Origin of the sequence: Hallella multisaccharivorax DSM 17128 (assembly GCF_000218235.1) — a bacterium.
Classification (GTDB): domain Bacteria; phylum Bacteroidota; class Bacteroidia; order Bacteroidales; family Bacteroidaceae; genus Prevotella; species Prevotella multisaccharivorax.
This window is the reverse complement of the sequence record NZ_GL945017.1, coordinates 332,968-448,310: the sequence shown is the minus strand read 5'-3', so window position 1 is coordinate 448,310 and position 115,343 is coordinate 332,968. Positions and strand designations below refer to the sequence as shown.

99 protein-coding genes, 1 tRNA gene and 1 pseudogene (3 of these 101 cut by a window edge) are annotated in these 115,343 nt (G+C 50.7%); 63 read left to right on the top strand and 38 right to left on the bottom strand.

All coding sequences use genetic code 11. The annotated features are described in order from the left end of the window. The 9 genes from PREMU_RS02345 to dapB form a co-directional block, all read right to left on the bottom strand. Positions 1-315, bottom strand: partial view of an RNA polymerase sigma factor gene (locus PREMU_RS02345; RefSeq protein ID WP_007572838.1) — the 5' portion only. It extends 267 nt beyond the left edge of the window; only the first 315 of its 582 coding nucleotides appear in the window; it begins with the start codon at positions 313-315; its stop codon lies beyond the left edge, outside the window. Between the two features lie 60 nt (positions 316-375). Further along, positions 376-786 (bottom strand): rRNA maturation RNase YbeY, encoded by a 411-nt coding sequence (gene ybeY, locus PREMU_RS02340; protein ID WP_007572836.1) that lies wholly within the window; start codon positions 784-786, stop codon positions 376-378. Then, complete coding sequence (gene coaD, locus PREMU_RS02335; protein WP_007572834.1) at positions 783-1,292, bottom strand: pantetheine-phosphate adenylyltransferase; 510 nt, start codon at positions 1,290-1,292, stop codon at positions 783-785. The genes ybeY and coaD overlap by 4 nt, the downstream gene beginning before the upstream one ends. 1 nt (position 1,293) lies before the next feature. Further along, positions 1,294-2,325, bottom strand: a complete 1,032-nt coding sequence (ruvB, locus tag PREMU_RS02330) for a Holliday junction branch migration DNA helicase RuvB (RefSeq protein WP_007572832.1) — start codon at positions 2,323-2,325, stop codon at positions 1,294-1,296. A 91-nt stretch (positions 2,326-2,416) separates the two neighbouring features. Then, complete coding sequence (locus PREMU_RS02325) at positions 2,417-3,832, bottom strand: sodium:solute symporter (RefSeq protein ID WP_007572830.1); 1,416 nt, start codon at positions 3,830-3,832, stop codon at positions 2,417-2,419. Positions 3,833-3,843: 11 nt separating this feature from the next. Next, a complete protein-coding gene (locus PREMU_RS02320) occupies positions 3,844-4,464 on the bottom strand; it encodes a WbqC family protein (RefSeq protein ID WP_007572829.1) in 621 nt (206 codons plus the stop codon). After that, a complete protein-coding gene (locus PREMU_RS02315) occupies positions 4,461-4,895 on the bottom strand; it encodes a S26 family signal peptidase (protein WP_007572828.1) in 435 nt (144 codons plus the stop codon). The genes PREMU_RS02320 and PREMU_RS02315 overlap by 4 nt, the downstream gene beginning before the upstream one ends. Before the next feature lie 15 nt (positions 4,896-4,910). Next, positions 4,911-6,386, bottom strand: a complete 1,476-nt coding sequence (lepB, locus tag PREMU_RS02310) for a signal peptidase I (protein WP_007572827.1) — start codon at positions 6,384-6,386, stop codon at positions 4,911-4,913. A gap of 14 nt (positions 6,387-6,400) precedes the next feature. Beyond that, positions 6,401-7,156 carry a 4-hydroxy-tetrahydrodipicolinate reductase gene (dapB, locus tag PREMU_RS02305; RefSeq protein ID WP_007572826.1) on the bottom strand — a complete coding sequence of 252 codons (756 nt, stop codon included), beginning with the start codon at positions 7,154-7,156 and terminating at the stop codon, positions 6,401-6,403. A 254-nt stretch (positions 7,157-7,410) separates the two neighbouring features. Between dapB and PREMU_RS02300 the strand changes: the two genes are divergently transcribed. From PREMU_RS02300 to PREMU_RS02255, 10 genes are all read left to right on the top strand, one after another. Continuing rightward, positions 7,411-8,622, top strand: coding sequence for a PCMD domain-containing protein (locus tag PREMU_RS02300; protein ID WP_007572825.1), 1,212 nt, complete (start codon positions 7,411-7,413; stop codon positions 8,620-8,622). A gap of 1 nt (position 8,623) precedes the next feature. Further along, entirely contained in the window at positions 8,624-9,424 is an 801-nt protein-coding gene (locus PREMU_RS02295) for a porin family protein (RefSeq protein WP_040558552.1), read from the top strand. 98 nt (positions 9,425-9,522) lie between these two features. Next, positions 9,523-10,833, top strand: a complete 1,311-nt coding sequence (locus tag PREMU_RS02290; protein WP_007572823.1) for a DUF2851 family protein — start codon at positions 9,523-9,525, stop codon at positions 10,831-10,833. Between the two features lie 48 nt (positions 10,834-10,881). Beyond that, on the top strand, positions 10,882-11,643 hold the full coding sequence (locus PREMU_RS02285; protein ID WP_007572821.1) for a four helix bundle suffix domain-containing protein: 762 nt from the start codon (positions 10,882-10,884) through the stop codon (positions 11,641-11,643). Between the two features lie 116 nt (positions 11,644-11,759). After that, a complete protein-coding gene (locus PREMU_RS02280; RefSeq protein WP_007572819.1) occupies positions 11,760-12,191 on the top strand; it encodes an acyl-CoA thioesterase in 432 nt (143 codons plus the stop codon). Then, complete coding sequence (gene dprA / locus PREMU_RS02275; protein WP_007572818.1) at positions 12,181-13,311, top strand: DNA-processing protein DprA; 1,131 nt, start codon at positions 12,181-12,183, stop codon at positions 13,309-13,311. Before PREMU_RS02280 ends, dprA begins: the two co-directional genes overlap by 11 nt. Positions 13,312-13,510: 199 nt before the next feature. Continuing rightward, a complete protein-coding gene (locus PREMU_RS02270; protein ID WP_040558551.1) occupies positions 13,511-16,093 on the top strand; it encodes a calcium-translocating P-type ATPase, PMCA-type in 2,583 nt (860 codons plus the stop codon). A 71-nt stretch (positions 16,094-16,164) separates the two neighbouring features. Next, positions 16,165-17,100, top strand: a complete 936-nt coding sequence (locus tag PREMU_RS02265) for a bifunctional riboflavin kinase/FAD synthetase (protein WP_007572814.1) — start codon at positions 16,165-16,167, stop codon at positions 17,098-17,100. Continuing rightward, the gene (locus PREMU_RS02260) at positions 17,097-17,873 is read left to right on the top strand and encodes a CPBP family intramembrane glutamic endopeptidase (RefSeq protein ID WP_007572812.1); all 777 of its coding nucleotides are present in this window, start codon (positions 17,097-17,099) and stop codon (positions 17,871-17,873) included. Before PREMU_RS02265 ends, PREMU_RS02260 begins: the two co-directional genes overlap by 4 nt. Positions 17,874-18,103: 230 nt before the next feature. Continuing rightward, positions 18,104-18,598 (top strand): hypothetical protein, encoded by a 495-nt coding sequence (locus PREMU_RS02255; RefSeq protein WP_007572809.1) that lies wholly within the window; start codon positions 18,104-18,106, stop codon positions 18,596-18,598. A 259-nt stretch (positions 18,599-18,857) separates the two neighbouring features. Here the strand turns inward: PREMU_RS02255 and PREMU_RS02250 are convergent, their stop codons facing one another. The 11 genes from PREMU_RS02250 to PREMU_RS02200 all read right to left on the bottom strand — a co-directional run bounded on the left by PREMU_RS02250 (position 18,858) and on the right by PREMU_RS02200 (position 33,574). Beyond that, positions 18,858-20,450 carry a S41 family peptidase gene (locus PREMU_RS02250; protein WP_007572807.1) on the bottom strand — a complete coding sequence of 531 codons (1,593 nt, stop codon included), beginning with the start codon at positions 20,448-20,450 and terminating at the stop codon, positions 18,858-18,860. Between the two features lie 23 nt (positions 20,451-20,473). Next, entirely contained in the window at positions 20,474-22,438 is a 1,965-nt protein-coding gene (locus tag PREMU_RS02245; protein ID WP_007572806.1) for a DNA topoisomerase IV subunit B, read from the bottom strand. Next, entirely contained in the window at positions 22,422-23,579 is a 1,158-nt protein-coding gene (locus tag PREMU_RS02240) for a hypothetical protein (RefSeq protein ID WP_007572805.1), read from the bottom strand. Before PREMU_RS02240 ends, PREMU_RS02245 begins: the two co-directional genes overlap by 17 nt. 114 nt (positions 23,580-23,693) lie before the next feature. Further along, on the bottom strand, positions 23,694-24,203 hold the full coding sequence (locus PREMU_RS02235; protein WP_007572804.1) for an RNA polymerase sigma factor: 510 nt from the start codon (positions 24,201-24,203) through the stop codon (positions 23,694-23,696). A 27-nt stretch (positions 24,204-24,230) separates the two neighbouring features. Continuing rightward, entirely contained in the window at positions 24,231-25,004 is a 774-nt protein-coding gene (gene argB / locus PREMU_RS02230; RefSeq protein ID WP_007572803.1) for an acetylglutamate kinase, read from the bottom strand. A 55-nt stretch (positions 25,005-25,059) separates the two neighbouring features. Beyond that, complete coding sequence (speA, locus tag PREMU_RS02225) at positions 25,060-26,952, bottom strand: biosynthetic arginine decarboxylase (protein ID WP_007572801.1); 1,893 nt, start codon at positions 26,950-26,952, stop codon at positions 25,060-25,062. Beyond that, complete coding sequence (locus PREMU_RS02220) at positions 26,949-27,479, bottom strand: shikimate kinase (RefSeq protein WP_007572799.1); 531 nt, start codon at positions 27,477-27,479, stop codon at positions 26,949-26,951. The genes speA and PREMU_RS02220 overlap by 4 nt, the downstream gene beginning before the upstream one ends. A gap of 9 nt (positions 27,480-27,488) precedes the next feature. Then, positions 27,489-29,816 carry a type I DNA topoisomerase gene (gene topA, locus PREMU_RS02215; protein ID WP_007572797.1) on the bottom strand — a complete coding sequence of 776 codons (2,328 nt, stop codon included), beginning with the start codon at positions 29,814-29,816 and terminating at the stop codon, positions 27,489-27,491. A gap of 132 nt (positions 29,817-29,948) precedes the next feature. Further along, complete coding sequence (locus PREMU_RS02210) at positions 29,949-30,473, bottom strand: NUDIX domain-containing protein (protein ID WP_007572796.1); 525 nt, start codon at positions 30,471-30,473, stop codon at positions 29,949-29,951. Positions 30,474-30,520: 47 nt separating this feature from the next. Then, a complete protein-coding gene (locus tag PREMU_RS02205; protein ID WP_007572795.1) occupies positions 30,521-31,687 on the bottom strand; it encodes a TlpA disulfide reductase family protein in 1,167 nt (388 codons plus the stop codon). 165 nt (positions 31,688-31,852) lie between these two features. Next, entirely contained in the window at positions 31,853-33,574 is a 1,722-nt protein-coding gene (locus PREMU_RS02200; protein WP_007572794.1) for a S41 family peptidase, read from the bottom strand. 213 nt (positions 33,575-33,787) lie between these two features. On the opposite strand from PREMU_RS02200, the gene PREMU_RS02195 reads away from it, so the two are divergent. Both PREMU_RS02195 and PREMU_RS02185 read left to right on the top strand, forming a co-directional pair. Continuing rightward, positions 33,788-33,861: transfer RNA gene (locus PREMU_RS02195), tRNA-Asn, on the top strand. Positions 33,862-34,110: 249 nt separating this feature from the next. Further along, the gene (locus PREMU_RS02185; RefSeq protein ID WP_007572793.1) at positions 34,111-34,434 is read left to right on the top strand and encodes a DoxX family protein; all 324 of its coding nucleotides are present in this window, start codon (positions 34,111-34,113) and stop codon (positions 34,432-34,434) included. Between the two features lie 56 nt (positions 34,435-34,490). Here the strand turns inward: PREMU_RS02185 and PREMU_RS02180 are convergent, their stop codons facing one another. The 3 genes from PREMU_RS02180 to PREMU_RS02170 are packed head-to-tail and all read right to left on the bottom strand — an operon-like array spanning position 34,491 to position 40,655. Beyond that, positions 34,491-35,675 carry an AGE family epimerase/isomerase gene (locus tag PREMU_RS02180; protein ID WP_040558547.1) on the bottom strand — a complete coding sequence of 395 codons (1,185 nt, stop codon included), beginning with the start codon at positions 35,673-35,675 and terminating at the stop codon, positions 34,491-34,493. A gap of 20 nt (positions 35,676-35,695) precedes the next feature. Next, positions 35,696-37,345, bottom strand: a complete 1,650-nt coding sequence (locus PREMU_RS02175; protein WP_007572789.1) for a RagB/SusD family nutrient uptake outer membrane protein — start codon at positions 37,343-37,345, stop codon at positions 35,696-35,698. A 43-nt stretch (positions 37,346-37,388) separates the two neighbouring features. Continuing rightward, complete coding sequence (locus PREMU_RS02170; protein WP_007572788.1) at positions 37,389-40,655, bottom strand: SusC/RagA family TonB-linked outer membrane protein; 3,267 nt, start codon at positions 40,653-40,655, stop codon at positions 37,389-37,391. Between the two features lie 260 nt (positions 40,656-40,915). Between PREMU_RS02170 and PREMU_RS02165 the strand changes: the two genes are divergently transcribed. The 9 genes and pseudogenes from PREMU_RS02165 (at position 40,916) to PREMU_RS02125 (ending at position 54,498) form a co-directional block, all read left to right on the top strand. Further along, positions 40,916-42,970, top strand: a complete 2,055-nt coding sequence (locus PREMU_RS02165) for a GDSL-type esterase/lipase family protein (protein ID WP_007572787.1) — start codon at positions 40,916-40,918, stop codon at positions 42,968-42,970. 16 nt (positions 42,971-42,986) lie between these two features. Next, on the top strand, positions 42,987-44,042 hold the full coding sequence (locus PREMU_RS02160) for a cyclically-permuted mutarotase family protein (protein ID WP_007572786.1): 1,056 nt from the start codon (positions 42,987-42,989) through the stop codon (positions 44,040-44,042). A 20-nt stretch (positions 44,043-44,062) separates the two neighbouring features. After that, positions 44,063-45,298 (top strand): MFS transporter, encoded by a 1,236-nt coding sequence (locus PREMU_RS02155; protein ID WP_007572785.1) that lies wholly within the window; start codon positions 44,063-44,065, stop codon positions 45,296-45,298. Positions 45,299-45,350: 52 nt separating this feature from the next. Further along, entirely contained in the window at positions 45,351-46,268 is a 918-nt protein-coding gene (locus PREMU_RS02150) for a dihydrodipicolinate synthase family protein (RefSeq protein ID WP_007572784.1), read from the top strand. Between the two features lie 53 nt (positions 46,269-46,321). After that, positions 46,322-46,489: pseudogene (locus tag PREMU_RS02145) on the top strand (creatininase family protein); the annotation flags it as partial. A 213-nt stretch (positions 46,490-46,702) separates the two neighbouring features. Continuing rightward, complete coding sequence (pncB, locus tag PREMU_RS02140) at positions 46,703-47,914, top strand: nicotinate phosphoribosyltransferase (RefSeq protein ID WP_040558546.1); 1,212 nt, start codon at positions 46,703-46,705, stop codon at positions 47,912-47,914. Positions 47,915-48,197: 283 nt separating this feature from the next. Next, positions 48,198-49,175: a DMT family transporter gene (locus tag PREMU_RS02135; protein ID WP_007572777.1), complete on the top strand. Its 978-nt coding sequence runs from the start codon at positions 48,198-48,200 to the stop codon at positions 49,173-49,175. A 437-nt stretch (positions 49,176-49,612) separates the two neighbouring features. Further along, on the top strand, positions 49,613-52,825 hold the full coding sequence (locus tag PREMU_RS02130; protein WP_007572775.1) for a SusC/RagA family TonB-linked outer membrane protein: 3,213 nt from the start codon (positions 49,613-49,615) through the stop codon (positions 52,823-52,825). Between the two features lie 17 nt (positions 52,826-52,842). Continuing rightward, the gene (locus tag PREMU_RS02125; protein WP_007572773.1) at positions 52,843-54,498 is read left to right on the top strand and encodes a RagB/SusD family nutrient uptake outer membrane protein; all 1,656 of its coding nucleotides are present in this window, start codon (positions 52,843-52,845) and stop codon (positions 54,496-54,498) included. A gap of 263 nt (positions 54,499-54,761) precedes the next feature. Here PREMU_RS02125 and PREMU_RS02120 read toward each other — a convergent pair whose 3' ends face one another. Both PREMU_RS02120 and PREMU_RS02115 read right to left on the bottom strand, forming a co-directional pair. Continuing rightward, entirely contained in the window at positions 54,762-55,022 is a 261-nt protein-coding gene (locus PREMU_RS02120) for a hypothetical protein (RefSeq protein WP_007572771.1), read from the bottom strand. Positions 55,023-55,103: 81 nt separating this feature from the next. Continuing rightward, positions 55,104-56,000, bottom strand: a complete 897-nt coding sequence (locus PREMU_RS02115) for an Rpn family recombination-promoting nuclease/putative transposase (protein ID WP_007572769.1) — start codon at positions 55,998-56,000, stop codon at positions 55,104-55,106. A 409-nt stretch (positions 56,001-56,409) separates the two neighbouring features. On the opposite strand from PREMU_RS02115, the gene PREMU_RS02110 reads away from it, so the two are divergent. Genes PREMU_RS02110 through PREMU_RS02085 form a run of 6 tightly spaced genes read left to right on the top strand, consistent with a single transcriptional unit; the run spans position 56,410 to position 63,394 of the window. After that, positions 56,410-57,543 carry an AAA family ATPase gene (locus tag PREMU_RS02110; RefSeq protein ID WP_040557942.1) on the top strand — a complete coding sequence of 378 codons (1,134 nt, stop codon included), beginning with the start codon at positions 56,410-56,412 and terminating at the stop codon, positions 57,541-57,543. A gap of 12 nt (positions 57,544-57,555) precedes the next feature. Next, complete coding sequence (locus PREMU_RS02105) at positions 57,556-58,488, top strand: DMT family transporter (protein WP_007572767.1); 933 nt, start codon at positions 57,556-57,558, stop codon at positions 58,486-58,488. Positions 58,489-58,521: 33 nt separating this feature from the next. After that, positions 58,522-60,738, top strand: coding sequence for a M6 family metalloprotease domain-containing protein (locus PREMU_RS02100; protein ID WP_007572766.1), 2,217 nt, complete (start codon positions 58,522-58,524; stop codon positions 60,736-60,738). A 56-nt stretch (positions 60,739-60,794) separates the two neighbouring features. After that, the gene (locus tag PREMU_RS02095; protein WP_007572765.1) at positions 60,795-62,054 is read left to right on the top strand and encodes a GDSL-type esterase/lipase family protein; all 1,260 of its coding nucleotides are present in this window, start codon (positions 60,795-60,797) and stop codon (positions 62,052-62,054) included. 11 nt (positions 62,055-62,065) lie between these two features. Then, positions 62,066-62,731 carry a uracil-DNA glycosylase gene (locus PREMU_RS02090; protein ID WP_007572764.1) on the top strand — a complete coding sequence of 222 codons (666 nt, stop codon included), beginning with the start codon at positions 62,066-62,068 and terminating at the stop codon, positions 62,729-62,731. Positions 62,732-62,776: 45 nt separating this feature from the next. Further along, entirely contained in the window at positions 62,777-63,394 is a 618-nt protein-coding gene (locus PREMU_RS02085; RefSeq protein WP_007572762.1) for a DUF3109 family protein, read from the top strand. A 193-nt stretch (positions 63,395-63,587) separates the two neighbouring features. Here PREMU_RS02085 and PREMU_RS02080 read toward each other — a convergent pair whose 3' ends face one another. The 7 genes from PREMU_RS02080 to dut all read right to left on the bottom strand — a co-directional run bounded on the left by PREMU_RS02080 (position 63,588) and on the right by dut (position 72,399). Continuing rightward, positions 63,588-64,463 carry a helix-turn-helix domain-containing protein gene (locus PREMU_RS02080; RefSeq protein WP_007572761.1) on the bottom strand — a complete coding sequence of 292 codons (876 nt, stop codon included), beginning with the start codon at positions 64,461-64,463 and terminating at the stop codon, positions 63,588-63,590. Continuing rightward, complete coding sequence (locus PREMU_RS02075) at positions 64,456-65,394, bottom strand: hypothetical protein (protein WP_156803936.1); 939 nt, start codon at positions 65,392-65,394, stop codon at positions 64,456-64,458. The genes PREMU_RS02080 and PREMU_RS02075 overlap by 8 nt, the downstream gene beginning before the upstream one ends. A gap of 98 nt (positions 65,395-65,492) precedes the next feature. Continuing rightward, positions 65,493-67,466, bottom strand: a complete 1,974-nt coding sequence (gene gyrB, locus PREMU_RS02070; protein WP_007572759.1) for a DNA topoisomerase (ATP-hydrolyzing) subunit B — start codon at positions 67,464-67,466, stop codon at positions 65,493-65,495. 142 nt (positions 67,467-67,608) lie between these two features. Further along, positions 67,609-69,294 carry a murein hydrolase activator EnvC family protein gene (locus PREMU_RS02065; RefSeq protein WP_007572758.1) on the bottom strand — a complete coding sequence of 562 codons (1,686 nt, stop codon included), beginning with the start codon at positions 69,292-69,294 and terminating at the stop codon, positions 67,609-67,611. Next, the gene (gene lolB1 / locus PREMU_RS02060; RefSeq protein WP_007572756.1) at positions 69,294-70,190 is read right to left on the bottom strand and encodes a lipoprotein insertase outer membrane protein LolB1; all 897 of its coding nucleotides are present in this window, start codon (positions 70,188-70,190) and stop codon (positions 69,294-69,296) included. The genes PREMU_RS02065 and lolB1 overlap by 1 nt, the downstream gene beginning before the upstream one ends. Before the next feature lie 2 nt (positions 70,191-70,192). Further along, positions 70,193-71,965, bottom strand: a complete 1,773-nt coding sequence (locus tag PREMU_RS02055) for a tetratricopeptide repeat protein (RefSeq protein WP_007572754.1) — start codon at positions 71,963-71,965, stop codon at positions 70,193-70,195. Further along, positions 71,962-72,399, bottom strand: coding sequence for a dUTP diphosphatase (gene dut, locus PREMU_RS02050; protein ID WP_007572752.1), 438 nt, complete (start codon positions 72,397-72,399; stop codon positions 71,962-71,964). Before dut ends, PREMU_RS02055 begins: the two co-directional genes overlap by 4 nt. 110 nt (positions 72,400-72,509) lie before the next feature. Here dut and dgt point away from each other — a divergent pair, with 110 nt between their 5' ends. Further along, positions 72,510-73,847 carry a dGTP triphosphohydrolase gene (gene dgt, locus PREMU_RS02045; protein WP_040557940.1) on the top strand — a complete coding sequence of 446 codons (1,338 nt, stop codon included), beginning with the start codon at positions 72,510-72,512 and terminating at the stop codon, positions 73,845-73,847. A 278-nt stretch (positions 73,848-74,125) separates the two neighbouring features. Here the strand turns inward: dgt and PREMU_RS02040 are convergent, their stop codons facing one another. The 3 genes from PREMU_RS02040 to PREMU_RS02030 are packed head-to-tail and all read right to left on the bottom strand — an operon-like array spanning position 74,126 to position 76,368. Beyond that, positions 74,126-74,485 carry a DUF805 domain-containing protein gene (locus tag PREMU_RS02040; protein WP_007572749.1) on the bottom strand — a complete coding sequence of 120 codons (360 nt, stop codon included), beginning with the start codon at positions 74,483-74,485 and terminating at the stop codon, positions 74,126-74,128. Positions 74,486-74,515: 30 nt separating this feature from the next. Continuing rightward, the gene (locus tag PREMU_RS02035; protein ID WP_007572748.1) at positions 74,516-75,487 is read right to left on the bottom strand and encodes a glycine N(alpha)-acyltransferase GlsB; all 972 of its coding nucleotides are present in this window, start codon (positions 75,485-75,487) and stop codon (positions 74,516-74,518) included. Positions 75,488-75,510: 23 nt separating this feature from the next. Continuing rightward, positions 75,511-76,368, bottom strand: a complete 858-nt coding sequence (locus PREMU_RS02030; protein WP_040557939.1) for a lyso-glycine lipid O-acyltransferase GlsA — start codon at positions 76,366-76,368, stop codon at positions 75,511-75,513. Positions 76,369-76,657: 289 nt separating this feature from the next. Here PREMU_RS02030 and PREMU_RS02025 point away from each other — a divergent pair, with 289 nt between their 5' ends. The 15 genes from PREMU_RS02025 to PREMU_RS01955 all read left to right on the top strand — a co-directional run bounded on the left by PREMU_RS02025 (position 76,658) and on the right by PREMU_RS01955 (position 93,882). After that, positions 76,658-77,251, top strand: a complete 594-nt coding sequence (locus PREMU_RS02025; RefSeq protein ID WP_007572746.1) for an HU family DNA-binding protein — start codon at positions 76,658-76,660, stop codon at positions 77,249-77,251. A 239-nt stretch (positions 77,252-77,490) separates the two neighbouring features. Continuing rightward, on the top strand, positions 77,491-77,955 hold the full coding sequence (locus PREMU_RS02020) for a division/cell wall cluster transcriptional repressor MraZ (RefSeq protein ID WP_007572745.1): 465 nt from the start codon (positions 77,491-77,493) through the stop codon (positions 77,953-77,955). Continuing rightward, positions 77,948-78,895, top strand: a complete 948-nt coding sequence (gene rsmH / locus PREMU_RS02015; RefSeq protein ID WP_007572744.1) for a 16S rRNA (cytosine(1402)-N(4))-methyltransferase RsmH — start codon at positions 77,948-77,950, stop codon at positions 78,893-78,895. Before PREMU_RS02020 ends, rsmH begins: the two co-directional genes overlap by 8 nt. Further along, the gene (locus tag PREMU_RS02010) at positions 78,892-79,413 is read left to right on the top strand and encodes an FtsL-like putative cell division protein (protein ID WP_007572743.1); all 522 of its coding nucleotides are present in this window, start codon (positions 78,892-78,894) and stop codon (positions 79,411-79,413) included. Before rsmH ends, PREMU_RS02010 begins: the two co-directional genes overlap by 4 nt. Next, positions 79,406-81,604, top strand: a complete 2,199-nt coding sequence (locus PREMU_RS02005; protein ID WP_007572742.1) for a penicillin-binding transpeptidase domain-containing protein — start codon at positions 79,406-79,408, stop codon at positions 81,602-81,604. The genes PREMU_RS02010 and PREMU_RS02005 overlap by 8 nt, the downstream gene beginning before the upstream one ends. 49 nt (positions 81,605-81,653) lie before the next feature. Continuing rightward, positions 81,654-83,105, top strand: coding sequence for a UDP-N-acetylmuramoyl-L-alanyl-D-glutamate--2,6-diaminopimelate ligase (locus PREMU_RS02000; RefSeq protein ID WP_007572740.1), 1,452 nt, complete (start codon positions 81,654-81,656; stop codon positions 83,103-83,105). Positions 83,106-83,115: 10 nt separating this feature from the next. Beyond that, complete coding sequence (gene mraY, locus PREMU_RS01995) at positions 83,116-84,387, top strand: phospho-N-acetylmuramoyl-pentapeptide-transferase (protein ID WP_007572738.1); 1,272 nt, start codon at positions 83,116-83,118, stop codon at positions 84,385-84,387. Positions 84,388-84,530: 143 nt separating this feature from the next. Then, on the top strand, positions 84,531-85,862 hold the full coding sequence (gene murD / locus PREMU_RS01990; protein ID WP_040557938.1) for a UDP-N-acetylmuramoyl-L-alanine--D-glutamate ligase: 1,332 nt from the start codon (positions 84,531-84,533) through the stop codon (positions 85,860-85,862). Between the two features lie 22 nt (positions 85,863-85,884). Then, positions 85,885-87,192, top strand: a complete 1,308-nt coding sequence (locus PREMU_RS01985) for an FtsW/RodA/SpoVE family cell cycle protein (RefSeq protein WP_007572735.1) — start codon at positions 85,885-85,887, stop codon at positions 87,190-87,192. A gap of 67 nt (positions 87,193-87,259) precedes the next feature. Continuing rightward, positions 87,260-88,372, top strand: a complete 1,113-nt coding sequence (gene murG / locus PREMU_RS01980; protein ID WP_007572733.1) for an undecaprenyldiphospho-muramoylpentapeptide beta-N-acetylglucosaminyltransferase — start codon at positions 87,260-87,262, stop codon at positions 88,370-88,372. Between the two features lie 22 nt (positions 88,373-88,394). Further along, entirely contained in the window at positions 88,395-89,771 is a 1,377-nt protein-coding gene (murC, locus tag PREMU_RS01975) for a UDP-N-acetylmuramate--L-alanine ligase (protein ID WP_007572731.1), read from the top strand. Positions 89,772-89,801: 30 nt separating this feature from the next. Further along, positions 89,802-90,596, top strand: a complete 795-nt coding sequence (locus PREMU_RS01970; RefSeq protein WP_007572729.1) for a hypothetical protein — start codon at positions 89,802-89,804, stop codon at positions 90,594-90,596. Positions 90,597-90,611: 15 nt separating this feature from the next. After that, complete coding sequence (gene ftsA / locus PREMU_RS01965) at positions 90,612-92,042, top strand: cell division protein FtsA (protein WP_007572727.1); 1,431 nt, start codon at positions 90,612-90,614, stop codon at positions 92,040-92,042. A gap of 21 nt (positions 92,043-92,063) precedes the next feature. Further along, entirely contained in the window at positions 92,064-93,404 is a 1,341-nt protein-coding gene (gene ftsZ, locus PREMU_RS01960; protein WP_007572725.1) for a cell division protein FtsZ, read from the top strand. Positions 93,405-93,429: 25 nt separating this feature from the next. Then, positions 93,430-93,882, top strand: coding sequence for a GatB/YqeY domain-containing protein (locus PREMU_RS01955; RefSeq protein ID WP_007572723.1), 453 nt, complete (start codon positions 93,430-93,432; stop codon positions 93,880-93,882). Here the strand turns inward: PREMU_RS01955 and recO are convergent, their stop codons facing one another. After that, positions 93,883-94,605: a DNA repair protein RecO gene (gene recO / locus PREMU_RS01950; protein ID WP_007572722.1), complete on the bottom strand. Its 723-nt coding sequence runs from the start codon at positions 94,603-94,605 to the stop codon at positions 93,883-93,885. Positions 94,606-94,832: 227 nt separating this feature from the next. Between recO and rpsT the strand changes: the two genes are divergently transcribed. Next, positions 94,833-95,087, top strand: coding sequence for a 30S ribosomal protein S20 (rpsT, locus tag PREMU_RS01945; protein ID WP_007572720.1), 255 nt, complete (start codon positions 94,833-94,835; stop codon positions 95,085-95,087). A gap of 370 nt (positions 95,088-95,457) precedes the next feature. Here rpsT and PREMU_RS01940 read toward each other — a convergent pair whose 3' ends face one another. Further along, positions 95,458-96,510, bottom strand: coding sequence for a M20 family metallo-hydrolase (locus PREMU_RS01940; RefSeq protein ID WP_007572717.1), 1,053 nt, complete (start codon positions 96,508-96,510; stop codon positions 95,458-95,460). A 100-nt stretch (positions 96,511-96,610) separates the two neighbouring features. On the opposite strand from PREMU_RS01940, the gene PREMU_RS01935 reads away from it, so the two are divergent. The 8 genes from PREMU_RS01935 to PREMU_RS01900 all read left to right on the top strand — a co-directional run bounded on the left by PREMU_RS01935 (position 96,611) and on the right by PREMU_RS01900 (position 104,839). Continuing rightward, positions 96,611-98,446 carry an AMP-dependent synthetase/ligase gene (locus tag PREMU_RS01935; RefSeq protein ID WP_007572715.1) on the top strand — a complete coding sequence of 612 codons (1,836 nt, stop codon included), beginning with the start codon at positions 96,611-96,613 and terminating at the stop codon, positions 98,444-98,446. A 5-nt stretch (positions 98,447-98,451) separates the two neighbouring features. Then, positions 98,452-99,582, top strand: a complete 1,131-nt coding sequence (prfB, locus tag PREMU_RS01930) for a peptide chain release factor 2 (protein WP_007572713.1) — start codon at positions 98,452-98,454, stop codon at positions 99,580-99,582. 12 nt (positions 99,583-99,594) lie between these two features. Continuing rightward, complete coding sequence (locus tag PREMU_RS01925; protein ID WP_007572711.1) at positions 99,595-99,789, top strand: hypothetical protein; 195 nt, start codon at positions 99,595-99,597, stop codon at positions 99,787-99,789. 41 nt (positions 99,790-99,830) lie between these two features. Then, positions 99,831-100,331 carry a CYTH domain-containing protein gene (locus PREMU_RS01920; RefSeq protein WP_007572709.1) on the top strand — a complete coding sequence of 167 codons (501 nt, stop codon included), beginning with the start codon at positions 99,831-99,833 and terminating at the stop codon, positions 100,329-100,331. A gap of 107 nt (positions 100,332-100,438) precedes the next feature. Next, the gene (locus PREMU_RS01915) at positions 100,439-101,800 is read left to right on the top strand and encodes a sodium-dependent transporter (protein WP_007572708.1); all 1,362 of its coding nucleotides are present in this window, start codon (positions 100,439-100,441) and stop codon (positions 101,798-101,800) included. 278 nt (positions 101,801-102,078) lie between these two features. Then, a complete protein-coding gene (locus PREMU_RS01910) occupies positions 102,079-103,422 on the top strand; it encodes a sodium-dependent transporter (RefSeq protein WP_007572707.1) in 1,344 nt (447 codons plus the stop codon). Between the two features lie 6 nt (positions 103,423-103,428). Continuing rightward, complete coding sequence (locus tag PREMU_RS01905) at positions 103,429-104,352, top strand: ComEA family DNA-binding protein (RefSeq protein WP_007572706.1); 924 nt, start codon at positions 103,429-103,431, stop codon at positions 104,350-104,352. Positions 104,353-104,368: 16 nt separating this feature from the next. Continuing rightward, positions 104,369-104,839 carry a DUF4252 domain-containing protein gene (locus tag PREMU_RS01900; protein WP_007572705.1) on the top strand — a complete coding sequence of 157 codons (471 nt, stop codon included), beginning with the start codon at positions 104,369-104,371 and terminating at the stop codon, positions 104,837-104,839. A gap of 238 nt (positions 104,840-105,077) precedes the next feature. On the opposite strand, the gene PREMU_RS01895 is transcribed toward PREMU_RS01900, so the two are convergent. Beyond that, positions 105,078-105,524: a hypothetical protein gene (locus PREMU_RS01895; RefSeq protein WP_007572704.1), complete on the bottom strand. Its 447-nt coding sequence runs from the start codon at positions 105,522-105,524 to the stop codon at positions 105,078-105,080. Positions 105,525-105,629: 105 nt separating this feature from the next. Here PREMU_RS01895 and PREMU_RS01890 point away from each other — a divergent pair, with 105 nt between their 5' ends. Continuing rightward, a complete protein-coding gene (locus tag PREMU_RS01890; protein WP_007572701.1) occupies positions 105,630-105,854 on the top strand; it encodes a hypothetical protein in 225 nt (74 codons plus the stop codon). Then, complete coding sequence (locus PREMU_RS01885) at positions 105,842-106,369, top strand: helix-turn-helix transcriptional regulator (RefSeq protein ID WP_007572700.1); 528 nt, start codon at positions 105,842-105,844, stop codon at positions 106,367-106,369. Before PREMU_RS01890 ends, PREMU_RS01885 begins: the two co-directional genes overlap by 13 nt. 137 nt (positions 106,370-106,506) lie before the next feature. Next, the gene (locus PREMU_RS01880; RefSeq protein ID WP_007572698.1) at positions 106,507-106,845 is read left to right on the top strand and encodes a hypothetical protein; all 339 of its coding nucleotides are present in this window, start codon (positions 106,507-106,509) and stop codon (positions 106,843-106,845) included. A gap of 55 nt (positions 106,846-106,900) precedes the next feature. Beyond that, positions 106,901-109,780, top strand: coding sequence for a hypothetical protein (locus tag PREMU_RS01875; protein WP_007572696.1), 2,880 nt, complete (start codon positions 106,901-106,903; stop codon positions 109,778-109,780). 687 nt (positions 109,781-110,467) lie between these two features. Next, positions 110,468-110,953: a hypothetical protein gene (locus PREMU_RS01870; protein ID WP_007572694.1), complete on the top strand. Its 486-nt coding sequence runs from the start codon at positions 110,468-110,470 to the stop codon at positions 110,951-110,953. An 82-nt stretch (positions 110,954-111,035) separates the two neighbouring features. Beyond that, positions 111,036-111,443, top strand: a complete 408-nt coding sequence (locus PREMU_RS01865; protein WP_007572692.1) for a hypothetical protein — start codon at positions 111,036-111,038, stop codon at positions 111,441-111,443. 58 nt (positions 111,444-111,501) lie between these two features. After that, the gene (locus PREMU_RS14030; RefSeq protein ID WP_007572690.1) at positions 111,502-112,617 is read left to right on the top strand and encodes a Clp protease ClpP; all 1,116 of its coding nucleotides are present in this window, start codon (positions 111,502-111,504) and stop codon (positions 112,615-112,617) included. A 2-nt stretch (positions 112,618-112,619) separates the two neighbouring features. Then, on the top strand, positions 112,620-113,636 hold the full coding sequence (locus PREMU_RS01855; RefSeq protein WP_007572688.1) for a hypothetical protein: 1,017 nt from the start codon (positions 112,620-112,622) through the stop codon (positions 113,634-113,636). Positions 113,637-113,705: 69 nt separating this feature from the next. Next, positions 113,706-114,326 carry a hypothetical protein gene (locus tag PREMU_RS01850; protein ID WP_007572686.1) on the top strand — a complete coding sequence of 207 codons (621 nt, stop codon included), beginning with the start codon at positions 113,706-113,708 and terminating at the stop codon, positions 114,324-114,326. A gap of 172 nt (positions 114,327-114,498) precedes the next feature. After that, positions 114,499-115,343 carry the 5' portion of a hypothetical protein gene (locus PREMU_RS01845; protein ID WP_007572684.1) on the top strand. The gene runs 22 nt beyond the window's last position, so 845 of the gene's 867 nt are visible here — the first part of the coding sequence; the start codon lies at positions 114,499-114,501; the stop codon falls past the right edge of the window. Beyond that, on the top strand, position 115,343 holds a 1-nt sliver of the coding sequence (locus PREMU_RS01840; protein WP_007572681.1) for a hypothetical protein. It continues 572 nt past the right edge of the window; a 1-nt sliver of its 573-nt coding sequence is all that appears in the window; only part of the start codon is in view: it crosses the right edge, with 1 base visible at position 115,343; its stop codon lies beyond the right edge, outside the window. Before PREMU_RS01845 ends, PREMU_RS01840 begins: the two co-directional genes overlap by 23 nt.

Below are 115,343 nucleotides of genomic sequence, written 5' to 3'. Positions count from 1 at the left end.
TATTTCACAACATGCAAGATAATCCTTGTAATGGGGAGAGTTCAATCGGGCGCGATAGAGATTAATGAGCAGATGTCGGGTACGCAGAAACAAGATGGTTGACAGTGTCTTCTGTGGCGGTAGTGAGGCACGGTGATTCCAAAGCCACACAAAGCAGTCCTGTACAATTTCTTCCGCATCTTCCCTTGATTTAGACATTCGAAGACAGAAGGTAAATAGTCGGGGCGCATAAAGGTCATAGAGTGCAGCTAAAGCTTCAGCTGACCCTTGCGTGCGTAGTTGTTCTATGAGAACAGTCTCCCTATCAATATTCATCTGACTATACTATCTGTCATACGATCGCATTACTGCGCTAATTCTTTGACGAAATATTGTTTACAGCATGGCGAGGGCAGCGTTCTCGTTGGCCTCCATGATCCCGCGCTCCCCGGGGCCTTTGTCGTTAATGCCACAGAGATGGAGGATACCATGGATGATAACACGGTGGAGCTCGTCGTCATAAGTCTTTCCGAACTTCTCCGCATTGGAGCGTACGGTATCGAGGGAGATGACGATATCTCCGTTGAGGACGTCATCCTCATCGTAGTCGAAAGTGATGATGTCGGTGTAATAATCGTGACCGAGATACTGGCGGTTGACCTCCAGGATTTTCTCGTCACTGACAAACATGTAGCCTATCTCGCCGACTTTGCGGCCATGGGCTGCCGCCACACGCTTAATCCATGCGGTGGTGTCGCGATGACGGATCTTCGGCATTTTCACACCGTCTGAATTGTATGTAATCATAGGTGATGGGTGTTGGGTAATGGGTGTTGGGTGTTAATAGTTGGCAGAAGCCTCTGTGCCTCTGCATCCTTATGGAAATAGACGAGCTGACGGTAAGCGGTCGAGGAAATGGAGGAGAACTGAGGTCGGGCATAGAGCAGTACCGTCTCAAGGTTACCGAGGTTCCGGTTGTAGTCGGCTTCCACACGCTCATACTCGAAGTCGATGGTGGAGCGCACGCCGCGGACTTGGAACTGTGCTCCGACCTTCACCGCGATGTCCACCGTCATGCCGTCGTTGACCACGACGCTGACACGCGGCTCATCCTTATAGAGCTCCCGGATAGCTGCCACACGCTCTTCTGTCGGGAACATATAATGCTTCTCAGGATTTACCGCTACCACGATAACGATCCGGTCGAAGAGCCTCAGTGCCCGCCGTGCAATGTCGTCGTGCCCGATGGTGTAAGGATCGAAGCTGCCGGCAAAGACGGCAACGCGGGCATCAGGATTGTTTACTGTATTCATCTTAGAACAACTTTGGTTGCATGATATCCCCTTTGTAGGGATTGCGGCCGAGGTGGTCGTAAGCGAGCCTCGTCGCCATACGTCCGCGCGGGGTTCGCTTGATGAAGCCTTCCATGATGAGGAAAGGCTCATAGACTTCCTCCACCGTACCACTGTCTTCTCCGATAGCCGTGGCTATCGTTGAGACGCCAACGGGACCTCCGCGAAACTTGTCGATGATGGTCGTGAGGATCTTATTGTCGATCTCATCGAGTCCATAGGAGTCGATGTTGAGGGCTGAGAGCGAGAGGTCGGCGATATCTTTCGTGATGGTACCGTTGCCTTTGACCTGTGCGAAGTCACGCACACGGCGCAACAGTCCGTTGGCAATACGGGGCGTGCCGCGTGAGCGGCGGGCTATCTCCGCAGCCGCCTCATCTTCGATGGGCACCTTCAGCAGTGAAGCGGAGCGCTTGATGATGAGATTCAGCGTCTCGGGGTCGTAATACTGCAAGTGCATGTTGATGCCGAAACGGGCACGGAGCGGTGCTGTGAGCATTCCCGAGCGTGTGGTGGCACCGATGAGCGTGAAGGGATTGAGGTCTATCTGGATGGATCGTGCCGACGGTCCTTTGTCTATCATGATGTCGATGCGATAATCCTCCATCGCGGAATAGAGGTACTCCTCCACCGCAGGCTGAAGACGGTGGATCTCATCGATGAAAAGTACGTCATGCGGCTCAAGCGACGTGAGGATGCCTGCAAGGTCACCGGGCTTGTCGAGCACGGGACCGGAGGTGATCTTAAAGCCCACACCGAGCTCGTTGGCGATGATATTGCTCAATGTCGTCTTACCTAATCCGGGGGGACCATATAATAAGGTATGGTCGAGCGGATCGCCACGGTATTTAGCTGCCTCGACGAAGACACGGAGGTTGTCCACAACAGTCTTCTGACCATTGAAGTCGTCGAAGTGCAATGGACGAAGGGCGTTTTCAAAGTCCCTCTCCTCTTTGCTCACGTGCTCGTCGCGTATATCGAAATCTTCTGCCATCAATATCTATAAATGCCTACTCCCTGCAAAGTTAGTAATTTTTAAAGAGAACCATGTGCTTTTCAGCGAATAAAAGACTCAGAAGAATGTTTCACGAAGTCCCCGGCCTTAGCATCCACAGCCCTGCGAAGGTGAGGGCACCATTGAGCATGAGCAGCTCATAGCCAAACTGATAACCGGTGAGGTACTGCGTCGTGAGGTCGATGGCGAGACAGAGCAGCGGACTAATGATGGCTATCCACGGCACCCAGCGGTCACTGACTTGTCGATGCGTGAGCAGTCCGAAGGCAAAGAGACCCAACAACGGACCATAGGTATAGCCACAGAGGATATAGATAGCATCAATGACACTCGTGGAGTTGACTACACGGAAGACAAGGATGAAAACGACGAAGAGTGTGGCTATGGTCAGATGTACCCGCTTGCGCAACCGCTCGTCATTGGAACGTTCGAAGAAGTCGACACACACGCTCGTCGTGAGGGCTGTCAAAGCGCTGTCGGCACTCGAGAAACTCGCTGCCACGATACCAATCGTGAAGAGGATAACCACTGTAGTACCCAACTGCCCCGAGGCCGCGAACATCGGCAACAGGTCATCGCCCATCTGAGGCAAAGCCATGCCACGGGCAGCGGCAAGCCACGTCAGCAAGATGCCAAGGACAAGAAAAAGCAAGTTGACGGGGACAAAAGCAAAACCGTAGAGGCACATGTCTTTCTGCGCCTCACGCAAGGTCTTGCAGGTCATGTTCTTCTGCATCATGTCCTGGTCCAAGCCCGTCATCACGATGACAATGAAGATGCCACTAAGAAACTGTTTCCAGAAGTTCTGCCTACTCGCCCAATCGTCAAAGACAAAGACACGGCTGTGAGGGTCCGCGGCAAGCTTGCTGACAAGCCCATGGAAATTGAGCCCGAGACTTCCCGTCGCCGCCACGATAATAAGGACAAGCGCCGTAAGCATGCAGAAGGTCTGAAACGTATCGGTCCATACAAGTGTTTTGATGCCTGCGCGACGTGTGTAGAGCCAAATGAGCATGACCATGACAAGGACTGTACAGACGAACGGCACATGCCAGGCATCGAAGACGAAGTGCTGGAGGATAAAGCAGACGACATAGAACCGCACCGCGGCACCGATAAGTTTGGAGAGGATGAAGAAGGCAGCTCCCGTCTTGTAACTGCGCCGGCCGAGACGCCGGCGGAGGTAACCGTAGATCGTGGTGAGGTTCAACTTGTAATAAACCGGCAGCAAGAGGAAGGCAACCGCAAAATAGCCGGGGATGAAACCGAGGCACATCTGGAGATAAGTCATGTCGCTCTTGAGCACCATTCCAGGCACCGAGACAAAGGTGATGCCGGAGATGGAAGCCCCTATCATGCCGAAGGCGACCATCAGCCACGGGCTCTTTCTGTTACCACGGAAGAACGCCTCGTTGCCTGCCCGCCGTGAGGTGAGACGACTGATGACGAAGAGAACAGAGAAATAGATGATGAGTGTAAGAAGCATAAGAGTTAGCGTCAGAGATACAGCATGGCTTCGTTGCCTTCGTTGAAGAGCAGGTCAAGGATGGAAAGGTTCGGTAGGAAGCCGAACTTCTGCTGATAAACCTGATAATAAGGACGGGGTGCGAACGTGGTGTCAGGCAGCGGATGCTTCGGGCGAATGGCATCGCGATAATCAATTACATCACCATTTGAACATTGTATGTACTCCTCTGTCAGCTCAATGTGCGGCTCGATATCCAAAAGCTCGCACATCTTTTGCGTGATAGCGAGGTTGAAGTCGAAGAGGAAGTCCCAATGCTTCTCAAAGAACGGATGGAGGTCATCGGCATAGAACTCGAAGAAAGGGCTCTCGCCATAGGCCGACTGCAGTGCCTGCCAATGAAGATGACGCCACGAGCCATGGTCGGAGATGCGCACGCCTCTCATTTCTGTCTTGTCAATACGCAGACCTTGCGGACTCTCCACGGGCACCGTCAAAGCCTGAGGACCCTGCCCCGTAGCGATGATGCAACGGTTGCGATAAGTCTGTTTGATGAAGTGGTCGTGCTGCTCAATTAGTACTCTTTCACTTTGGACGAGTTTCTGGTACCACTGCACTGGACCGAAGAAAGTGGATGAAAGAAGGCTGATCATTTGAATAGACGGACGGCTTTTCCTATGATTTGGTGTCGGTGCACGAGCCGATAGCCATGTCCTGTATCTACCAAATAAACTTTACAATCGCGGCATGGGCAACGGTTGCAGCATCTTATAGGGATGAGCCAGCGACGCCGCTTCACGGTGATAGTGTCGCCTGGGAGATTGACGACCATGCCTATTTCTTGTGGTGGGCCTATGAGTGAGATAGCTGGAGCCTCCCCACTGACGGTGAACACGATGAGATCTCCTTGTCGAAGGTCATGGCAACGGGTCAGCTTATTCACTATCATGCGGTTACCCGTCCTCAGCTCTTGGCCGATGGGAGTGGGCACGGTACAGATGGTAAAGGCAAACATGCGGATAACCACGACAATAGCCACGGCGACCGCAAGCGCAAGAATGAATTTCAGTAGCTGCCGAGCCAAAATGCTAAAATCGTCTTACTTGATTTTGTCTACCCAGTTGAACAAACGGTTCCACCTGACACGGGAGAGACCCTTGCGGTCGGGGTCCGAGCTCCACCAGATGAAGATAGGCTTACCTACGATATGATCCTCAGGCACGAACCCCCAGTAACGTGAGTCCTCAGAGTTGTGGCGGTTGTCACCCATCATCCAGTAATAGTCCATCTTGAACGTATAGCTCGTCGCGGGCTTGCCGTTGATATAGATACGGTTGTTCTTCACCACGAGCGTGTTGTGCTCATACACACGGATAGGCCGCTCGTAGATGGCGATGTTGTTCATGTTGAGCTTCAGTGTAGCGCCCTTCTTCGGAATCCAAATTGGGCCATAGTTGTCTACTGTCCAGTTGGTCACGATATTGTGCGGATAGAGACTGATGGAAGGCGCTGCATCGGTGTTGAGCCTGATGCTCTTCACGAGGTCCTTGCGTTTGGAGAGGAATGCCACGGCTCGTTTGGTGAGCGGCATGTAGCCCATCTGATTGAGCGTGGTGAGGTCTTCCATCGAGATGTTCAGCTCCTTGAGAATCTCATCGGGAATGTGGTCGGTGGCGAGCTTCACATAATAGGTGTACTGTACCTTATCAGGCTCTTTGTTAGGCTTGCCATCGAGATAGACAATACGATTCTTGATTTGCAAGGTTTGGCCGGGAAGGCCTACACAGCGCTTGACATAATTTTCGCGGCGATCAGTCGGTCGGTAGTCAATAGATCCAAACTCATTGGGGTTATTGGCGATGTAGTTACGGCCGAGAGAATAGATCATCGCAAAGAAATCCATTTGCTGCTGGCAGTTCAGTGAGGCGGGATTCACGGGGTTGGTATTGCCCTCCTTATAGATCTGCATTCCGAGAGGATAGACGAGGTCACCGTAGAAATCGGGTCCCTGGTAACGCTCTTCGGTGACGATAGTGTCACCGCTGGGGTAGTTGAAGACAACAATGTCGTTGAGCTTCACGTGCCCAAAGCCTTTCATCCTGCGGTAGTCCCAATGCGGCCAGGAGATATAGCTCTTGGTCTTGATGATTGGCAGCGTGTGCTGGGTGAGAGGCATCGTCAGTGGCGTCTCAGGGATTCGCGGGCCATAGCTCACTTTGGAGACGAAGAGATAGTCGCCCGTGAGCAAGCTCTTCTCCAACGAGGAAGATGGAATGACATAGTTCTGGAAGAGGAAGAGGTTGATGAAATACACAGCTACAAGCGCGAAGATGAGGGCGTCGACCCAACTCATGATAAAGCGCACGGGACCTTCAGCCTCTTTCCACCACTGCCACCGCACCTTCTTCGATACATAGCAGTCAAAGATGAAAAGTGCGCCGAGAAGTGTCAGAATCCATCCCGTGATGGTACGCGGTGATATCCATATAATGAAAAGCACATAGAAGAAGAAAGCAATGCTGAACTTCGCCCATTGCTTCTTCATGTTCATCGAAGCTTTTTCCTTGTCAATCATAATTTACTGGACTTCTAAAATTTAAATAAGTCACTGGTAGTAAGCAATCCTGAGTGGCTCTTCGTATACTCAGCGGCGAGCACAGCACCGAGCGCAAAGCCTTTGCGCGAGTGGGCACTGTGAGTGATGGTGATCTCGTCAGCCTCTGAGTTATAGTTGATGCTATGGATACCGGGCACCTCATCGTGACGGATACTGTTGATAAGTATCTCATCAGGCTTATGGTCCTCAGAACCTTCCACACGGCCGTCGTCCCATGTCGTCGTGCCGAGCTTCCAGCCGTTCTTGCGATCGAGGCGCTCCACAATGTCCTCAGCAAGTGTGATAGCTGTACCCGAAGGAGCATCAAGCTTGTGGATATGATGGGTCTCGGTCTCACACACATCGTACTGTGAGAAGCCGTTCATGATCTCAGCCAACTTTTTGTTAACAGCCTGGAAAATAGCCACGCCCACGGAAAAGTTGCTGGCCCAGAACAAGGTCTGCCTGCCGTTTCTGCACAGTGCCTCCACATCAGCCTTGTGATCTTTCATCCATCCCGTTGAACCAGAGACAACCTTCACGTTGTGCTTGAAGGCCTTGAGATAATTGCCATAGGCTGCTGAAGGGTTGGTAAACTCGATAGCGACATCCGCCGAGGCAAAGGCGGGAGAGTCGAAATCCTCAGGATTGTTAACGTCAATTGTACATACAATCTCGTGGCCACGCTCCAAGGCAACCTGCTCTATCATGTGCCCCATCTTACCGTAACCAATCAATGCTATCTTCATAATCGATTATTATTTGTTCAAAATCATTATAGGGTGCGGGCGGCCACGGGAGCTGCCCCTGCACTATTCTCTGCAAAATTAGCTATTTTATGGCGAAAAGCGATTCCTATGCAGCATAAATTATTCTAAATCACCACAAGACACACATTATTATTGCAAATTAAAGTGTTTTAATTCCTTCAAAAGTATCTAATTGAGGAAAAAGCAGTAATTTTACAATTGATTATATCAAGGTAACAAATTATATTTATTATATGCACAAGAATGTATACAAATGGGGAAGAGTGTTTCTCTTTGCTGTTGTGATGACGCCCTCGCTCTCCTCATGCATCAAAGAAGAGGCTCTGAATGCTGAAGCCGATATCACGGGAGTGAGCCTCGGCGCCGACAGCCTCCTCATCCGCAAGCCGGTAATAACAAACAATGAGATTACGATCTACGCCAACACGCGCGACAGTATTCTCGCTCCACTGTTCACACTTACCGAAGGTGCCACGATAGAGCCCGCCAGCGGCACAAAGCGCCAGTTCTTCAAACGTGTACCGAACCCGCAGAAGATCAATGAAGACGATGGTCTGCCCGATTCCATCGACGAGGCTACACCACAGACTTACACTGTGACCTCACAGGACGGAAAATGGCAGAAGAAATATACCGTGCGCATTGCTAACAACGCTACGCCTTCCGACTTCCATTTCGACGACATACGCTATTACACGTATGACACTGACGGCGACGGCACTGGCAACCCTCTCTTCCAGATATTCTACGAGAGGATTGGCGGTCAGCAGGTTGACTGGGGAAGCGGCAACCCGGGTGTCATGATTACGCTCTTGTCTTTCAATCCCAAGCCGACTGATTACCCTACTAGCCAGACAGACGGTGGCGTGGAAGGGAAATGCGCTAAGCTGACAACCATCAGCACGGGAGCACTTGGAAAGACATTTGGTGCACCAATTGCTGCTGGTAACATCTTCCTTGGCACATTCTCCGTGAATATGGGTGACATGGCAGCCTCCACTCACTTCGGTATTCCATTCTTCAACACGAGACCACTGTCACTCACCGGTTATTATAAGTACAAAGCAGGCCTTACAGTGACGGATAAGAACATGAACCCCATCCGTGGCGCGAAGGATGACTTTGCACTCTATGCCGTAGTGTTCGAAGTGACGAAAGACGTGCCATGGCTCGATGGTACCGATGGAGACAGAAGTGCCACGAAGAGTCCTAATATCGTGCTGAAGGCAGAGCTCACCGACCGCAGGGAAACCGACGAGTGGAAAAAGTTCACCATCCATTTCGAGCCGATGAACGGCAAGACCTTCGACTACAACAAGATGATTCAGGGCAAGTATAGCATCGCCATCGTAGCATCTTCGAGTAAGGACGGAGCTAAGTTCCAGGGCGCCGTAGGCAGCACGCTCTACATCGATGAGTTCCACATCAACTATGAAGCATATTAACATGAAAAACAAGGTAACGCTCTTATTTATTACCAACATCTTATTGGCCACAGGCGTTCCCCTCACCGCCTGGGCCCAGAACAACATCGGGGACCGTGATGCAGCCCTCCGGCAGATGTCATCCAAAGGCTGGGAGCTTGAACTGAAAGCCGGGCTCAATGTCGGTGGCGCCACTCCATTGGGCCTGCCCCGTGAGATACGACACATCAGCAGTTTTGACCCTAAGCTAAACGGTACACTCGAAGGAACTGTGACGAAATGGTTAGGCAAAGAGCACAGATGGGGTGTGGCAGCAGGTGTCAAAATTGAAGCTATGCGCATGTCTACAGGTGCACGCGTGAAGAGCTATCACACAGAGATTATCCAGGACGGCGACCGCGTAGCAGGTTACTACACGGGTTACGACAAGACGAACTACAGCAGTACAAACATCACCATCCCCATCACAGCTAACTATAGTTTCAATGACCGCTGGAAGGTGCGCGCCGGCCTGTTCGTCACCTGTCGTCTCGACGGTGAGTTCAACGGATACGTAAGCGACGGTTATCTGCGCAACGGTACACCTGTAGGCGAGAAAGTGACATTCACCGAGGGGAGCTCCGCCAACTACAACTTTGACGATGACCTGCGCCGCTTCAACTGGGGTACGCAGATAGGAGCGACTTGGAACGCCTATCGCCATTTCTTCCTGTTTGGAAATTTGAGCTATGCATTCAACAACATCTTCAAATCCGACTTCCATACCGTAACGTTTACGATGCATCCGCTTTATCTGAACTTCGGCTTCGGTTACAGATTCTGACGGAGGTACAGGAAGAAATAAGTTTTAAAAAAATCCCAGGTTATTCAATTAACGGTTCGGGATTTTTCTTTATCTTTGCCTTTAGAAACAGAAAGCTCATGGAACAACTCTTGCACTATTGCTGGAAACACCGGCTCTTCCCCGTCAGTGGTCTCCACACGACGGAGGGAAGAGAGGTAGAGGTAATAGACCCCGGACTGCATAACCACAATGCCGGTCCTGACTTCTTCAACGCAGAGGTGAAGATAGATGGACAGTTATGGGTCGGTAACGTGGAGATTCACGACAAAGCCAGCGACTGGTTTCTTCACGGGCATGAAAAAGACGCGCTATATAATAATGTGGTGCTTCATGTTGTAGGCAAGGCGGACACGCAGGTCGTGACTGATAGTGGTATGCGGCCACCACAGATGGAACTTGCCGTACCCGAGCACATTCGTCTGAACTACGAGGAGCTGCTCAAGACTGACAGTTATCCTCCGTGCTATAAGATTATCCCATCGCTCAGCCAACTGATGAAGCATTCGTGGATGAGTGCCTTGGAGACAGAGCGGTTGGAGCGCAAGACGGAAGACATCAAGCGGCGCGCCGACCGCTGTCAAGGTTCGTGGGAAGCGGCTTACTTCGTGACCATGGCGCGCAACTATGGCTTCGGCATCAATGCAGAAGCGATGGAGCAATGGGCCCTCAGTATCCCGCTCAACGATGTAGCGCGCCATAGCGACAATCTCTTCCAGATAGAGGCCATCTTCATGGGACAGGCCGGACTGCTCAATCCGCTTTCTGTGCCGGAGCGCCACCGCACAGCAGCCCTTGCCGACGAGTATCTCTTCAAGCTCAACAACGAGTACCAGTATCTCGCACACAAGTACTCATTGCACCCCATAGACTTCCACCTCTGGCGTTTTCTGCGCTTGCGACCGCAGAACTTTCCGCATATTCGCATCTCACAGCTTGCTAATCTTTATTATCAGCGCAAGGCGAGTCTCTCACAGCTCATCGACTGCAAAGATATCAAGAGCGCGAAGACACTGCTCATGACCAAGGTCACGGACTACTGGCAAACCCATTATGCCTTCGGCTGCGAGAGTAAGACCAGCAAGAAGCATCTCTCCGAGGCTTCGCTCAACCTCTTGCTTATCAACACGGTTGTACCGGTTTTCTTTGCCTATGGCCGCTATCGGCAGGACGACGCGCTCTGTGACCGCGCTTTCGACTTCCTTGAACAACTGAAGGCAGAGGATAACCACATCACGCGCAACTGGCAGGAGGTAGGGCTCTCGGTGGAAAACGCCGGTGACAGTCAGGCCCTGATACAACTGAAGAACGAATACTGCGACCGGCACGACTGTCTCCGCTGTCGATTCGGATACGAATACTTGAAAGGGAGGGGGAAAGAGGCAAGATAGACAAAGTAGACAGAATAGATTGGATAGACAGAATAGACTTTAAAAACAATGGAAAAGGATATCCCAACAGTGCTCAGGCAAGGCAATGATTGGCGCAAGCTTTACTTTTACCATAAATCTGATGCTATATATCAGCTCACCTTCATCTTCTGTCGACGGTTTCTTCCCATCAGTGGAGACCGCACGGTAGATCAGATGGTGCAGGCAGCACGTTCGGGCAAGCAAAACATTGTAGAGGGATCAGAAGACGGCAAATCGTCAACGGAAATGGAGCTCAAGCTGGTCAATGTGGCAAGAGGAAGTATCAGGGAGCTCTTGGAAGACTACAAGGATTTTCTTCACAATGGGAAATATACTCTATGGAAAGAAGGCGACGCACGCTACAGCATGCTGTTAGAGTATACGAGAAGTCACAATGAGCCTAAAGATTATTTGTCTTTTGCTGAGAAATGGTCGGCTGAGGAGTTTGCCAACACATGTCTTACTCTCTGCTATCAGGTCGATGCCATGATCAACTCCTATCTTAAGAAGCTCCAGAAAGACTTTGTGACAGAGGGTGGCATCAAGGAGCGCATGTATGCAGCTCGTACCGGCTACCGTAAAGAACAGGATTCCAAGATGAAAAGTTTGGAGGCTGAGAATATCCGGCTCAAAGCCGAGAATGCTCAACTGCTTTCGGCTGTCAGTAATTGGAAGGCCAAGTATGAGGATCTGAAGCAACGCGCCCTGAAAGCCTATTACAGGCAACAAGAGGAAATAGAAAGGCTGAGGAAAGAGATAGACAAGATAGACGGGAATAGACAGAGATAGACAAGGATAGACAAGAATAGACATTGTCTATAGAGTCTATTTAGTCTATCAATTCTATCAATTCTATCAAGTCTATACAGTCTATCAAGGTCTCTCCCCAAGACACACACATATTTATGAAAAAATACTTATTCACCACGCGCATGGAGGTGCGCGACTACGAATGCGACATCGAAGGCATTGTCAACAATGCCAATTATCTCCATTACACGGAGCATACGCGTCACCGTTTCATCAACAGCCTTGGCATCAGCTATGCCAAGTTGCATGAGGAGAAGCATGTCGACCCCGTTGTGGCGCGCATGACGCTGAAGTTCAAGGCACCGCTGCGGTGTGACGACTTCATGCTATCCTGCATCAACGTGCGCAAGGAAGGACTGCGCTACATCTTCAGCCACGACATCTACCGTGAGGCAGACGGGATGCTCTGTTTCCATGGCGACGTAGAGCTCGTGATGCTCATCAATGGCCGACTCGGCGAGAGCGAGGACTACGACAATGCTTTTCTTCCCGTCATAGAGAAGTTCAATCAGGAAAATGCAGAATAGAGAGGAACTCATCAATACCGCTATTCTTACGCGGCTCAGCTATTTCCACCTTAATACCATCGTGGAGCTGTATAGGCAGTTAGGCTCCGCTACTGCTATTTTTCAGCGCCGGAGCGAACTATCGACTCTGTTTCCAGGCATCCCCCGCCGTGTTATCGATGACCTTAACAGTGCCGGCACGATGCGGACACGCATTGAGGACGAGTTAGCTTGGAACGAGGCACACCACGTAAACATACTGTGCCTCAACGATGACGAATACCCGTATCGGCTCAAGGAGGCTCCCGACGCACCGCTGATGCTCTTCTACAAAGGCACTGCCAATCTTAACACGCGCCACATCATCGACATCGTGGGCACGCGTCATAGCACCCGCTACGGGGAAGACCTCATCAGAGCCTTTGTCAGGGATTTGCGTGCCTTGGTACCCGATACGCTTATCGTTAGTGGGTTGGCCTATGGCATCGATGTGCATGCCCATCGTGAGGCTCTTGATAACGGCATGGACACCGTGGCAGTGCTGGCCCACGGTCTTGACACGCTCTATCCGCCGGCACATCGCGATACGGCCAACAAAATGGTGGGACAAGGCGGACTGCTGACCGAATACATGACGCATACACAGCCTGATAAACTCAACTTTGTGCGACGCAACCGCATCACGGCGGGCCTCTGCGATGCTACGATTCTCGTGGAGAGTGCGCGCAAGGGCGGCGGTCTCATCACGACACGCATTGCCAAAGAGTATAACCGCGATGTCTTTGCTTTCCCCGGTCCCGTAGGTGCACCATACAGCGAGGGTTGCAACAATCTTATCCGCAGTTGTGGAGCAGGGCTCATCACTTCCGCCGAAGACTTTGTGGCCGATATGGGATGGGAACACGAAGCTGTCCTTGAGAAAGCGCGGGCTGGCGGCATTGAGCGGCAACTCTTCCCCGACCTGACCGAGGACGAACGGAAGGTGGTCACCGTGCTTCAATGCGCCAATGATCTGCGCCAGGATGTCATTGCCGTCAAGACAGGGCTTTTGTCGGGCATGCTCACTGCTCTGCTTTTCCAATTAGAGATGAAAGGCGTGGTGAAAGCATATGCTGGAGGTACCTACCATCTGTTGGCATAAAGATGATGCCTTTATGCCGTAATCGCAAAGCGATCTTGTAAGCATTACGATGTCACAAGACGTATGATCTCTAAAAATGCCATATTATCCTTGCCAATATGACAAAGATATTGAAAAAAGCTTAGGACATACTGACCTTTGTACTATTTTGCGTAACTTTGTACGAGATATTAATGTGAATGACAATATCGCTTACAAGATGATACGAACAACCATCAACCACGAGGGCCTGAGTCGCGACGAGGTCATCGCTTCCCGTCGGCAGCACGGTGAGAATGTGCTTACACCGCCGAAGAAGATTTCCGTGTGGAAGCTTTACTTCGACAAATATCGCGATCCAATTATTGAGATTCTTCTTGTGGCAGCCGCCATATCCCTCGTCCTGGCATTTGTCAATAACGACTTCATGGAGACCATTGGCATCTTTCTTGCCATCTTCCTCGCTACGACAGTAGGCTTTTATTTTGAGCTTGACGCGGCGAAGAAGTTCGAGGTGCTTACCGCCATGAACGACGATCAGCTCGTGAAGGTACGCCGTGAGGGCAAGGTGACGACGATTCCACGGCGTGAGGTCGTCGTGGGTGATGTTGTCCTGGTGGAGCCTGGCGATGAGATCCCTGCCGACGCGCGCCTCTTTGTTGCCGTCAACCTGCAGGTCGACGAGTCGGCCCTCACCGGTGAGCCGCTCACTACGAAGGGTTTTATGCCCAACGGAAAGGCTGGCGAAGCCTATCCTGCCAATCTTATCCTGCGGTCTACCATGGTGATGAACGGACATGGTGAGGCCATAGTGGAGCGGATAGGCGATGAGACGGAGATCGGAAAAGTAGCGAGACAGTCCACAGAGACGACGCACACCAAGACCCCGCTCAATATCCAGCTCGGCAAGCTCGCTGCGTTCATCTTCAAGGTAGGCTCTGGTGTGGCGGTGGCCGCGTTCGTTATCTTCCTGGTTCACGACATTCTCACTAACAGTCTGTGGCATACCGACAACTACTTAGGTATGGCACAGGTAGTGCTCAGCTACTTCATGATGGCCGTTACGCTCATCGTCATGGCCGTCCCCGAGGGTCTGCCCATGGCGGTGAACCTCGCTCTGGCCCTCAACATGCGGCGTATGCTTAAGAGCAACAACCTTGTGCGTAAGCTGCAGGCCTCAGAAACCATGGGCGCCGTCACCGTGATCTGCACCGACAAGACTGGTACGCTCACGCAAAACAGGATGCGTGTGGGTGCGCTTTCACTCAATCCCGCCTATGAGAATGCAGATCAGTCTGAAGAACAGCTTGTCATCGCCATGGCTGTCAACTCAACGGCCGAACTCGACGGCGACAGGGTAGTGGGCAATCCCACTGAGGGCGCGTTACTGTTGTGGCTCAAAGATAAAGGCTTCGACTATCATTCATTGCGCAAAGCCAACGCGGTGGTCAATCAAATACCTTTTTCCACAGAAAGAAAGTTTATGGCCACGGCAGTCACTGTCGACGGCCGGACGCTCACTTTTGTCAAAGGCGCACCTGAGATTCTGCTGAACATGTGTGATTGCTGCGCTGCTGACCGTGCTGCGTGCGAGCAGACACTTCTCGGTTATCAGCATCAGGCCATGCGCACACTGGCTTTTGCCTATGGCGAGGGCGATTTAACCGGCCGGCTCTCCAGTGGACTGGCCGTCGGCCTCACTCTGCAAGGAGTGTGTGCCATCAGTGACCCTGTGCGCGAAGAGGTGCCCGCGGCTGTGGAGGAATGCCGCACGGCAGGCATTCGCGTGAAGATTGTCACCGGAGACACTTCGGCTACGGCCCTGGAGATAGCACGGCAGATAGGTATTGAAGAGGGTGAGGCCATTACCGGTCCGGAGTGGGCGGCTCTCTCTGACGACGAAGCCTACAAGCGGTGCGAGGGCATCTGTGTGATGAGTCGGGCGCGGCCGGGCGACAAGCAGCGCCTCGTGGAGATGCTGCAGAAGCATGGTGAGGTGGTGGCTGTGACGGGTGACGGCACCAACGACGCACCCGCACTCAACTATGCACACGTCGGATTGTCCCTCGGCTCGGGCACATCGGTGGCCAAGCAGGCCTCCGACATCACCATCCTCAACGACTCATTCTCTGCCATCGCTTCGGCAGTGATGTGGGGCCGTTCCCTTTACAAGAACATTCAGCGGTTTCTCTTCTTCCAGCTGGTGGTTAATCTCTCGGCTCTGCTGCTCGTGCTCGGGGGATCTGTCATCGGTACGGAGATGCCGCTTACGGTGACACAGATACTCTGGGTCAACATTATCATGGACACCTTCGCCGCTCTGGCCCTGGCCTCACTGCCGCCTTCCCACGAAGTGATGCACGACAGGCCGCGCAAGCCTTCACAGTTTATCATCACTCGCCCCATGGCACGTGGCATCCTCTTTGTGGGCAGCGTGTTCTTTATCATCATGTTTGTCTTCCTTATCTGGTGTGAGCGCCACGGCAGCGGCAGCATTATCGACGTACATGAGTTGACGTTGTTCTTCACCACTTTTGTTATGCTGCAGTTCTGGAACCTCTTCAACGCGAAGTGTCTGGGCAGCAACTACAGTGCCTTTCGTCATTTCTGGCGCGATCGTGGCCTCATCCTTGTACTGGCATTGACCTTTGTGGGGCAGTGGCTCATCGTCACCTTCGGTGGCCGTATGTTCCGCACTCTGCCCCTGAGCTTCACGGAATGGACTGTCATCATTGTGGCCACAGGTGTGTTTGTGCTCGGAAGCGGAGAGATATATAGGGCGGTGAAGAGGCTTAGAGGTTAGGGGTTAGAAGATCGTTCGGTATTCGTGCAGAGGCGGCTCTTATGTGACCGCGCACTCGGATATTATAATTAATGGCAAATAATATATTCTATACAGTGAGAAACAATGTGTCACCCTGTGTGGCGACCATTGGTTTCTTTGACGGCGTGCACCGTGGCCACCAGTTCCTCATTGGCAGTGTCATGGAGGAAGCACGGCGTTCGGGCCTTGCCTCGCTGGTTATCACCTTTGACCGCCATCCTCGGCAGGTGCTGCGACAGGACTATCAACCACGCTTGTTGACTACGCTTGATCGTAAGTTGCAACTGCTCTCGCTTACAGGTGTGGACAACGTGGCGGTGTTGTACTTTGACAAGGAGATGGCTGCGCTCACGGCCAAGGACTTCATGCGGCAGGTGTTGCGCGACAATCTCAACGTCAAGGTGCTTGTCATCGGCTACGACAACCGCTTCGGACATAACAGGACTGAGGGCTTCGACGACTACGTCGGCTATGGCCGCGAGTTAGGTATTCGCGTGGTGCAGGCCATTCCTTACCGTCTTGACGGCATGCAGGTGAGTTCCTCGCTTATCCGCTCATTTCTCGACGGTGGCGAGGCGGAGATGGCAACTCACTGTCTCGGCCGCCCCTTTGAGCTTACAGGGAAGGTCGTACGTGGCTTTCAGGAAGGCCGTAAGATCGGCTTTCCCACGGCCAATCTCGATACCGGTGACAGCGGATTGCTCATTCCCAAGGGTGGTGTCTACGCCGTGAGAGTTGCCATTGGTGACCACGTTCGCCTCATGCCTGCTATGATGGACATCGGCACGCGCCCCACCTACGGCGGTACACGGCTATCCTTAGAGACTAACATCTTTGATTTCCATGGCAATCTCTATGGCAGGCAGTTGCGTGTGCAACTCATCAAACGCGTCAGGGATGATCTGAAATTCAGCAGTGTCGACATATTGGCGGAGCAATTGAAAAAAGACAAAGAGAAGATTAGAAAGATATTAGACGAAGAATGAATACTACAACAAAAAACATCCTCGACATACTCTGGTATGTTGTCCTTTTTATGCTGATACAGATAGGTTCCGGACTATTATTGAGCATATTCCATCTCTCATTGACCACGGCATCCATCATCACGACAGTCATCAGCAGTGTGATCACGCTCCTGCTGTTTCTCAAAATGAGATGGACTCCTGTGTCAAGGACTTGGATGCAGACGCGCCCCTGGGCTGTCTTTGTGTGGGTGCTGGTTGTCGTTTTGGGCACCCTTATCCCCTCACAGTGGCTCTCCGAAGTGATGAATATCGACATGCCGAAGGATATGATGAAGATGTTGGAGAGCTTGATGAAGGAGCCTGCCGGATACATTGTCATCGGCATTCTGGGGCCTTTAGCTGAAGAAGTCGTCTTCCGTGGCGCCGTGTTGCGCAAGTTACTTGGCATGATGCCGGAGCGGTGGCACTGGGGCGCTATCGCCATTTCGGCGGCATGTTTCGGCCTTGTCCATCTGAACCTTGCACAAGGCTTCCACGCCTTCCTCATTGGGCTGCTGCTTGGCTGGATGTACTACCGCACGGGCTCCATTCTCCCTGGCATTCTGTTCCACTGGGTCAACAACAGTGTGGCATTTATTGTCTACAACCTTATGCCACAGTTAGCTGATGCCAAGCTTATTGATTTATTCCATGGCGACAGCCGCATGGTGACGCTCTCCGTCATCTTTTCCTTCTTTATCCTGGTGCCTGGTATCTACCAGCTCAATGTCAGGATGAAGAAGGCGGCGTGAGTTGTGCCTTTGCAGCAGCGATGTAGCCTGTGTGTAGACACGGGCTGCCAGGTCTTTTCCGGTCTTCCTCTACCACCTGCCCGCCGGCATACCTTTACCGTGAAGGTACGCATTGCCGTGGGTTCAGGAGACAGGTGAAAGAAACTTGAGTTTAAATAAACGTTAAATTCAATCGGCCTGCTGTAACAATTCCTGAGACATGTCGTCATCTTAATAGTAATACCAAAGTAATGGACTACAAGTACATCAATCAGCTTTTAGACCGCTATTGGCGGGGTGAGACCTCGCTGGAGGAGGAAGATATCCTCCGTGCGTTCTTCAGTCAGGAAGTCATTCCTGCTGAGCTGAGATGTTATGTGCCGTTGTTTCGCTACGAAGCCACGGAGTCAAAAGCGGATGTATTAGGCGCCGACTTTGACGCAAAGCTCTTTTCAGCCATTGCGGACCGTAAGCCGGTGAAGGCGCGTGTCATCCCTATGACCCAGCGTTTGAAGCCGCTTCTCAAGGCCGCTGCTACTGTTGCTATTCTGCTGACATTGGGTAACGCCATCCAGGTACCGTTCTCACGGACAAACGATGATCCTATCAGCAACTACGATGGCTATTACAAGCCTGAGCTTGATAACGGCACTAATGTTGCCATAGGCGACAGTGCAATGGTCGATACACTTCAGCAGAGCCTTGCAGAGCCCAGTAACACGGCAGCAATGTCGGATATAAAATGATTATTTCTATGCTTTCTCTATAAATCACTGTTTAGTAAAACAACAAAAAGAAACTGTGAAGTTTCGATTCTCTCAAATTTTTCATAACATACTAACGTAGAAAGGACCGCAGCTCTATCGAGAGCACCGCGGTCCTTTCTTATTTGTTTTTATTGTCCTGCATGTGCCGGACGATTCTCCGCCACGTGCCGAACGATTCTCCGTCACGTGCCGGAGACTTCTCCTGCACGTGCCGGACGATGAGAAACCATTTCTGGATTTATTTTTCCACCAGTTCCACTGCTTTTCTGACAATGTCGCTTTGTTGGTTCATCACTTCAAAATATTCGCCCGTATCCCAAATGTCACGGGCGATAAGTGCCTTGAGCTGCGTACGCAGATAATTGAGGGTGCGGTCAAGCTCAGCCTTGTCCCTGGGCTCAATCTTCTGCTTTCTGCCATCGCTGAGAATGCTGTCCACCAACTGTTGTGGCACGGTGAAATGGTTAAGATACTCCTTGAAATGCGGATACTTTGCCTGAATTTGCCTGCGATGGTTGTCCATGTATTTCAGGTCATTGTCCATGACGATGCCTTTCGCCATCAGTCGCCGGTGGAAGTTTGTAAACTGAGTAGTGTCGAGAGGTACGAAATAGTCTGGCATGATGCCGCCTCCGCCATACACTGTGCGGTATTTTCGGAGTGTGTGGTATTTTAATGAGTCGGCGAAATGAATGCTGTCTGCGGAATAAAGCTCACCATGCTTGAAGCGTGTGTCGAGCTCCATCTCATAGTCTTTTCTGTCACCTTTGACATAAGGCTTCTGTATGCACCTGCCGGAAGGTGTGTAGTAATGTGCGATGGTGATCCGCATCATTGATCCGTCAGGGAAGTCGACAGGGCGCTGTACCAGGCCTTTGCCGAAGGTACGCCTGCCCACCACAGTGCCGCGGTCCTGGTCTTGCAGTGCTCCGGTAACGATCTCTGCAGCTGAGGCCGTGAATTCATTGACCAGTACAATGACCTTTCCATCCATCAGATGGCCGTTGCCTTTAGCCACATAGTCGTAGCGGGGTACCTGCCGCCCCTTGGTATATACGATGAGATCACCCTTCTTTAGGAACTCGTTGGCGATTTGTACGGCAGTCTGCAGATAGCCGCCGCCATTGTCTTGCAAGTCAAGAATAAGGTTTTTCATGCCTTGTTTTCCCAACTCGTTAACCGCCGACATGAACTCTTCGTAGGTTGTTGCGCCGAAGCTGCCAATGCGGATGTATCCGGTGGTGGGTTTGATCATATACCATCCGTCAAGGGTCTTGACGGGGATTTTATCGCGCACGACGGTGAAATAGAGCTTTTCGGCTATTCCTCTTCTGATGATGGTCAGGTTGACTTTGGTGTCTTTGGGTCCCCTGAGTCGCCGCATAATTTCCTCACGACTCATCTTTACGCCGGCGATAGCAGTGTCGTTGACGGCGATGATACGGTCTCCGGCCAGGATGCCCACCTTTTCAGAAGGTCCTTTTGCTACAGGCTGGATGACGAGAAGGGTATCTTCCTGCATGTTGAACTGCACGCCGATGCCGTCGAAGGAGCCGTTAAGCGACTCGTTCATGGCCTTTGTCTCTTTGGCGGTGGTGTAGGTGGAGTGGGGATCAAGCTTTTCAAGCATTCCGCGAATGCCGTCCTCCACAAGTTTCTGCTGGTTTACGGAGTCAACATAAAGATTGCTGATGGCAATTTCAGCGATTTGCAGCTTTCTTAATGGGCTCTCTTTGCCAAAGTCAAGACGCAGCTGGGCAGATAAAGGTAAAAAGGGACATAGGAAAAAAGGTAAAAAGAAGATTACCTTTATACATAACTTATGTTTCATACTGATACTGTCTTTTCCAATAGTTATTCCATGGGTTCCGTGTCTTCCGGTAAGTCTTCTTCGATAACCAGATTGTCGATAATAAAGTTTTGCCGCTCCATGGTGTTCTTTCCCATATAGTATTCGAGCAGCTTCTGCACTTGGTCGTTTTTGTGAAGTGTGACTTGTTCGAGTCGCATATCAGGCCCGATGAAATGGACAAATTCGTCGGGAGAGATCTCGCCGAGGCCCTTAAAGCGAGTAATTTCAGGGTCAGGTCCCAAGTCGCGGATGGCATTGACGCGCTCTTCTTCGGTATAACAATAACGTGTGATGAAATCGTTTTTCTTCTCGCCTTTCGCCAGTTGTGCGTCAGCTTCAGCAATGACTTTCTTGCTCTTGATCTTCGTACGACGGTTACGGACACGGAAGAGGGGCGTCTGGAGCACGTAGACATGTCCTTTCTTGATGAGCTCCGGATAGAACTGTAGAAAGAAGGTGATGATCAGCAGACGGATATGCATGCCGTCGACATCGGCATCTGTGGCTACGATGACTTTGTTGTAGCGCAGGTTGTCGAGGCCATCTTCAATGTCGAGTGCGGCCTGCAGCAGGTTGAACTCCTCGTTCTCATAGACAACTTTCTTTGTCAAGCCGAAAGAGTTAAGAGGCTTGCCGCGCAGTGAGAACACCGCCTGTGTGTTGACGTCGCGGCTCTTGGTGATGCTTCCGCTGGCGGAATCGCCCTCGGTAATGAAAATGCTTGAATCCTCCTTGCGGTCATCTTTGGTGTCGCTGTAGTGCACACGGCAGTCGCGCAGCTTGCGGTTGTGCAGGCTGGCTTTCTTGGCACGCTCGCGGGCCAGCTTTGTCACGCCTGCCATGGCCTTACGCTCATGCTCGCTTTCCTTGATTTTGTTTTCCAACACGTCGGCCACATCCTCCTTATGGATGTGGAGATAGTTGTCCACCTCGCGCTTGACGAAGTCGCCGATGTATTTGTTGATGGTCTCGCCTCCGGGCTCCATGAGTGTGGAACCAAGCTTGATCTTGGTCTGTGACTCAAAGACAGGCTCCTCCACATTGATGGCAATGGCCGCTACGATGCCATTGCGGATATCCGTGTACTCGTAGCTCTTGTCGTAGTATTCCTTAATGGTTTTGGCAATATGCTCTTTAAAGGCACTCTGATGGGTGCCTCCCTGGGTGGTGTGCTGGCCGTTGACAAAGCTATGGTACTCTTCGCCATACTGGTTGGTATGTGTAAAGGCAATCTCTATGTCCTCGCCTTTAAGGTGAATGATGGGATAGAGTGGGTCGGTGGTCATCGTGTCGACGAGCAGATCCTCCAAGCCATTGCGGCTCTTGATGCGGCGTCCGTTGTACATGATGGTAAGCCCGCTGTTCAGGTAAGTATAGTTGCGGAGCATGGTTTCCACGAACTCATCGTGAAACGAATAGTTCTTGAAGAGCGTGTTATCCGGCTCAAAGAAGATGTAAGTGCCGCTCTCGTCATGCGTTGGCTCAGTCTTGTCGCTCTTGAGCTTACCTCTCTCGAATGCAAGTGAGCGCACGTTCCCCTCCCGGTAACTCTTCACCTCGAAGTGTGCACTGAGGGCATTGACCGCCTTTACACCGACACCGTTGAGTCCTACGCTTTTCTTGAACGCCTTGGTGTCGTACTTTCCGCCGGTATTGAGCATGGACACGGCCTCAATGAGCTTGCCCTGCGGAATGCCGCGGCCATAATCGCGTACAGAGACGCGCAGATTGTCCTCTATGTCCACCTCAATACGGTCGCCGGCATTCATCTTGAACTCGTCGATGGAGTTGTCGATGACTTCTTTTAGCAGTACGTAGATGCCGTCCTCGGGCAGATTGCCGTCGCCCAGACGGCCGATATACATTCCCGGTCGTGTGCGCACGTGCTCCATGTCGGACAGGTGCCGGATATTGTCGTCGGTGTATGCCACCGTGTTATTAGGTGTTGTATTATTTTCCTGATTCATTTATTTCTTTTCGATAGCACCGTCTTCTTTTATGGTTGATATGTTCTAAGGAGTCCCATTGACCCTGTACGCCGTTGTTGGTCTCCATCTCTACATTGGTCTCACCCCATTTGAAACCGTAGTTGATGTAGCGCGGAATGAGGTCGGCGAAGAGCAGGGCGTTGGCGCCTTTGGTGCGGTACTCGGGCAGGAATCCGATAAGCAACAGGTCCACGCCGTCAGTCTTGTGCCATTTCAATGCCCTGAGCACATACCACCAGCCAAACGGAAGCAGCCGTCCGCGGTGACATTTCTGCATGGCCCGTGCCATGGAGGGCATGGTGATACCCACGCCGATGAGCTTGTTGTCTTTATTTCCGTCGACGACAAGTGTGATGAGATTGGGGTCAAGCATGGGCAAGTACGATTTTACGTAGTCGTCAATCTGTCGCCGAGTGAGTTCCACATAGCCGTAAAGATCTTTGTAGGTATCGTTGATAAGCTTGAATACTTCGTACGCGATAGTGCCTTTCTTGATTTCTTTTTTCGTTATTTTCCTAATATGAAGGTTATAACGGTTTTCAATCAGAGTGGCCAGCTTGGCAAACTTCTCCGGTGTCTTCTCCGGCATGGGGAGATAGTATTCTACGTAGTCGTTGTCCTTGACCCATCCGCCGAGCTTCTCCATGTGCTCGGGATAATAAGGAAAGTTGTAAATGGTTGGCATGGTGCCGAGCTTGTCGAAGCCTGCGATGAGCATGCCCTCAGGGTCGAGATCGGTGAATCCTAATGGCCCTATTATGGCTGTCATGCCTTTACTTCTTCCCCAGTTCTCTACGGCATTGAAGAGTGCTCTTGTTACATCAATGTCGTCAATGAAGTCGATCCATCCGAATCGTACATCTTTCTTTCCGAACTTTTCATTAGCGCGCTTATTGATGATGGCTGCAATGCGCCCGGCAATCTCCCCATCTTTGTAGGCGATGAAATACTCAGCCTCACAAAAATCGAAAGCTATATTGCGGTCGCGACGAAGCGTATTCATTTCGTCAAGAAACAGAGCTGGAGCATCATAAGGATTGCCTTGATAAAGATCGTAGTGGAAATCAATGAACGTGGCAAGGTCTTTTTGGTCTTCTACACGTTTTATTTCTATTGACATAGTTTTCTTATCCTAATTAATTGAAGTATAATCTATTAATAAGCAAAAGTACTCAAAAACGGGGAAAGGGCAAACGAGAAAAGCGTTTTTATTTAAAAAAACAGTTCGATGGTCTTATTTAGCCTCAAAATCATTCAATTGGTTGAATCGCTCCTTAATGGTCTTTCTTCCTCGGAAAATGTTAATTTTCACCTGCTCTTCGGTCATGCCAAGGAGACGCGCGATATCCCTGTAAGGCTTGCCCTCAAAATCGCGGAGCTGAATGCATGCTTTCTGCTTTTCAGGCAGGGCATTGACAATACGCCGGACCATTGTTATCTGATCGTTGGCTATAGTTTGTTGTGACGGAGTGTAAGAATTGTCGGGTCGCTCATTCTGGGTGGCGTCGAGACTCTCGCTGTGTGAGCCGCGGCTCTTGACGAAATCGAGGGCTTTATTACGGCAGATCGTATAGCAGAAGGCCTCAATATTGTCGATATCAGTCCATGAATCGCGGCGATCCCATACCTTGATAAGTGTTTCCTGCACAATATCCTCAGCCTCGGCACTGTCGAGCGTAATGCGCAATGCCAGGCGATAGAGCTGATTTTTCAGCGGAAGAATATCATTTTGGAAATTAATCATTCAGTATTTACCATCCTTCACCTGTCTTTAACATCTGACAACTGTACCTCTGTCGGTGCCCAAATACTCAGCTTTTGTGATGATGACACGCTTTACACCTGCCTTTACAGCGATGAGCGCATTTTCTATCTTTGGTTTCATGCCTCCACTGATAATGCCTTCAGCGGTGAGTTTGGAGAAGTCACTCCTTGTGATAACGGGGATGATGCTGCCGGTATCATCAGGATTGGCGAGCACTCCTGGCTTTTCAAGACAGAAGATCAAGCTGACATCGAAGAAAGGAGCCAACGCTTTGGCCGTTTCAGACGCGATGGTGTCGGCATTCGTATTGAGCAGAGACCCCTTGCCATCGTGGGTGAGTGGAGCTATGACTGGGGTCAATTGGTGCTCCAACAGGGCAGCCAGTTGCTGGCCATCAGTGAAGTCGACATCCCCGACGAAACCATAGTCTATTCCATTGCGTAGTGGTCTGCGGTGGCTCAGCATGACGTTCATGTCGGCCCCCGTCAGTCCGAGGGCGTTGATTCCGCGGGTTTGAAGCTGGGCCACAATGTCCTTGTTGACCAGTCCGCCATAAACCATCGTGACCACTTCAAGCATGTTCGCATCGGTGATGCGGCGGCCATCTACCATCTTTGTTTCTATTCCCAAGGCTGAAGCCACCTTCGTTGCCCTGCGGCCGCCACCGTGAACAAGCACTTTGCAGCCGTCAATCTGGGCGAATCGGTCAAGGAATTCATTGAGACGTGACTTGTCTTCCACTATGGCGCCGCCGACCTTTATAATCGTTAGATTCTGCATATCTATAACATATTGATTGGAATAGGGAATGTTGATGATCGAAGGGCTACAGTAATTACTCGAGATAGGTATAGCCGTAAAGCCCAGACCGATAAGTTGCGAGGAACTCTTTGCCTTCTTCCAGTGGGAGCTTGCCTTCCTTGACACTTTTTGTGACCCATTGCTCCAATTGGCGTACCAGCTTCTTGGGATTGTACTGTACGTACTCAAGCACTTCCTCCACAGTCTCTCCATCGATGATCTGGTCAATGTGATAAGTGCTGTCTTTCACCGAGATGTGTGCGGCTGTGGTGTCACCGAAGAGGTTATGCATGTCGCCAAGTATTTCCTGATAAGCGCCGACAAGGAAGACACCAATATAGTAAGGCTCGTTCTTACACAATGCATGTACGGGAAGCACATTGCTTTGCGATCCCCTGACTGCAAAGTTGGCCACCTTTCCGTCCGAGTCGCAGGTGATATCCTGCAGCGTACAGTTACGTGTCGGCGCTTCATTGAGCCGCTCTATTGGCATGATAGGGAAGAGTTGGTCAATGCCCCAGCAGTCTGGCAGCGACTGGAAGAGTGAAAAGTTACAGAAGTACTTGTCGGCCAGCAGTGTGTCGAGGCCGCGCAGCTCATCAGGCACGTGTTTCATTCGCTTGGCCATAGAGTCTATTTCGTGGCATACGCTCCAGTACATGGCCTCTACTTCCGCACGGGTTTTTAAGTCAACCATGCCGTGAGCGAACATGTCAAGGCAATCTTCGCGTATCTGGTCGGCATCATGCCAGTCCTCTAACATTGATTTTGGACTGATGTTGCACCAGATATCATAGAGGTCGCGCACCAGTTGATGGTCAGTCGGCTTTGCCTCAAACTCCTCCGGCATCTCCGGCAAAGAAGCGACACCAAGTACGTCAAGGATGAGTACAGAGTGGTGAGCAGCAAGCGACCGCCCGCTTTCGGTGATAATGTTAGGGTGGGGGATATCGTTCTTGTTGGCAATATCTACGAAGGCATATATACAGTCGTTAATGTATTCTTGAATGGAATAGTTGACCGAACTTTCTGAGTTGCTGGACCGTGTGCCATCGTAGTCCACGCCGAGTCCGCCCCCACAATCCACATATTCTATATTATAGCCCATCTTTCTCAGGTTGGCATAATATTGTGCTGCCTCGGTAAGCGCATTCTGCATGCGGCGTATCTTTGTGATCTGTGAGCCTATATGGAAGTGGATAAGCTTCACGCCGTCGTGCAGTTCGTACTCGTCAAGCTTGTTTAAAGCCTCAAGCAGTTCAGAGGGGGTGAGGCCGAATTTCGACGCGTCGCCGCCGCTCTCTGCCCATTTGCCAGAGCCTGACGAGGCGAGTTTGATGCGGATACCGATGTTTGGCATTACCTTCAACCGCTTTGCAGTCTTGGCAATGACGTCTATCTCGTTGAGCTTTTCCACGACGATGAAGATGTGCTTACCGAGTTTCTGCGCCAGGATGGCAAGTTCAATATAGCTCTCATCCTTGTAGCCATTGCAGATGATGAGAGAGTCGCTTTTGCACTGTTGGGCAATCACAGCGTGCAGCTCCGGTTTGGATCCAGCCTCAAGACCAAGGTTAAACTTACGTCCGTGTGTGGTGATTTCATCAACAACGGGCTGCATTTGGTTGACTTTGATAGGATAGATGATAAAGCTATGTCCCTTGAAATCGTACTCTTTCCTTGCCTTATCATAGCACGAAGCCATCTTTTCGATGCGGTTATCGAGAATGTCAGGGAAGCGAAGCAATACTGGAGGTGTGACATCTCGGAGTTCCAATTCGTCCATCACCTCACGCAAATCAATCTTGACATCGCTCTTTACAGGCGACACGTAGACGTGCCCTTGCTCATTGATGCCGAAATAAGAGGTGCCCCATCCTTTGATGTTATAGAGTTCCTCAGAGTCTTCAATCGTCCATTTCTTCATTCTAATTCCAGTTCTCTTCGAATTGCGTCAACAGTAGTTTTAATCTTTTCCCTGCTGTCCATCAATGTCACATCAATGATATGCTTTGCTTTTTTGTAATATGATTCCCGCTCTTTGAGTTGTGTCTGGATAAAGCTTTTCACCTCATCGGGAGTTTTGTTCAACAATAAAGGTCTGACTGTTTTTCCCATTTTGAGGTGCTTGTAGAGCACCTCGGGTGTGCATTTCAGATAGACTGTCTCGCCTTGGCGGTTGATGTAGTCCATGTTGTCGAAGAAACATGGTGTGCCTCCCCCGCATGAGATGATGACATTCTCAAACTCAGCTACCTCATGAAGCATGTTGTGCTCGATCTTTCGGAAGCCTTCCTCGCCATCCTCGTCGAAGATTTGCTTCACCTTGCGCCTCATTCGGGTTTCTATATACCAGTCGAGGTCGTAGAACGGTAACCCTGTTGCCAGGCTCAGGTCATGGCCTACGGTGGTCTTCCCGGAGCCCATATAGCCGATGATGATGATTCTCCTCATAAGCAGTTGTCAGCTCTTACGTCCTCGGCGAGGCTTTGGTTCCGGCGCATTCTTGACGATATCCATACATTCGTCGTATGAAAGATCGCCGGCAAGAGCGCGTTCGTGCAGTTTCTTATCAATATGATAGTTCTTGCCATCATAGGCGATGTAGGGTCCGAACCGGCCTTTGAGCAGTTCCAGCTTGTCGTCCTCACTGAACGTCTTGATATGCCGTTCTCTCTCTGTCTTTCGTTTGGCCTCAATGAGTTCGATGGCACGCTCAAGGGTTATCGCCATTGGATCCTCACTCTTCGGGATTGACACATATTTCTTATTGTGCAGCACATACGGTCCAAAGCGCCCTGCGCCGATGGTCACGTCGGCGCCCTCATATTTGCCTACCTTGCGGGGTAGCTTGAAGAGATCGAGGGCCTCGTCGAGCGTGATAGTCTCAATGCTCTTGTCCTTAGGCATCTGTGCGAACAGCGGTTTTTCGTCCTCGCTGGCGGCACCAATCTGCACCACAGGCCCAAAGCGGCCAATCTTTACGAAAACAGGCTTGCCGCTCTTCGGATCGATGCCTATCTGCCGTTCACCTGCCTTATGTTCAGACCGTTGGCTGATGACTTCTTCCACTTGTGGTTCAAACTTGTCGTCGAACTTGTGGAGCATCTCTTTCCAGTCCTCTTTACCCTCAGCAATGTTATCAAACTGCCCTTCTACCTTGGCGGTAAAGTTATAATCCATGATCTCAGGGAAGTTCTTTTGAAGGAAGTCATTGACCACAATGCCGATGTCTGTCGGTATGAGTTTTCCCCGCTCTGAGCCTGCTAACTCTACTTTCTTCTGCTGGGTGATGGTCTCGCCCTGCAAAGTGTCAATGGTGTAGGGGCGTTCTTTACCGGGCTTATCACCTTTGACGACATATTCGCGCAGCTGGATGGTTGAGATCGTTGGCGCATATGTTGACGGGCGGCCGATGCCAAGCTCTTCCAATTTGTGTACAAGGCTGGCCTCGGTATATCGTGCGGGAGCTTGGGTGAAACGCTCTGTGGCGGTGATTTCCTTACGTTCAAGGTTATCGCCGACTTGGAGAGCAGGCAGGATGTTGGTATTCTCTGTCTTGCCGTCCGCTTCCTCGTCGGTCGATTCATGGTACACTTTCAGGAATCCATCAAAGACTACAACTTCACCGTTGGCTGTGAAATGCTCGGTGTTGTTGTCCATATCGATGATGGCAGTGGTCTTCTCTATCTTCGCCTCCGCCATCTGCGAAGCGATGGTGCGTTTCCAGATGAGGTCGTAAAGGCGGCGTTCCTGTGGGCCCCATTCTCCTTTTTCGGTATTGGCAAAGGTCGGGCGGATGGCCTCGTGGGCTTCCTGTGCGCCTTTCGACTTGGTTTGGAACTCACGTGGATGGCTGTAGTCGGCGCCATACTCTTTGATGATCTCCTCCTTGCATGCGTTCAAGGCGAGTGTAGAGAGATGTACGCTGTCGGTACGCATGTAGGTGATACGTCCACTCTCATAGAGTCGTTGCGCCACCAGCATCGTTTGTGAAACGGTGAATCCGAGTTTGCGTGCGGCTTCCTGCTGCAGGGTAGAAGTCGTGAACGGTGGTGCCGGCATGCGCTTGAGAGGCTTCTTTGAAATGTCGCTTACTACAAACGAGGCGGCCTTACACTTCTCTAAGAAGGTCTCAGCCTCTTCGTAAGTCTTGAAACGGGAGTCGAGCTCTGCTCTCACCTCGCTGCCGTCGTGCATGGTGAAGATTGCATTCACCCGATAGAACGGTTCGCTGTTGAATTGCTGAATCTCGCGCTCGCGCTCCACGATGAGTTTTACTGCCACGCTCTGCACTCGTCCTGCAGAGAGAGCTGGTTTTACCTTGCGCCAAAGCACTGGTGAGAGCTTAAAGCCCACAATGCGGTCGAGTACGCGCCGCGCCTGTTGGGCATCGACAAGATTCATGTCCAAATGCCGGGGGTGCGCTATGGCTTGCAGAATGGCGTTCTTGGTGATTTCATGGAAAACAATGCGTGATGTCTTGGCCTCGTCGAGGCCAAGCACCTCACACAGATGCCAGCTGATGGCTTCTCCCTCGCGGTCTTCATCGGATGCAAGCCATACCTTCTTGGCTGCCTTGGCGTTCTTCTTCAGTTCGGCAACGACTTTCTTCTTATCCTCCGGTATTTCGTAAACAGGGCTCAGCGTATCTTTGCCGATGCTGAGCTCTTTCTTTTTCAAGTCGCGGATGTGTCCGTAGCTTGACATTACTTTATAATCCTTGCCAAGGAACTTCTCAATAGTCTTGGCTTTGGCGGGGCTCTCTACTATCACTAAGTTGTCTTGCATACAATAGCGCGTTTATTAATGGTCGGACTATGTCCGCATAGTCGGCCTATGACAATTTGGGAGGCAAAAGTAAGCATTTCACTTGCCAATACATTATTAGATAGGCAAGAATTTAGGTTTTTTAATATCTCCCTATGGTCTCCACCTCACTAACAGCTCGTTAAGTGCCTGGCGTATAGAGCGCATGCCGAAGAGCTCGGTGTGGATGTCCTTCAGCGGAATCCATTGATAGGACGCGGCATCATCGCCGGCACTGAGACGGGTAAAGTCCTGGACTTTACATAGGAAGAAGAAATCCATTGTGGGGATTTGGAATCCCGAATAGTAGTAGACGTTGGGGAAGCTGAAGAGATATTTCGTCTCCGTTACTTCCAGTCCGGTCTCTTCTCTGACCTCTCGTTTCATGCCTTCCTCGGCAGTCTCGTCCATGTCGACGAATCCTCCGGGAAGGTCGAGCGTGCCTTTTGCAGGCTCTTTCTTGCGGGTTAGCACAAGCAACTCGTTGTTGTCATTGAGGATGAATGCGGCCGTGGCAGCGCTGGGATTGAGATAATACACGAAGCCGCAATTCTTACATTTCTTGCTTTTCCCGTCATTGTTGACGAAATGTTTGCTGCCGCAAACCGGACAATAGCTGAACTTTTCTAATGGGTGCATATGAATAATTGGAAGTTATTAGGGGTGATGTGTTTAAGAGGCAAGAGTTACAACAAACTCTTTATCTCTGCGTCAATGTTTTTAATCTGTACGTCGCGCTTCTGCAGCACGTTGTTCTTATCGATGAGGAAGAATGTCGGCACTTGCTGTACGTTGTAGGCTGAAGCGGCCTGTATGCTGCCGTTCTCGTCGCGGACGCAGATCCAAGGCAGCGCCGCTACCTGCTCTTTCCAGAAGTGTTCGTCGGGGTCGAGGCTCACCTGATAGATTTCCAGGCCCTGTGCATGATACTTGTTGTAAAGGTCGCGCAGCCACATGATGCGCTGTGTGCTGTTTTTGGAAGCGAAGACATGGAAGTCGAGTAGCACCACCTTTCCCTTGAGGCTGGTCAGCTTTCTCACCACGCCCTCATGGTCGGGCAAAGCTATTTCGATGACTCCGGAGACCGAGACTTTGTTTGCAGGCAGAGTCTGGGCCTGTTGCGCCTGCACGATACGGAGGTCGCGCATGCCGGCCAGGGCGATGTTGTGGAGGTTCTCGCCACGCTCTGATTTCGGGTAATAAGTGTCCCAACTGGTGGCTACGGCGGCGTAGACCTGTACGTCGGCCTTGCTGCTGTGTGCGTCGAAGATGTTTAAAGGCCGGCCTCCGAGCACGACGGTCTGGAAGAGCGCGAAATAAGAGTACGCTTTCATTGGCGCTTTGAAGATGTAATCGTTCTTGACAGTATTCTTGTAGTTGTTGAGCACCACTTTTATGCTGTCAGTCTCTTTCTCGTAGGGCACGCTGGGATTGTTGGCGATGGCGTTGATCTGTGTCTGTAAGTTCATCTGCATCATGGCAAGCTCCTTGATTTTCGCGCATTCTTCCGAACCTTCCACATTATATTTATACGACATGGTGGGATAGGAGGCATTGATCTTCACGTCCTCAGTAGAGTCGATGGCGACATTGATGAGCTGGCGGTCAATGCGCAGGCGGTAGAACTCGGGGTTGCCGGGAGCCTTGGCGGCAAATGAGAAAGAGCCGTCGGCGCCGAGCTTGACGGAGTCGACAGTGACGGGACCGTTCAGCCCCATGTTCTCAAAGTAAAGCAGTGAATCCTTGGCATCGGTGATAGTGCCGGACACATGAAACTTCTTTTGCGTGCATGACGTGATGCTCATTGCGGCAAGTGCCAGAACGGCTGCCGTGAATAAATGGCGTATCTTCATAATGATTTTTTATTTTCTCTGCAGAATTAGCTTAATCAATTGTAAAGACAAAATGACAGTTCTGTTTTTTTAGGGGTGGTCTGGCACGTGCCGAACGATTCTCCGGCACGTGCTGTATAGTTCTCCGGCACGTGCCGTACGATTCTCCGGCACGTGCTGTACGATCTATTTCTTTTGTTTTTTCTTCTGTTGTGGCTTGGCCAGCGGCTTGGCAGCAGGTTCGCTTATGGGTTGTAGCTTGAGAATGCTGTCATATTTAGTCTTGTCGGCCAGGAGGTCGAAGGCAGCCTTCACCTGCTTGTCGGTGCGCAGCATGTTTTCTACGGCGCCTCGCTGGAAATAGTAGGCCGTAACGATGTCGTTGGTAAGCACCTGCATGATGCTTTCCTTGGCAAGGTCCAGGTCTTTGGCGAGATTGTGATGCAACTTCTTGCGCAATGCTTCAAATTCCGGCTTGGCATCCTCGTAATAGCCCTCAAACTTTGCGAGTTTCTCCAGTTCGTTCAGCTGTTTGTCGCTCATGGGGTCGTACTTGAATGAGCTTGCAAGCACTGTCTGCTTGAAGTCGTTGAAGTCTGCATCGGTCAGCTGGAAGTCGGCGGGCTTGGTGATAGTCGGGTGGGCGGCGATGTATTTCTCTTCCCATGAATTGACCAGCTCGTTGGAGTCGCGCACGGCTGCAAGGTAATAGGTGATATTGGGCATGGAATCGGCTTCCACCTTGATATCGGGCATGATGCCGCCTCCGTCGCGCACGGTGCGGCCGTGAAGTGTCTTGAAGGCGCGGGTGAGCGAATCGGCCACGACCTCCTCACCACCTGTGGCCGTGTGCTTGTAGTTGATTTTCTGTATGCATCGTCCGGAAGGGATGTAGTATTTATTGGTGGTGAGTTTCATCTGCGTGTTATAAGGCAGATTTATGACGGTCTGCACGAGGCCTTTTCCATAGGTTTTTGTACCCATCACCACGGCGCGGTCGAAGTCCTGCAGCGATCCACTGGTGATCTCAGCAGACGAGGCTGTGTTGCCGTTCACGAGTACCACAATGGGTAAGACGGTATCCACAGGCTCCACCTGAGTATAGTAGTCGTGGTTGGCTTTCTTCAGTTTTCCGCGGTTGCTCACCACGAGACGCCCCTTGGGTACAAAGCTGTTGACGATACTCACGGCCTCATATTCTGATCCGCCGCCGTTGCCCCGCAGGTCGAACACCAGGCCTTTCATACCTTTTTCCTTCATGTCGATGACGGCGTTGCGTACGGCTTTTCCACAGCCTTCGGTGAAGGAGTTGAGGTTGAGATAGCCGAAGCCGTTTTTCTGTACGCCGTAGTAGGGCACTGCCGGCATTTGGATGACGCGGCGTGTAATCTTGAATTTCATATCCTTTCCTGTTGACGGGCGGCGGATTTTCAGTTCAAAGGTGGATCCTGCATCACCCCGCAGATGGCTGCTCACGTAAGCGTTGTCCTTCTTTGTCATGTCTTCTCCATCAATGGTGAGGATGATGTCGCCCTTCTTCAGCCCTGCCTCGGCGGCGGGGTTGTTCTCGTAAGGCTCGTCGATGCATACTCGGCCAAGCTTGAAATTGTAGCGTATGAGGGAGCCTATGCCGGCATACTTGCCGGTAAGCATCATCCGTAAGTCCTGGCTTTGGCTGGTGGGATAGTATTCGGTGTAGGGGTCAAGGCTGCGCAACATGGCGTTGATGCCAGTGCCGACGGTGACATCGGCGTCGAGCGTGTCGACATACATCATGTCGAGATTCTTGTAGATGGTATTGAAGATGTCGAGGTTTTTTGCCACCTTGAAATAATGCTCGTCCTTGTTTTGCGCATAACCGAGAATGCCGGTGAAGAGGCAGAGCAATAACAAATATGTCTTTCGCATGTATGATGAAGTATTTACGATATAGAAACTTGATCAAGTATTCCTTTTTGCTTTATGCTGTGCAAAGATACGAATAATCAAGCCCTTTCAGCCTAAAAGAAGCACAAAAATAACATCTATGAAGAAAAAAGATAAAAAACTTTCGAAAAAGTTTGGTCGGTTCGAAGATTGTACGTACCTTTGCAACCGCAAATCAGAAATGATAAGCACACTGCTTCAGTAGCTCAGTTGGTTAGAGCACCTGACTGTTAATCAGGGGGTCGTTGGTTCAAGCCCATCCTGGAGCGCAAAGAAGAGCAACTTTAGGTTGCCCTTTTTTTATGTTCAAGCTTTTCCTGAGCGTGTCCTTGTGTCATGGTGAACGTCGTTGGATCGCAGCTTTTTTTTATCTTTCTGAGGATCTTGATTTTTGTTTGCCAATCTATTTCAAGAGTGAGGAAATGATGATGTGGAGGTTGGTGAACTGTAGAATAATCATCCAGAAGGAACGGAAGAAGTGTGCAAAAAGCCGGCAAATACTTGGAGGATTGAAATAGCTGCTTCACGGTGTCGGGTTTATTGAAGGCATGTTGTCCGGTCTCGGCCTTCCCGGTTTTATTGCTTACGGATGCCTGTTGGTCGAGCTTGTGGGTGCCGCTTTCATCCTGGTGGGTTTGTGGACGCGTGCCGCCTCGGTGGTAGTGCTGTTCAACATGGTTGTGGCCATTCTTATGGCTCATGCCGCTCAGCTCTTCAGCCTTGATCCTATGACAGGTGGTCTGATGATTGAGGACCCGCTGCTTTTTCTTCTTGGTTCCGCTGCTCTCTGCTTCACTGGAGGCGGCAAGTATGCCATCACCAAAAACAATATTTTCAGTTAAAAGAGTGTTTCATGCCATCAGGGGTCGCGCCGGAAGTGCGACCCCTGATGGTTTTGTTAGATCTTGTTCAGAATGTCATTGCATAGCGAGTAGCATTTTGCCATCATGCGTGGGATGTGGAAGGGTCCTTTGAAGAGATTGCCTTTTGCCGGCTGTGCCACTGTTCCGTCGCGATGCAGGTAGCCGAACCACTCGCCGAAATCCTTGTCAGGGAAGTGGGCATAGGTCCATTCGCTGATCTGACGGTGACGGTAGAGATACTCGTCGTCGTCGGTGGCAAGATAGGCATAGAGCGATGCAATGATGGCCTCACACTGCGGCCACCAGAACTTCATGTCCTGTGAGTAGTCCTGTGGCGGCAGGTTCTTGCAGTCGCGGAAATTGATGATGCCGCCGTACTGCTTGTCCCAGCCCCACTCCCATGACCAGTTGAAGACGGTGAGCGCGGTGTCAAGAAGTTGCTTGTCCCAGTTGCGATAGCGGGCTTCTTCCATGAGAAACCATGCCGTCTCGATGCAGTGCCCCGGGTTGATGGCGCGTGTCATATTGGTGTCGATAAACTCACCGTTGGGCCCAACGGTCTCCAGGAGTGCCTTAAACTCCGGGTGCATGAAGTACCGGCGCAGCTTTTCCACACTCTCGTCAATCTGCTGAGTGAGCACTGGGTCATTGATGACGGCGCGGATGCGTGACCCCACGTTGATGAGGATCATCACGATGCTGTGGCTTTGCAATTCTACATCTGGCTCAAACTTCGGCTCCAGGTATCCCGGTGTGTTGAGGAATCGCTGCAAGTCGTGGAAGATATCCAAGGCCCTTTGTGCATAGTGCTTGTCGCCTGTGGCGATGGCATATTCAGACAATGCGATGGCCGCAAAAGTCTCGCTGAACACATAGCGGCGTTTTCGCAAGGGGCGTCCATCCTTGGTGACGGAGAAATACATGTGTCCGTCGGCATCGAAGCAATACTTCTCAAAGAAGTCGATGGTGTTCTTAGCGGCGTCGAGCCACTCCTGACGGTGCTCCACGTTGTTGTAAGCGAAAGCGCAGACGAAGGCAAAGCGCCCCTGGAACCACACGCTCTTGGTGGTGTCCATCAGCGTGCCGTCGCGGTTGAGGCACGTATAGACCCCTCCGTGCTTGCGGTCCCAGCCGTGTTGCAGCCAGAAAGCCATGATGTTCTCCGTAAGGTCATGCTTGTAGGTGTCTGCCCAGCGGCTAAGATATGTCTTTTTATCAATCATAATAGTGATACGTATAGTTATCTCTCAAAGGCGGTGGTGTAGCCGGCGGTCTGCTTGAGTGCGTGATCATTATTCATCGTCGATGTGGACAGCGGCCACAGCACCTTGTAAGCGTCGGCTGTATTCAGGATAGGTCCTTCGCTGCCCATCGCTCCGGGGATGAACGGATAGTTGACCGACGAGTCAAAGACCAGCGACTGCCCGTTGGCATCGGTCATGCGGATGAGATTGAACCACCGCTTTCCTTCGAATACGAATTCCTTATCGTCTTCTGCCAATATGGCTTTGGTGTTCTCATACTGACTTTGTTTGGTGTAAGGCGTGTATTCACTGCCATGGAAAGCACGTGCACGGATCTCATTGATATAAGGTGATGGGTCACCGCCTAAGTCGTTTTCCACTTCCGCCATGAGCAGCAACACTTCCGCATAACGGAAGATAGGGCCGTCGGCATCGAGATAATGAGTGCCTTCATTCGTAGAATAGGTACCCGAAAACTTGGGTACGAGCACGCCGAAGTTAGCTCCTGTCGCCTCTTTCTTGGTGTCTGTCTTCACGGCAAAGAAAGTGGCATCGCGCCGCGTGTCCTTCTCGTCGAATGATCGCCAGAAGCTCTCTTTGTACTGATAACGCAGAAGTCCGTTGATCAGGGTGTAGGTGCCATACGTCTGTGTTTTATCCAGCGTGAGCGGTTGGTTGTCGAGCGTGAAGCCGGTGGTAAAGAAGTTAGCTTGTGCCAAGGCTTGGCTAATGTTGGGGAAATACACCTTGTCGGTCTGGTTGAATGGCACGGCGAGGATGTTTTCTTTGTTGGAAGCCTTAAAGTCGGGGCGGAAGGCCTGATAAAATTCCGGCATAAGCTTGAACTTTCCGCTGCTGATGATTGTCTGCAGCGCGGTCTTTGCAGTTTGCAGATCACTCTGTCCTGTCGCAGCCTGATCACCCGTAGTCACCTTGGCAGCCCATGTGTAGATGTTTGCCTTAAGGATCAGCGTGGCATAGAGGCTCCAGTTGTATTGGTCTTGCCATCCATTGCTGCCGGCTGCGGTATATTGCTTCTCCGACTCGTCGATGTCGGTCTTGAGGAGCTTCATGATTTCAGAGGCATTGGTGCGTGGGCGTGACAACCGCGCGGCCGATACCTCACCGTCGGTGATGGCCACATCGGTCACTAAGGGCACATTGCCCCATGTACGGTAGAGGAAGAAATAGTAATAGGCGCGCATGCCGTAGGCTTGTGCCAGAAAAAGCGCTTTCTGTTTGTCGGAAAGGAAGCTGCAGTTGGGTATCTGTTGGATGGCGAGGTTCACGCGGACAATGTAACTATAGATGTTGTTCCAGTTGTTGAACATGGCATTATCTTCACGCAGATCCTGCTTGATGATAGTCTGATTGTTCATGGATTCTCCAAAGACGGAGACGCCCGTACCGTCGTCGCCGTTGCCCAATAGCCCGCCACGGATCTCGCCCATGGTGAAGTTGTCACCATAAGCGGAGCGGAGATAGCTGTTCAGTCCGGTCATATAACCGCTCACTTGTGCGTTGTCCCGCCAGAAGTTGCTACTGGCAAAGTAGTCGCTCGGTGACTGGTCGAGCGATTCGCAGCTTGTAAATGCCACCAAGGATCCTAAGGCAAGGCTGCTGAAAATGATATGGAATAGTTTCATTGTTTCTTTCTTTTGATTACACGTTTTCTGTTTTCATTGATACTTAGAACGTTACGTTCAACCCTAAGACGAGCATCCTTGGCAGGGGATAACCGCCATAGTTGGAGGAGACTTCCGGTGAGAAGATGTTCGGTGCATCGCAGATATAGCCCAAGTTCTGGCCGGTCACGGAGAGTGTGCAGTTCTCTATGCCTACTTTGCTGACAATGAATTTAGGCAGGGAATAGGACAGTGTGACCTCGCGGAATGAGAGGTAGTCGCCGTCGTAGCAGAACAGGGTGCTGTAGCGGTCGTAGTTGCGTGCATTCAGCTGGTCGGCCCAGATGTAGATGGGGTACTTGGCGCTGGGGTTGTCTTCAGACCATGTATCCTTGACATTGGTAAGGGTATTGTAAGTTCCTTGCATGTTACCCATGATCCATGGTGTGCGGTAGTCGTAGGTCTTGAAACCGAGTGCGAAGTCCATGCGTGTAGAGAGGGAGAGGCCTTTCCATGAGACAGAGAGGTTCATTCCTCCTGTGTACTTAGGCACGGTGTTACCCACTTTCACACGGTCGTAGTTGTCGATGACACCGTCGCCATTGACATCCTTCCACTTGACGTCACCAGGCATGATGGCAAGTCCGCCTTTTGCCTTTCCGTATTCTGCATAGGCCTTCGGCCCGTAGAGCTCCTTGTTGGAGCCACCGTTGTTGGATGTGGATTCGTCGACGAGGTTACCCGGAATCTCATCGTAGCTCTTGTAGATTCCCTCGGCTACGAAGAGGTAAAGGTCGCCCGGCCGTTCACCTTCGGCATAACCACCGACATACTTCTTGTCATTGCCTTTGCCAGTATAGACATAGAAGCCGCCTTGACGGTTCTTCTCATTGCCGTTGTCCGGCAACTTGATGATCTTGTTGGTGTTGTAGGCAATATTGAAGTTGAAGTCAGCTCTCCAGTCCTTGGTGTTGAGGATGTGATAGTTCAGGTCAAACTCAAATCCACGGTTCCGCAGTGTACCGTTGTTGGAAGTGATGCTGGTGAATCCTGATGATGCCGGAATGGTGATGCTGGCATATTTGTCATAGGTGCGGCGGTCGTACCAAGTGAAGTTGGTCTGAATCTTGTTGTCCAGGAATCCTAAGTCGACACCGAGTTCGAAGGTGCGTGACGTCTCCCACGTCAGGTAAGGATTGGGGATATTGTTCAGATAGAAGCCTGTGGAACCGTTGTAGTTGGTTTGTGCATAGGCACCCTGAATGGTATAGTTGCCCACCCAGCTGGAGTTCACGTTTCCGTTTTTACCATAGGAAGTGCGCAGCTTGCCGAAGCTCAGCCAGTTGTTGTACTTTTCCATGAAAGGCTCTCGTGAGAATACCCAGCCTACGGAAGCTCCGGGGAAGGTGCCCCAACGGTTGTCCTTGCTCAGCTTCGAGATGCCGTCACGGCGGAGTGTGAAGCTTGCCAGATATTTGGAATCGTAGTCGTAATTGATACGGGCAAAATAAGACTCAGTGATGAATTTTGCATGCGAGGTATCAATAGATCGTGCTCCCTCGTCGGTTTTGGTGTACTGCAAGTCCCAGAAATAGTTGTTGTCAGGGTTATAGCCACTTGCTGAAAGTGACTGGTATTTCTGATTGAAATACTCCCAACCGAGCAGTGCGCTGATGCCGTGCTTGCCGAAAGTCTTGTTGTAGTTCAACAGGGCATTGTAGGTCTGTGTGAGCTGTTTGTTGCTCTCTGACGATGAATCGTGTTTCGAGTTGTAGCTTCCCGGTGAGGACAGATAAGTGTGATAGAAATCCTCGTAGGTATAGTATTCATAATACCAGTCACCCTTAAGATCAAGCGTGAGCCCGTCGTAGAGGTTGAAACGAAAGTCCTGAGAGAGCGTGAACTTTTGTCTGCTGTAGTCGTTCTGCCATGCATTTTCCAGGAACTTCTGGTTGCCGTCGCCTGAGTTCTTACCTAATAGCAGTTCTCCGTCTGCATTGTAAGCGCGGAAGGTTGGAGGATAAGAGAAGTTACGTGAGAAGTAGTCCTGCTCGCCGGTGAAGGGAGAAATGCCACGGTATTTAGTGGTTGAGAAATTGAGGTTGGAGAACGATGTGAGCCACTTCTTGATCGTATAGTCGGCGTTCAGCAGTCCGGAGAGACGACGGTTGTAGTTGTTGATGGCATTACCCTCACTCTTGTTGTAACCCATGCCTGCATAGTAGTGGCCCTTATCGTTGCCACCACTGTAGCTGAGATTATAGTCTTGAGAGAAAGACGGCGTATTGATGTTGAAGTCTTCCATGTGGTTATTGGCATAGATGAGGGTCTTTCCGGTGACGGGATCCGTCATGGTTTGCCATCCCTCGCCCTTTAATCGCATCTGTGTTTCAGCGTCGAGGTTGTCGTAGAGATACACTCCCCAAATGCCCTTTGAGGTCTTATTGCCGTCGGCATAAAAGTCGTTTCCGGTGCCGTAGGGCTGTGTGCCTGAGAGCGAATTGAGGTTGGTTGTGCCTTTCTCATTAGCGTATTGATAGGACCGGCGCTCATAAAAGAGGTAGTCGCCAGCATCGCAAAACTTGTATGGATTGTTGAAGTAGTTCCACGAGAGCTTAGTGTTGAGGTTGATTTTTCCCTCTCCGTTCTTTCCCTTCTTTGTTGTGATGAGAATGACGCCATTGTTGGCACGTGAGCCATAGATGGCGGTGGCGCCAGCATCTTTCATTACTTCCATTGACTCAATGTCGTTGGGGTTGATGTCGGTCATGTTACTTCGGATCATTCCGTCGACCACGATGAGAGGAGATCCGGAGCCGTCATAGTCGGTTCCGCCACGGAGCACGATGGTCGGAGAGGCATTTGGATTACCTGAATTCTGGATGACGCGCAGACCTGAAACGGTGCCGGAGAGTGCCTGCGAGGGATTGGAGAACATGCCTGTAGTTAAGTTCTCGTTCTTGACTTTGGAAATAGAGTTGGTTAGTTTGGAGCGGATGATAGAACCGCTGTAGCCGATGACGACGGTCTCGGAGAGCTCTTGGGCTGACGGTTTCATTTTAATGACCATGGTGCTTCCGTTGATAGAGACTACTTGGTCATAGTAGCCAAGATAGGACACTTTGAGTTGAACGGGTGTTTTCGCCACTGAGAGCGAGAACTGTCCGTTGAGATCGGTGACGGTACCGCTTTTGGTGTCCATGGTCTGGATGGTTACACCCACCAATGGCTCACCATTCTCCGCATCAACCACACTTCCGCCGATGGTCTTCTGGGCCATCACCGAAATGTATGCCAACGCGCTGCAAAGGATAACGAATAGTCTTTTCATACGACATTGATAGTTTTAGTTAAGCATTAAATTATTTAGATTTAGTTATAATGTATCATACCATGCAATTTTGTACTTATCTTATAATTCCGTTGCAAATATACGCCATGATTTTTACAAATGCAAATCATTCAGTTGAAATAATTAAGCCATTATGAATTGTTAACATAACTATTTTCTAAACTCTTTTGTTATAACGCTATTATTGCTTAAATTTGCAATCAGATTTATAAATATCATAACCTAATAGAATAGACATAATGAGGATATTCTACCTTTTCCTATTGCTTCTGTTGTCGCAGTGGGGGCAGGCTAAGAGCCGCATCAAAGTGGCTTGCATAGGTAATAGCATCACCTATGGGCTTGGCCTCCCCGACCGCGACACCCAGGCTTACCCCATAAGGTTACAGCAGCTGCTTGGCAAGAAGTATGAAGTGCGCAATTTTGGCCACTCCGGCTGCACACTGCTTCGTCGTGGGCATCACCCCTATGTGTCGGAACAGGAATACCGCGAGGCTGTGGACTATGCTGCTGACCTAATCATTATTCATTTAGGTGTGAACGATACGGATCCCCGCAACTGGCCTAACTTCCAAGATGAATTCAATCATGACTATACCCTTCTGATAGACAGCCTGCGACAGTACAACCCCAAGGCTCGAGTGTGGCTGTGCCTGATGTCCCCCCTTACGTTTCGCCACTGTCGCTTTCTCTCAGGTACACGTGACTGGCACGTGCAAATTCAGCAACACATCCGCGAAGTAGCGTCGAGCTGCCACACGGGTCTCATAGATCTCTTTACACCGTTATACGATCGCCCTGACCTTTTTGCCGATGCCGTCCATCCTAATGCCGAGGGTGCGGAAATCATTGCACGGACTGTCTATTCAGCGCTTACGGGTGATTATGGCGGTCTCCAACTCCCACCTTTATATACAGACGGAATGGTGTTGCAACGTGATGAGCCGGTCGTCTTCCAGGGTATGGCCAATAGCGGAGAGCGTGTTCGTGTGAATTTTCTTGGCAAAACCGTAGAGACGCGAGGCGATGACGACGGTCTGTGGCAGGCTGTTTTCCCTGCGCTCACAGCCGGCGGACCTTACTCTGTGACCTTTTCCACTCCCTCAAAACGACAAGAACTCCACGATGTATGGGTGGGTGACGTGTGGCTTTGCAGCGGACAGTCGAATATGGAGCTGCCCATTTCGGCGTGTCAAAGTGCTGTTAATGATGAAAACACGGCGTCCAGCCAGTGTTATCTGCATCTCTTCTCTATGCCATCACGCTTTAAAACATGGAAAGAACAGTGGTCGGCGCAAGGCTGCGACTCTGTCAATCGTCTCCAATTGCTGGACATGGGGCCCTGGAAAACACCCAATGCGTCCAGCATAGCCTCCTTTTCCGCGGTAGCTTATCATTTCGGTCGCGTGTTAGCCGACAGTCTTCAGGTGCCCGTCGGCATCATCTGCAATGCTGTAGGCGGCACTACAACCGAGTCGTGGATAGACCGCTGGACCTTGGAATGGGACTTCCCCGACATTCTCTCCGATTGGTATCACGGCGACTTTGGACAGCCATGGGCTCGCGAACGTGCCCTTTACAACGTGTCACATTCCAAAGCGAAATGGCCGCGCCATCCGTTTGAGCCGGCTTATATGTTCGAGGCCGGCATTCTGCCTTTACAGCATTACCCTGTCAAAGGTGTATGCTGGTATCAAGGAGAGTCGAATGCCCACAACATTGAGACGCATCAACGACTTTTTACTTTATTGGAGAAGAGTTGGCGTCGCTATTTCCATCGGGCGGACCTGCCTTTCTATATGGTTCAGCTCTCCAGTCTGGACCGGCCCTCGTGGCCCTATTTCCGCAATAGTCAGCGGCTGTTGGCTGACAGCTTGCCACATACTTATCTCATCGTGACGACTGATCTCGGCGACTCACTCAACGTCCACTACCCCCGTAAACAGCCTGTTGGTGAGCGCCTGGCATGGCAAGCCCTGCGCCATAGTTATGATCATGGCCTTGAGTCGGAAGGGCCAGTGTGTGTTGGAAAGACTCTTTTGGGCGATACCATCCGGCTTGATTTCTCTCATGCCAAAGGCCTCCATTCTGCCGGTGAGCGTCTCATCGGCTTCGATGTGGCGGGTGCCGATGGTATTTTCTATCAGGCAGAAGCGCGTGTGGAAGGTACGTCAGTGGTGGTCCACAGCTCTTTAGTACCGACTCCGCAGACCGTGAGATATGGCTGGCAGCCATTCACAAGAGCCAACTTGGTCAACGGTTGCGGTCTGCCTGCAAGCACTTTTAAACGATAAAACGTGGTATCAGGCAATGAGAAAACTACTGTCTCTATACTTCCTGCTCAGTGTAAGCCTCTCCGCAGTCTCCCAGTCGAAGGTCTCTCTCCGGTTGATGCGTGGCTTTCCATCGGCTGAGCAGGGCATCAGTCAAGGCGTCTCGGCGTGCTTTGCGGGACGTATCGGTCGGATGCTGCTTATGGCAGGCGGTTGTAATTTCCCTGGGAAGCCGGCGGCAGAGGGTGGCGAAAAGCGCTATTACCGTGGCATTTACGCTGCGCGCCTGAGCCGAAACGACACGCTGTGCTGGCACAAAGTGGGAGAGCTGCCTGTCGAGGCGGCCTACGGTGTGAGCGTCTCCGCCGATGACGGCATCGTGTGCGCGGGTGGTTGTAACAACCATGAGTCGCTCAACACAGTGCTGCGTATTCGTCTTAGGAAAGGTCGTGCGGTCATTGACACGCTGCCGTCGTTGCCCCATCCAATGGACAATTTCACAGGAGCCTTACAGGGTGGCCGGCTCTTTGTCAGGGGCAAGGATGGCCTGTACACTCTCAACCTGCGCCAGCTCTCGCATGGATGGACAAGAGAGCAGGCGGAGACAATGCGTCTGATGCAGCCAGTCAGTGGTTTCTCTCAAGGCAGATACTATGTCTGGGGCGGGTATGTGGCGAAGGATGGAAATCGTCCAGCTCTCCTCTTTTTGGACGGGAAGCGCTACGGACAGACCGAGGTCACAGTGCCTGCTCCGGTGAACAGCAAGGGTGAGAAAGTGTTTCTCGGAGGAGCTTGTGCTGTCAATATAGATGCCGATCGCGTCTTGGTGACAGGCGGTGTCAACAAGGACGTCTTTCTCCAGGCTCTCAACTCCCCACAGCCCGGCTACCTCTCTCACCCCGTGGCGTGGTATCGTTTCAATCCCGATATCTTTCTCTTCGAGCGTGGACGATGGCGAATGATAGGCAGCCATACGGTGACTGCGCGTGCCGGAGCCGTCATGGTGGCAGCTGGAAAACGGGTCTATCTCATCGGTGGAGAACTGAAGCCCGGCATACGCACGCCAGACATTTACCAAATCACCATTCATTGACCGTACACCTTATTATATATATGAACAAGAAAAAGATTTATCCCTGGGTGGTGGTCGCCCTGCTGTGGGTTGTGGCCCTGCTCAACTACATGGACCGGCAGATGCTCTCAACGATGCAGGAAGCCATGAAGGCCGATATTGTCGAACTGAATAAGGCAGAGGCTTTCGGTGCGTTGATGGCTGTATTTTTGTGGATTTACGGTCTCGTGAGTCCGTTAGCCGGTGTCTTTGCCGACCGTTTCAGCAAGAAGTGGCTCGTTGTCATCAGTCTTTTCGTGTGGTCGGGCGTGACCTTTCTGATGGGCTTTGCCACGAGTTTTAGCCAACTCTATGTGCTCCGCGCAGTGATGGGTATCAGCGAGGCCATCTATATTCCTTCCGCGTTGACGCTCATTGCCGATTGGCACACGGGCAAGTCGCGCTCGCTGGCCATTGGCATCCACATGACCGGATTATACACTGGGCAGGCCATTGGCGGCTTTGGGGCTACCGTTGCCGCTGCCTTCTCATGGGAGGAGACCTTTCATGGCTTTGGTCTGATAGGCATTGTCTATTCGATGATTCTCATCCTCTTCCTTCGTGACAACCCTGAACGTGAGTTGGAAAAGAAAGCCACGCCCTCCACAGACAAGGGCAAGCGGCAGGGACTGCGGGGCATGGGCATCGTACTGTCTACGTGGGCTTTCTGGGTTCTCCTCTTTTATTTCACCGCACCAAGCCTGCCCGGATGGGCTGTACGCAACTGGCTGCCGACACTTTTCGCCCAGGATCTTCAAATCCCCATGGCGAGTGCAGGTCCCGTCTCTACCATTACCATTGCCGTCTCCTCATTCTTAGGGGTCATCATTGGCGGCGTGCTCTCCGACCGTTGGGTACAGCGCAACATCCGCGGACGTATCTATACCAGTGCTATCGGCTTGGCACTCACCATCCCTGCCCTTGTCTTCCTGGGCTTTGGCCACAGCCTGACAGCCGTCGTCGGTGCGGGGGTGTGCTTCGGCGTGGGCTATGGCATGTTTGATGCCAACAACATGCCCATCCTCTGCCAGATCATCTCTGTGCGCTACCGTGCCACGGCCTACGGACTGATGAATATGACAGGCGTGTTTGCCGGTGCCCTTGTTACACAGGTCTTAGGGCGGTGGAGCGATGGCGGAGAGTTAGGCTTGGGCTTCGCCCTCTTGGGTGGCATTGTGGCCTTGGCTGTCATCTTACAGCTCGCCTGCCTGCGGCCTATCACCGACAACGTGGAGTAAGTGCTCTGCGCCTATGACGAAAATACATTGTTATTATCATAAATATTTATCCATGGAAAAGATTATCGGACTGATTGACGCTCCGTTTACCCCGTTCCACGCCAATGGCGACGTGAGCCTGGAACCCATCAGAGCCTATGCCGCCATGCTGGCAAAGAATGGCTTGAAAGGTGTGTTCATCAACGGCTCGTCAGGTGAAGGCTACATGCTCACCGTTGAGGAGCGCATGCAGTTGGCTGAGCGTTGGATGGAGGTTGCTCCCGAAGGTTTCAAGGTTATCGTGCATGTGGGCAGTTGTTGTCTGCGCGACAGTGTCCGTCTGGCGGCCCACGCACAGCAGATTGGCGCATGGGGCATTGGTTCCATGGCGCCTCCTTTCCCGCACATCGGCAGGATAGAGGAGCTGGTAGAATACTGCGAGACCATAGCCGCCGCAGCGCCTGAACTGCCGTTCTACTACTACCACATCCCTGCTTTCAATGGCGCTTACCTGCCCATGCTTGACTTACTGAAAGCTGTCGACGGCCGCATCCCTAACTTTGCGGGCATCAAATACACCTTCGAGAGCCTGTATGAGTACAATCAGTGCCGCCTCTACAAGAACAACAAGTACGATATGCTGCACGGACAAGATGAGACCATCCTGCCCTCACTGGCGCAGGGCGGCGCCAAAGGCGGCATCGGCGGCACGACCAATTACAACGGGCGGTGCCTCGTCTCCATTATCGACTATTGGAATAAAGGCGACCTCGAGAGTGCCCGTAAGGCGCAGAACTATGCGCAGGAGGTCATCAACGTCATCTGCCACTTCCGTGGCAACATCGTCGGTGGCAAGCGCATCATGAAGCTCCTCGGCTTCGATCTCGGCCCCAACCGCGTGCCCTTCCGCAACATGACCGACGAGGAGGAACAGCAGATGAAGCGGGAACTTGAGGCCATCGACTTCTTCAGCCACTGCAACATCTTCTGAGCAAGAGCGGCCCAAGGGTCGTCCATGCAATGCGTTTAATACAGGATGAGACTATGATTGCGAATCGTGAATTCGACTTTTCTGTCTCAGCCTACAGCGTGGCGTGCAGTCGTCGTTATGACTTAGTGCTGCTGCCGTGGGGCGCAACAGAGCCCCACAACCTGCATTTGCCTTATCTGACCGACTGCATTCTCTCGCATGACGTTGCCGTGGAGGCTGCTGTGAAGTTGATGTAGATTGAAAGCCTGTCTGTGCGTTTTTTGCTTTTTCGTGCTGCCTCTGCGGCGTAATGGCGATGCCTCTACGGCGTAAAGGCAGTGCCACGATGGCGTAAAGGGGGCTGGTGTAGATCGGAAACCGTGTTTTTTCCTGGCATAATGGATTGCGTTAAAATTATTATGTCTATCTTTGCACACAAAAGTAATATCGCTATCATGCAACAGATTATCAATCATTTCACCGACGACGACCTCTATAAGTTCTCCATGTGCTGCGCCGTCATCGATAATTATCCGCGGGCTCAAGTAAGATATACGTTTGTCGACCGCAACGATACTGCCTATCCTGCGGGCTTTGGCGACCTTGTCAAGGAGCAGATCAAGATGCTGGAGAACGTCGTCATCACCGATGAAGAGATTGATTTCATGCGGCGTAAGTGCTACTACATGCCCGAATGGTTCTTCACTTACCTGCGCGGTTTCCGTTACGATGCCCGCTGGACAAGGGTCAGTCAGGATGCAGAGGGGCATTTGCACATAGAGTTTGAGGGCGCGTGGAGTGACACCATCCTCTTGGAAGTGAAAGTGCTGGCTATTGTCTCGGAGCTTTACTACATGGTGACGGGCTTGAACAAGGACTTTGACTACGATGATTACTACCGCCGCACGTATGTCAAAGGAGAGAAGCTGCTGTCGGCCGGCTGCGTGTACAGCGACTTCGGCACGCGCCGACGCGCCTCGTTCAAAGCGGAGGATGTTATCGTCCGTGCCTTCCGCGACTGCCAGCAGAGCCGCGATGACTGGAAAGGACGCTTTGTAGGCACCAGCAATGTCTATTTAGCCATGAAATATGACCTTACGCCAGTAGGGACCATGGCACATGAGTTCATCTGCGCCATCGGCGGCATGTATGGCCCACAAATGGCCAACCACATTGCCATGAATGCTTGGAGGCATACCTTCAGTGGTGCGTTAGGCACCTACCTCTATGATTCTTTCGGATGGAATATCTTTTCACTTAACTTCTCTGAAGACTTTGCCAATCTCTTCAAAGGACTGCGGGTGGACAGCGGAGACAACCGTAAGGAGCTGAGAAAGATCGTAGCGAAATATCAATCACTGAACATTGACAGCCGAACCAAGCAGGTCATCTTTTCCAATGCGCTCACTACCGATGAGGCTATTGAGATTCAACAATATGCTTCGAGGTTTGTAATGCCCTCGTTCGGTATCGGCACTCATTTCACCAACGACTTTCCACATGTCGCCCCCATGAACACTGTCATCAAGCTTGTGGCTGCCAAGATTACGGAATCGTGGCCTTTCTACAATGACACCTGCAAGATCTCGGAAGACGACGGCAAGCATACGGGAAAGCCTGAAGTCATAGACCGTTTCATGAAGTCAATCCATTACGGGGAGTGCTGAGCATTGAATGTTGAGGATTGGTCATTGAGCGTTGAGAGGTGAGGGGGTGAGGATTGAGAGTTATGATTACAATAAGCGTAAGCGGAATGCGCTGAACTAATAAAAAAAGAAAGGGGTAAGGCTATGGTTTTAGCAAGGAAAAGGCCGGATATAGATATTTATGATCTGACCAAGGCCTTTGCTGTATGGATTATGCATCGCTACCAGTATTTATCAAGATTGATCACATAAATTACTTTTCCATTTTATATAAATTATTCTTCCATATTATCCCAAATCAGAAATGTATAGCTCTAAAGGTAATCATAACTCCCAATCCTCAATTCTCAACTCTCAACGTTCACCTCTCAACTCTCACCGCACGATGGCTCACATGTCATTGCTGATAGCCAATCTTATCTTTGGATTGGGAGTCCCTATCACTAAACTGCTCCTCGACAACTGGGTGTCGCCGTTGGCGTGGATGGCGACACGGTGCATTGGCGCAGCGGTTATTTTCTGGGCAGTCTCGCTGTTCATGCCAAAGGAGAAGGTGACGCCGCGCGATCTTTTCGTCATTATGATTGGTGGATTGATAGGTTTCCTTGTCTCGCAGACGTTCACGGCCTGGGCCATCGACTACAGCACACCGACCTATGTCTCGTTCATTGCCACGCTCACACCGGTGATGACCATGGCGTGTGCTGCGCTTTTTATCAGTGAACGCATCTCTAAGAAGGGGGTCGCAGGAGTAGTTATCGGCATCCTCGGAGCCATGCTCATGGTCGTAAAGAACTGGCAGAACGGTACAGGAAAGAACGATGTCATAGGCATTGGCTTCGCTTTGCTGAGCCTGCTGACATGGGCCGTCTATCTCATCATTACGCGCAGTGTGTCGGCACGTTACTCTGCCGTGACACAGATGAAGTGGATCTTTCTCGTGTCTTCTGTTGCCATCCTGCCGTTTTCCTGGGGCGACCTCGCCCATTCCACGCTCTACAGCCGTGCCTGGCAGTGGAGTGGGGTGCTGGAAATGGCATATATCGTGGTTCTGGCTACTGTGGTTGGTTTCTTCGCCATACCTTTTGCCTCTCGTTATCTCAAGGCCACGACAGTCAGCGTCTACACAAATCTGCAGCCTGTCGTAGCATCATTCGTGGCGATTGCTCTTGGTCAGGATGTGCTGACATGGGACAAACCTGTCGCCCTCATACTGGTATTGCTGAGCGCTTATCTCGTTAGTAATCACTCGGAGACGTCAGCGCAGTCATCGAAACACTAATGGTTATGATTAGCTGGCACAAATTCCACCCAGACATCCTTTAGAGTTACCGTCGGGCACGTGCCGTACGTTTCTCCGGCACGTGTCGTACGCTTCTCCGGCACGTGTCGTACGCTTCTTCGGCACGTGTCGTACGCTTTTCCGGCACGTGTCGTACGCTTCTCCGGCACGTGCCGAATCTTCCCTCGATGCGTCCAAATGGAAGACATTCGGGTTCTTTTCGACAGATCGACAGATCAAATGTTAAAATTAGGCAGTTTTCTTAAATTTTATTTTGCCAAATCATCCAATTAAGCTAATTTTGCAATCTAATCCCATAAGGATAACACGAGTTAAGAGTATAATATACTTTTATCCGTTTCCGCTCCCGAGGTATGCAGGGGGACAAGACAACAAGAGAGAATAAAGATAATATAATTTTTAAAAACAGAGAGTTTATGCTAAAAAGACTTACGATGCTTTTAGCCGGTCTGTTCCTGATGACGGGAGTGGCACTGGCGCAATCCACAGTCTCCGGAACCGTCATTGACGAGAACGGTGACCCTGTTATCGGGGCAGCGGTAAGAGTTCAAGGCACAAAGACCGGAACTGTTACTGATACGGACGGACATTTTTCTATCGTCGCTCCTGCTAACTCCAAGTTGGATATCAGCTATATCGGCATGAAAAACCAGACGGTGAAAGCCGGTCAGGGCATAAAGGTAACGATGATTGCCGACAACCGCACTCTTGACGATGTCGTTGTAGTAGCTTATGGTACGGCAAAGCGTCAGTCAATCACCGGTGCCGTAACTGCTATTGATGCAAAGGACATTGAGAAACACGTCTCTACCAATGCTCTTCAGGCGCTCGAAGGCAGTGCGCCGGGTATCCAGGTGAACAGCTCTTACGGTGAGCCGGGCTCGGAGCCGCAGATCCGTATCCGTGGTATCGGAACCATCAATGGTTCCAACGACCCGTTGTATGTCGTTGACGGTACTATCTACAACGGTAATATCTCGGACCTCAACCCCAACGATATCGCTTCCATGTCGGTGCTGAAGGATGCAGCCTCTGCAGCCCTCTACGGTAACCGTGCTGCCGGTGGTGTCATCATCATCACGACAAAGAGCGGTAAAGGAAACGAAAAACTGAACCTCACGCTCAACGTCAATCAGGGTTGGTCTTCACGTGGTATCAGCGAGTATGACCGCCTTTCCGCAAAGCCTTGGATGGAGTCTTACTGGCAGGCTTTGAAGCACAGCATGATGAGCGGAGCGAAGAATATGAGCGAGAGTAACGCAGCCGCCTATGCCTCTTCGCATGTCATCCGCGATGTCGTGCAGCGCAACATCTTCGATGCCGATGATGACAAGCTGTTTGACGCCAACGGCAACGTCACCGCCAACGTGCGTTCCGGATATGATGATCTCGACTGGGAAGACAATATCCAGCGTACAGGCAGCCGTCAGGACTATGGACTCTCCGGATCTTATTCCACCTCGAAGGCAAGCGTCTTCTCTTCTGTGGGTTACACCAAGGAGAACGGCTATGTGCTCGCTGCCGACTATAAGCGTTATACCGCACGGCTCAATGCCGACTACACGCCTAACAAATGGGTGCGAACGGGTGTGAACCTCGCGGGATCTGTCTCGAAGCGTCATGGAAACGAACAGGCCTACGGTTCTTATTATGCCAACCCCTTCTACGTTGCTCGTATGATGGCTCCGGTCTATCCGCTTTTCCTGCACAACAATGATGGCAGCTATGCCTTTGACGCGAATGGCAACAAGCAGTACGATACAACTTCGGGTTACCTTACCAACCGAAACATCGCCTACGAGCTGCGCAACGATGTGAATGAGTATCGCCGCAACACCATTGACGCTACGGCTTACTTCACGCTCAACCTGCCCTACGACTTCAGTCTGACAGCACGCGGCAACATGAACAACCGTACGAACAACCGCATGCAATACAACAACCCCAACATCGGCGACGGTGCTACCAACAACGGCCGTCTGACACAGTACGACTATGAGTATGAGGACTATACCATGCAGGAGTTCCTCAACTGGACGCATGAGTACGGTAAGCATCATGTGGACGCCATGCTCGGACATGAGAACAACTCCAGCAAGATGCGCCTGAGCAATGGTATGAACACCAATGCTGCTGCTGACGGCATTCTCGTTATGAGTAACTTCCTCACAAACTCGTACCTGAACGGTTACAACTCCGACTACAAGACAGAGTCTTATATGGCACGCGTGCGCTACAACTACGATGAGAAATATTTCTTTGATGCTTCATGGCGTCGAGACGGCAGTTCTCGCTTCAGTCCCGATAACCGTTGGGGTGACTTCTTCTCGTTCGGTGGTAACTGGAACGTCAAGAAGGAAGACTTCATGGAGAATATCGATTGGGTCAACGACCTCCGCTTCCGTGCTTCTTACGGCGAGGTGGGCAATGATGCCGGTGTGGGGCTCTACGCTTATCAGTCTCTTTACTATATCGACAAGAATGGCGGTAACGCTGCGTTCCTGAAACAGAGCCTTGCTGCTCCTGACATAAAATGGGAGACAGCACAGACCATTGATGTGGCATTGGAGGGTCGTCTCTTCGACCGTCTCAACTTCACGGTGGGCTATTTCAACCGTCGCAATAAGGACTTGCTCTTCCCCGTGCGTCTGCCTTACTCTGCAGGTGCGTTCTCTTACAATGATCAGTCAAGCAACCTCACGGTCTACAAGAACATCGGCACCATCCGCAATCAGGGTCTTGAGCTCTCTGCTGACGTGGATATTCTCAAGAGCAGAGGTTTCCGCTGGAATGCCGGTCTTGATGCTACCTTCAACGGCAACAAGATCATCAAGCTGCCTGGCGGCAACAAAATTCTGTCTGGCATGCAGAATTATGCTGAGGGCCGTTCTATCTATGATTTCTATACCTATCATTTCGTTGGTGTAGACCAGATGACCGGTAACTCTCTTTATACGCTCGACACCTCCAAGAAAGATGCTGCGAAGAATGCGGGGGAGCTCGTGACGATCAACGGTACCGATTATACCACCGATACGACCTACGGTCTTCGTGATTATCACGACCATGCTGACCCGACTGTGTATGGTTCTTTCCACACTAATTTCTCGTGGAAAGGGCTGAGCCTCTCGATGCTGTTCACCTATTCACTCGGTGGCAAGATCTATGATGGCATTTATGCCGATCTGATGTCTGTGCCTTCAGCTACTAATGGTGCAGCTCTGCATGCTGATGTTGCCAATGCCTGGAAAACCGTACCCAAGGGGATGACAGAGTCTTCTTCCGACCGTATTGATGCCCATGGCGTGCCACGTCTCGACTTCAACCGCGACACACAGCTCAATGCTACGAGTGACCGCTGGCTGACCAATGCTTCTTACCTTGTGTTCAAGAACCTCAGCCTCACCTATGACCTTCCGAAGAATTGGCTCAACTGCTTTGCAGGTGCCATCGACGGCGTACAGGTCAAGTTCAGTGCCGAGAACCTCTTCACGCTTTCTGCACGTAAGGGTCTGAATCCACAGTATCTTAACACCAACCTTGGTAACAATTCGGAGAACATCGGATCCGTGCAGACTACTTATGTCACCTCTCGTGTGTTCAACATCGGTCTGGCGGTTAACTTCTAATATAAGGAATCAATAACATGAAAAATATCAATATCATCATAGCCGGTTGCCTCGTGTTTGGTGCGGGCATACTGGCCTCCTGCGGCAGCGACTATCTGAACACTACTCCGACAAAGTCGATAGGTACTGGTACTGCCATAGGAACAGCCAAGAATGCCTATAAGGCACTCAACGGTATCGCAAAAACGATGTCCACCCAGCAGTATGCTTATAGCCAAGGTTGTGCCGGCGAGAACCGCGTCATCTCCCTCTACGAGAACTATTGTTCGCAAAACTATCTCTATAATGCATATGCATCGGGATGGGCTCCAATCATGAATCTCCAGTACTCGCAGCGCAACAACACGTCATACTCGCAATACGCGTACAACTACTATTACAACATTATCGGGCAGGCAAACACTATTATCGCGAATATCGATAAGGCTACGGGTGAAGAGGGGCTGAAGAATTTCGACAAGGCCGCTGCTCTTACCTTCCGTGCCTATGCCTACGAGAAGCTCCTCCACTATTATGCTCCGCGCTGGCAGGATAGCAACAACGGTGCCAAGAAAGTGCTGCCCTTGCGTATCGACGAGTCGACGGGCGACCTCGCACCTGCTTCGATGGCCGATACTTATGCGCAGATCTACAAAGACTGCGAGGAGGCTATCTCTCTCTTCGAAAAGAGCGGTTATCAGCGCAGCACTTCCGATATCTGGATTCCGAATGTGAACGCCGCCCATGCCGTCTATGCCCGTGCAGCGCTCACCCGTCAGGACTATAAGACAGCGCTGACACAGGCTGTTGCTGCCCGTGAAGGCTATCCTCTGATGAGTAATGCCGATTATCAGGCCGGTTTCTGCAAGCCTACTTCCGAGTGGATTATGGGAAGCTATGGTGACGCCTCTGAACAACTCTGGTACTGGAGCTATGGCACACAGTTCTCTGCCAATGGATATATTGCTTCCAGCACATGGTATGGAGGTGGACAGATGAATGATGCGCTGAGCCGTCAGATCCCCAACACCGACATCAGAAAGCACCTCTTCCTCACACAGGACAAGATTGGATGGAGCGACGATGAAAACACGGTGTATCTCAATTATGACGATACCAATTCTGCCACGCTGGAAGCTTACAACAAGGCTATCAGCTATATGGACAGCATTCACAAGGCATACACAAGTTCATACGCTACACCTTACCTGACAGCGCATCCCTCAGCAGGCAAAGACTTCTTAGGTCGTCTGCCTATGGGTTCACAGTGGAAGTTCTTCGTGTTCGACACTCCCGGTGTGGGCTATATTCCCTTTATCCGTTCTTCGGAGATGCTGCTCATTGAGGCTGAGGCTAACTACTTCCTCGGCAACGCTGCTGATGCGCAGGCCAACCTCGTAGAGCTGAATGCCAAGAGCGGTCGTGATCCTGAATACACGTGCACCAAGACCGGTGACGACCTCTTCGCGGAGATCCGCAAGTATCGTGAGCTCGAGCTCTGGGGCGAGGGCTTCGGCTACAGCGATCTCAAGCGCTGGAATCTGCCGCTCGACCGTACAACAGGCAACAACGTGCCAAGCTACACGAAAGTGAAAGTAGAAGCTAACAATGCTAACTGGGTATGGGCTACACCACAGCACGAGACCGACTACAACCACGGCTTCGACAATTCGGCAAGTCCAACAGGTGAATAGGCAATCCTTATAATCACTATACTTAAAAGCACAGCCCCATGCAGGTTGTGCTTTTTCTTTTGGTTTTAAGGATGAGAATTGATAAATGGACTGAAAGGAAACAATAGCACAACGAGACTTGATTCCTTTTCACCCTCTCTGTTGTTGACCCTCACAAGAGAAAACCGCAAGGGGGTTCTCTCCTACTATTTCAAAGACTTGAACTTCCATGATAATAGCAATTGTGAAATAACTCACGGGCTGTGACAAGAACTTTTGGATGCTTACGCCACAAATATAAAATACGACAATGAGATAATAAGCGATGAGTGGTAGAATGGTTTGGCAGACGTCGCCAAACGTCCTCTTTTCAGTCCTTTATCTTCTGCTCCCTGCATCACGCTGATAGTATCACGGAAATGACGGAGCGCAGCATCATATTTGATGCGTTCCTCTTTACTCATATTGCTGACCTCGCCTATCTCCGCAAGTCTACGGAAAACAGAGTTCTTTGCTGCCCAAGGCATTCTATCTAATACTTCCATATTCTTGCATAAGCAACGTTAGCGAGTATCTATCCCTTAGTCCGTTTAGTATTTTCGTAGAAGTGCAGGTCCAAAGCAGTATTACAATTTATCAATCTCTTCTTCAGAAAGATTGGTAAACTGTTGGATCTGCTGAATGGATAATCCACCCTGTTTCATCTTGCGTGCTGTCTCAAGGATACCTTCAGCACGTCCTTCAGCACGTCCTTCAGCACGTCCTTCAGCACGTCCTTCAGCACGTCCTTCAGCACGTCCTCTTTTTAGTCCTTTATCTTCTGCTCCCTGCATCACGCTGATAGTATCACGGAAATGACGGAGCGCAGCATCATATTTGATGCGTTCCTCTTTACTCATATTGCTGACCTCGCCTATCTCCGCAAGTCTACGGAAAACAGAGTTCTTTGCTGCCCAAGGCATTCTATCTAATACTTCCATATTCTTCAATACAAAAATCCAACGTTCAAAATCATTCTCACATTCATTTGCCTCTTTATTAAAGGCGGGTAACTGTAGGAAGATAAACCGCTCTTTATCTGAGAATATCTTGCCAGTCTGTCTATTGGTTAACACAACATCTGTCCTGAAGTTTTCTCCCAGACCTTCCATGTGAAAGTTGACGAAGGCTATCATATAGACGGCATCGATACGGTATTTCCAGTACGCACCTTTCTCCCCTTGTCTTGATACTGCTTGCGAGTAGTAATACAGGCATCTGTCGACAAAGTTGGGTTGCTCTTTGTTCTGCATCTCCACAATGATTCGTTCGCCTGTGTCTGTCTTACAATAGATATCATAGATCAGCGATCTGTCTTCATGATATTCAGCAGGCTGCTCCTTGTCCAGAAAAGTTAAATCGGTAATGACTCTCTCTGATTTGAGCAAGTTGTTGAGGAAATCCAGAAGTAGTGACTTCGACATTTCCTGACCGAAGATTCTTTTGAAACCGATATCTGTAAAAGGATTAATAAACTTGCTCATAGCATCTTCTTTTGTTGCAATAGCAAAGATAGGTTATATTCTTTAAACACGCAAGAAAAATGGCTTTTTTTATGATTTCTTTTCATCATATTCTTTGTCATGAGACAACGCTGAGGGCTACGTCATAGTCAGGTTGTTAATGGGTTATCGCTGTAGCCGTTTGCGCTCGATTCTCGTAAGCCTATTAAGACCGGCGCGAATTTCTCGTTGAAGAAGCGGTGTGTAAAATAGAAGAGTGGAAGAAAGCGGTAAGATTATAATTCTTTGATGATGGTTTTCTTCAATGTATTTCGTACCTTTCTTCTAAAAAAAACATTTTTATTTATCCAACCGGTGTATAATTGGAAAATTTTATGTAAGTTTGCAATCAATAACGTTATTGCGTACTTTGCGTAACGGGAAAAGCGTAATGATGGTAAAGACTAAGCTCAACAACCCATTTGTGGTCTACGGGTATAAAGGATCTGAGTATTTTTGTGACCGTGAGGCGGAGACGGATAAGCTGATGTCTACGCTTCACGGAGAGCGGAATGTGACACTCATTGCTCCGCGCCGTATGGGAAAGACGGGGCTGATACAGCATGTGTTCAATCGATTTGCTGCTGCTGATAAGGGTATCAAGTGTTTCTATATAGACATTTTTGCTACAAAGAACTTAGAGCAGTTTGTCCAACTGCTTGCCAATGAAATTATTGGTAAGTTGGATACTGTCTCTCAAGCAGCTTTACGCAATGTTCAGGCTTTCTTTAGTAGTTTTCGTCCTACGATGACATTAGATGAATTGACGGGAGTACCGACATTTTCTTTGAACATTCAGCCGACAGAGCGTGAAGCAAGCCTGAAACGGATCTTCGAATATCTGAAGGTATCGGGCAGACGTTGTTATGTTGCCATCGATGAGTTTCAGCAGATCCTCTCTTATCCCGAGAAAGGTACTGAGGCTCTGATCCGCTCTTATATTCAGTTTCTTCCGAATGTCTATTTCATCTTCTCAGGAAGCCGTCAGCACATGATGGAGGAGATGTTTCTTTCCGCTAATCGTCCTTTCTTCCAGAGTTCGATGGTCATGGCTTTGCAGCCTATTGATGAGGCTAAGTATCTGACCTTTGCTAATGAAATGCTGCGTCAGGACGCACGCATGATTGATGCCGACACATTCCACTATATTTATAATGCATCAGAAGGCATCACCTGGTATATCCAGTCGATACTTCACGGTATTTTCGATCATCATAACGCTCGAATAGATAAGGCGCTTGTTGATGAAGTCATCCAAGAAATCATAGGAGAACAGACAGCGACTTATCAAAACTATTTAGCGTGGTTAACGGAGAATCAGCAGAAGCTCCTCAGTGCCATTGCCTCTGAAAAGAGGGTCGATGCTCCTCTGAGTCAGGAGTTTATCCGGACGTACCATTTGCCGGCTCCGAGCAGTGTTAAGACCGCCTTGAATGCGCTTGCCGATAAGCAACTCATCTTGCACACGCCGAAAGGGTGTAGTGTCGCTGACCTTTTCTTTGCCCTATGGCTTAGGAGTTTATAATCTCTATTTGTAATGGAAGAAGTACTCATGAAGCAGCTGCGCAGTCTTTGGCACTATCATCTCATTGCCATCCTCGTGGTACTCACTTGGGGTGTGACGTTTGTCAACTCCAAGGTGCTGCTCAATCATGGCTTGGAGGCACACGAGATATTCACGCTACGCTTCCTGTTGGCTTACGTCTGCATGTGGATATTCTTTCCCCGTCAGTTCTTTGCGGGCTCGTGGAAGGACGAGGGACTGATGGCTTTGCTGGGAATCACAGGTGGTTCACTGTACTTCGTGACCGAGAATATGGCGGTGAAGATAGGCTATGTCAACAACGTGTCGTTCATTGTATGCTCGGCTCCCCTGCTCTCCATGCTGTTGGCCCTTGCCGTCTTTCGTGATGTGAAGGCCACGCGGCGACTTGTGGGCGGCAGTTTGCTGTCGGTCTTTGGCATCGCGCTGGTCATCTTCAACGGTCAGATCATCTTGAAGCTTAATCCTCTTGGCGATGCCCTCGCGCTCACAGCGTCTTTCTGTTGGGCCGTCTATACGCTCTTGTTGAAGAAGCTCAGCCATTACGGCAGTGCCTTTATCACGCGCAAGGTCTTCTTCTATGGTCTGTTGACGGTTCTGCCTTGGTATCTGTTATGGCCCAGGAGTTTCCCTTTGCAGGGTCTCCTTCAACCCGAAGTGCTTGGCAATCTGCTTTTCTTAGGTGTCATCGCGAGTTTTGTTTGCTTTGCCTTGTGGAGCTGGGTGAGCCAGAAAGCTGGAGCTTTGGCCGTGAGCAACTATGTCTATCTCAACCCCGTCTCCACGGTAGTGGCCAGTGCGGTGGTACTTGGAGAGCGTCTCACGTGGATGGCAGCCGTGGGCAGCGCGATGATTCTCTTAGGGCTGTATGTTGCCAACGGAAAGTCGAGTGCCTCTTCTCGATCCTCCACAGTGAATGAGAGATAATGTGCTTATTGACTAATTATTACCTTTAAACATATGCGTCTAAGATCTTGGAAACAATTGTTGTTTCTCGTTTCTTTTCTTTTGTTGTCCGTGTCCACCGCCTTTTCAGTTCCTGCCAGGCGGGGTATCTTTCAGACGATCGTTCTGAGCGACGGCACACATGTCAGTGTGGAGCTTTCCGGTGACGAGAAAGTCCATTGGTGGCAATCGGAAGAAGGTGAGCGGTATGTGGCCGACGCCTCGGGTAAATGGCAGAAGACCACTCCTGTAGAGATGGCGTTGAGAGCAAGACAGCGTGCAGCCGCCCGCCAGCGCATTGCTACCAAGCAGCGTTCGGATGCTAGAGAGTTGCCCTTCAGGACTCTCGGACACGGTGCTCCTGCTTTTGTGGGCATCAGACGGGCGCTGATCATTCTGGTGGAGTTTGCTGATTTGAAGTTCGACCAAAGCACTTTCGGCAACACCAGGACGCTTTTCAACCGTATTGCTAATGAGCAAGGATACAGCGAGCATGGCTTCAAAGGCTCTGTCAGCGATTATTTCAAGGAGCAGAGTGGTGGGGTCTTTAACCTTGTTTTTGATGTGGCAGGCCCTGTGACGCTCTCGCATGGTTATTCATACTATGGACAAAACGATGCTGACGGCGTGGATATGCATGCCTTTGATATGGTTAGGGAAGCGTGCAAGGCTGTGAACGACAGCGTGGACTTCTCCGACTACGACTGGAACCACGATGGAGAGGTAGAAGAAGTGTTTGTAGTGTTTGCGGGAAAAGGTGAGAACGATGCGAAGGATAGTAATTATATTTGGCCGCACATGGATCATTTGAGCTACGACAGCACCGGTGCGATCACTCTTGACGGTGTGAAGATCGATACCTATGCGTGTGCGTCGGAGCTGGGCTATAGGGGACAACTCTCGGGAATAGGTATTTTCTGCCACGAGTTCTCCCACTGCATGGGTTTCCCCGATATGTATGACACGTCAAGTGGCGGTACTAATTTCGGCATGGGCTCGTGGGATCTGATGGCACGAGGCTGCTACAATGGTGATGAGTTTACGCCGGCTGGATACTCCGGCTATGAAAAAATGGTGTGCGGATGGACGCAGCCCGTGGAGCTCGACAGCGATACGGATGTGACTGACATGAAGCCTTTGTCGGAGGGTGGACAAACCTATATCGTCTACAATAAAGGCAACCGCAACGAATACTATATTCTTGAGAACCGGCAGCGGAAGCACTTTGACAAGGCACTCCCAGGCGCAGGATTGCTCATTGAACATATCGATTACGATAAGGATATATGGTATTGGAATGTGGTGAATTCCACACGAGGGGAGTATTATGTGGGCGCTTCACAGGTGCCTTCCTATAATGACCACGAGTGCGTCTCTCTCTTCCATGCCGACAATCAGAAATCGGACTATCACGTTGCCTATCCCTATAAGGATCTCGATAGCCTGACCGACAGCTCACTGCCTGCCGCAGCCTTGTGGAATGCCAATACAGATAGTACTTACCTTATGCATGTTGCCATTGAGAATATCAAACAGAATGCCGACAGCACTATGGCTTTCTCTTTTGTACGGAAGACGGCAACGGGACAGGATGAGAAACAAAACGGCATTCTCTTCAGAGAGACCTTTGACCAATGCAAAGGCACAGGCGGCAATGACGGGAGGTTTAGTGGCATCATCGCTTCCAGTCTTTTCAATCCGGATAATAATGGCTGGGATATGGGGGCTCCCTTTATCGACGACTGCCGTTACGGCGCCAGTCAGTGCGCGCGGTTTGGTAAAGGAAACCAGATATCGTCTGGATATGTGCGGTCTCCAACCTTCACATTGCCTTCCGACACCGTTACGCTCACTTTCCGCGCGGCTTGTTGGAACGCGTCGGCTGATGGCACTAATTTGGGCGTCAGTGTAGAAGGAAATAACACGACGTTGATTGATAGTGGACTTCTTACGATGAAGCGAGGCGAGTGGACTACCTACAACCTGCGTATCAAGGGCTCAGGACGGTGCCGTATAGCGTTCATCCCTGACCGGAGGTTCTTCTTAGACGACGTCGTGGTGAAGTGGAAAGCCAACAAATCTACCGGCACAGACATCCGACACACTGAAGTTGTTACTCCGTCAGGCCGTCAGGCCATCTATTCGCTTGACGGCAGGCGTGTGGGCGATGACCTCCAGCGGCTGTCCAGCGGCAGCATTTATATCGTTGGCGGAAAGAAGGTCTTGAAGTAGGAAAACGGCCATTTGCTGTGGTAAAATGGAAGAAAAGCAGTAACTTTGCAGACCGTATGATGCGCAAGTTACTGTTTTTCTTGTTACTGTGCATGTCTGTCCACGCGAGTGCACGCCATCCTGTAGGCTATGGTGCCGTCATTGGAGAGTGGACAGGTACGTGGGCCACGGCCATGCAGGTACCCGTCAAGGCCTTCATGCCTTACAATAATCAGATGAGTGATCGCTCTGTGAGACAGATCGTAAAGGTGTCGGTAGGCGGCAGGGTAGTGAGGCTTCAGTTGAGCAATATCTATTCTGCTGAGGCAGTGGTGCTGCGTAGTGTCTATATCTCGCATGCTTTGGACTCCTTCGCAGTGGAGCTCAAGACAGCGCGTTTTTTAAAGTTTGGCGGGAAGGACGGCGTGGTCATCCCGCCTGGCAAGAGCCTCTTCTCTGATGCCGTGGCCTTCGATCTCAAGCCTTTGGAGAAAGTGGCCATTACCCTCAACTATGAGATCGCACCCAAGTCGCCGACCGTACATATGGGTTCGCGCACCACGAGCTTTATCCTGAAAGGCGCAAGCACGCCGGAGACCGACTTCTCCAAGGCTTTTCGTTATGAGAAGTGGTTCAATATTGCAGCCTTGGAGGTGCTGGCCACCAATGTCCGCGGCATCGCCATCATTGGCAACAGTATCACCGACGGCAAGGGATCTACCACAGATCATCAGGACCGCTGGCCCGACGAGATGAGCTTCTGGCTCAATGGACCGTTCCATCAGAAAGAAGAGGAGGAGGCAAAGGTAGGCAACAAGAAAATTGCGGCGACGCAATGGGGTGTGCTCAACCTGGGTATCGGCAACAACCGCGTGCTGACCTACAGTGGCTACGGCGAGGCTGCAAAGAAGCGGTTCGACCGCGACATCCTTGAGCAGCACGGCGTCTCCGACATCGTCATCTTTGAGGGCATCAACGACCTCGGTACGAGCAGTTACGGTGTCGTGACCGCCTACAACCTCATCATGGAGTACCGGAAGATGATAGAGAAGTGTCACCAGGCGCACAAGAAGGTGTACCTCGCCACCATCACGCCTATGGGTGGCAGCGCTTATTACAATGCCGACCACGAGGAGGGACGTCGCATCGTCAACGCCTGGATCCGCTCACAGAAGCAGGCCGACGGCTTCCTCGACTTCGATGCACTCATGCGGGACCCCAAGCATCCCTCGGCTATTCGTCAAGGTCTATGTCTCCATGACCGGCTCCATCCCAATGCCGCAGGCTACAAGGAAATGGGGCGCTATGCCGCTGAATTCTTCATTAAGACACAATAACGTTTTGGCTTATGAACGTACAGATAGAACCCTCGTGGAAACAGTATCTTCAGCCGGAGTTTGATTCCACTTATTTCAGGCAGCTCACGGATGCCGTAAGGCAAGAGTACAGGCACGGCCCGTGCTATCCTCCCGGACATCTTATCTTCAATGCTTTCAACCTTACACCGTTCGATAAGGTGAAAGTCGTCATCATCGGGCAGGACCCTTACCATGAGCCTGGTCAGGCCATGGGGCTGAGTTTCTCGGTGCCTGGAGGCGTAATGATGCCCCCTTCGTTGGTCAATATCTTCAAGGAGATTCACGGCGACTTGGGCAAGCCTTTCCCTGCTGATGGCGATCTGACACGCTGGGCGCGCCAGGGCGTGTTGCTACTCAATGCCACGCTCACGGTGCGCGCGCACCTTGCCAACAGTCACCAGCAGCTTGGGTGGAGCTTCTTCACCGATGCCGCCATCAAGGCGTTGTCTGCTCACCGTGAGCATGTGGTCTATATGCTCTGGGGCAGCTATGCACGCAGCAAGCGCGGATTTATCGACAGCTCGAAGAATCTTATCCTTGAGTCGGTGCACCCCTCTCCCCTCTCTGCCAACCGTGGCGGATGGTTCGGGCAGCATCAGTTCTCAAGATGCAATGCTTACTTGAAAGCTAACGGGGAAGAAGAGATTGATTGGTAACTCGGTTGTTGGTGCCACCAAATACCATTAAATAAACGAGTGTAAATGAAAGAACTTCACATCATGCAGATAGGCAATGTGCTCGTCTCTCCCGATATTATTACGGAGTATTTCTGTTGTGATCTCTCCAAGTGCAGGGGTGTCTGTTGTGTCGAGGGTGACGCGGGAGCCCCCGTGACGCTTGATGAGATAGCGGCGATGGAGGACGATCTCGATGCTGTATGGGGTGAGCTTTCGGCGTCAGCTCAAAGCGTCATCGACAGGCAGGGCGTGGCCTATACCGACAACGACGGCGACCTCGTGACGAGCATCGTGGGCGGAAAAGACTGCGTCTTCACCTGCTACCACAATATCACCGACTTTAACGATGGGTCCCCCATACCGCATTGCTGCCTCTGTGCTTTCGAGTGCGCCTACCGCGAGGGCCGCATCAAGTGGTGCAAGCCTATCTCGTGTGCTCTTTATCCTATCCGCGAGAAGCAGTTCGACATGGGACTGGTAGGTATTAATTATAATCGTTGGGGCGTGTGCCGTGACGCTGTGGCGTTGGGCAGAAAACTCAGTATGCGCGTCTATCAGTTTCTCAAGAAACCCCTTATCCGCCGCTTCGGCAAGGCGTGGTATGAGGAGCTCTGCGAGGCTGCGAGGATTTTAGGGTATTGAGTCTGCCGTTTCTTTCAGACCTTCTCGGGGTAAGCGTGTTTGCCTTTCCATACACAGTTCCATATCTTGAAGTAGACGGCGGGTACACAGCTATCTGATTTTTCCAGTCTGTACTCCCAATCCTCTTGTGGGCGGGTTGCGTGAGCAAGAATGAGGAGGATCTTTTTTGGAGACTCACTGGCTGGAGCACGGGTCAGCAAGTCCTGTATTCTTTTGGCGACATGCCTGTGTGCTGCTTGAAGTATTTGCCGAGAAAGCTCTGGTTGGGGAAGTGCATTTTCTCAGCTATTTCTTTGATGGACAGTGTGCTGGTGCGGAGGAGCACACGGAGCTCAAGCATGACATAACTGTCAATCCATTGATTGGGTGTTTTCCGGCTGATTTGCCTGACGCTCTCTGAAAGATACTTATGGGTGATGTGCAGTTGTAGGGCATACCAGCTCACCCTTCGCTCTTGTCGGAAGTTCTTCTCCACAAGTTCGATAAACTCCATGAAGATGTCCTCGGCCCGTGTATTCTTCTTGTCTTCCTGATTAAAGACCTTCCAGAAAATGTTTCCGGCATCGTAGAGAAAAGCCTGGATAAGGGCTTTCACGGTGTCTCTTCGAAAGCGGTGGGTTGTCTCGCTGGTCTTTTGCCGGATGAGCAGATAAAAGCTGAGGATGCTTCTGACCTCTTCCCTGTCCATGCTGAAGACTGGATGCAGGCGCGAGAACAGAAAGATGGAGGACAGGTCGCGCATGCCGGAAAGCACTTCCTGGACATACTCCTGTGAGATGACGACAGTGCGCCCTTCACAATCGGGGCCTATGCTGACTTTTTCGATTACTTGTCCATAGCTCATGATGATGCAATGGCCTGCCGTAACCGTTTGCTGCATTGTATCGATGACATACCTCACGCTTCCCTTGTCGCAGAAAGCAAAGATGAAGCATCCGAGACGTTTGGGTTCATCAGGTGTCGTTATCGACTTGACATCGTCGATAATAGCTAAGTCTTGTCCAAGACTCAGGCATTGTGAGGCCTGTTTAACGCTGTCGATAGTAATCGAAGGCATGGTGTTATTCATAGTTCTCCTTTCTGTTTACCTCTATCATTTCCAGGGTGGTCAATCGTTTCACATTGCCTTTGATAGTGATTCCTTTAGTGTAGGCGGCTCCAAATTGTGGGTAAGCCTGTTCGTCCATGCTTCCGTTGCAGATGTATCGGAGAGGCCCGAGGCAGATTTCTTCTCCTCTTCTCGCTTCCCTTATTGTGGCTCTATAGAAGCCATAGAATCCGTTTGGCGCCGTAATGTCGTTCTGCAGAATGCTGTCCTGATACCATGTGGTGATATGTGTGATGGCTGGCAGCACTGCTTGGCCAGAATACGCGCAGGAGGACGAGGCTGTTCCTTTCTTCGCTTGCAGCCACAGGGCACTATCGTAGATGGTGGCGGCATTCCATTGCTGGTCGTGGCCGCGTCCGTCTACAATCTCTTCTCCGTTGGGCGTGATCCACGAATTGGCGCGCCGACAGAGCCATGAGTCATCACTTTCGTAGCAGAAGACCGCATGGTCATGATCTCTCCCAAAGAGCCTTACCGCGATCTGGGTCTCTGTGTCGGCAGGTCCTACCGGCGAATAAAGCACCGCCACGACATTGGTATCGGGGCGCATGTAAGGCGTCGTGTCGAACGTGAGTTCTACGGCTTTTTGGTTACCATCACTGCGAAGGGGCATATAGGGAGCCGTGCCAACTTTGCATTCGTTGACATACAGTTTGCAGAACCCTGTAGTGGTAATGGTGAGCGTGGCTTGTTGTGGCCTACCTTTCGTGATGTAGGCTTTCCGAAAGCAGATGCGCGCGAGGCTGTCGGCTTGTGGCGCGAAGATCCATGGTGTGCTGGCTGTTGCCTTGCCCAAGAAGAAAAATGAAAAAACAAAGAACGCAGAAACCCATTGAAAAGAACGGGCTATCCTTCTTTCCCCGTCTTTCCTGTCAGCGTTTCTTCTCATCATGTCCTTTTGTTTACGATGTACGTCCCGAAAAAGCAGTAGGTGCGATCCCTCAGGACCGCGTCTACTTGAAGATGTCTCTTGCCTGCACAGTGTCGTTTTTATGCGTCAATGTTGGCGTAGGCAGCGTTATCCTCGATGAACTCGCGGCGTGGCTCCACGTCGTCTCCCATGAGCATGGAGAAGATCTCATCAGCCTCGGCAGCGTTCTCAATGGTGACCTGTTTCAACAGGCGGGTCTTCGGATCCATGGTCGTCTCCCACAGCTGTTCGGGGTTCATCTCACCGAGACCTTTGTAGCGCTGCGTGTGGATACTGGTGCCTTCCTGTCCGTTGCCATACTTGTCGAGGAACGCCTGACGCTGCTGATCGTTGTAGCAGTACTGTGAGATCTTGCTCTTGAACGTGCACTTGTAGAGTGGCGGCGTGGCGATATAGAGATGTCCTTCCTCAATGACTTTTGGCATGAATCGGAAGAAGAGCGTCATGATGAGCGTGTCGATGTGTGATCCATCGACATCGGCATCGGTCATGATGATGATTTTATCGTAACGCAGTTTGTCGATGTTAGCCTCGCGGTCGTCCTCGCCATCCACTCCGAAGCGCACGCCGATGCTCTGGATGATGTTCATCACCGACTCGGCTTCGAACACGCGGTGCCACTGTACTTTCTCCACGTTGAGGATCTTACCGCGCAGCGGCAGGATAGCTTGAGTGTAGCGATCACGTCCCTGCTTGGCTGAGCCGCCTGCAGAATCGCCCTCGACAAGGAAGATCTCGCAATCCTTTGGGTCACGGTTGGAGCAGTCGGCGAGTTTTCCGGGCAGTCCGCTTCCACCCATAACGCTCTTGCGCTGTACGCTCTCGCGTGCCTTCCGCGCTGCGATACGTGCTGTGGCAGCGAGGATCACCTTCTCGCAAATCTTATGTGCCTCGTCGGGATGCTCTTCCAAATAGTTGGTCAGGGCTTCACCCACAGCCTGGTTCACGGCGCCGGAGACCTCGCTGTTGCCGAGTTTGGTCTTCGTCTGGCCTTCAAACTGGGGCTCTGCCACCTTGATGCTGATGACAGCAGTGAGCCCCTCGCGGAAGTCCTCGCTGGCGACTTCGATTTTCGCTTTCTCTATCTGCTTCCTGATCTGCGGATCATTGTCGGCGTAGTTTTTCATCACACGCGTCAAGGCCATGCGGAAGCCCGTGACATGGGTGCCGCCCTCGATGGTGTTGATGTTGTTGACGTAGGAGTGCAGATTCTCGGAATAGTCGGTGTTGTACATGATAGCGACCTCGATGGGCACACCCTGTTTCTCTGTCTTGAGATAGATGACATCGTCGAAGAGATGCTGACGATGGCGGTCGATGTAGCGCACGAATTCTTTCAGTCCGTCTTTCGCATGGAACACTTCCTGGCGTGTCTTTCCGGTCTCGGGGTCGGGGCGCAGGTCGGTGAGCGTGATTTTGATGCCGGCGTTGAGGTAGGCAAGCTCACGCATACGGCGGGCGACGATGTCCCATTGGAATGTTGTCGTAGTGAAAATAGTGGGGTCTGGCCAGAACTGCTGGCGTGTGCCACGCTTGTCAGTGTCGCCAATCATCTTGACGGGATAGAGCGGCTTGCCTTTTTCATATTCCTGCTGATAGATGTGGCCGTCGCGGTAGACCTGTGACTTCATGCGTGTGGAGAGTGCGTTGACACAGCTCACACCCACGCCGTGGAGACCTCCGGAGACCTTATAGGAGTTCTTGTCGAACTTACCGCCGGCGTGCAGCACCGTCATCACTACTTCGAGAGCGGATTTGTGCAGCTTCTTGTGCTCATCGACGGGAATGCCTCGTCCGTTGTCCTCTACGGTACAACTGCCATCGGTGTTGATGGTTACCTCGACTTCTGTGCAGTAGCCGGCCATGGCCTCGTCGATACAGTTGTCTACGGTCTCGTTGATGAGGTGGTGGAGACCTTTTTCGGAGATGTCGCCGATGTACATTGCCGGACGCTTGCGCACGGCTTCCAAACCTTCTAACACCTGGATGTTGGAGGCTGAATAGTTATCTTCAGAATGTTGATTTTCTGCCATTTCTTATAGCTTGTTATTACCTTGCAAAGGTAATAAAAAAAGTGAAGAATCAGCTAATAAATCGGATAAAAAAGTTGTTGACGACAGTCTTTGTCTTCCATCGGACCCTGATGAAGTAAATCAAAAAGTAGGAAACTTTATTTTATCTTCCCAACCACGCCTCAGGATTGAGCTTGGCGCGCTCCTTACGAAGCTGGAACTGGAGGATGTGATCGGAGCCTACCGTACCGAGAATCTGGCGAGTAGAGACGTGCTGGCCACGGCTCACGCTGGCAGAGCTCAGATTGGAATAGACCGAGATATAGGCGCCATGACGGAGCATGACCACCACTGTGCCTGCATAACTGAGCACGGCACTGACCTCACCATCGTAGATAGCGCGTGCCTTGCAGCCGCCACCACCCATGATGTTAATGCCCTTGTTGTCGAGCGTGACACCTTGCAAGCCCGCGACATTATATTGTCCAAAATGGCTCACGATGCGGTAGTTGCCGGTAATAGGCATCGGCAGCCGACCCTTATTGGCCTCAAAGCCGTTGTTCATCATACGATCAACGGATGAGAATTGCCGCTCTTCCTGTACGTCCTCCCTGGCATCGGCGATCTCTTTCTTTGCCCGCTCGGCATCGGCTGCCTGCTTGCGCTCGGCCGCTTGACGCACGGCCTCGGCCTCACGTGCCGCCTGTTCGGCAGCAGCTTTTCTGGCCGTAGCAGCAGCCTCTAACTCCTTGGCTTTGCGCTTCTCCTCTGCTGCTGCAGCCTCACGCGCCTTTCTGGCAGCCTCCTCAGCCTCGCGCGCCTGCTGAGCGGCCTTAGCAGCGGCCTGCTCACGGGCCTTGGCCTCGGCGATACGGCGGGCGTTCTCACGGGCGGCAGCCTCAGCAGCGGCTTTCCTTCGGGCAAGCTCCTCCGCCTTTCGCTGACGGGCAGCAGCGGCGGCAGCAGCCTGACGGCGGGCCTCAGCCTCAGCACGCGCACGCACTTTAGCTACCTCAATCTCCACCTGACGGTCGATCTCAGCATTCAGTGCCGCGTCTTTTTTACGTTGCTCAGCGATGAGACTGCGGATGGTAGACTGCTGTTTTTGCAAGCCGTTGACAATCTCTTGCTGCTGACTCTTGTTAGACTCCAGCTTCGCATGCTCCTGTCGACCTTTGTAGAGAAGGTTGTTTTTCTGCCCCTTCACTGTCTGCAACTGCTTGTGCTTGACGCCCACCTGCACCTGCTTGGCTTTCACGGCCTCGCCCTGTGCACGCTGATAGTTGGCATATTCGCGTACAAACCGCAGGCGACGGTACATCTGATAGAGATTCTTAGCAGAGAAAATAAACATCAACTTGTCCTGCACCGTGCGGTGGCGCGCCATATAACGCATCGACTTGATATACTTGGTCTGGCGGTCCTTAAGCTGTCCCTGAAGAGTCTTGAGCTGCGAGTTGAGAATGCCGATATTACCGTTGATGTGGTGGATATCCTTCTCAATATTGTTGATATTCTGCTTGCTCTTGTCAATCTCACCATTGATGAGCATCAGCTCGTTGAGCTTTTTGCTGACATTATTACGGTTCTCCTGGAGAGCTTTCTCCTGCTCTCTGATCTTCTTCTGAATATCAGCCCTCTGACTCTGCAACTTTCTGATGGACGCGTTGGAGTAAGTAGTGGCTGATGGTTTCCGGCTTCCATGATGTCCAGATGCAGCCTTTCTGTTGGCCGGATGCTTTGTCTGAACTGTGTGGTTGACCTTTTTAGTCTTTGTCTTTCCCGACTGTGCAAAGGCTGAGGGCACTGCCAAAGTCAGGGCGAGCAATATACTAACTATGTATTTCATTACATATTAAACAGTTTAGAAAATATATCGGCTGCCTCAATCTTCTTATATTTCGATGGGAGTGTTGTCTCCGTGCTCCATTTTGAGGATGTACTAATGTTGTCCATATCCAATACCATCGTTACCTTCTTCACCTTCTTGGTGGCCGACGTCAGGAAAACGAGTTCCTCATAAGCCGGGAACAACTTTGCCCCAAGAGGCTTGAAGTTGGCATATTTCATCGTAAGCGTCGACTTTCCATGCTGTTCCGAGACATAGGTGACCTTTGTATTGTCAATGCGCCCCGTCAGCCTGTCGGTGTCCCAATGGTATGTCATGCGGCCTTTATCCAAGCTGACGGGCACCGTCTGCGCTGCGCCGTTGAGGTCAGCTCTGAACTTAGACAGATCGGACTCATCCACCTGTTTCTCCCCTGGCATATAAAGCTGATTCCAGAACAGAGCCTGAAGGGCATAGAAATCAAGGCCATTGTCACGCAAAAAGTCAAGTTGGCGATAGTCTTCCTTCACGTATTGCTTGTGCAGACGGTCCACAACGAGCACATAATCGGGTGTGAACTCCAGACGTCCCACCTCTGTATGGATGATCGGCACGAAGAGTTGGAGACGGATCATCTGGTCTTTCCGCATGTGTAAGCTCCCTGGCACCGACACGTCCTTGCCGTCCATCGTGGCGGAGAAAGTGAGGTTGGCAACAATGTCTTGCGCCGTCACCTTGCCGTCATTGACTTTTTGTACAAACGTAAAGCCCGAACTTTCAGGTATCTCCACCTGCTGCTTCACTGCTGAGGGCTTTGTCGATGGGGTCGTCACGTCCTTGACCGACGACTTCTGTGTGCCGCAAGCGGCAAGCAGCAATAATGAAAGGGCTGCCGCTATTTCATGTCGTATGTTCATAGCTACTTTGATTTCTTTCTGTAAAATCTGATTTTCTTTTCCAATGCCTTCGCGTCGCCACCATGCTTAAGAGCCTGTTCGCAGAAGGTTGCCGCCGTCTTGTAATCGCCCAACGCCGCATAGATGGCGGCAGCGTGCTCGTAAAGCGTATTGTCAGAAGTGGTGTCGGTGGAGAATTTCAATGTCTGGTCGATGTAAATCTTCGCGTCGGCATAGCGTCCGAGTCTGTAGAGTACCCAAGCATAGGTATCAAGATAGGTGGCATTCTTGGGCTCAGCGGCGATGGCTCTGGCGCTCATCTTCTCCGCTTTCTCCAGGTTGGTGCCGTCAACACTGAGAAAATAAGCATAGTTGTTGAGTGTTGCTACATTGTCTGGTTTGTATTGCAGACAACTGTCGTAGGCTGCATACGCTTCCTTATCATTACCCTTTGAATGATAAATCTCGCCCAAAATGGAGTACAAATCGGAGACAATGTCAGTGCTGCTCTGATCGTTGATGACCGCGGTGCCGCGTTTAAGCGCGTCGAGTGCACCGTCGTCGTCTTTCAGATAATAACGTGACAGGCCGGTGAAGAAGTAGAAAGCCAGCTCGTCGGGATTGTAGAGCATGCCCGGCTCGCTCAGCGCGGCGATCTCTTTCCAATTTTGTTTCGACCACTTATCTTGTATAAGCTGCACTCTTGCGCCCGCGTTGTCTGGCTGAAGGCGCAACAATTGCACAAGAGCATCGTCGACAGAATCTTTCGGCATCCGCTTCAAGGTATAGTATGCCGCCTTGAGTTGAGCCACCATAGTGTCGCGTGGCACGATAGTCTGCACCTTCTTGAAGAGCCTGACCACTTGCATGGAATCGCCGCCCTCCTTCTCATTCTGCTGGATGGCATTGCGCAAAAACTGGATGCGCGTCTCCTGCGGGGTCTCTTTGCCAAGAAGTAGCCGGTCCATCATGCTTTTGGCGAGCGAGTCCTGCCCCACAGCGTTATAGTAATCATACATGCAACTTTGCGCCATGGCATTGTGAGGTTCATCCTTCAACACGCTCGTATAGAGGGCGAGAGCCTCAGACCGGCGCTGGTGCTGCATCAGCCAGTTGCCGAGCATGAGCTTGAATCCCGGATCGTTGGGATGGCTGTCGGCAAGGCCCTTCAGCACATTGTAAGCCCCCTTTGTATCGCCTTTCATCTCATAGGCGTTCATACGCATCATCGAGAGCTGGTCACTGCCGCCATCTACCTGCTCCAAGCGGTCGATGGCCCCTAACAGCTTGTCATACGATTGCTGCTGCCGATACAGCTGAACCAATACGCCTAATACGTCGTCACGGTCGCGATGGCTGCGGTAAAGATTCTCATAGGCATCTATCGCCTTGGCATAATTGCCTGTGCCAATATACATCTGCGCCACCCGTTCCTGATAGGTATCGTTGGCAGGCTCCAGTATAGCCGCTGCCTCATACTCGCGTAAAGCCAGGCTGTCGCTGTCTCTGCCAGAATAATACTCGGCACGCATGAAGTGGGCTACAGCCGAGGAGGGGTTGACTTTCAGGCAGGAGTCTACCAGCATCATGCAAGAATCTGCATTGCCTTTCTCACGTTGACGCAAGGCGTTAAGGAAACGGTCAGCGAAGACACTGTCCTGTTCGGTTGTCAAAGAAGCCTTAAGCGCATGGGGCTTCTCTTTCTCTTTTTCAGGCATCGACGACACGGCAAAGGCATGACAAAGGAGAGCAGCCATGGCCAGCGCGGCAAATGGAAGTCCGTGTTTTCTCATCATTTCACTCCTGTATGGCCGTAACCGCCCTCGCCTCGCTCTGTCGCGTCAAGCACTCCCACGGGTTCCCAGACAGCAGTCTCATGTCTTGCGATGACCATCTGGGCGATACGCTCACCGGCATTCACTATAAAATCTTCATTAGAAAGATTGACCAGCAGTACCATCAGTTCACCGCGGTAGTCGGAGTCAATGGTTCCCGGCGTATTGAGCACCGTAATGCCGTGCTTTAGCGCCAGTCCACTGCGCGGCCGCACCTGCGCTTCGAAGCCCACCGGCAAAGCAATATGCAAGCCTGTAGGGATAAGACGGCGCTCCATCGGACGCAAAGTGACTGGTATTTCTATGTCAGCGCGGAGATCCATTCCCGCGCTCTGACTTGTAGCATATTGCGGCAAGGGCTGCCGACCTGCGTTTACGACTTTGATTTTCACCATAATAGTGCAAAATTACTCAATTCCTAACAGATAACTTAATTTTATCTATTAAAAAGACGAAAAGCCATGAAATAACTGTAACTTTGCCGGAAACAACACACGCTGAAATCATGAACTGGCAACAACTCATCAGCAACAAACGGCTCGGTCAAGAGGACCGTCATTCCCTGCGCCACGACGACCGCTCGGAATTTAAGCGCGACGGCGACCGTCTTATCTACTCAGCGCCTTTCCGGCGCCTGCAAAACAAGACCCAGGTATTTCCTCTTCCGGGCAGCGTTTTCGTGCACAACCGTCTCACTCACTCCATTGAAGTATCGTCTTTAGGGAAGAGTCTTGGCGACGATGTGGCGCGGCGGCTCACAGAAAAGCATCCAGAACTACGGGGTACGCTCTTCGAAGAGATTGGCACCATCGTGCAGACCGCTGGTCTGGCCCACGACATGGGCAACCCTCCCTTCGGGCATTCGGGCGAGAAAGCCATTCAAACGTTCTTCACCGAAGACAGTGGAAGTTTCTTAAAAAATAAAGTATCTGAGGCCTTCTGGGACGACATCACTCATTTCGAAGGCAATGCCAATGCCTTCCGACTGTTAGCCCACCAGTTTGTAGGACGGCGTCGGGGCGGTTTCGTCATGACCTATGCCACCCTTGCCTCCGTGGTGAAGTATCCCCGCTGCAGCAGCCTGGCCGGCGAGCACGGCAAGTTTGGCTTTTTCACAACGGAAGCACCCATTTTTGAAAAAATAGCTAACGAATTGGGAATCATCCACTTATCCAGACCGAGCGAACCGCTGAGATATGCGCGTCACCCCTTGGTTTACCTCATGGAAGCTGCCGACGACATCTGCTATGAAATCATGGACATCGAGGACTCACACAAGCTACACATCCTCTCCTTTGAGGAGACGCGCAACCTGCTGCTTGGATTCTTTGACGAAGAGACCCGCGCACACATCCTAAAACGCCTTAAGGAAGATGGCGTCACTGACGAGAACGAGCAGATTGTCTATTTCCGCGCCTGCGCCGTAGGCTGCTTGGAGCAGGCGTGCGTGGAGGCATTTGTCGCCCACGAGGAAGAAATCCTCAACGGCACCTTCACGGAGAGCCTCATCAGCCATATCGCAGAGCCTCAGCGCGAAGCCTACCAGCAGTGCGTGAAAACCTCGTATGAGAAGATATACCATTCCAAGCCTGTCCTTGATGTGGAGCTGAGCGGTTACAAAATCATGGAGACGCTTATGCGAACGTTCATCAACGCTGCCGTCCATCCAGAGAAATTCCACTCCCAACAGCTCATCAACCGCTTCTCCTCACAATATGATATTCACAGCGACGACCTGGAGACACGCATCATGGCCGTACTCGACTATATCAGTGGCATGACAGATGTCTATGCCCTTGACATCTATCAGAAGATCAGCGGCATAGCATTGCCCATCGTGTAAATCACTTCCCTGAGAGGACTTACTAACAATTCACAAAAGATATTATAAAGAAAAGTCAATCGTCTAACGGGCATTTACCTTCAATATAGCGATTCCCTGACTTTTCTTCATACCCTTTTCATATTGAGCTTGGCTCCTTGATTTTTTTATCTTTCATGCATTTGGGGTTGAGCCTTTCCCTTAGATAGGGCACGCGGCCTTACCTTACACCGTGCCGAACAGTACAGGGCGACTCTCTGTGAGCCGCCTCAAACAAATGTTCGAAAGATTGGAATGGGTCAGACCTCGGGGGCGTTACCGTACTTGTTGGGAGCCGCCTGAGAGGGTGTAACCAGCAAGATGAGCAGCCAGATAATGCCGATGATAGGCACCCATGAAATGAAAAACCACGCACCCGACTTGCCGATATCGTGCAGACGCCGCCACGTGACACCCAACATAGGCAAAAGCAGAGCCAGCACTACAATGCACGAGAGGATGTTATGAGAATCGCTAATCGCAACGCTCACGCCACTGGCCACAATAACGAGAATGAAGTAAGCCAGATAAAAGAACCAGTACTCAGAGCGCGTTGCCCGCCCTTCGAAGTTACAATAATTCTGGAATACTACTGACTTAAGACTTTCAACAAATGACATAATGGTTAAAATTAGTAAGTTAATAAACGGTTATATCTTTTTCGGCATAGGCATCCTGACGGCCTCGGGGTGCTCTGCCACGAAACTGTTGATGTGTCGGATGCGCTTCTCCTCAAAGATCTCGTCGACGGCAATGAGGATACCGCTCTCCTCAACGTCACCAAACTCATAGTTGACGGCGGTGCCGAAGAACTTCATCGTCGGGCTGAGATTCATATAAGCATTGACCAGCGGTGGGATGTTGTAGCCTAACTCGCGCACCTCATGGTTGAGAATACGGTAGTCACGCTTGAAGTCATCCTCGCAGAACATCTGTTTCAGCTCCTCCTCCGGTGTCTCAAGGAGCACAGGATGCACAGGAGCGACGAGGTGCTCATTGTCGCCGAAATGCTTGCGGAGAAAATAGAGAATCATGTCGCGGCCACGGCGCACAAACGACGGATACATCGTCATCTTCCCGAGAAAATACTTACAACGGGGATTAATGACGGTGAGAGCTCCCAGACCGTCCCACAGATTGTCGAGTGCAAAGATGCTCTTGGTGTTCTTCCGCACATTCTGATACTCCAGCGATACAAACGAGCGGCCCAGCTCAACCGTATAAGGCGCATAGTCTTTCATGAACTCATCGGAGAACCTGAACATATGGCTCATGGCAAGATTAGGCTGTCCGTCTTCCTTCAACTGCCAGTCTTCGCCGAAAAGATAGCGGTATCCTCCGATGATCTCTTCTGCTTCAGGATTCCACACCACGAGCTGCCTGCAACCACGCTGCATGGTGTCGAACTCGTCAATATCCATGCTCTTTCCAGTCCCACCACCAGCTGTGCGAAAAGCAATCTCGCGCAGTCGGCCAATCTCCTGCATGACATGGGGAGCCTCGGCAGCGCGAATGACATAAATCTCGTTGTGACTCTTATTCGTGGTGCGTAGACAACGCTCCGGAGTCAGTTCACTTTTCAGTACCTCCTTGCTGATGGGTTGGATAATTTCTTCTTCCATAGGATACTATTATTTGGTTGCGGCTACTCGGCCTTAAGGCCCCCAGGGCCTGCCTGTTGGTACACTTCGTCTTCCACGCGTGCCGCCCACTCCATCGGCGTGCGGCTTCTGTCAAAGGTCTGCCAGGGTATAGGCTTCCCAATGACCACACGGAAAGGCTTATGACGGTTGCGGTACATCTCATCGACAAGAAAGAGCATGGCGATGTTCACTTTCAGGCCGAGCCTTTCCTGCCAGTGTGCGATACGGTAAAAACGGTTGGAATTGCGGCCACTGAAATAGATAGGCACCACATCGCGCTGGTACTGGACGCTCTTCGAGACAAACGTCTTCTTCCACGGAATATCGTGTACCCGCCCGTCTATCATGCGCGAGTTGAGTCCCGCGGGAAACATGATGATGTGGTTATCACTCTCAAAAGCCGTCTCCACCGCCTCAGCCATCTCCGCCCCGTTACGCCCAGTCTTGTTGATGCCCACGCACACCGGTCGAAGCCCCGGCAAAAACATCAGCAAGTCGTTGACCAGATAACGGAACCGGCCCTCATAGTGCCGGCCGATGATGGAGCCAAGGCAGACGCCGTCCTGCCCACCCAACGGGTGATTGCTCACAAAGATATAGCGTTTGCCGTCGTCCTTGCGGGGCAGATTCTCAATGCCTTCAATCGTGACTTTCATGTCGAGATACCTCACGCATGCTTCCAGCCACGGCGTGCCTTCCAAGTCGCGATGCTCACCGAGAAAAGCGTTGACCTCATCCTCATGAACAATGCGCCGGAGCCAGTTCACAAGAAAACGTGGCGCGAAACGGGCTTTGCCGCCAACCTTGCTGCGCAGGATTCTCTCTACATCTATTGTCTTTTCTATGCTTTCTTGAATCATAACAAAACTACGTTGCAAAAATACCAATTATTTTTTTATAACCTTTCATTTTATTAGTAAAAATGCAAAAATATTTTTCTATTGAACATTTATGGGGGAAAAAGGAGGCTGCGGAATCGTCCGACACGTGAGGGAGAACTCTCCGGCACGTGCCGGAATATTCTCCGGCACGTACAGGAGTATCGTCTGACACGTGCCGGACGATCGAGAAGGGATACCTGAGCAGCAGGATTTGGCCATCTCAAAAATATTATCTAACTTTGCAGTGATAACTAAACACTAAGAAAATATGGAAATAAAATTTGACATTCACACCATTAAGAACGCTGACGGGAAAGGCAATGGGCACGCCTATGTACAGTTAGAGGCTGGCACGCCCATCACCGACGACGAATTAGCCGGCAACATCGAGGCTTCCTGCTCGTTGACCCGCGCCGATGTCAAGGCCGTACTCGCAGCCCTAAGGTATCACATCAGGCAAGAATTAGAATGCGGCAGACGCTTCCATCTCCCTGGAATAGGGTACTTTAGTCTTTCCGCAGGACTGTCACAACCGACAGACGGAAAGCGTGTCACCGGCAATGATGTATGGCTGAGGGGCATCAACTTTCTGCCGGAGAGCTCACTGACGGGAGAAGTCAGAAAGGGCGTGAGCTTCACACGCTCTAAAAGGGCAACCTCATCTATAGAATATACAGAAGATGAGCTAATGAAAAAATTGAACGAATATCACGTCGATCACCGCTTCATTACCCGCCAGGCCATGCGCGACAGTTTTGGTTTGTCAGGCTATATGGCAGACAAGTGGCTGACGAGGCTTGTCGGTCAAGGCAAGCTCAAGAAAGAGGGCAACCGACACGCGCCTCTGTATTTCTGGGCATAGCCGATAGCCTTCAAGCAGAATCTTAAAAGAGCCTCAGCCTCATCGCGTTAACGAAACAGTGTACGCCAAATCCCTCAATGATGCCTCCTTGCAACCGTGCCATCGAACAACAAGTGTAATGGCATTTTACCAATCTGCATGATTTCAATAAAAAAGTGGGGAAAAGTGGCGCAAAGTGGGGGAAAGTTTGTAACTTTGAACCCTAATACAATGGTAAGTCCCAATAAAGATGTGTTTCAATGCGTTTTTTAGGTAATATAGAGGCAAAGACAGACGCAAAGGGAAGAGCCTTCCTCCCTGCTCAGTTTCGCAAGGTGCTGGCGGCATCGGGCGAAGGGTCTTTAGTGCTTCGCCAGGACGTCTTCGAAGATCTGCTGGTGCTCTACCCCATAAGCGTCTGGAATCACCTGATGGACGAGATGCGCCAAAAGCTGTCGCGTTGGGACCGTAAACAGCAAATGGCCTACCGCACGTTTGTGAGCAGCGTCGTAGAGCTTACCATCGACGCGAGCGGCCGCATCCTCATTCCCCGCTACATTCTTGACACTGCCGGCATCCGCCAGGCCATCCGATTCGTGGGCATGGGCGACACCATAGAGATCTGGCCGGCTGACAACATGAAGATCATGGACAGAGACGACTTCAGCAACGTGATCGAAGATACTATGAAGAAAACCATAAAAGAGGAGGTTGACAATGACTGACAGTGCAGCCACCTACCACATACCTGTCCTGCTGACGGAGAGCATCGACGGGCTTGCCATTCGCCCTGACGGCGTCTATGTCGACGTCACCTTCGGGGGCGGCGGGCACTCGCGCGCAATCTTGGAGAGGCTTGGCGCCAAAGGGCATCTGTACGGCTTCGATCAGGACGCTGACGCGGAAAACAACATTGTCGACGACCCGCGCTTCACGTTTGTTCACTCCAACTTCCGCTGGCTCAGCAACTGGATGCGTTATTACGACGTGGAGCATATCGACGGACTGTTAGCCGACCTTGGCGTATCGAGCCACCATTTTAACAACGCAGAGCGAGGCTTCTCGTTCAGATACGACGCGCCCCTCGACATGCGCATGAACCGTGAAGGCGGAAAGACGGCTGCTGACATTGTGAACGAAGCCAGCCAAGAGCGGCTCGCAGACATCTTCTACCTCTACGGCGAACTGCGACAGTCGCGGCAGATTGCAGCCACTCTCGTTAAGGCCCGTGAGCATAGACCCATCCTCACCACCCAGGACTTTCTGCAAGTGGTCGATCCGCTTTTCCGCCGCGAGAAGGAGAAGAAAGACATGGCCCGCCTCTTTCAGGCGCTGCGCATAGAGGTGAATCACGAAATGGACGCGCTCGGCCAGATGCTCACAGCCGCCACACCGCTGCTGGCGCAGGGCGGGCGCCTGAGCGTCATCACCTACCATTCGCTGGAAGACCGGATGGTGAAAAATGTCATGAAGACCGGAAACATCAATGGCGAGGTGGAGGAAGATCCCGTTTACGGCAGAAAGGCAAGTCCCTACAAGCTGGTCAACAACAAAGTAATTGTGCCCCCGCCCGATGAGATTGAGCGTAATCCAAGAAGCCGAAGCGCCAAACTCAGGGTGGCAGAGAAGGCCAGCCAACAACTATCATCCAGCAACGAAAGATGAAAGAAAAGACAATAGGCAACGACAAGGAACCGCAACAAGACAATGCCCAAGAGCCTCAAAAGGACGTAAAGGCTGATGCGGAAAAGCCTGCAGACCCCACGGAAGACCAGAAAGAGGGGGAGAAGGACGGCGAGAAATCACTCTCTGAGGTCATCCGCGAGCAGGCCACAGAAGACGAGGCGCCACAGTCGAGAACGTTTTCACTGAAAAAGATTCTCGGTGGCGACATCCTCAGTACGTCGTTCATGCACCGACAGGTGTGGCTCTTCCTGCTCATCGCCTTGTTCATCGTGGTCTACATCGCCAACCGCTACTCCTGCCAACAAGACATCATCCAGATTGATGCCTTGCAGAAAGAGCTTAAGGATGCCAAATACAGGGCGTTGTCGAGCAACAGCAAACTCACCGAGAAAAGCCGGCAGAGCAACGTGTTGGAGATGCTTAAGGACAATAAAGACAGTACGTTGAAGTTGCCCTCACAGCCACCCTATATGATTACAGTACCTGATAATGAGTAAGTTCAATTATGATAAGATCATGCCGCGCTACAGTGTCATCGCTTTCTTGCTGACGCTGTTGGCCGTTGTCGTCCTCGCGCGCGCCGGATATATCATGACGGCAAAGAAGGCGTACTGGATGAAAGTGGCGAGCCGTGTCCGGCAAGACAGTGTGCGGACACAGCCTGTGCGCGGAAATATACTTTCCTGCGACGGACAGCTGCTCGCCTCCTCGCTGCCGGAATTCAAGATATACATGGACTTCCAGCAACTGCACGACGCAGGCAATGACTCGTTATGGAAAGCTAAACTCGACAGCCTGAGCCAAGGACTACACACGATTTTCCCAGAGCAGAGTGCACAAAAGTTCAAAGCCGAACTCACAAAGGGCTTCCATAGCCGCCGCACGACAGGACCGCATAAGGGAGAGCGCCTGCGCCATTGGGAGATATGGCCTAAGCGCATCGACTACAACACCTTCAGCCAGGTGTGCGAACTACCCATCTTCCGACTGTCAAGGCTCAAGAGCGGCTTCCATGTGGATCAGCTCAACGCCCGCGAGAATCCCTACGGATCACTTGCCAAGCGTACCATCGGCGACGTACTGCTCACGGAAGAGAACGGCCGTGCGGCACGCTACGGATTGGAGTTGAGTTACGACTCACTGCTGAAAGGCTCCTATGGCATTGTCAGCCGACAGAAAGTCTTAGGCAAATTCCTCAGCATCACTGACACGCCACCCATCAACGGGAGCGATATTGTGACTACTATCGATGTGGGCATGCAGGACTTGGCGGAGCGCTCACTCGTGAAAAAACTACAGGAAATCAACGGCACGGTGGGCGTGGCCATTGTCATGGAGGTGTCGACGGGTGATGTCAAGGCCATCGTAAATATGGAAAAGTGCGAGGATGGCAGTTATCGCGAGATCCAAAGCCATGCCGTAAGCGACCTGTTGGAACCCGGATCGGTATTCAAGACCGCCTCGGTGATGACCGCCTTAGAGGACGGCGTCTGCGACACTGCATTCAAAATCCCCACGGGCAACGGCATCTGGCACGTTTATGGGCGCGACATGAAAGACAGCCATTGGCGCACAGGCGGCTATGGCACCATCTCCTTAGGACGCGCCATGGAGGTGAGCTCCAACATCGGCGTGAGCTATATGGCTGACAAATTCTACCACAACGACCCCGAAAAATTCGTGCGTGGCATCTACCGTACAGGCATCAATGGCGCAGGCGTGAAAATCCCCATCGTCGGCCATGCCACTCCCGTAATCAGAATGCCTAAGAAAAACAAGCGTGGTGAATGGATCAACTGGAGCAACACCGCTCTGCCATGGATGAGTATCGGCTACGAGACTCTGATTCCACCCATCTACACCCTCACTTTCTACAACGCTATTGCCAACAACGGCCGTATGATGGAGCCGCGCTTTGTGAAGAGTGCCATCAAGGACGGTGACACCATCGCTTCATTCCCTCCACAGGTGGTGAAAGGCAAAGAGCACATTGCCTCGGAGCGGACCATCCGAATCATTCAGGACCTGCTGAGAAGAGTTGTCCTCAACGGCACAGGCAAGAAAGCCTACAGTCCTGCCTACTGGACATGCGGCAAGACCGGTACTGCAATGATTGCCAGCAACGGATCCTACGGAGGAGCCGCCCACAGCCTGCTCTCTTTTGCCGGATGGTTCGGGCAGAAAGACCGGCCTTATTACAGTTGCATCGTCTGCATTCAGAAATACGGATTACCCGCCTTCGGATGGATGAGCAGTGAGGTTTTCAAGGACATCGCCGATGGCATTATGGCTAAATATGTGAGATACAGCGTCAGTGACGCGCGCGAGCCCGACTCTCAGCTGATTCCAGACGTAAAGGGTGGCAACATCCTCTCTGCCGACTATGTGCTCTCTACATTGGGCATCTCCACTTACTCTAACTATCCATTCCGAGAGACCGAGACACAGCCTGTCTGGGGCATCGCCGAACGGAGACGCGGTAGTGTGAAACTCTCGAAGCGGGGCGTATCCAAGCCGTCTGTCATGCCTGATGTCCACGGCATGGGGGCCCGTGATGCAGTCTTTCTGGCAGAGTCGAGCGGCGTGAAATGCATTGTCCAAGGCCGGGGCAAAGTGGTGGCTCAAAGCATCGGTCCAAACATGAGGGTGAAGCGAGGACAAAAGTGTGTGCTCACACTGGGAAATTAAAGAAAAATCGGAGATATATTTAAGGAAAATAACAAAATAAGATAGTAAGATGAAACTGCAGGAACTTCTTAAGAACATCAAGCCGCTCCGCATTGAAGGCAGTACGGATGTAGACATTACGGGAGTAAACATCGATTCACGCAAGATCGGCGACGGTCATCTCTTTGTCGCGATGAAAGGCACGCAGACTGACGGGCACAAGTTCATCCCCAAGGCACTGGAGCTTGGCGCCAAAGCCGTGCTCTGCGAGGACATGCCAGCAAATTTAGCCGATAGTGTCACTTACATACAGGTAGAGAGCACTGAGGACGCAGTGGGCAAGGTTGCTACGCTCTTTTACGGTGATCCTTCCAAGCATCTGAAACTCGTCGGCGTGACGGGAACCAATGGCAAGACGACCATCGCCACATTATTATATAATATGTTTCGCGAGTTTGGCTATCGTTGCGGCTTGATGTCCACGGTGTGCAACTATATCGATGGCAAGCCAGTCCCGGCCGACCACACCACTCCTGACCCGATAGAGCTCAACGAGCTCTTGGCCGAAATGGTGAAAGCCGGTTGCCAGTATGCCTTCATGGAGTGCTCGTCGCATGCCATCCACCAGAAGCGGATAGGCGGACTGAAGTTCACCGGCGGCATTTTCACCAATCTCACACGCGACCATCTTGATTACCATAAGACGTTTGAGAACTACCGCAACGCTAAGAAAGCATTCTTCGACGCCCTCCCCAAATCGGCCTTTGCTATCACCAATGCCGATGACAAGAATGGCATGATCATGGTGCAGAATACGAAAGCAACCGTAAAGACCTACTCCATCCGCCAGATGGCCGACTTCCGCGCACGCATCATTGAGATGCACTTTGCCGGTATGTATCTTGACATCGACGGCCACGAGGTAGGCGTACGGTTCATCGGCAAGTTTAATGTCTCCAACCTGCTTGCCGTCTATGCGGCTGCCTGTATGTTGGGCAAAGAGCCTGAGGAAATACTCGTGGTGCTGAGCACACTGCACAGTGTCAGTGGCCGCCTGGAGCCGATCCATTCACCTGAGGGTTTCACCGCCATCGTTGACTACGCTCACACGCCTGACGCACTGGAGAATGTGCTCAATGCCATTCATGAGGTGCTCGACGGAAAAGGCCATGTCATCACGGTCTGCGGTGCCGGCGGAAACCGTGACCACGGCAAGCGCCCCCTCATGGCGCAAGAGGCCGTGAAGCAGAGCGACAAAGTCATCATCACCAGCGACAATCCACGCTTTGAGGACCCACAGGCTATCATTGACGACATGGTGGCAGGACTCGATAAAGAGCAGATGAAGAAAGTCATTACCATCGTCGACCGCAAGGAAGCCATCAAGACTGCGTGCATGATGGCACAAAAAGGTGATGTCGTGCTCGTAGCAGGAAAAGGACACGAGGACTACCAGGAGATTCAAGGTGTGAAACATCACTTCGACGATAAGGAAGTGCTGCACGAGATCTTTAACAGTTAGGAGTGGAGTTATGCTATACTATCTTTTTAGATTCCTTGAGCAATTCGGCATCTCAGGTTCGGGCATGTGGAGCTACATCTCCTTCCGCGCACTGTTGGCCCTTATCCTGTCACTCATCATCTCAGCCTGGTTTGGCGAAAAGTTCATCAGGTTCTTGAAGAGCAAGCAGATCACAGAGACCCAGCGCGATGCCAAGATTGACCCGTTTGGCGTAAAGAAGATCGGCGTGCCCTCCATGGGCGGCGTCATCATCATTGTCTCCATCCTCATCCCTGTGCTATTGCTCGGTAGGTTGAGAAATATCTATCTCATTCTGATGATCATCACGACGGTGTGGCTGGGCTTCCTTGGTGGACTCGACGACTTCATCAAGATTTTCCGCCGTAACAAGGAAGGGCTCAAAGGCAAATACAAGATTGTGGGACAAGTGTCAATAGGCCTCATCGTCGGTCTCGTGCTGTGGGCCTCTCCCGATGTGAAGATGAATGAGAACCTCACCATAGAAAGGCAGAACGGGCAAGAAGTTGTTGTCAAGCACCGAGCAGTGGCTCACAAATCGCTTAAGACCACCATTCCCTTTGTCAAGGGTCATAACCTCGACTATTCAAGGATCATGTCGTTCTGTGGCAAGCACAAAACGGCAGCAGGATGGATACTCTTTGTCATCATGACCATTCTTGTGGTGACAGCAGTCAGCAACGGGGCCAACCTCAATGACGGCATGGATGGTATGTGCGCGGGCAACTCCGCCATCATTGGCGTGGCACTCGGCATCCTCGCCTACGTGAGTTCACACATGCAGTTTGCCGCCTATCTCAACATCATGTACATTCCCGGCTCACAGGAGCTCGTGGTGTTCATGTGTGCCTTTGTCGGTGCACTCATCGGTTTTCTGTGGTACAACGCCTATCCTGCGCAAGTGTTTATGGGCGACACGGGTAGCCTCACTATTGGAGGTATCATCGGTGTATGTGCCATCATCATCCACAAAGAGCTGTTGTTGCCCATCCTCTGCGGTATATTTTTTGTGGAGAGCCTGTCCGTCATCGTGCAAGTGTGGTACTACAAATTGGGCAAGCGCCGTGGTATCAAGCAGCGCATCTTCAAGCGCACGCCTATTCACGACAACTTCCGCGTGACCGAAGAACAACTTGATTCCGATTGCAAGTATCTCATCAAGAGTCCACGATCGCCCAAACACGAGGCAAAGATCACCATTCGCTTCTGGATAGTGACCATCATCCTCGCAGCCCTTACCATCATCACATTGAAAATAAGATAAAAAGGAGAAGTCCCTTAATAGAGAAGTTCATCAGAAGTACTGAAGTTAAGAAATCCAGTCAAATGATAAGCAACATGCTTATTATAATGACGGACCTTCTAGCCTTCTTACCTCTGACCTTCAATAACTTCATTAATAGCGCAATGAGTAGAATAGTAGTATTAGGAGCTGGAGAAAGTGGCGCAGGAGCCGCTGTTCTGGCTAAAAAGGAAGGTTTCGACGTGTTTGTTTCCGACACGTCAAAGATTAAGGACAACTATAAGAAGATGCTCGATGACCATAGCATTGAGTGGGAGGAAGGACATCACACTGAGGAAAAAATCCTCAACGCCGATGAGGTCATCAAAAGCCCAGGTATCCCCAAAGAGGCACCGATGATCCAGAAACTGATAAAACAAGGCACACATATCATCAGCGAGATAGAGTTTGCAGGACGCTATACCCACTCGAAGATGATCTGCATCACCGGCTCAAATGGCAAGACAACGACAACGTCGCTCATCTATCATATCTTCAAGAAAGCAGGCTATGATGCCGGATTAGCCGGTAACATAGGCCGCAGTCTCGCGCTTCAGGTAGCAGAAAACCCGCACGAATACTACATCATCGAGCTCAGTAGCTTCCAGCTCGACAACATGTACGACTTCCGTGCCAACATAGCTATCCTGCTCAACATTACACCTGACCACCTCGACCGATACGACTTCAAGTTTGAAAACTATGCTGACGCGAAGTTGCGCATCACGCAAAACCAAACCGAAGACGACAGTTTCATCTTCTGGAATGACGACCCAGTCATCAAGAAAGAGATGGAAAAGTTTGACATCAAGGCCGTGAGATGTCCTTTCTCAGAGATTAAGGAAGATGCGTCGGTGGCTTATATAGAGGAAGGCGAGTACAAGCTTGAATACCCCACTCCATTCAATATGGAGCAGGAAACGCTCTCCCTCACGGGCAAGCACAATCTCTACAACAGTCTCGCTGCCGGTCTCGCAGCCAATATCAGCGGTATCAAGAAAGACATTATCCGCAAGAGTCTCAGCGACTTCCCTGGTGTTGAACACCGTTTAGAGAAGGTGTGCAAAGTGGGTGGTGTGCAATATATCAACGACTCTAAAGCCACCAATGTGGACGCATGCTGGTATGCGCTCGAAAGTATGACTACACCGACAATCCTCATTCTCGGCGGCAAAGACAAGGGCAACGATTACCACCACATCTTCGATCTTGTAAAAGAGAAGTGCGTTGGCCTCGTCTATCTCGGTGCTGACAACACGAAACTGCACAACAATTTCGACTCTTTCGGCATCCCCGTGCGCGATACTCACAGCATGAAAGAATGTGTCAATGCGTGCTATGAAATGGCGAAGCCAGGCGAAACCGTGCTGCTCTCACCCTGCTGTGCTTCATTCGACCTGTTTAAGAATATGGAGGACAGAGGCGAACAATTCAAGGAATTAGTGAGAAACCTGTAAAGAACTGCGGGGAGAACCATAGATGAACAAGCGATTAAATGCTATCTTCAAAGGCGACAAGGTCATTTGGATGGTATTCTTCTTCCTGTGCCTCGTCAGTGTGATAGAGGTATTCTCTGCCTCATCGTCACTTACCTATAAAACGGGCGATTACCTTGGCCCGACTGCCAAGCATATCGGAATTCTGTGTCTCGGCATCCTCCTGATGCTCGTTACACTGAACATCAAATGCCGGTATTTCAAGCTTGCTACACCAATATTGTTGGGTTTGTCTGTCTTTACCCTGCTGTTGGTGCTTGTGGCTGGCCATGCGGTGAATGGCGCAGGCCGATGGCTTTCTATCTTTGGCATGCAGTTTCAACCGTCAGAGATAGCCAAAGGTACCATGGTCCTCTCTACGGCACAGATACTCAGTGCCATGCAGACTGACCACGGAGCTGACAGGCATGCCTTCCAGTATATCTTCATTGTATGGTTATGTATAGTGCCGATGATCATGTTTGAGAACCTCTCCACAGCAGCTTTGCTGAGTGTGGTCATCTTCATGATGATGATTATCGGTCGTGTTCCCACCCGACAACTCTTGCGCGTAGTGGCAGCTGTAGCCATTATTGTGGTGATGGCCCTGTCATCAGTCTTAGCCCTCGGAGATGAAAAGGAGGCTGACGATAACCCACAGTCCATGACGGAAATGGTGGCAAAGAACGGGAAGACCATACAGACAAAGAAGCATCATGGCCTGCTCCACCGCATGGGTACATGGAAAGCACGTATCTACAACTTTATGGACAACAAATATGTACCACCAGAGAAGGTAGATCTCGATAAGGACGCACAAACAGCATATGCCAACATCGCCATAGCTTCAAGCAACATTATTGGAAAAGGACCCGGCAACAGCGAAGAGCGTGACTTCCTGCCGCAGGCATTTTCAGACTATATCTATGCTATCATCATTGAAGAGACCGGACTGCTCGGAGCTTTCCTTGTTGCCATGCTCTATATCATCCTGCTTTTCCGAACAGGCAGAATCGCTAATCGATGCGAGAATAACTTCCCGGCGTTTCTTGCCATGGGACTTGCCCTTATGCTCGTTGTACAAGCACTATTCAACATGTGTGTTGCCGTGGGAATTGTACCGGTTACCGGTCAACCATTGCCACTAATCAGCAAGGGCGGGACATCAAGCATCATCAATTGTATCTACATTGGAGCTATCCTAAGCGTAAGTCGAACGGCCAAGAAAAACGGCGACGATACAGCCAAAGGACAACAAGCCGTCACGGCAAAAGCCACAACATCAGCAGACAACACGGAAAAAAACGACTGAAATAATTTCGACAAATAATAGTCACTATAACAAAAAAAATGATTACTTTTGCCGAAAATGTAGCAAAATGGAAAAAGAGCTAAGAGTTATCATCAGCGGAGGAGGCACCGGCGGACATATTTTCCCGGCAGTCAGTATTGCCAATGCCATCAAGGCCAAGCATCCAGAAGCAAAGATTTTGTTTGTGGGAGCATTAGGCAGAATGGAAATGCAACGCGTTCCACAAGCTGGTTATGAGATCAAAGGCCTACCCGTAAGAGGCTTGGTACGGCCGATCTACTCGCTTAAAAACATTGGTGTCGCCATTGATTTCCTCCGCAGCAAACTCATGGCAAAGCGCATCGTGCGTACATTCAGGCCTGATGTGGCCGTAGGAGTTGGTGGCTACGCCAGCGCTGCCGCCCTTGACGCAGCTCACAGCTTAGGTGTACCGTGCCTGATTCAAGAACAAAACTCCTATGCTGGAAAAACTAATAAGATGCTTGCCAATAAAGTAGAGAAAATTTGCGTGGCCTACAATGGCATGGAAAGGTTCTTCCCCTCTGACAAGATCATTATAACAGGCAATCCTGTCAGGCAGAATGTTGTCAACGACAGTATCTCAAAAGAAGAGGCAAGGCAGAAATTCGGCCTTGATCCAAACAAGAAAACGGTACTCCTGGTAGGTGGAAGCCTTGGCGCAAGAACTATCAACGACAGTATGAGGCTGCATCTTGACGAGGTGAAAAATGCTGATGCGCAATTCATTTGGCAAACAGGTAAGTATTATAACCAAGAGATGAGCGAAGCTGTCAAAACTTATGGAGAGATACCCAACCTCAAAGTTCTTGACTTCATCTCTGATATGGGCGCGGCTTACAAGGCTGCCGACCTTGTCATCAGCCGTGCGGGCGCAAGCTCCATCAGCGAATTTTGCCTCATCGGGAAGCCTGTCATTTTGGTGCCAAGTCCTAATGTAGCGGAAGACCATCAAACCAAAAACGCCATGGCTCTCGTCAATAAAGACGCAGCTATTTATGTAAAAGATGCCGAGGCTCCCGACATGTTGCTCAAACGGGCCCTGGACATTATCAACGACGAAGAGATGTTAACATCACTCAGTGAGAATATCAAGAAACTTGGACTACCCAATTCCGCCGACATCATTGCCGACGAAGTACTTAAGTTGGTGAGAAGATAAAGCTATAAGTTGTTATTAAATAATGGAATTAAAAGATATTAAGGCCGTTTACTTCATCGGTGCAGGTGGTATCGGCATGAGCGCCATCGCAAGATTCTTCATCCATCGTGGCGTTGTCGTTGCCGGATATGACCGCACACCGTCCACACTTACCAAGCAACTGGAGAAGGAAGGCATGCTCATCCATTACGATGAGAACCTGGAAGAGATACCCCATGCCTGCAAAGACAAGGCGGCGTGCCTCGTCGTTTATACAGCAGCCATTCCTTCGACACACAAGGAACTCACATGGTTCCGCGACAATGGTTTTGAAGTGCAGAAACGCGCCCAGGTTCTTGGCATCCTCACGCGTACCCACAAAGGACTCTGCGTAGCGGGCACACACGGAAAGACTACTACATCGACCATGTGCGCGCATATCATGCATCAAAGCCATGTAGACTGTAACGCATTCTTAGGGGGCATCTCGAAGAATTACGGCACAAACTATATCCTTTCCAACACCAGCGACTATGTCGTCATTGAGGCCGATGAGTTCGACCGCTCCTTCCATTGGCTGCGTCCATGGATGACAGTCATCACCGCTACGGATCCCGATCACCTCGATATCTATGGCACCAAAGAGGCCTACTTGGAAAGCTTCCGCCATTACACCGAGCTCATACAGCCCGGGGGCACCCTTATCATCCACACTGATCTGGAAATGAAGCCTCATGTGCAAGACAGCGTAAAGACTTACACCTATAGCCGCGACAAAGGTGATTTCCACGCTGAGAACATCAAGATTGAGAATGGAGAGATCACGTTCGATTTCATTTCGCCAAAAGGCAACATCACCGACGTGAAACTCGGCCAGCCCATTCCCATCAATATCGAGAACGGAGTAGCTGCCATGGCTATGGCACAGCTCAACGGCTGTACCGCCAACGAGATAAAATACGGTATGGAGACCTATCATGGCGTGGAGCGCCGCTTTGACTTCAAGATCCGCAACGACCGCCATGTACTGCTTTCCGACTACGGCCATCACCCGAAAGAAATCCTCCAGTGCGCTAAAAGCCTGCGCGAGATTTATCCTTCACGCAAGATCACGGTGATATTCCAGCCGCACCTCTACACCCGCACCCGCGATTTCTACAAAGAGTTCGCAGACGCACTGAGCCACTTCGACGAGGTCATCCTTACTGAGATTTATCCCGCGCGAGAGCAGCCCATTCCCGGCGTAACATCAGAACTCATCTATGACAACCTCGGAGAAAACGTAGAAAAAAGCATGATCAGGAAAGAGGAGGTACTTGATATGGTTAAGAATCGTGACTTCGATGTCTTAGTGATACTGGGTGCCGGAGACCTCGACAATATGGTACCGGAAATGGTGAAAATCATCAACGCCAAATAAACACGACGCAATCTCTAAACACAACAATCCATGCACGTCAACTGGAAAAGAATATTACTTGTGGGCAGCGATATAGTGTTAGGAACCTATATCGTTATCGCCATGACGGCTTTCAACAAGAAGTCGGAATCCGATATAGTCTGCACGCAAGTGAATATCAATGTCCAGGACGAGGCAACTAATGGGTTCATTTCCCCCCAAGAGATTAAAGGGCGACTCGTCAGAAACGGTCTCTATCCCCTCAAGAAAGAGCTTCGCTACATCAACAGCAGGGAAATCGAAGAAAAGCTACGGCAAAGTCCGTTCATCAAAAACGCGGAATGCTATAAGACGCAGGACGGACATGTGTGGATCACACTCACACAGCGAATGCCCACCCTGCATATCATGGCTGCCAACGGCGATGACTACTATCTCGACGACGACCACCGCATCATGCCCAACTCCCACTACACCAGCAACCTCATCATTGCTACGGGGTGGATCGACAGATGGTTTGCACGCAACTACATTGCCTATCTCTCCGACGCCATCATGGCCAATGAATTCTGGCAGAACCAAATAGAGCAAATCAACGTACTACCGAACGGGGGCATTGAACTTGTACCGCGTGTGGGAAACAACATATTATATATCGGTCAACTACCACAGACCAAATACATCGCTCAGCGAAAGCAACTCGTCACCGACTATGCCAACCGCAAGATGGACAGGCTGCAGAAATTCTACAAATACGGTCTCTCACAGGCCGGATGGAATAAATACTCCTATATCAACGTGGAATTTGACAATCAGATCATTTGCAAGAAAAGAAAAACTGAATAAAGTAGACATATCCCAATGGCAGAATTTATAGTAGCAATCGAATTAGGATCATCCAAGATAACCGGTATCGCGGGAAGGAAAAACAAGGATGGTAGCATCACAGTTCTTGCTTTGGCGCAGGAGGAGGGCTCTAACTGCATCCGCAAGGGCGTTGTGCACAACATAGACAAGACCGTACAAGCGCTTTCCAACATCATCAAGAAGCTGGAGGTCACTCTCAAGACACGCATTGCACATGTCTACGTCGGATTCGGAGGCCAATCCATTATCAGCGTGAAAAACACCAATGTCAGGGAAATCTCCAATGAAAGTGAGGTGACGCAGGACATGATCAACGAGCTCATGGATGCCAACCGCAGCATGCAATATCCTGACAAACAGATTCTGGATGCGGTCACACTCGAGTATAAAGTCGACAACCAATATCAGTCCGAGCCACCTGTCGGCGTGCCCTGCAAGCGATTGGAAGGCAATTTCCTCAATATTCTTTGCCGCAGAGAATTCTACCGGAGACTGAAAAAATGCTTCGACCAAGCCAACATCAGCATTCTCGATATGTACATCTCACCGTTGGCATTGGCCGACAGCGTGCTGACAGAAGCTGAAAAGCGAGGAGGATGCGTACTCGTCGACATGGGTGCCGACACCACCACAGTGAGCATCTATCACCGGAACATTCTCCGGAAACTCGTCGTCATACCATTGGGAGGCAACAATATCACAAAAGACATCGCCTCCCTGCAGATAGACGATGAGACCGCCGAAAAGATGAAAATCAAATATGCCAGCGCGTTCACTGACGGAAACGACATCGATCCGACATTCTCCTACCCCATTGACAATGAACGGAAAGTGGAGATGGTCAAATTTGTTGACATTGTGGAAGCCCGTATGCGAGAGATCATCGAGAACGTCAGAAGCCAGATTCCAGACGAGTACATCGACAAACTCTTAGGCGGCATCATCCTCACGGGCGGAAGCAGCAATATCCGCAATATCGAACGTGCCTTCCGGCTCTATACGCACATTGAAAAGGTCAGAACCGCCAAATTCGTTAACGAGACCATCAAGTCAGGCAACCCCACTGTCAATGCCAAGGATGGGCGGTTGTGCACCGTACTCGCCATTCTCGCTAAAGGCGATCAGAATTGCGCAGGCAACGACATCACCGGAGAGCTCTTCGAGAATCAGCAGCCAAAGACAACTCTTGACACAACGACGACCATTCCGACCACACAACCCGTCAACCCTACTGGAAAGGTCATGGAAGAGAAGCCCTATATTCAGACAAGGCCAACGGGATCAGCCGACATTAACAATGGCAAGACCGATAATGCCGATGAGGGAAACAATGCAACCGAGACACCGACATCGACACACAAATTTATTAATAAATTCAAGGCCTTTGTCAAGAAGATGACAGAACCCGACGAAGAAGAAAAGTAATCTCTTAGACTGAAAGGAAATATGCCAGACAACAACAATACAGACAGCAAGCGGCCGACAATCCTCGATTTCGGCGAGCCTGATAAGGAAAACAGTATCATTAAAGTGATTGGTGTCGGTGGCGGTGGCGGCAATGCTGTCAACCACATGTACCGTGAGGGCATCCACGATGTAACATTCGTGCTCTGCAACACCGACGCGCAGGCTTTGAACGACTCACCCGTTCCCGTTCACCTACAGCTTGGAAAAGAAGGACTCGGAGCCGGAAACAGACCCGCACGCGCACGACAAGCAGCAATGGAAAGCATCGATGACATCAAGCGAATGCTTGACGACGGTACCAAGATGGCATTTATCACCGCAGGCATGGGCGGTGGAACGGGTACCGGAGCTGCTCCTGTCATAGCGCAGGTGAGCAAGGAAATGGGTATCCTCACCGTGGGCATCGTCACCATTCCTTTCCGCTTCGAGGGCCCGAAGAAGATCAACCAGGCTCTTGACGGCGTCGAGGAGATGGCCAAGCACGTTGACGCTTTGCTGGTTATCAACAACGAACGCCTGCGCCAGATCTACCCGGAGCTGACGCTTGTCGATGCCTTCGGGAAAGCCGACGACACCCTCAGCGTGGCAGCCAAGAGCATCGCAGAGATCATCACGACCCACGGACTCATCAACCTCGACTTCAACGATGTCAAGACTGTTCTCAAGGATGGCGGCGTCGCCATCATGAGTACCGGCTACGGAGAAGGAGAGGGGCGCGTGAAGAAAGCCATTGACGACGCACTCAACTCACCGCTGCTCAACGACAACAACGTGTTCAACTCCAAGAAGATCCTGCTCTCCATCGCCTTCTCCAGCGAGAAGAAGGAGAACCAAGGCCTCATGATGGAAGAGATGAACGATGTCAACGACTTCATGGCCAAATTCGGCGAGGACTTCGAAATCAAATGGGGAGTGGCCATCGATCCTGAGTTGGGCAAGAAAGTAAAGGTTACCATCCTCGCGACAGGCTTCGGAGTAGAGGATGTGGAGCCTAAGGAAGCGCTTGCCCGCCGCACTTTGGAAGAGAAAAAACGCAACGAGGAAGAAGAGGAAAAGGCCATCAAGCAGCAGGAGCGCTTTGCCCACTACTACGGCAACGACGGCGACAACTCCCTTCGCAAGCGCCGCCCGCATATCTACATTTTCCAGCCTAATGACCTCGACAACGACGACATCATCCTCGCCGTGGAGAATACACCGACCTACAAACGCACACGGCCCATGCTCGAAGACATCAGAAAGCAAGGCTGTGCCGCAGAGCAGGACGAGGTCTCAGAGGATAAGAGCGACGCAGAGCCCAGCGTCATCAGTTTCGCATAACTTCTTTTTTGATTACAATCATATCATGGATTCAATTTTCGATCAGGTCAGTAGAGGCATCCGTGAAGCCATGAAGGCTCACGACAAAGTACGCCTGGAAGCACTGCGCAATGCAAAGAAAGTGTTTCTTGAAGCGAAGACAGCACCTGGAGCCAACGATACGCTCCCCGATGACAAAGCTATGAAAATCCTTCAGAAGCTTGTCAAGCAAGGTGAGGAAAGCGCAGACATCTATACCAAAGCCAGCCGTCAGGAGCTGGCGGAGGGTGAGCTGGCACAGGTCAACGTCTACAAAGAGTTCTTGCCAAAGCCGCTGACTGAAGAGCAGATAGAGGCTACCGTAAAGGACATCATTGTACAGACAGGGGCCGAAGGAATGAAAGACATGGGTAAAGTGATGGGGATGGCCACCAAGCAAATGGCCGGAAAAGCTGACGGTAAGGTGATCTCAACTATCGTCAGAAAACTCCTCGCATAATTAAAACAAGGTTTTCAGCACTTCCAATGAGCGAAGCTCAGGGAAGTCAGGTACGTGGAGGCGGTAATACATCATTATCACCTCCACGCATTTGTTTCTCTCCTCACGATTCATACGAAACAAGTGCATGTTCTCAAAGGTCATCCGCAAGAGCACACGCACCCGCGAGGCATCAGCCGGACTTAGATAATCAGGATGGGGCGGGCACACCGGAGAGAAGCAACTGTCACGCAGATCAAACCACGAACCATCGCTATAGCCCTCCATATTAGGGTAAAACCCGATGAACAACGACACACGCATCATGAAAACCAAATGAAAATTGGCATAGTTAGCTGAAGCTCCGTCGAGCCAACGCAAACTATTCTCCACAAAAGCCGCAAGGTGATCATTATTATTTTCACCACGAGAAGCATAGGTGAGAAACTCTGCGAGAAACAAGCAGATAGACAACTTCACGGGAGAAAAAGGGATAGACACATAGGGGAAAGCCAGCCGGATGTCCTTGAAATGCGGCAAGCCCTTACCTTTCCGGTCATCATAAACCACATCAAGGATAGAGAGCGGCTGGAAAAACTGGACCTTGGCCTTGCCCCTTCCTGTCCGTGACAAACTGGTAATGAAAGACACTCTCCCCGCCTCGGCTGTCAGAGCATCCACTATCAACCTTGAGTCCCCATATTTTACCGTACGGAGCACGATAAGCCTTGTCTTTATTTCCATTAGGCTGCAAATATAAGAAAAGCCAAGCATTTAGAGAAAAATAAACCCGTAAAATTTTGCCACGAAATAAAAAAGCTGTAACTTTGCACCCGCTTATAAAGAGCGATGGTCCATTCGTCTATCGGTTAGGACGAGAGATTTTCATTCTCTAAAGAGCAGTTCGACTCTGCTATGGACTACACTCCCTCTGATAACATTAAACAGAAATAATAAAGAATAACATAAAGATGGCAAATCACAAATCGTCAATCAAGAGAATCCGTCAGACCAAGGTCCGCACATTGCACAACAAATACTATGCGAAGACGATGCGTAACGCTGTACGCAAGCTCCGCGCTACAACTGACAAGGATGAGGCTGTAAAGCTCTATCCCTCCGTACAGAAAATGTTGGATAAGCTGGCTAAGACCAACATTATCCACAAGAACAAGGCTGCCAATCTCAAGTCAAGCCTTGCTCAGTACATCAACAAGCTTGGCTAAAGCAGGGTCTGCTTAGCCATAAATGAGAGGAGACATCATCATTCTCAAGCCGTTCTTCCACTGTGGAAGGACGGTTTTTTGTTTTGCAGATCCCAAGCCCATTCCAATCACAATGCCTCTACACCGTAGACGCAATGCCTCTACACTGTAGACGCAATGCCTTTACACTGTAGACGCAATGCCTTTACACTGTAGACGCAATGTCTTTACGCCGTAGACGCAAAACCAGGAAATGGCAAAGGGAAGACAAAGTTCAACAGATTAAGGATGCTTTGCACGAGTTCGGAAAGGAGTTACTGAGCGCCTGAAGACTTCCTTACCTACCTTACACACCTTACAATAGCTTTTTCTAAGGATGCAAAGCCTCTGATTATCCTTCGAGAATCTTCAGATACGTGTAGAACGCCTGCTGCATCTCGCTGACGTGGATATACTCGTCGGCGGAATGGGAGCGCGACGACTCTCCGGGGCCGAGCTTGAACGATGGCCACGGCATGAGCGCCTGGTCGCTGAGCGTCGGCGAGCCGTAAGGCTTCATGCCGAGAGCGACGCAACGCCTGATAAGCGGGTGGTCGGACGAGATGTGAGAAGAGTGGAGGCGGAAGGAATGGGCGTGCACCTCGCTTTTGACGTGTTTGCTGATGATGTCGAACACCTCTTCATTCGTATAACGTTCGTTTGTGCGCACGTCAACGAGCATTGTGCATCGGTCGGGAATGACATTGTGCTGGGTGCCGGCATTGACCGCCGTGAGCGTCATCTTTACGGAACCAAGGAGCGGGCTCACTTTCTCAAACCGATAGTCACGGATCCATTGCATGTCGTCGAGTGCCTCATAGATGGCGTTTACGCCCTCGTTGCGTGCGGCGTGTCCGCTCTTGCCGTGGGCGATGAGGTCGAGCACCATGAGCCCTCTCTCCGCGATGGCAGGCTGCATACCCGTGGGTTCGCCTACAATAGCCACGTCAATTTTCGGTAATAAGGGTATGACCTTGGCGATTCCGTTTTTTCCTGAGACCTCTTCTTCAGCAGAGGCCAGGTAGATATAGTTGTAGGGTTGTGGGCGGAGCGTGAGCCAACGGAAGACCTGCAGCAGTGTGGTAAGCCCGCCGCCGCAGTCGTTGCTGCCCAGTCCGTAGAGACAGTCGTTCTCGATCATGGGCTGGAAGGGGTCGCGTGTCCAACTTTCCACTGGTTTCACAGTGTCGATATGTGCATTGAGCAGAAGAGTAGGCTTAGCCTCGTCCCAGTCGGGCGACAGCGCCCAGATGTTGTTGCCTTCTCGCCGCAGCTTCATTCCGTAGCTGATGATGTGTTGACCCAAGATGTCTGCAGCCGCGCGTTCACCGCGGCTTATGGAGGGCGTGGCGATCAGTTGGCGTAACAGTTCGATGGCATCGCCGACATAATCTTTTTGTCTCATAGTATCGGTTTGTTTTGCGGCAAAATTAAAAAAAACATTTCTGTTTTTTTGAATATGTCGCATTAATCTTTTATCTTTGCAACAATTAACACCTAAGCTCATGCAAAACAGGTCACATCTGTCAGTGCTCATCCACTCTCAGGCAAAGAAGTATGGCAATCGGACAGCCCTCGTCCGTCAGGGTTTCGGCAGTTCAAAATGGACGGAAGTGTCATGGAATCAGTTCTCGGCGAATGTTAAGAAAGTCAGCAATGCCTTTCTGGCCCTTGGCTTGAAGTCACAAGACAAGATCGCCGTGTTCTCCCAAAACTGCGCTGAGTATCTATACACCGACTTTGGAGCTTACGGCGTAAGAGTGGTGTCGATACCTTTCTATGCCACCACGTCAGGGCAGCAGGTAGAGTATATGATCAACGACGCGGGCGTGCGGCTGGTCTTCGTCGGTGAGCAGGAGCAATACGACAAGGCTCACCGCATTCACGCCCTTTGTCCGACGATGGAGCGCATCATCGTGTTCGACCGTCATGTGCGACTGAGCATGCATGATCCAGAGGCGATGTATTTTGACGATTTCCTCAAGCTCGGCGAGGGACTGCCTCATGAGCAGGAGGTTGAGGCGCGCTGGAAGGAAGCCAACGAGGACGACCTTTGCAATATTCTCTATACCAGCGGCACCACGGGAGAGTCGAAAGGTGTGATGCTGACTTATGGGCAGTATGACGCAGCCATAAAAGCCAATGATTCTTGCGTGCCGGTGGGAGAGAACGACCGCGTTATCAACTTCCTGCCTTTCACGCATATCTTTGAGCGCGGTTGGGCTTACTTGAGCCTCACAGAGGGTGCAACGCTCATTGTCAACACCGATCCCCATAAGATTCAGCAGTCGATGCGCGAGACCCATCCTACGTGTATGTCGAGTGTGCCTCGCTTCTGGGAGAAGGTCTACCAGGCTGTCAGGGCGAAGATAGACCGGTCGAGTGTCACACAGCAGAAGATTTTCAATCACGCGTGGAATATTGGAAAGCGCTACAACATCGACTATCTGGCTAAGGGTAAACGGCCTCCTTTGGCTCTTCGCCTGCAATATGCCATTGTCAACAAGACTGTTTTGAGCTTGGTCAGGGCACAGATGGGCCTGGATCATCCTAACATTTTCCCCACGGCAGGAGCCTATGTCTCGCCCGAGGTGGCGGAGTTTGTGCATAGTATTGGTATCGGTATCATCGTGGGTTACGGATTGACCGAGAGTCTTGCGACAGTGTCGTGCGATCATAAGGGTGAGCCATTCACTATCGGATCAGTGGGCAGGCCCATCAAGGGCATAGAGATTAAGATTGGCGACAACAGCGAGATTCTGCTCAAAGGCCCCACCATTACAAAGGGATATTTTAAGCGACCGGAGCTGAACAGGAAGGCGTTTGATGCCGATGGCTTCTTCCATACTGGTGATGCAGGCTATTTAAAGAACGGTGAGCTTTTCCTTACCGAGCGCATAAAGGACCTCTTCAAGACCAGTAACGGCAAATACATCGCTCCACAGATGGTTGAGTCGTTGCTGCTGGTGGATAAGTTTGTGGATCAGGTGGCGGTTATTGCCGATCAGCGTAAGTTTGTCTCAGCCCTTGTCGTTCCGGAGTATAGCGTGCTGGAAGAGTGGACGAAAGAGAAAGGCATTCAGTTTGCTGACCGTGTGGAGCTCTGTCGTAATCAGCAGGTCATTGATATGATGACCGAACGCATCGACACCTTGCAGCAAGGACTTGCCCATTATGAACAGATCAAGCGCTTTACACTGTTGCCCCACCATTTCTCCATGCAGGAAGGTGAGATGACCAACACGTTGAAGCTGTGCCGTGGTGTTGTCAATGAACATTACAAGGACATCATTGACGCCATGTATGCCAATACTCCGTCGGACGGAGTCATAACGAAATAAACGAAATGATTACAGCAGATCAACTGAAGGACGTGCTGGAGCGTACAGAAAAGCTTCACCACTATCTCAATATTGACCAAAAGAAGGTAGAGTTTGAAGAGGAGCAGCTGCGTACGCAGGCGCCCGACTTCTGGGATGACCCCAAGCGGGCAGAAGCTCAGATGAAGAAAGTGAAAGGCATTGAGAAATGGCTTGAGGGGTACAAGCAGTGTCGTCAGTATGCCGATGAACTGCAACTCGCCTTCGATTACTATAAGGAAGAGCTCGTCTCGGAGCAGGAAGTAGATGCCGACTATGACAAGGCAATGAAGTGTATTGAGGAGCTTGAGCTGAAGAATATGCTTCGCCAGGATGAGGACTCCATGGACGCCGTGCTGAAGATCAACTCTGGTGCCGGTGGCACAGAGGCGCAGGACTGGGCCCAGATGCTCATGCGTATGTATATGCGCTGGTGTGAAGCCAATGGGTATAAGACTACCATCACCGACCTACAGCCAGGTGAGGAAGTCGGCATCAAGAGTATGACGATGACCATTGAAGGTGGCGAGTATGCCTATGGCTTCCTGAAAAGTGAGAACGGCGTGCACCGGTTGGTGCGTGTCTCGCCTTATAACGCCCAGGGCAAGCGAATGACGAGTTTTGCCTCAGTGTTTGTTACACCGCTTGTCGACGATACGATCGAGGTCTATGTCGACCCCGCCAAGGTGAGCTGGGACACGTTTCGATCCAGTGGTGCTGGTGGCCAGAACGTCAACAAGGTGGAGTCGGGCGTGCGTCTGCGCTATCAGTATGAAGATCCCGATACAGGTGAGAAAGAGGAGATCCTCATTGAAAACACCGAGACGCGTGACCAGCCGAAGAACCGAGAGAAGGCCATGAAACTCTTGAAGAGTCAGCTCTATGATCGTGCGCTGAAGAAGCAACAGGCTGAGAAGGCGAAGGTTGAGGCCAATAAGAAGAAAATTGAGTGGGGCAGTCAGATCCGTTCCTATGTCTTCGATGACCGCCGCGTGAAAGACCACCGTACGGGCTATCAGACATCTGATGTAGACGGTGTGATGGACGGTAAGATAGACGGATTCATCAAGGCTTATCTCATGGAGTTTGCCGAGAGCGATGCAGAGAAAGAAAACTAAATAACATAAGCTATGGGAAACAATAAAAAAGATCAATTGAAACACGTTGCGGCCAAAGAGGTCAACAACATGGCAACCAGCAAGAAACGCACAGAACATCAGGAAAAACAGAAAGACCAAGGTGAGCGTGTGGTGAAATGGATTTTCGGAGTCCTCGTCGCTCTCGCTGTTATCTATATGGTTTGGTCGTTGTTCATTGTGCAATAAAATATGCAGGGCTGTGTCAAAACAGCCCTTTTCTTGTTATTATGAGTGGATTGGAAATTGAACGGAAGTTTTTAGTGAAGCATGGTCACGCTTACAGGTTGGCCGCATCATCGGTGAGTCACATCCGTCAAGGCTATATTCCTGCGGATGGCGCAACGGTGCGTGTGCGTATGCGTGACGACAAAGCGTATCTTACCATCAAGGGAAAGAGCAGCGATGGTGGCATGACACGCTATGAGTTTGAGAAGGAGATCACGCTTGATGAGGCTTCACATCTACTGGAGCTATGCCGTGGCGGCGTGATTGACAAGCACCGGTATCTTGTGAAATCAGGGCGCCATATCTTTGAAGTCGATGAATTTCACGGCGCTAATGACGGACTCGTGATGGCTGAGGTGGAGCTTGGCAGTGAGACGGAGGTGTTTGAAAAACCTGATTTTATTGGGCCCGAAGTGACAGGCGACATGCATTTCTACAATTCCCATATGCTTGGCAATCCCTATTCAGATTGGAAGCAATTGGTGCCGAAAGACTATCGTTGAGTGCCATCGCTTCTGATATTTCATGTTTTATCAATAAAAGCTTTCACTTTATATGTAAAAGTGTTTATTATTTTATAATTTTGCAATAAAATTATAGAGGAAACATCATGGCATCAGAAGAGAGAGTGAGTTTTGGCAGTAAGATAGGGATGATTCTTGCCACAGCGGGTGGCGCTGTGGGCTTGGGAAACATCTGGCGTTTCCCTTATATGGCCGGCCAAAACGGTGGAGCCGCATTTATTATCGTCTATGTTGGTTGTGTGCTGCTGTTGGGCATCCCCTGTATGGTGTCTGAATTTATCATTGGGCGGCATGGTGCAGCTAACACCTATCGGGCTTACTCGAAAGTTGGCGGAGGCAAGGCATGGAAATATGTAGGTCTGCTCGGTGTGCTCACGGGGTTTCTGATTATGGGTTATTATGCAGTTATCTCCGGCTGGTGCTTGCAGTACGTCTACGCGTCAATTATGGGACAGCTCCATGGCAATACCGACTTTGTGAAGCAATATTTTGCTGACTTCTCCACCAATCCTGTTCAGCCGGTGTTTTGGCTCGTCATTATCATGCTGGGAACGCATTTTGTGATTATTCATGGCGTGCGGGGTGGTATAGAGAAGGCTTCGAAGATGATGATGCCTACGTTGTTCATCTTATTGCTCGTCATCGTGGTCTGCTCTTGCCTGTTGCCGAATGCTGGAAAAGGCATTGAGTTCCTCTTCAAGCCCGACTTCTCTAAAGTGGACAGTGGCATGTTTCTCGGTGCCCTTGGCCAGTGCTTCTACTCGCTGAGTATTGCTATGGGATGTATTTGCACTTATGCCTCGTACTACACACGTCAGACCAATCTGCTCAAATCCGCTGTGCAGATTTGCTCCATTGACACTGTAGTCGCTATTCTGGCCGGACTGATGATTTTCCCTGCTGCGTTCTCCGTGGGCATCCGTCCTGACAGTGGCCCATCGCTCATTTTCATCACGCTGCCCAATGTGTTCAATGAGGCATTCACGGGTTTGCCGTTGTTGGGCTGGTTCGTGTCCCTGCTGTTCTATCTGCTGCTCTCGTTGGCTGCCCTGACCTCTCTCATCTCTCTACATGAGGTCTCTACGGCATTTTTCTATGAGGAACTGCACATCTCGCGCACGAAAGGCGCCGCTATTGTCACGGTATCGTGTACGCTCATTGGTGCTGTCTGCTCTTTGTCTTTAGGCGATTGGAGCGGATTGACGATAGCAGGGAAAACGTTATTCGACGTTTTTGACTTTGTCACTGGTCAGATCTTCCTTCCTGTTGGCGGTTTCCTGACATGCATTTTCATTGGATGGTTTATACCAAAGAAGCTCGTCAAAGACGAGTTCACGAACTGGGACACTGTGTCGCAGCGGTTCTTCGGCATCTATCTTTTCCTCGTTCGCTTCGTAGCGCCGCTGGCCATTCTTGCCATCTTCCTTCATCAGTTTGGAGTGATATAGCAGGACGAGATTATTCCGTTTCTTCGGTGATGATTGGGTGTTAGTGCAGGGGCAGTCCTCTGTGGTCGCCTGTCGAAGCATTGGTAAATAGTCACATACGCATTGCGTGTTTAATCTGTTTTGTGGTTGTGGGCGGCTACAGGGAAACGCCCCCTGCAATTGAACGAATGACAGCGTAAAATATTCAATATTTCGTTTGTGCTCTCAGCATAATTCGTTATTTTTGCAGCATCACCACTTAAAGCAACGACTATTGTGTTAGAAATTAAAATTAGTTTATGGATCGCGGTAACTTTGGAACTAAGATAGGAGTGGTTCTCGCCACTGCCGGCTCGGCAGTGGGTTTAGGAAACATTTGGCGCTTCCCCTATATGACGGGGCATGACGGTGGAGCGGCCTTCATAGTGGTCTATATTGTTTGTGTCATTGTGCTTGGGGTGCCTGGCATGATCGCCGAGTTTGTCGTGGGGCGGCATGGTGCAGCCAATGCTGCTCGAGCTTACACCCTTGCGGGCGGAAATAAGGCGTGGGCTGTTGTAGGGTTTATAGGTGCGCTCACCTCGCTGATCATCTTAGGCTTCTATTCCGTCATCGCGGGGTGGTGTTTGCAGTATCTCTTTGCCTCCATCATGGGAAATATCAATGGAGATGCTGTCTATGTGCAGGAATATTTTCGCAAGTTCTCTACTTCTGCTATAGAGCCCGTCGTCTGGACCATAGCCTTCATTGTCCTTACGCATCTTGTAGTGGTGCGCGGTGTGAGGAGGGGTATCGAGAAAGTGAGTAACATCCTCATGCCTACATTATTTATATTGTTGCTCATCATTGTGGTGGCCTCCTGCACTTTGCCTGATGCCGGCAAGGGTATCAATTTCCTTTTCAAGCCCGACTTTTCAAGAGTGGACCATCAAGTTATCTTTGACGGACTGGGTCAGGCATTTTTCTCTTTGTCGCTCGGCACTGCTTGTCTTTGCACTTACGCGTCTTATTTCACTCGCCAGACTAATCTTCTGAAGTCATCCGTACAGGTGGCGGTGGTCGATACGCTCGTTGCTGTTTTGGCTGGACTGATGATTTTTCCGGCTGCGTTTTCTGTAGGGGTCAACCCCGACAGCGGTCCTTCACTCATTTTCATCACGTTGCCCAATGTCTTTCAAAAGGCTTTCACGCCCGTGTTGGGTTATATCATAGGCGTCTTGTTCTATGCCTTGTTGGCTCTCGCTGCATTGACCTCCACCATCTCTATGCATGAGATAGGCACGTCACTCTTCTTCGAAGAGCTGCATATCTCGCGTGCGAAGGGCGCGGTGTTTGAGACTGTCATCGCCCTTTTAATCGGCATTGTCTGCTCGTTGTCGTGCGGAGCGGTGGACATCACGGTGTTTGGCAAGAGCTTCCTCAACTTCTGCGACCTCCTGACCTCTAATATTCTTTTGCCGCTTGGTTCGTTTGCGACTTGTATTCTCGTCGGCTGGATAGCACCGCGAAAGGTGGTTAAGGATGAGTTTACCAATTGGGGCACAGCTTCGGTATGGGCTTATCAAGGGTGGCTCTTTCTTATTCGCTTTGTCTCCCCACTCTGCATAGCCGTTATCTTTTTTCATCAGTTAGGTATTATTTAATAAGGGATGCGATTCAGTGACTTTCATTATATCCGCCGTTCCGACCGCCGTGTCATTTGTTTCCTTTTAGCGGTTTTTATGGCAGTCAGCATTGTCCTCTTATTGTTTCATGGTCATGAGACAATGTTTACAGATGGCGGCAGGATGGACTCCACTTCTGTTCAGCGGCGATGGGGCAATTATGATAATGATCGATACCGTCGAAGCGGAGGTTACCGTTACTACGCGGTAGAGAGACGCGCCGTAAGTCTTTTTCCCTTCGACCCCAATACAGCCGATTCGACAGAACTGTTGGCTCTTGGTCTGGAGCCTTGGCAGGTGAGGAATATCTACAAGTATCGGGCTAAAGGCGGTGTTTTCCGTCGGCGTGAAGATTTTGGAAGGATTTACGGGCTGACTAATAAGCAGTATCGTGAACTTGCGCCTTACATTCGTATTGGTGCTGATTATCAGCCTTATGAGTCTCCCCATCGGTTAACTGCATCTTATGGTGGTATTGTAGACACGCTTTCTGAGCGACACTTCCCTGTTAAACTGAGGCAGGGAGAACGTATCGAACTTAATGGTGCAGATACTACACAGCTCATGAAAGTTCCAGGAATTGGGAGATATTATGCACGTGAGATTGCTTATCGAAGAAAAATTCTCGGTGGCTATTATTCCGCAGAGCAATTGCTGGAAATAGAGGATCTGCCCAAAGAGGTGTTGCCCTATTTCTATGTTAATGCGGAAAAGGTACGTCGGTTAAATGTCAATCAAGCTACGCTGGGTGAGTTGAAGCGGCATCCTTATATCAATTATTATCAGGCGAAAGACATCGTGGACTATCGTCGGCTGTATGGGACTATCCATGATATAGAAGAATTAAAGTTGATGAAAGACTTTACCAAGGACGATTTTGAACGTCTAAGACATTATATAGATTATTAATCAGGGGATCATCATTATGAAGAAGATTCTGTTTACATTATTATTGTTGTTGACTTGTCAGTTAGCTTTCTGCCAGTCGGCAAGTTCAGTTTTTAATGAATTCAGGGACAAAAAGCATGCGGAATATGTCAGTGTGCCGAGGCTCTTCATGACTATTGCTGGTGCAAAAGTGAAGGACGGCAATGTGGCCGCTTTGCTGAAGGAGGTCGATGAGGCTCGCGTGCTGACGCTCAACGATTGCTCTGGAAGTGTACGCAAGAAGTTTGCCAAGAAAATCATTGCCCTCTCGCAGAATGGTTACAGCGAATTCACCGGCGTTAAGAAAGGCAAGAGTGAAGGTATGAATATTCTCGTCAAGCAAAAAGGTAGTGCCATTCAGGAGATCGTGGCTCTGTCGACCGGTGACAACACGTGTGTGGGATTTCTGATTACTGGAGAGATCAATGCAGAAGATGTTGCTGCTATCATTGGTATGGTTGACGACTGATGCACTTATAGAATATTGAAAAAACGAAAGAAGCGACTGTTCATAGCCGCTTCTTTTTAATGGTCGGGATGACCGGATTTTGCCAGGGCAAAATTTTCTACGTGAAAGCTGATAAAATGGGAGGTTGAGACAGACCGTTTTTGTTAATTGCGTCCGATATTTGTCCGAGTAAGATGTATCTTTAAGACTAACTGGTGTAATGAGTTATCTCACTTTTTTAGGGTCTGTTTCTTGGATTTTAGTGAGGATCGGACATCTTGTTTTGAAGTTTTAGTGCCAGATCGAGTTTACTGTCTAACTGTTCGATATACTTCCGTTGTTCGGCGATACGCTTGTCTTTTTCCTCTATCACCATCTTCAGAGCTTTATTTTCAGCCCGTAGGTCGGCTAAGTCGACTTTTGCGTGAGGTGAATTATTGATGATACCAATTCCATTGATAGTTTGAACATCCTGTTTACTCGTGATGTTGTCTTTGTACAGGCTATCCATAGATATTTCGAGCGCACGGCAAAGTTTTACCACCGTGCTGGCTCTCACATCCGGCTTGGTTGTAATCTCTTTAACTATGTCTCTGTGAGTACCTTCACCGAATATTAGCTTTGACAGCTGGCGGGGTGTCAAGTTGCGTTCTTTAAGCACATCCTGGATGTACTCAAGATTTGGGTTGATGCGTTCCAATGCCATACCAAATGTTAAATTATAGCCAACGCAAGAAAATAGCTCATCTTAACGTTGGAAGTTTCCAATTTTGTTTTTATCTTTGCAACAAATTTAATAAATAAAAACGAAATGGACAAGAAAAATACTGAAGATTTGTTGGCTGTCGACCTGCAGGATTACTACCATGCACTGAAGAAAAGGGACAAGGGTAAGCTGCTTCATTTTCTCATGGATAAGTACGGAATGGCATATACCACGATTATTAACAAGTTTGCCGGAAGGCTGGAGATGTCAAAGGCTGACATTGTCCTCTTCAACCTTGCGGTTAATGACGAAAGCTTATGGAAGAAGTAGAGTTCTACACCAGTCCTGAAGGGCAGGTCTATTACAAGAAAGATGGGCATGATCCGAAGCGTCTCACAAAGTTCTCGGAGGTCGTTGAACCGCTGATAACCATCATCCGCAACAGGTTCCCGGAATGCTATGCAAGGCTGGTCACGCTCTATAAGGAGCATGCCACCCAGATGGTTGACCGATTTGTTCGCTGCAATTTTGGCGAGCACGATCTGCTCACTAATGACATTGAGCATGACATCCTCAACTTTGAGGAAGTGCGCTGTCCCTTGCGTGGCATCTGTAAGGACGAACATGTTATCTGCAAACCAAAGAGCCTGGTCCATCTCTCCAAAGGAGAGCAGGAAGTGGTGAAGCTCTACTTAAACGGCTGCACGCTTGACAATATATCTCAACAGCTGCACAAGAACCGCAGCACCGTAAAGACGCAGCTGCTACGTGTGCGAGACAAGCTCGGCGTAAAGAACTGCCGGGAAATCATCAGAGTCATGCGGTTGGGAGGCTGCACACTATGAACGATGAATGCCGAAGCTGCTCTCTTGGGCGCAACTGTATCAATGGCAGGTGGTGCGAGAAAGTAAAGAAGTATGTTCAATACGCAAGCACGAAGCTTTGCGAGGCTGAATAAAAAACATTAAAAACCATATAGGATATGACAATCAAGGAAATGGAAGCACAAATCGACCGTCTCGGTCTGGAAAAGTTGGAAGTAAGACTCTTCAAAGGCAGAGATGTGGATATATTTATCTGCGCCATCAAGAATGACGAGGGTACAGAATTGGAGGAAGACGGCCTGCATCGAGGCAACATCATCGTGTTCGATGGCAACGGACGGTGCTGGGAGACGGGCCCGTATGCACTATGGGGTAAAGGTGATGACTATGATGTGACATGGGGCATTAACGAGTATGGTCAGAATGTGCCTGTTGGCATAAACAAGTATGCGTTGGAGCGAATGCCCCAGCGCGACCTCGACCCGATTAGGGATTAAGTATTTGCCGTCAGGGCGGCGGCATACTATATTTGCAGCGTTAAACGATAAGATTATGATAAAAGCTGAAGACATACTGAATGCCACCCACGGAGGGCTCGACATTATCATCGACTGCTATCCACAGGCCAAGGGATGCGTGAACACGAAGAAGCACTTCGCCATCCGTGATGAGTGCACGCCGTCGGCCTCGCTTCGTGAGTACGACTCGAAGAGCTACGGCAAGATCTGGCAGGTGACAGACTTTGGCGGGGACGGCAAGGGCGAGAACGGCATCAGTGTTTATATGCACTACAAGGGCATGCGGCAGAGCCAGTTCAACGAGGCGCTGCTGCAGCTTGCCGCCAAATACGGCGTGAAGGACGAACTGAACCGCACCGTCAATAAGCCTGACATCCGCCAGCGTGATGCCAGGCAGGACGAGCCGGACGGCAGCCGTCCCTTTGAGTTGAATGAGAAATTCACGGCGGATGAGCTTCTGGTCCTTGGCCCAAAGGTGAAGCAAGCCGATGTCGATGCGCTGCACTGGCATTCGGTGAAATGGATTGCCAACGTCAAGAACCGGCGCGTGACGGTGAAATACTCAACGCCCCACTATCCCATCTTCATGCGCGAGTGCCTGATACACGAGGCCAATGGTGAGGATACGGAGAATAAGTTCTATAAGGTGTATGAGCCGCTGAACGTCGAGAAAGGGTTCCGCTTCTCATACACCCCTGCGGGGAAGAAACCCCAACGCTACATCAACGGCCTGTCTGAACTGAAGGCTGCCTACCACAAGATGAACTCCGAGGAGGAAAAGGAATGGCAGCGCACCCACGACGATGACAAGCCCTATAAGGAGAAGAAACTGCCGGAAGCGTTCATCTGCTCCGGCGAGCGCGACTCGCTCTGCTGCCAGTCGATGGGCTATCATCCACTTTGGTTCAACTCAGAGACCTACAGCCTGTCAGCAGAGGAGTACCGCGAGATTATGAAATACGTCGAGGTGCTGTATAACATCCCCGATATCGATGAGACAGGCCGGCGCAAGGGTACCGAGCTGGCCCTTACCTATATTGACATACACACCGTATGGCTGCCCGACTGGCTGGCCAGTTACAAGGACAACCGCGGACATGGCCGCAAGGACCTGCGCGACTGGATGGCGCTGCGCTCGGAGAAGAAAGACTTCAAGAACCTCATGGCCAACGCACTGCCCGCAAGGTTCTGGGTGGAATGGCTCACCAAGGACGGGAAGAAGAAATATGAGATAGACACCGCGTGTCTCTACAATTTCCTTGCCTTGAATGGCTTCCATGCGCTGAAGGACGACAACAGCGACAATCCGGAATATATCTACATCGACGGCAATGTGGTGAAGAAAATCAAGGTGGGCGAAATAAGACAGTTTGTCATAAAGTGGGTGCTCGACCATCATAAGGGCCGCGACATCCTCAACCTGGTGCTCAACTCGCCCCGTCTGTCCGGGGCTGCCCTGGAGAGCCTCGGCGAGGTGACGCTTGACTTCACCGACTTCACCTCACAGAGCCAGCTCTTCTTCTTTGCCAACGCCACTGTCGATGTACACAAGCCTGTGCCCGGCGACGACGGCATAAGGGCCTATGAGCATGGGCAGGGCGGCATCAACAACTACGTGTGGAAGGAGAATGTCATCGACCACCGCTTCAAGAAACTCGACCCGATGTTCGAGATAAAGAAGGTACAGGCCGAGGACGGCCATGAATACCTTGACATCGACATCCACAATGTCAACAGCCATTTCTTCGGCTATCTAATCAATACCAGCCGTCTCTTCTGGCGCAAGGAGACGGAATACAACTTCGAGGACGATCCGGAGGGCGCGAAGGCATACCTCGAAAAACATCCTTTCGACATACAGGGCGAGGGGCTTACTGCCGATGAGATACGTGAGCAAAAGCAAAACCTCATCAACAAGATATTCGTCATGGGGTATATGCTCCACCGCTACAAGAGCGTGACGCGTGCCTGGGCACCGCAGGCCATGGACAACAAGATTGGCGAGGACGGCCAGTGCAACGGCCGGTCGGGCAAGAGTTTCTTCTTCAAGACCATTCAGAAAATGCGCAAGACAGTCTCCCTCTCCGGTCGAAAGCGCAACCTCATGGACGACCCTCACGTGCTGGAGCAGGTGACGCAGTTCACCGACATGGTGCTCGTCGACGACTGCGACCGTTATATGGATCTCGGCCAGTTCTATGACAGCATCACGTCCGACCTGACCGTCAACCCGAAGAACAACCACGTGTTCACCATCCCCTTTGACGAGAGCCCGAAGTTTGCCTTCACCACGAATTATGTGCCTTGCAACTTCGACCCGTCGAGCCAGGCACGCGCCCTTTACATGGTCTTCTCAGACTGGTACCACGAGCGGACGGAGGAGAACGACTATTTGGAGACCCATTCCATCCGCGACGACTTTCATAAGACACTCTACGAGCACGACTACACCGAGGAGGAATGGAACAACGACATCAACTTCTGGCTGCAGTGTACCCGCTTTTACCTGAGCATTGCCGACACCGGCTACAAGCCACAGCCACCGATGGAAAACATCATCCAGCGCAAGTACAAGGCCGATATGGGCGCCAACTTCGAGGACTGGGCCGACGGCTACTTCTCGCCTGAGGGCGACAACCTCGACAGAATGCTGGAACGCGACAATGTGCTCAATGACTACATGCGCTTTGCCAATGTCAACCGCATCACCATGCAGAGCTTCAACAAGAAGCTCAAGGCGTTCTGCGCCACCCGCTCCTGGATCGACAGTCTGAATCCCAAGGAACTGCAGAACGCCTCGGGGCGTATCCAGTCGCGTGTGACCGGACCGGACGGCACCAGCAAGATCAAGGACATGATCTATGTGAAGAGCAAGCCGGAGGAAATACAGGAGGTGCAGACGGAATCAAAGTAGGAGCCGAAACAACAGGATCTCTTCGACAAACCCAATGGACAAACCGGAGACGATTGCCCATTCTAATTGCTTTTTAATCTTATCGCTTGCCAGGGCGGCGTTGCTGAGTGATTCAGCAGCCCGCCTTTTTTCGTGTCTTACACTTCTAATAGGCCATAGTAAGATTTGTTTACATCTTGCCACAGCCGGACCACGATGGGGCTTCTTGTTTCCCCAACCCCCTTCTAATTTCCTTCCAAAATTTTGTGACTTTGTAACAGAGAGTTTGAAAAAGAAGAAAAAGACTATAAATCAGAGATTTGCGCTGTCACAAAGTTGTCACAAAGTTGCGTTGCAAACTGTCACAAAAAAAATCGGGTTTGTGACAAGGCCTCTTCCGAGGGGTGTGTGAGGCCTTTGTTGCACTTTTGATTTTGGCCAAAATTTTCTGCAACAGACTATTGTGACAACAAAAACCATTGATATTCATGTGGTTACAAATCTTGTCACAAATGAAACGTTGTCACAAAATTATTTCACGAAATCAGCGGAAGCCAGAGTTAGCGGAGAGAGAAGAAGGGGACGCAGACTTGCAATCTGTGATATTATGTTTACATTATAAGGAAATTACGACCTCTTTTCAGTCTAATATTTGAAAATACGCCATTAATTTCTTACCTTTGTAAGAAAATTATAAAAACTAAGACTATGGGCAAATTCGTCTTCTACCTAAAGGTCAAGCCGTTCATCAAGCAATGGCTGACTCATCACTACGGCAATCCGGTCACCTTTCCTTCTCGCAGTGCAGAGAACGCCTGCATCCGCCGCTTCGTCGGGCTGCGTCCCAAGGACTGGCTGCCTCAGAAGCCGGAGGAAGACACGGTGCCCGTCGCCATACCCTTCGACAAAAAGAAGAACTGGCTTTACTGTAATTATATGTCAAAGTCGGCCTGTCGTGCCCTGGATGAAATCATCGAGGACACGTTCAAGATGCAGTTCTGGAACGAGATGAACGAGATGACGCGTTGCGGATGCACGCTGCTCAACTGCGTCAGATCATGGTGTGAGAACAACGGCATATCGACCGACTATGACTATACGCTGAAGATGCGCTACCAGCGCATGCGAGACGCCCATCTTAAGCACGGCGTGGATCTTCGGAAGAGGGTAAAGGGAAAGAACAAGGAAATCTGAGTTTTTTTCAAAAAAATCGCGTCTACTATAATCCCCGATTTGTTCGCCACCGTGCGATTGCCAAACTAAACATAAACAAGATATGAACACGCTGAAAATTATCCGCAAGGTTGAACGAGCATTGTGCTCGGATCTCAACGGGATGCAAAGAACCTCGTTCGACACTGTTAAACTTCCTGAAGGTATTCAATGGGAGGAAATTGCCGTCAGACCATATCCAACATTATCAATTGCTGAAAAAGTGGATGATAAGGTGTTAATGAGAACGGCTACGGTTAAATTCTATGCCTGTCAGGATCTCGGACTTAGAAAAAACTATGTTTACCGTCTGACCCTCATTGGCGGCAGGCAATTGCTTGTTGGATCAAATAAAAGACCGTTTCCTATTATGACAACTGCCGAGTCAATGCCAGATAAACCGACAGACAATTCTTGGACTGAGGCCTCAATTACCTACACTACGCCATTGTCTATACCGCAAATAGGCTAATGCAAAGTGTTTTTACTCACATCTTTTATATATTAACTTTGCGGAAAAAGAACAGATAATGGAATATCAGATAACGATAACGGGCACTATAGGCTGTTGGTGGAACTCTGCTTCCTTCGACTATGTGCAATATGTCCTTAACCAGAACAAGGGCAAGGAGGTGCATGTCGGCTTCAGCTCCTATGGCGGCTATGTCAAGGACGGATTGGAACTCTACCAGGCGTTCAAAAATCATGGCAATGTCCACGCTCATGCCTTTGGCATGAACGCTTCCATTTCTACCATTGCCATGCTGGGCTGCAAGACAATCGACATCGTAAAAGGTTCATTCTTCCTTATTCACAATACGAGCACGATGATTGACACATACTCGCAGAAGAATAAGGATGACCTTGATGCCTACATCAAGAACCTCACGAAGCAGAAAGATGACCTTGCCACCTTTGATGACGTCCTGGCACAGATGTACGCTGACAAGACAGGCAAGACGAAAGAAGAGTGCGCAGCTCAGATGAACAAAGGTAACTGGATGTCGGCTCAGGAAGCCGTTGACTTCGGTCTTGTGGATTCCATATACGAAGACGACAAGGACGAAAAGGCGACGGTTGAGATCACCAACCTTTTCATGAATAACTATAAAAACAACAAGGAGGCAGGCATACCGCCATTGCCGAAGCCACAACAGCCAATAGCTGCAGTGGCTGACAGCGAAGGCAATCCAACTCCGACCTTCCTGCAGAAGACGTTGCAGGGAATCAAGAACCTGCTCCATAAATCTAACGTCGAGGATAACCAACAACAGATGAGTAAAACTAAAGAAAATGCGGCACTGCTTGCCGCTCTTGCCGTTGACTCTCTGCCTACCGATGACAAAGGGCAGTACATCCTGACTGCTGAGCAAACCGAGAAGCTCAATGAGATGCTCGGCAAGCCAAAAGATGAGCATAAGGATGACAGCCCCGCTCCTCAGGCTCCTAAAGACCAGCCCAAGGATGAAGCGTCAGAACTGAAGGCCGAGCTGCAAAAGGCAAAGAATGACCTCGCCGCAAAGGACGAGCAGATTAAGAACCTCCAAAAGAACCCTTCGCCGGAGGACAAAACAAACGACAATCCTGCAGATGAACATCCGCAGGTAACAGCGTTTGACATCGCAAAAGCAATTAAAGACATTTGATTATGGCAGACACAACAGGATTGAAAGTAGGCACTATTACTTTTACGCCGGAACAGCTTACCAAGACATACCAGACCTACAGGCAAGAGCTCATTGTGCAGCCCATGCTGGCAATGGAAGACTTGCTGCAGCACTGCTCGGTGCGTACCGGCATCCGCTACCGTGAGACGGTGACGGAAATGAGCGGAAATTTTGAGATTGGCAACTACAAGAAAGACAAGCAGCATGAGGCCGACGTGAATTTTGATGGCCGCGTGCTGGAGACTTTCTTCGGCAACTGCATCGAGACCATTGACCCTAACGCCATCTACCAGACCATTTGGGGCAGTGACATCACCAAGGGCGACGGTCTGAAGAATGTGCCCATCGTGGTCCAGGTTTGCGCTTACATCCTTAAGAAGCTGGGCGAGCGCTTGTACATGAACGCGTTCACGGCCAAACACGATGGTACTGTCTTCGATAAGACCGCTGCTTTCTTCAATGGCTTCAAGACCATCATCGACAATGATATTGCCGGAACCAACGAGAATAAGAAGGTGTATATCTCTGAGGCACTTGGCAACCTGTTCTCTTTTACGAACTCGATAACCAAGGATAACGCAGAAGATGCGCTGAAAGACTTCTACTGGGGGCCCAAAATTAATAAGACGCTGCGCAAGCAGCCCGCTCTCAAGATGTTTATCAGTGATATGACCTATCACTACTACACAGAGGCCTATCAGACGCGACACGGAGCGCTGCCCTACAACCAGAACTACGACAAGCGCACTTTGGAGGGTGCTCCCAATGTGGAACTGGTGGCATTGCCATGTGTGCCGGATGACTTCATGCTGGTGACTCCGAAGAGCAACATCCTGCTGCTCTACAACCAGAAGACGGCCGATGAGAACTACATTGTGGAAAAGTCTCTTAAGAACCACTACGATATGGACTTCATCGCCAACATGTTCTTCGGCACTCAGTTCGAGAGTGTGTCGCCTGAGGTCTTCGCCGTGGCAAAGAAGAAGGCAACTGTCTAAAACATAACGATGACCGCCGCTCATGGGCGACGGTCATCACATCGTTTAACGAATTAAGAACTTAAAGATATGGCAAAATGCACAAAGAACGCCTCAATATATGAGGACTTGGAGAAATGTCCGGGACAGAAGAAGTTGCCTGGCATTCGTGACCATGTGTACGCAACATCGAAGCGAGACATTCTTGCATATCCATCTGTCCCAGATAGTCCGAAGTCTCTCGCAGAGGCAGTACAGACAACGGGAAACTTCACACTCGCAGCCGACAAATACTTCTATAAGATAGGCATTGTTAAGGATAACGGCAAGATCGAGGTGGAGAATCAGGGTACCGACGGATGCAAGACATTCCTCAATAAGTCCACATTCGCCATCCCAGGCACAGAGGAAGAGGCTTCAGGCTTTATCGACCAGGCCAACAACGACGAACTTATCCTCCTCGTTCCTCAGCGTAATGGCAAGTATCGCATGATCGGCTCGGAGGATTTTTCACCTGAGTTGTCGCTTAAGCAGGACACGGGGGCAACGGCAACCGATTCCAACACGACTACGGTAGAAGCATCTGCCACCGACCTCCACCCGGCACCGTTCTATACGGGTAAGATTCACACCGCAGATGGAGATATCGATGGCGCGACTGGTAAGCTCGTTACAACCACCAAGCCAAGCGGAACGACAGCAAGCAGCTAAGGTGAGAAGATTGATTCAGGATAACAAAGACATTTCTTCTCAAATATATATAGATGCGGGGGCGGTCCTCACGTGTGATCGTGAGACCGCCCCCATTTTAGTAACGTTGAAATATTTCTAAATCATGCCAATCGATAACTCAATTACACAGAGGCTTAATGATTTTTTGGATATGTCCGAAAGAACTAACGAGGACATTATCAGTGGTGCCACACTGCTCTTGCAGCTCAACCGGAACCGCCAGCTCTTTCAGACGGTGTTGACCAATCCAAAGCGTTTCGAGTCCACTGTCGTGTACGAGCTGAAGAAGTTCGTACCAATCCGACAGCGTGGACAAACGCTCGAAGACGTACAACGCCAGACGAAAGAACTGCTTGGTGAACTGCAGGCAGCCGTAGGATCTGAGCCAGAAGACAATGAGGATAAAGCTGATAAAGAGCAGGACCTGCCTCTGCATAAAGGTAAGCGTGCTGACCACGACCAGCTGCCGGACAGCATCAAGGCTATCTGGGAACAGAACGCTGAGCGGTGGAAGAAAATCAAGGCTTTGTATTATACCTGTCAGGATATTAAGGAACCGTGCGACCGTGCGGAGTCGCTCAACGCCCTCAAAGAGACGTGGTATAAGTACAAGTCGGAGTTCGCCAGATACGATGATTACGTCATCGAGAATAGCGATGAAACCGCACAAAAAGAGACCACGCCTGTTGACTACGCCAAAGCCATTACCAACGCTCGCAGCTATCTGAGCAAGGCTGTCAAGGATGATAAGCTTCTTAATAAAAGAAAGGCAGCTCTCGCCGACGATGCAGACGAGAAAACCATCCAGGACTACAACACTTCTCTCCAGAGCGCGCAGGAACGCGTGCAGCTACTGCTCGACAATGGTGAGATTATCGGTGACGACCTCCGTCAGAAACTTACGGATGCCGGTGTCGTTTTCCCTGAGGAAAAACCATCTGAGACAGTTGAACCGTCAGAAAATGCCGATTCCACCGATGATAAGGGTATAGACAA

Excerpts from the sequence above, each read along its gene's own strand:
- ybeY (WP_007572836.1), bottom strand. The coding sequence starts at position 786 with ATGATTACATACAATTCAGACGGTGTGAAAATGCCGAAGATCCGTCAT.
- coaD (WP_007572834.1), bottom strand. The coding sequence starts at position 1,292 with ATGAATACAGTAAACAATCCTGATGCCCGCGTTGCCGTCTTTGCCGGC.
- ruvB (WP_007572832.1), bottom strand. The coding sequence starts at position 2,325 with ATGGCAGAAGATTTCGATATACGCGACGAGCACGTGAGCAAAGAGGAG.
- PREMU_RS02325 (WP_007572830.1), bottom strand. The coding sequence starts at position 3,832 with ATGCTTCTTACACTCATCATCTATTTCTCTGTTCTCTTCGTCATCAGT.
- PREMU_RS02320 (WP_007572829.1), bottom strand. The coding sequence starts at position 4,464 with ATGATCAGCCTTCTTTCATCCACTTTCTTCGGTCCAGTGCAGTGGTAC.
- lepB (WP_007572827.1), bottom strand. The coding sequence starts at position 6,386 with ATGATTGACAAGGAAAAAGCTTCGATGAACATGAAGAAGCAATGGGCG.
- dapB (WP_007572826.1), bottom strand. The coding sequence starts at position 7,156 with ATGAAGATAGCATTGATTGGTTACGGTAAGATGGGGCACATGATAGAG.
- PREMU_RS02300 (WP_007572825.1), top strand. The coding sequence starts at position 7,411 with ATGCACAAGAATGTATACAAATGGGGAAGAGTGTTTCTCTTTGCTGTT.
- PREMU_RS02295 (WP_040558552.1), top strand. The coding sequence starts at position 8,624 with ATGAAAAACAAGGTAACGCTCTTATTTATTACCAACATCTTATTGGCC.
- PREMU_RS02290 (WP_007572823.1), top strand. The coding sequence starts at position 9,523 with ATGGAACAACTCTTGCACTATTGCTGGAAACACCGGCTCTTCCCCGTC.
- PREMU_RS02285 (WP_007572821.1), top strand. The coding sequence starts at position 10,882 with ATGGAAAAGGATATCCCAACAGTGCTCAGGCAAGGCAATGATTGGCGC.
- PREMU_RS02280 (WP_007572819.1), top strand. The coding sequence starts at position 11,760 with ATGAAAAAATACTTATTCACCACGCGCATGGAGGTGCGCGACTACGAA.
- dprA (WP_007572818.1), top strand. The coding sequence starts at position 12,181 with ATGCAGAATAGAGAGGAACTCATCAATACCGCTATTCTTACGCGGCTC.
- PREMU_RS02270 (WP_040558551.1), top strand. The coding sequence starts at position 13,511 with ATGATACGAACAACCATCAACCACGAGGGCCTGAGTCGCGACGAGGTC.
- PREMU_RS02265 (WP_007572814.1), top strand. The coding sequence starts at position 16,165 with ATGGCAAATAATATATTCTATACAGTGAGAAACAATGTGTCACCCTGT.
- PREMU_RS02260 (WP_007572812.1), top strand. The coding sequence starts at position 17,097 with ATGAATACTACAACAAAAAACATCCTCGACATACTCTGGTATGTTGTC.
- PREMU_RS02255 (WP_007572809.1), top strand. The coding sequence starts at position 18,104 with ATGGACTACAAGTACATCAATCAGCTTTTAGACCGCTATTGGCGGGGT.
- PREMU_RS02250 (WP_007572807.1), bottom strand. The coding sequence starts at position 20,450 with ATGAAACATAAGTTATGTATAAAGGTAATCTTCTTTTTACCTTTTTTC.
- PREMU_RS02245 (WP_007572806.1), bottom strand. The coding sequence starts at position 22,438 with ATGAATCAGGAAAATAATACAACACCTAATAACACGGTGGCATACACC.
- PREMU_RS02240 (WP_007572805.1), bottom strand. The coding sequence starts at position 23,579 with ATGTCAATAGAAATAAAACGTGTAGAAGACCAAAAAGACCTTGCCACG.
- PREMU_RS02235 (WP_007572804.1), bottom strand. The coding sequence starts at position 24,203 with ATGATTAATTTCCAAAATGATATTCTTCCGCTGAAAAATCAGCTCTAT.
- argB (WP_007572803.1), bottom strand. The coding sequence starts at position 25,004 with ATGCAGAATCTAACGATTATAAAGGTCGGCGGCGCCATAGTGGAAGAC.
- speA (WP_007572801.1), bottom strand. The coding sequence starts at position 26,952 with ATGAAGAAATGGACGATTGAAGACTCTGAGGAACTCTATAACATCAAA.
- PREMU_RS02220 (WP_007572799.1), bottom strand. The coding sequence starts at position 27,479 with ATGAGGAGAATCATCATCATCGGCTATATGGGCTCCGGGAAGACCACC.
- topA (WP_007572797.1), bottom strand. The coding sequence starts at position 29,816 with ATGCAAGACAACTTAGTGATAGTAGAGAGCCCCGCCAAAGCCAAGACT.
- PREMU_RS02210 (WP_007572796.1), bottom strand. The coding sequence starts at position 30,473 with ATGCACCCATTAGAAAAGTTCAGCTATTGTCCGGTTTGCGGCAGCAAA.
- PREMU_RS02205 (WP_007572795.1), bottom strand. The coding sequence starts at position 31,687 with ATGAAGATACGCCATTTATTCACGGCAGCCGTTCTGGCACTTGCCGCA.
- PREMU_RS02200 (WP_007572794.1), bottom strand. The coding sequence starts at position 33,574 with ATGCGAAAGACATATTTGTTATTGCTCTGCCTCTTCACCGGCATTCTC.
- PREMU_RS02175 (WP_007572789.1), bottom strand. The coding sequence starts at position 37,345 with ATGAAACTATTCCATATCATTTTCAGCAGCCTTGCCTTAGGATCCTTG.
- PREMU_RS02170 (WP_007572788.1), bottom strand. The coding sequence starts at position 40,655 with ATGAAAAGACTATTCGTTATCCTTTGCAGCGCGTTGGCATACATTTCG.
- PREMU_RS02165 (WP_007572787.1), top strand. The coding sequence starts at position 40,916 with ATGAGGATATTCTACCTTTTCCTATTGCTTCTGTTGTCGCAGTGGGGG.
- PREMU_RS02160 (WP_007572786.1), top strand. The coding sequence starts at position 42,987 with ATGAGAAAACTACTGTCTCTATACTTCCTGCTCAGTGTAAGCCTCTCC.
- PREMU_RS02155 (WP_007572785.1), top strand. The coding sequence starts at position 44,063 with ATGAACAAGAAAAAGATTTATCCCTGGGTGGTGGTCGCCCTGCTGTGG.
- PREMU_RS02150 (WP_007572784.1), top strand. The coding sequence starts at position 45,351 with ATGGAAAAGATTATCGGACTGATTGACGCTCCGTTTACCCCGTTCCAC.
- pncB (WP_040558546.1), top strand. The coding sequence starts at position 46,703 with ATGCAACAGATTATCAATCATTTCACCGACGACGACCTCTATAAGTTC.
- PREMU_RS02135 (WP_007572777.1), top strand. The coding sequence starts at position 48,198 with ATGTATAGCTCTAAAGGTAATCATAACTCCCAATCCTCAATTCTCAAC.
- PREMU_RS02130 (WP_007572775.1), top strand. The coding sequence starts at position 49,613 with ATGCTAAAAAGACTTACGATGCTTTTAGCCGGTCTGTTCCTGATGACG.
- PREMU_RS02125 (WP_007572773.1), top strand. The coding sequence starts at position 52,843 with ATGAAAAATATCAATATCATCATAGCCGGTTGCCTCGTGTTTGGTGCG.
- PREMU_RS02120 (WP_007572771.1), bottom strand. The coding sequence starts at position 55,022 with ATGGAAGTATTAGATAGAATGCCTTGGGCAGCAAAGAACTCTGTTTTC.
- PREMU_RS02115 (WP_007572769.1), bottom strand. The coding sequence starts at position 56,000 with ATGAGCAAGTTTATTAATCCTTTTACAGATATCGGTTTCAAAAGAATC.
- PREMU_RS02110 (WP_040557942.1), top strand. The coding sequence starts at position 56,410 with ATGATGGTAAAGACTAAGCTCAACAACCCATTTGTGGTCTACGGGTAT.
- PREMU_RS02105 (WP_007572767.1), top strand. The coding sequence starts at position 57,556 with ATGGAAGAAGTACTCATGAAGCAGCTGCGCAGTCTTTGGCACTATCAT.
- PREMU_RS02100 (WP_007572766.1), top strand. The coding sequence starts at position 58,522 with ATGCGTCTAAGATCTTGGAAACAATTGTTGTTTCTCGTTTCTTTTCTT.
- PREMU_RS02095 (WP_007572765.1), top strand. The coding sequence starts at position 60,795 with ATGATGCGCAAGTTACTGTTTTTCTTGTTACTGTGCATGTCTGTCCAC.
- PREMU_RS02090 (WP_007572764.1), top strand. The coding sequence starts at position 62,066 with ATGAACGTACAGATAGAACCCTCGTGGAAACAGTATCTTCAGCCGGAG.
- PREMU_RS02085 (WP_007572762.1), top strand. The coding sequence starts at position 62,777 with ATGAAAGAACTTCACATCATGCAGATAGGCAATGTGCTCGTCTCTCCC.
- PREMU_RS02080 (WP_007572761.1), bottom strand. The coding sequence starts at position 64,463 with ATGAATAACACCATGCCTTCGATTACTATCGACAGCGTTAAACAGGCC.
- PREMU_RS02075 (WP_156803936.1), bottom strand. The coding sequence starts at position 65,394 with ATGATGAGAAGAAACGCTGACAGGAAAGACGGGGAAAGAAGGATAGCC.
- gyrB (WP_007572759.1), bottom strand. The coding sequence starts at position 67,466 with ATGGCAGAAAATCAACATTCTGAAGATAACTATTCAGCCTCCAACATC.
- PREMU_RS02065 (WP_007572758.1), bottom strand. The coding sequence starts at position 69,294 with ATGAAATACATAGTTAGTATATTGCTCGCCCTGACTTTGGCAGTGCCC.
- lolB1 (WP_007572756.1), bottom strand. The coding sequence starts at position 70,190 with ATGAACATACGACATGAAATAGCGGCAGCCCTTTCATTATTGCTGCTT.
- PREMU_RS02055 (WP_007572754.1), bottom strand. The coding sequence starts at position 71,965 with ATGATGAGAAAACACGGACTTCCATTTGCCGCGCTGGCCATGGCTGCT.
- dut (WP_007572752.1), bottom strand. The coding sequence starts at position 72,399 with ATGGTGAAAATCAAAGTCGTAAACGCAGGTCGGCAGCCCTTGCCGCAA.
- dgt (WP_040557940.1), top strand. The coding sequence starts at position 72,510 with ATGAACTGGCAACAACTCATCAGCAACAAACGGCTCGGTCAAGAGGAC.
- PREMU_RS02040 (WP_007572749.1), bottom strand. The coding sequence starts at position 74,485 with ATGTCATTTGTTGAAAGTCTTAAGTCAGTAGTATTCCAGAATTATTGT.
- PREMU_RS02035 (WP_007572748.1), bottom strand. The coding sequence starts at position 75,487 with ATGGAAGAAGAAATTATCCAACCCATCAGCAAGGAGGTACTGAAAAGT.
- PREMU_RS02030 (WP_040557939.1), bottom strand. The coding sequence starts at position 76,368 with ATGATTCAAGAAAGCATAGAAAAGACAATAGATGTAGAGAGAATCCTG.
- PREMU_RS02025 (WP_007572746.1), top strand. The coding sequence starts at position 76,658 with ATGGAAATAAAATTTGACATTCACACCATTAAGAACGCTGACGGGAAA.
- PREMU_RS02020 (WP_007572745.1), top strand. The coding sequence starts at position 77,491 with ATGCGTTTTTTAGGTAATATAGAGGCAAAGACAGACGCAAAGGGAAGA.
- rsmH (WP_007572744.1), top strand. The coding sequence starts at position 77,948 with ATGACTGACAGTGCAGCCACCTACCACATACCTGTCCTGCTGACGGAG.
- PREMU_RS02010 (WP_007572743.1), top strand. The coding sequence starts at position 78,892 with ATGAAAGAAAAGACAATAGGCAACGACAAGGAACCGCAACAAGACAAT.
- PREMU_RS02005 (WP_007572742.1), top strand. The coding sequence starts at position 79,406 with ATGAGTAAGTTCAATTATGATAAGATCATGCCGCGCTACAGTGTCATC.
- PREMU_RS02000 (WP_007572740.1), top strand. The coding sequence starts at position 81,654 with ATGAAACTGCAGGAACTTCTTAAGAACATCAAGCCGCTCCGCATTGAA.
- mraY (WP_007572738.1), top strand. The coding sequence starts at position 83,116 with ATGCTATACTATCTTTTTAGATTCCTTGAGCAATTCGGCATCTCAGGT.
- murD (WP_040557938.1), top strand. The coding sequence starts at position 84,531 with ATGAGTAGAATAGTAGTATTAGGAGCTGGAGAAAGTGGCGCAGGAGCC.
- PREMU_RS01985 (WP_007572735.1), top strand. The coding sequence starts at position 85,885 with ATGAACAAGCGATTAAATGCTATCTTCAAAGGCGACAAGGTCATTTGG.
- murG (WP_007572733.1), top strand. The coding sequence starts at position 87,260 with ATGGAAAAAGAGCTAAGAGTTATCATCAGCGGAGGAGGCACCGGCGGA.
- murC (WP_007572731.1), top strand. The coding sequence starts at position 88,395 with ATGGAATTAAAAGATATTAAGGCCGTTTACTTCATCGGTGCAGGTGGT.
- PREMU_RS01970 (WP_007572729.1), top strand. The coding sequence starts at position 89,802 with ATGCACGTCAACTGGAAAAGAATATTACTTGTGGGCAGCGATATAGTG.
- ftsA (WP_007572727.1), top strand. The coding sequence starts at position 90,612 with ATGGCAGAATTTATAGTAGCAATCGAATTAGGATCATCCAAGATAACC.
- ftsZ (WP_007572725.1), top strand. The coding sequence starts at position 92,064 with ATGCCAGACAACAACAATACAGACAGCAAGCGGCCGACAATCCTCGAT.
- PREMU_RS01955 (WP_007572723.1), top strand. The coding sequence starts at position 93,430 with ATGGATTCAATTTTCGATCAGGTCAGTAGAGGCATCCGTGAAGCCATG.
- recO (WP_007572722.1), bottom strand. The coding sequence starts at position 94,605 with ATGGAAATAAAGACAAGGCTTATCGTGCTCCGTACGGTAAAATATGGG.
- rpsT (WP_007572720.1), top strand. The coding sequence starts at position 94,833 with ATGGCAAATCACAAATCGTCAATCAAGAGAATCCGTCAGACCAAGGTC.
- PREMU_RS01940 (WP_007572717.1), bottom strand. The coding sequence starts at position 96,510 with ATGAGACAAAAAGATTATGTCGGCGATGCCATCGAACTGTTACGCCAA.
- PREMU_RS01935 (WP_007572715.1), top strand. The coding sequence starts at position 96,611 with ATGCAAAACAGGTCACATCTGTCAGTGCTCATCCACTCTCAGGCAAAG.
- prfB (WP_007572713.1), top strand. The coding sequence starts at position 98,452 with ATGATTACAGCAGATCAACTGAAGGACGTGCTGGAGCGTACAGAAAAG.
- PREMU_RS01925 (WP_007572711.1), top strand. The coding sequence starts at position 99,595 with ATGGGAAACAATAAAAAAGATCAATTGAAACACGTTGCGGCCAAAGAG.
- PREMU_RS01920 (WP_007572709.1), top strand. The coding sequence starts at position 99,831 with ATGAGTGGATTGGAAATTGAACGGAAGTTTTTAGTGAAGCATGGTCAC.
- PREMU_RS01915 (WP_007572708.1), top strand. The coding sequence starts at position 100,439 with ATGGCATCAGAAGAGAGAGTGAGTTTTGGCAGTAAGATAGGGATGATT.
- PREMU_RS01910 (WP_007572707.1), top strand. The coding sequence starts at position 102,079 with ATGGATCGCGGTAACTTTGGAACTAAGATAGGAGTGGTTCTCGCCACT.
- PREMU_RS01905 (WP_007572706.1), top strand. The coding sequence starts at position 103,429 with ATGCGATTCAGTGACTTTCATTATATCCGCCGTTCCGACCGCCGTGTC.
- PREMU_RS01900 (WP_007572705.1), top strand. The coding sequence starts at position 104,369 with ATGAAGAAGATTCTGTTTACATTATTATTGTTGTTGACTTGTCAGTTA.
- PREMU_RS01895 (WP_007572704.1), bottom strand. The coding sequence starts at position 105,524 with ATGGCATTGGAACGCATCAACCCAAATCTTGAGTACATCCAGGATGTG.
- PREMU_RS01890 (WP_007572701.1), top strand. The coding sequence starts at position 105,630 with ATGGACAAGAAAAATACTGAAGATTTGTTGGCTGTCGACCTGCAGGAT.
- PREMU_RS01885 (WP_007572700.1), top strand. The coding sequence starts at position 105,842 with ATGGAAGAAGTAGAGTTCTACACCAGTCCTGAAGGGCAGGTCTATTAC.
- PREMU_RS01880 (WP_007572698.1), top strand. The coding sequence starts at position 106,507 with ATGACAATCAAGGAAATGGAAGCACAAATCGACCGTCTCGGTCTGGAA.
- PREMU_RS01875 (WP_007572696.1), top strand. The coding sequence starts at position 106,901 with ATGATAAAAGCTGAAGACATACTGAATGCCACCCACGGAGGGCTCGAC.
- PREMU_RS01870 (WP_007572694.1), top strand. The coding sequence starts at position 110,468 with ATGGGCAAATTCGTCTTCTACCTAAAGGTCAAGCCGTTCATCAAGCAA.
- PREMU_RS01865 (WP_007572692.1), top strand. The coding sequence starts at position 111,036 with ATGAACACGCTGAAAATTATCCGCAAGGTTGAACGAGCATTGTGCTCG.
- PREMU_RS14030 (WP_007572690.1), top strand. The coding sequence starts at position 111,502 with ATGGAATATCAGATAACGATAACGGGCACTATAGGCTGTTGGTGGAAC.
- PREMU_RS01855 (WP_007572688.1), top strand. The coding sequence starts at position 112,620 with ATGGCAGACACAACAGGATTGAAAGTAGGCACTATTACTTTTACGCCG.
- PREMU_RS01850 (WP_007572686.1), top strand. The coding sequence starts at position 113,706 with ATGGCAAAATGCACAAAGAACGCCTCAATATATGAGGACTTGGAGAAA.